This window comes from Streptomyces flavusporus, assembly GCF_046267975.1.
Taxonomy (GTDB): domain Bacteria; phylum Actinomycetota; class Actinomycetes; order Streptomycetales; family Streptomycetaceae; genus Streptomyces; species Streptomyces flavusporus.
Genome location: NZ_CP176503.1, coordinates 7439526 through 7552324, shown reverse-complemented (window position 1 = coordinate 7552324; position 112799 = coordinate 7439526). Strand labels below are relative to the sequence as shown.

101 protein-coding genes and 7 pseudogenes (2 of these 108 cut by a window edge) are annotated in these 112799 nt (G+C 69.3%); 44 read left to right on the top strand and 64 right to left on the bottom strand.

From position 1 onward, the window contains the following. The 4 genes in view from ACKTSN_RS35595 to ACKTSN_RS35580 are tightly spaced (at most 25 nt apart) and all read right to left on the bottom strand, a layout consistent with a single transcriptional unit that may run on beyond the window. On the bottom strand, positions 1-614 hold the 5' portion of the coding sequence (locus ACKTSN_RS35595; RefSeq protein WP_409472873.1) for an amidohydrolase family protein. The gene continues 478 nt to the left of window position 1, outside the view; the window shows 614 of its 1092 coding nt (coding positions 1-614); its start codon is at positions 612-614; its stop codon lies beyond the left edge, outside the window. 25 nt (positions 615-639) lie between these two features. Next, positions 640-1434 carry an amino acid ABC transporter ATP-binding protein gene (locus ACKTSN_RS35590; RefSeq protein WP_224734774.1) on the bottom strand — a complete coding sequence of 265 codons (795 nt, stop codon included), beginning with the start codon at positions 1432-1434 and terminating at the stop codon, positions 640-642. Then, positions 1431-2267, bottom strand: coding sequence for an amino acid ABC transporter permease (locus tag ACKTSN_RS35585; RefSeq protein ID WP_409475002.1), 837 nt, complete (start codon positions 2265-2267; stop codon positions 1431-1433). The genes ACKTSN_RS35590 and ACKTSN_RS35585 overlap by 4 nt, the downstream gene beginning before the upstream one ends. After that, positions 2264-3124: a transporter substrate-binding domain-containing protein gene (locus tag ACKTSN_RS35580; RefSeq protein WP_409472872.1), complete on the bottom strand. Its 861-nt coding sequence runs from the start codon at positions 3122-3124 to the stop codon at positions 2264-2266. The genes ACKTSN_RS35585 and ACKTSN_RS35580 overlap by 4 nt, the downstream gene beginning before the upstream one ends. Before the next feature lie 173 nt (positions 3125-3297). On the opposite strand from ACKTSN_RS35580, the gene ACKTSN_RS35575 reads away from it, so the two are divergent. The 5 genes from ACKTSN_RS35575 to thpD all read left to right on the top strand — a co-directional run bounded on the left by ACKTSN_RS35575 (position 3298) and on the right by thpD (position 7921). Further along, the gene (locus tag ACKTSN_RS35575) at positions 3298-4398 is read left to right on the top strand and encodes a pyridoxal-phosphate-dependent aminotransferase family protein (protein WP_409475001.1); all 1101 of its coding nucleotides are present in this window, start codon (positions 3298-3300) and stop codon (positions 4396-4398) included. A gap of 345 nt (positions 4399-4743) precedes the next feature. Further along, on the top strand, positions 4744-5259 hold the full coding sequence (gene ectA, locus ACKTSN_RS35570) for a diaminobutyrate acetyltransferase (protein WP_409472871.1): 516 nt from the start codon (positions 4744-4746) through the stop codon (positions 5257-5259). A 63-nt stretch (positions 5260-5322) separates the two neighbouring features. Continuing rightward, positions 5323-6594: a diaminobutyrate--2-oxoglutarate transaminase gene (gene ectB, locus ACKTSN_RS35565; protein ID WP_409472870.1), complete on the top strand. Its 1272-nt coding sequence runs from the start codon at positions 5323-5325 to the stop codon at positions 6592-6594. 21 nt (positions 6595-6615) lie between these two features. Beyond that, positions 6616-7020: an ectoine synthase gene (locus ACKTSN_RS35560; RefSeq protein WP_224734769.1), complete on the top strand. Its 405-nt coding sequence runs from the start codon at positions 6616-6618 to the stop codon at positions 7018-7020. 7 nt (positions 7021-7027) lie between these two features. After that, entirely contained in the window at positions 7028-7921 is an 894-nt protein-coding gene (gene thpD, locus ACKTSN_RS35555; RefSeq protein WP_409472869.1) for an ectoine hydroxylase, read from the top strand. A 59-nt stretch (positions 7922-7980) separates the two neighbouring features. Here thpD and ACKTSN_RS35550 read toward each other — a convergent pair whose 3' ends face one another. Together ACKTSN_RS35550 and ACKTSN_RS35545 are read right to left on the bottom strand one after the other, a co-directional pair. After that, positions 7981-9030: an aminotransferase class V-fold PLP-dependent enzyme gene (locus tag ACKTSN_RS35550; RefSeq protein ID WP_409472868.1), complete on the bottom strand. Its 1050-nt coding sequence runs from the start codon at positions 9028-9030 to the stop codon at positions 7981-7983. A gap of 95 nt (positions 9031-9125) precedes the next feature. After that, positions 9126-9830 carry a DsbA family oxidoreductase gene (locus ACKTSN_RS35545; RefSeq protein WP_409475000.1) on the bottom strand — a complete coding sequence of 235 codons (705 nt, stop codon included), beginning with the start codon at positions 9828-9830 and terminating at the stop codon, positions 9126-9128. A gap of 90 nt (positions 9831-9920) precedes the next feature. On the opposite strand from ACKTSN_RS35545, the gene ACKTSN_RS35540 reads away from it, so the two are divergent. The 6 genes from ACKTSN_RS35540 (at position 9921) to ACKTSN_RS35515 (ending at position 17019) form a co-directional block, all read left to right on the top strand. Continuing rightward, the gene (locus ACKTSN_RS35540) at positions 9921-11600 is read left to right on the top strand and encodes a recombinase family protein (protein ID WP_409472867.1); all 1680 of its coding nucleotides are present in this window, start codon (positions 9921-9923) and stop codon (positions 11598-11600) included. Positions 11601-12077: 477 nt separating this feature from the next. Beyond that, positions 12078-12266, top strand: coding sequence for a hypothetical protein (locus ACKTSN_RS35535; RefSeq protein ID WP_409472866.1), 189 nt, complete (start codon positions 12078-12080; stop codon positions 12264-12266). Positions 12267-13644: 1378 nt separating this feature from the next. Then, the gene (locus ACKTSN_RS35530) at positions 13645-13923 is read left to right on the top strand and encodes a hypothetical protein (RefSeq protein ID WP_409472865.1); all 279 of its coding nucleotides are present in this window, start codon (positions 13645-13647) and stop codon (positions 13921-13923) included. Between the two features lie 314 nt (positions 13924-14237). Further along, on the top strand, positions 14238-14720 hold the full coding sequence (locus tag ACKTSN_RS35525; RefSeq protein WP_409472864.1) for a hypothetical protein: 483 nt from the start codon (positions 14238-14240) through the stop codon (positions 14718-14720). 466 nt (positions 14721-15186) lie between these two features. After that, on the top strand, positions 15187-16449 hold the full coding sequence (locus ACKTSN_RS35520; RefSeq protein ID WP_409467247.1) for an IS701 family transposase: 1263 nt from the start codon (positions 15187-15189) through the stop codon (positions 16447-16449). Between the two features lie 276 nt (positions 16450-16725). Further along, a complete protein-coding gene (locus ACKTSN_RS35515) occupies positions 16726-17019 on the top strand; it encodes a hypothetical protein (RefSeq protein WP_409472863.1) in 294 nt (97 codons plus the stop codon). Between the two features lie 668 nt (positions 17020-17687). On the opposite strand, the gene ACKTSN_RS35510 is transcribed toward ACKTSN_RS35515, so the two are convergent. Further along, positions 17688-19073, bottom strand: coding sequence for a helix-turn-helix transcriptional regulator (locus ACKTSN_RS35510; protein ID WP_409474999.1), 1386 nt, complete (start codon positions 19071-19073; stop codon positions 17688-17690). Between ACKTSN_RS35510 and ACKTSN_RS35505 the strand changes: the two genes are divergently transcribed. The 3 genes from ACKTSN_RS35505 to ACKTSN_RS35495 all read left to right on the top strand — a co-directional run bounded on the left by ACKTSN_RS35505 (position 19072) and on the right by ACKTSN_RS35495 (position 21270). Continuing rightward, positions 19072-19275, top strand: coding sequence for a hypothetical protein (locus tag ACKTSN_RS35505; RefSeq protein ID WP_409472862.1), 204 nt, complete (start codon positions 19072-19074; stop codon positions 19273-19275). The genes ACKTSN_RS35510 and ACKTSN_RS35505 overlap by 2 nt on opposite strands. 553 nt (positions 19276-19828) lie before the next feature. Next, positions 19829-20284 (top strand): NUDIX domain-containing protein, encoded by a 456-nt coding sequence (locus ACKTSN_RS35500; RefSeq protein ID WP_409472861.1) that lies wholly within the window; start codon positions 19829-19831, stop codon positions 20282-20284. Between the two features lie 59 nt (positions 20285-20343). Beyond that, positions 20344-21270 (top strand): hypothetical protein, encoded by a 927-nt coding sequence (locus ACKTSN_RS35495; RefSeq protein WP_409472860.1) that lies wholly within the window; start codon positions 20344-20346, stop codon positions 21268-21270. Between the two features lie 248 nt (positions 21271-21518). Here the strand turns inward: ACKTSN_RS35495 and ACKTSN_RS35490 are convergent, their stop codons facing one another. Next, positions 21519-22127 carry a DUF1349 domain-containing protein gene (locus ACKTSN_RS35490; RefSeq protein ID WP_409472859.1) on the bottom strand — a complete coding sequence of 203 codons (609 nt, stop codon included), beginning with the start codon at positions 22125-22127 and terminating at the stop codon, positions 21519-21521. 133 nt (positions 22128-22260) lie between these two features. Beyond that, positions 22261-23790 carry an aldehyde dehydrogenase (NADP(+)) gene (locus ACKTSN_RS35485; RefSeq protein WP_409472858.1) on the bottom strand — a complete coding sequence of 510 codons (1530 nt, stop codon included), beginning with the start codon at positions 23788-23790 and terminating at the stop codon, positions 22261-22263. Positions 23791-23923: 133 nt separating this feature from the next. Here ACKTSN_RS35485 and ACKTSN_RS35480 point away from each other — a divergent pair, with 133 nt between their 5' ends. The 6 genes and pseudogenes from ACKTSN_RS35480 (at position 23924) to ACKTSN_RS35455 (ending at position 29727) form a co-directional block, all read left to right on the top strand. Continuing rightward, positions 23924-24697: an IclR family transcriptional regulator gene (locus tag ACKTSN_RS35480; RefSeq protein ID WP_129797205.1), complete on the top strand. Its 774-nt coding sequence runs from the start codon at positions 23924-23926 to the stop codon at positions 24695-24697. A 276-nt stretch (positions 24698-24973) separates the two neighbouring features. Continuing rightward, a pseudogene (locus ACKTSN_RS35475) lies at positions 24974-25174 on the top strand (GNAT family N-acetyltransferase); the annotation flags it as partial. Positions 25175-25254: 80 nt separating this feature from the next. Then, positions 25255-26253 carry a hypothetical protein gene (locus tag ACKTSN_RS35470; RefSeq protein WP_409472857.1) on the top strand — a complete coding sequence of 333 codons (999 nt, stop codon included), beginning with the start codon at positions 25255-25257 and terminating at the stop codon, positions 26251-26253. Further along, positions 26250-27579, top strand: a pseudogene (locus ACKTSN_RS35465) (sensor histidine kinase). Before ACKTSN_RS35470 ends, ACKTSN_RS35465 begins: the two are co-directional and overlap by 4 nt. Continuing rightward, entirely contained in the window at positions 27576-28226 is a 651-nt protein-coding gene (locus ACKTSN_RS35460) for a response regulator transcription factor (RefSeq protein WP_409472856.1), read from the top strand. Before ACKTSN_RS35465 ends, ACKTSN_RS35460 begins: the two are co-directional and overlap by 4 nt. A 55-nt stretch (positions 28227-28281) precedes the next feature. Next, positions 28282-29727: a peptidoglycan D,D-transpeptidase FtsI family protein gene (locus tag ACKTSN_RS35455; RefSeq protein ID WP_409472855.1), complete on the top strand. Its 1446-nt coding sequence runs from the start codon at positions 28282-28284 to the stop codon at positions 29725-29727. A 2-nt stretch (positions 29728-29729) separates the two neighbouring features. On the opposite strand, the gene ACKTSN_RS35450 is transcribed toward ACKTSN_RS35455, so the two are convergent. From ACKTSN_RS35450 to ACKTSN_RS35440, 3 genes and pseudogenes are all read right to left on the bottom strand, one after another. Continuing rightward, entirely contained in the window at positions 29730-31097 is a 1368-nt protein-coding gene (locus tag ACKTSN_RS35450; RefSeq protein WP_409472854.1) for an NCS2 family permease, read from the bottom strand. A 64-nt stretch (positions 31098-31161) separates the two neighbouring features. Beyond that, complete coding sequence (locus ACKTSN_RS35445) at positions 31162-32424, bottom strand: IS701 family transposase (RefSeq protein WP_409467247.1); 1263 nt, start codon at positions 32422-32424, stop codon at positions 31162-31164. Positions 32425-32485: 61 nt separating this feature from the next. Continuing rightward, positions 32486-32635 (bottom strand): annotated as a pseudogene (locus tag ACKTSN_RS35440) (NCS2 family permease); the annotation flags it as partial. Between the two features lie 226 nt (positions 32636-32861). On the opposite strand from ACKTSN_RS35440, the gene ACKTSN_RS35435 reads away from it, so the two are divergent. The 4 genes from ACKTSN_RS35435 (at position 32862) to ACKTSN_RS35420 (ending at position 36735) form a co-directional block, all read left to right on the top strand. Further along, positions 32862-33428 (top strand): SigE family RNA polymerase sigma factor, encoded by a 567-nt coding sequence (locus tag ACKTSN_RS35435; RefSeq protein ID WP_409472853.1) that lies wholly within the window; start codon positions 32862-32864, stop codon positions 33426-33428. Continuing rightward, entirely contained in the window at positions 33425-34297 is an 873-nt protein-coding gene (locus ACKTSN_RS35430) for a hypothetical protein (protein ID WP_409472852.1), read from the top strand. The genes ACKTSN_RS35435 and ACKTSN_RS35430 overlap by 4 nt, the downstream gene beginning before the upstream one ends. 85 nt (positions 34298-34382) lie before the next feature. Further along, positions 34383-35216, top strand: a complete 834-nt coding sequence (locus ACKTSN_RS35425; protein ID WP_409472851.1) for a pectate lyase — start codon at positions 34383-34385, stop codon at positions 35214-35216. A 295-nt stretch (positions 35217-35511) separates the two neighbouring features. Continuing rightward, positions 35512-36735 (top strand): IS110 family transposase, encoded by a 1224-nt coding sequence (locus ACKTSN_RS35420; protein ID WP_409467819.1) that lies wholly within the window; start codon positions 35512-35514, stop codon positions 36733-36735. Between the two features lie 294 nt (positions 36736-37029). On the opposite strand, the gene ACKTSN_RS35415 is transcribed toward ACKTSN_RS35420, so the two are convergent. Continuing rightward, positions 37030-38184, bottom strand: coding sequence for a right-handed parallel beta-helix repeat-containing protein (locus ACKTSN_RS35415; protein WP_409472850.1), 1155 nt, complete (start codon positions 38182-38184; stop codon positions 37030-37032). Positions 38185-38264: 80 nt separating this feature from the next. Here ACKTSN_RS35415 and ACKTSN_RS35410 point away from each other — a divergent pair, with 80 nt between their 5' ends. Both ACKTSN_RS35410 and ACKTSN_RS35405 read left to right on the top strand, forming a co-directional pair. Further along, positions 38265-39527, top strand: a complete 1263-nt coding sequence (locus tag ACKTSN_RS35410) for an IS701 family transposase (RefSeq protein ID WP_409472849.1) — start codon at positions 38265-38267, stop codon at positions 39525-39527. A gap of 339 nt (positions 39528-39866) precedes the next feature. Next, the gene (locus tag ACKTSN_RS35405; RefSeq protein ID WP_409472848.1) at positions 39867-42077 is read left to right on the top strand and encodes a family 43 glycosylhydrolase; all 2211 of its coding nucleotides are present in this window, start codon (positions 39867-39869) and stop codon (positions 42075-42077) included. Here ACKTSN_RS35405 and ACKTSN_RS35400 read toward each other — a convergent pair. The 20 genes and pseudogenes from ACKTSN_RS35400 to ACKTSN_RS35305 all read right to left on the bottom strand — a co-directional run bounded on the left by ACKTSN_RS35400 (position 42058) and on the right by ACKTSN_RS35305 (position 64050). Further along, on the bottom strand, positions 42058-43206 hold the full coding sequence (locus ACKTSN_RS35400) for a dienelactone hydrolase family protein (protein WP_409472847.1): 1149 nt from the start codon (positions 43204-43206) through the stop codon (positions 42058-42060). The two genes, ACKTSN_RS35405 and ACKTSN_RS35400, sit on opposite strands and share 20 nt — an antisense overlap. Then, positions 43193-44047: a pectate lyase family protein gene (locus ACKTSN_RS35395; protein WP_409474998.1), complete on the bottom strand. Its 855-nt coding sequence runs from the start codon at positions 44045-44047 to the stop codon at positions 43193-43195. The genes ACKTSN_RS35400 and ACKTSN_RS35395 overlap by 14 nt, the downstream gene beginning before the upstream one ends. 98 nt (positions 44048-44145) lie before the next feature. Then, positions 44146-45396 (bottom strand): group II intron reverse transcriptase/maturase, encoded by a 1251-nt coding sequence (ltrA, locus tag ACKTSN_RS35390; RefSeq protein WP_409468519.1) that lies wholly within the window; start codon positions 45394-45396, stop codon positions 44146-44148. Positions 45397-46189: 793 nt separating this feature from the next. Further along, positions 46190-46618: pseudogene (locus ACKTSN_RS35385) on the bottom strand (pectinesterase family protein); the annotation flags it as partial. 1 nt (position 46619) lies between these two features. Beyond that, positions 46620-47786, bottom strand: coding sequence for a pectinesterase family protein (locus ACKTSN_RS35380; RefSeq protein WP_409472846.1), 1167 nt, complete (start codon positions 47784-47786; stop codon positions 46620-46622). A 96-nt stretch (positions 47787-47882) separates the two neighbouring features. Beyond that, a complete protein-coding gene (locus ACKTSN_RS35375; protein ID WP_409472845.1) occupies positions 47883-49193 on the bottom strand; it encodes a pectate lyase family protein in 1311 nt (436 codons plus the stop codon). A gap of 35 nt (positions 49194-49228) precedes the next feature. Beyond that, positions 49229-50029, bottom strand: coding sequence for a rhamnogalacturonan acetylesterase (locus tag ACKTSN_RS35370; protein ID WP_409472844.1), 801 nt, complete (start codon positions 50027-50029; stop codon positions 49229-49231). A gap of 119 nt (positions 50030-50148) precedes the next feature. Continuing rightward, entirely contained in the window at positions 50149-51510 is a 1362-nt protein-coding gene (locus ACKTSN_RS35365; RefSeq protein WP_409472843.1) for an ABC transporter substrate-binding protein, read from the bottom strand. Between the two features lie 58 nt (positions 51511-51568). Next, positions 51569-52633: pseudogene (locus tag ACKTSN_RS35360) on the bottom strand (pectate lyase family protein); the annotation flags it as partial. A gap of 28 nt (positions 52634-52661) precedes the next feature. Beyond that, positions 52662-54185, bottom strand: coding sequence for a glycoside hydrolase family 43 protein (locus tag ACKTSN_RS35355; protein WP_409472841.1), 1524 nt, complete (start codon positions 54183-54185; stop codon positions 52662-52664). Further along, positions 54182-55060, bottom strand: coding sequence for a PmoA family protein (locus tag ACKTSN_RS35350; protein WP_409472840.1), 879 nt, complete (start codon positions 55058-55060; stop codon positions 54182-54184). The genes ACKTSN_RS35355 and ACKTSN_RS35350 overlap by 4 nt, the downstream gene beginning before the upstream one ends. Continuing rightward, a complete protein-coding gene (locus ACKTSN_RS35345; RefSeq protein ID WP_409472839.1) occupies positions 55057-56223 on the bottom strand; it encodes a Gfo/Idh/MocA family protein in 1167 nt (388 codons plus the stop codon). Before ACKTSN_RS35345 ends, ACKTSN_RS35350 begins: the two co-directional genes overlap by 4 nt. Positions 56224-56293: 70 nt before the next feature. After that, positions 56294-57175, bottom strand: a complete 882-nt coding sequence (locus ACKTSN_RS35340) for a carbohydrate ABC transporter permease (protein WP_409474997.1) — start codon at positions 57173-57175, stop codon at positions 56294-56296. A gap of 20 nt (positions 57176-57195) precedes the next feature. Continuing rightward, complete coding sequence (locus ACKTSN_RS35335) at positions 57196-58131, bottom strand: carbohydrate ABC transporter permease (RefSeq protein WP_224736891.1); 936 nt, start codon at positions 58129-58131, stop codon at positions 57196-57198. An 87-nt stretch (positions 58132-58218) separates the two neighbouring features. Then, positions 58219-59949 (bottom strand): L-arabinonate dehydratase, encoded by a 1731-nt coding sequence (gene araD, locus ACKTSN_RS35330; protein ID WP_409472838.1) that lies wholly within the window; start codon positions 59947-59949, stop codon positions 58219-58221. Next, the gene (locus ACKTSN_RS35325; protein ID WP_409472837.1) at positions 59946-60854 is read right to left on the bottom strand and encodes a dihydrodipicolinate synthase family protein; all 909 of its coding nucleotides are present in this window, start codon (positions 60852-60854) and stop codon (positions 59946-59948) included. Before ACKTSN_RS35325 ends, araD begins: the two co-directional genes overlap by 4 nt. Next, the gene (locus ACKTSN_RS35320) at positions 60851-61519 is read right to left on the bottom strand and encodes a GntR family transcriptional regulator (protein ID WP_409472836.1); all 669 of its coding nucleotides are present in this window, start codon (positions 61517-61519) and stop codon (positions 60851-60853) included. The genes ACKTSN_RS35325 and ACKTSN_RS35320 overlap by 4 nt, the downstream gene beginning before the upstream one ends. A gap of 134 nt (positions 61520-61653) precedes the next feature. Beyond that, positions 61654-62406: pseudogene (locus ACKTSN_RS35315) on the bottom strand (MBL fold metallo-hydrolase). A gap of 66 nt (positions 62407-62472) precedes the next feature. Next, complete coding sequence (locus ACKTSN_RS35310; RefSeq protein ID WP_409472835.1) at positions 62473-63369, bottom strand: hypothetical protein; 897 nt, start codon at positions 63367-63369, stop codon at positions 62473-62475. A gap of 90 nt (positions 63370-63459) precedes the next feature. Next, positions 63460-64050: a TIGR03086 family metal-binding protein gene (locus tag ACKTSN_RS35305; RefSeq protein ID WP_409472834.1), complete on the bottom strand. Its 591-nt coding sequence runs from the start codon at positions 64048-64050 to the stop codon at positions 63460-63462. 139 nt (positions 64051-64189) lie between these two features. Between ACKTSN_RS35305 and ACKTSN_RS35300 the strand changes: the two genes are divergently transcribed. After that, positions 64190-65425 carry an MFS transporter gene (locus ACKTSN_RS35300; RefSeq protein ID WP_409472833.1) on the top strand — a complete coding sequence of 412 codons (1236 nt, stop codon included), beginning with the start codon at positions 64190-64192 and terminating at the stop codon, positions 65423-65425. On the opposite strand, the gene ACKTSN_RS35295 is transcribed toward ACKTSN_RS35300, so the two are convergent. Then, positions 65362-66525, bottom strand: coding sequence for a hypothetical protein (locus ACKTSN_RS35295; RefSeq protein WP_409472832.1), 1164 nt, complete (start codon positions 66523-66525; stop codon positions 65362-65364). The genes ACKTSN_RS35300 and ACKTSN_RS35295 overlap by 64 nt on opposite strands. Next, entirely contained in the window at positions 66522-67463 is a 942-nt protein-coding gene (locus ACKTSN_RS35290) for a 5-dehydro-4-deoxyglucarate dehydratase (RefSeq protein WP_409472831.1), read from the bottom strand. Before ACKTSN_RS35290 ends, ACKTSN_RS35295 begins: the two co-directional genes overlap by 4 nt. Positions 67464-67696: 233 nt before the next feature. Here ACKTSN_RS35290 and ACKTSN_RS35285 point away from each other — a divergent pair, with 233 nt between their 5' ends. The 7 genes from ACKTSN_RS35285 to ACKTSN_RS35255 all read left to right on the top strand — a co-directional run bounded on the left by ACKTSN_RS35285 (position 67697) and on the right by ACKTSN_RS35255 (position 75214). Beyond that, positions 67697-68521: an NAD-dependent epimerase/dehydratase family protein gene (locus ACKTSN_RS35285; RefSeq protein WP_409472830.1), complete on the top strand. Its 825-nt coding sequence runs from the start codon at positions 67697-67699 to the stop codon at positions 68519-68521. 280 nt (positions 68522-68801) lie between these two features. Then, on the top strand, positions 68802-69572 hold the full coding sequence (locus ACKTSN_RS35280) for a DeoR/GlpR family DNA-binding transcription regulator (protein WP_409472829.1): 771 nt from the start codon (positions 68802-68804) through the stop codon (positions 69570-69572). A gap of 77 nt (positions 69573-69649) precedes the next feature. Then, positions 69650-71020: an ABC transporter substrate-binding protein gene (locus tag ACKTSN_RS35275; RefSeq protein WP_409472828.1), complete on the top strand. Its 1371-nt coding sequence runs from the start codon at positions 69650-69652 to the stop codon at positions 71018-71020. Then, on the top strand, positions 71017-71958 hold the full coding sequence (locus ACKTSN_RS35270) for a carbohydrate ABC transporter permease (RefSeq protein ID WP_409472827.1): 942 nt from the start codon (positions 71017-71019) through the stop codon (positions 71956-71958). The genes ACKTSN_RS35275 and ACKTSN_RS35270 overlap by 4 nt, the downstream gene beginning before the upstream one ends. Continuing rightward, positions 71955-72806, top strand: a complete 852-nt coding sequence (locus tag ACKTSN_RS35265) for a carbohydrate ABC transporter permease (protein ID WP_409472826.1) — start codon at positions 71955-71957, stop codon at positions 72804-72806. The genes ACKTSN_RS35270 and ACKTSN_RS35265 overlap by 4 nt, the downstream gene beginning before the upstream one ends. Further along, positions 72803-73792, top strand: coding sequence for a zinc-dependent alcohol dehydrogenase family protein (locus ACKTSN_RS35260; RefSeq protein WP_409472825.1), 990 nt, complete (start codon positions 72803-72805; stop codon positions 73790-73792). Before ACKTSN_RS35265 ends, ACKTSN_RS35260 begins: the two co-directional genes overlap by 4 nt. Before the next feature lie 204 nt (positions 73793-73996). Continuing rightward, positions 73997-75214 carry a TerD family protein gene (locus ACKTSN_RS35255; protein ID WP_409474996.1) on the top strand — a complete coding sequence of 406 codons (1218 nt, stop codon included), beginning with the start codon at positions 73997-73999 and terminating at the stop codon, positions 75212-75214. Positions 75215-75368: 154 nt separating this feature from the next. Here the strand turns inward: ACKTSN_RS35255 and ACKTSN_RS35250 are convergent, their stop codons facing one another. The 3 genes from ACKTSN_RS35250 to ACKTSN_RS35240 form a co-directional block, all read right to left on the bottom strand. Further along, on the bottom strand, positions 75369-75866 hold the full coding sequence (locus ACKTSN_RS35250) for a DUF6415 family natural product biosynthesis protein (protein WP_409472824.1): 498 nt from the start codon (positions 75864-75866) through the stop codon (positions 75369-75371). Beyond that, positions 75863-76072 carry a hypothetical protein gene (locus tag ACKTSN_RS35245; RefSeq protein WP_409472823.1) on the bottom strand — a complete coding sequence of 70 codons (210 nt, stop codon included), beginning with the start codon at positions 76070-76072 and terminating at the stop codon, positions 75863-75865. The genes ACKTSN_RS35250 and ACKTSN_RS35245 overlap by 4 nt, the downstream gene beginning before the upstream one ends. A gap of 228 nt (positions 76073-76300) precedes the next feature. Next, positions 76301-77485: a helix-turn-helix domain-containing protein gene (locus tag ACKTSN_RS35240; protein ID WP_409472822.1), complete on the bottom strand. Its 1185-nt coding sequence runs from the start codon at positions 77483-77485 to the stop codon at positions 76301-76303. A 115-nt stretch (positions 77486-77600) separates the two neighbouring features. On the opposite strand from ACKTSN_RS35240, the gene ACKTSN_RS35235 reads away from it, so the two are divergent. Then, a complete protein-coding gene (locus tag ACKTSN_RS35235; RefSeq protein WP_409472821.1) occupies positions 77601-78149 on the top strand; it encodes a flavoprotein in 549 nt (182 codons plus the stop codon). A 195-nt stretch (positions 78150-78344) separates the two neighbouring features. On the opposite strand, the gene ACKTSN_RS35230 is transcribed toward ACKTSN_RS35235, so the two are convergent. The 3 genes from ACKTSN_RS35230 to ACKTSN_RS35220 all read right to left on the bottom strand — a co-directional run bounded on the left by ACKTSN_RS35230 (position 78345) and on the right by ACKTSN_RS35220 (position 80969). Then, positions 78345-78842 (bottom strand): alpha/beta fold hydrolase, encoded by a 498-nt coding sequence (locus ACKTSN_RS35230; RefSeq protein ID WP_409474995.1) that lies wholly within the window; start codon positions 78840-78842, stop codon positions 78345-78347. 76 nt (positions 78843-78918) lie between these two features. Then, positions 78919-79119 carry a hypothetical protein gene (locus ACKTSN_RS35225; RefSeq protein ID WP_409472820.1) on the bottom strand — a complete coding sequence of 67 codons (201 nt, stop codon included), beginning with the start codon at positions 79117-79119 and terminating at the stop codon, positions 78919-78921. Positions 79120-79382: 263 nt separating this feature from the next. Then, a complete protein-coding gene (locus tag ACKTSN_RS35220; protein ID WP_409472819.1) occupies positions 79383-80969 on the bottom strand; it encodes a TROVE domain-containing protein in 1587 nt (528 codons plus the stop codon). A 521-nt stretch (positions 80970-81490) separates the two neighbouring features. Between ACKTSN_RS35220 and ACKTSN_RS35215 the strand changes: the two genes are divergently transcribed. Both ACKTSN_RS35215 and ACKTSN_RS35210 read left to right on the top strand, forming a co-directional pair. Then, positions 81491-83773 (top strand): protein kinase domain-containing protein, encoded by a 2283-nt coding sequence (locus ACKTSN_RS35215; protein ID WP_409472818.1) that lies wholly within the window; start codon positions 81491-81493, stop codon positions 83771-83773. Positions 83774-83781: 8 nt separating this feature from the next. Beyond that, on the top strand, positions 83782-86052 hold the full coding sequence (locus ACKTSN_RS35210; protein ID WP_409472817.1) for a protein kinase domain-containing protein: 2271 nt from the start codon (positions 83782-83784) through the stop codon (positions 86050-86052). Here ACKTSN_RS35210 and ACKTSN_RS35205 read toward each other — a convergent pair. Both ACKTSN_RS35205 and ACKTSN_RS35200 read right to left on the bottom strand, forming a co-directional pair. Then, positions 86018-87466 carry an alkaline phosphatase PhoX gene (locus ACKTSN_RS35205; protein ID WP_409472816.1) on the bottom strand — a complete coding sequence of 483 codons (1449 nt, stop codon included), beginning with the start codon at positions 87464-87466 and terminating at the stop codon, positions 86018-86020. The two genes, ACKTSN_RS35210 and ACKTSN_RS35205, sit on opposite strands and share 35 nt — an antisense overlap. 158 nt (positions 87467-87624) lie before the next feature. Further along, positions 87625-89058 carry a hypothetical protein gene (locus tag ACKTSN_RS35200; RefSeq protein WP_409472815.1) on the bottom strand — a complete coding sequence of 478 codons (1434 nt, stop codon included), beginning with the start codon at positions 89056-89058 and terminating at the stop codon, positions 87625-87627. Positions 89059-89315: 257 nt separating this feature from the next. Here ACKTSN_RS35200 and ACKTSN_RS35195 point away from each other — a divergent pair, with 257 nt between their 5' ends. Then, positions 89316-91142, top strand: a complete 1827-nt coding sequence (locus ACKTSN_RS35195) for an endonuclease/exonuclease/phosphatase family protein (RefSeq protein WP_409472814.1) — start codon at positions 89316-89318, stop codon at positions 91140-91142. A 10-nt stretch (positions 91143-91152) separates the two neighbouring features. Here the strand turns inward: ACKTSN_RS35195 and ACKTSN_RS35190 are convergent, their stop codons facing one another. The 7 genes and pseudogenes from ACKTSN_RS35190 to ACKTSN_RS35160 all read right to left on the bottom strand — a co-directional run bounded on the left by ACKTSN_RS35190 (position 91153) and on the right by ACKTSN_RS35160 (position 95799). After that, positions 91153-91893 carry an SRPBCC family protein gene (locus ACKTSN_RS35190; RefSeq protein ID WP_409472813.1) on the bottom strand — a complete coding sequence of 247 codons (741 nt, stop codon included), beginning with the start codon at positions 91891-91893 and terminating at the stop codon, positions 91153-91155. Between the two features lie 17 nt (positions 91894-91910). Beyond that, a complete protein-coding gene (locus ACKTSN_RS35185) occupies positions 91911-92510 on the bottom strand; it encodes an ArsR/SmtB family transcription factor (protein WP_385509156.1) in 600 nt (199 codons plus the stop codon). A gap of 65 nt (positions 92511-92575) precedes the next feature. Then, entirely contained in the window at positions 92576-93280 is a 705-nt protein-coding gene (locus ACKTSN_RS35180) for an antibiotic biosynthesis monooxygenase (protein WP_409472812.1), read from the bottom strand. Between the two features lie 94 nt (positions 93281-93374). Further along, on the bottom strand, positions 93375-93935 hold the full coding sequence (locus ACKTSN_RS35175) for a DUF3618 domain-containing protein (RefSeq protein ID WP_409472811.1): 561 nt from the start codon (positions 93933-93935) through the stop codon (positions 93375-93377). After that, positions 93932-94351, bottom strand: a complete 420-nt coding sequence (locus tag ACKTSN_RS35170) for a phage holin family protein (RefSeq protein ID WP_409472810.1) — start codon at positions 94349-94351, stop codon at positions 93932-93934. Before ACKTSN_RS35170 ends, ACKTSN_RS35175 begins: the two co-directional genes overlap by 4 nt. Positions 94352-94405: 54 nt before the next feature. Then, a pseudogene (locus ACKTSN_RS35165) lies at positions 94406-94897 on the bottom strand (hypothetical protein); the annotation flags it as partial. Between the two features lie 8 nt (positions 94898-94905). After that, entirely contained in the window at positions 94906-95799 is an 894-nt protein-coding gene (locus ACKTSN_RS35160; RefSeq protein WP_409472809.1) for an RNA-guided endonuclease InsQ/TnpB family protein, read from the bottom strand. A 423-nt stretch (positions 95800-96222) separates the two neighbouring features. Between ACKTSN_RS35160 and ACKTSN_RS35155 the strand changes: the two genes are divergently transcribed. Together ACKTSN_RS35155 and dapA are read left to right on the top strand one after the other, a co-directional pair. After that, positions 96223-96372 (top strand): Arc family DNA-binding protein, encoded by a 150-nt coding sequence (locus tag ACKTSN_RS35155; RefSeq protein WP_409472808.1) that lies wholly within the window; start codon positions 96223-96225, stop codon positions 96370-96372. Between the two features lie 188 nt (positions 96373-96560). Further along, a complete protein-coding gene (gene dapA / locus ACKTSN_RS35150) occupies positions 96561-97475 on the top strand; it encodes a 4-hydroxy-tetrahydrodipicolinate synthase (RefSeq protein ID WP_409472807.1) in 915 nt (304 codons plus the stop codon). 33 nt (positions 97476-97508) lie between these two features. Here dapA and ACKTSN_RS35145 read toward each other — a convergent pair whose 3' ends face one another. Continuing rightward, positions 97509-97745: a hypothetical protein gene (locus tag ACKTSN_RS35145; RefSeq protein ID WP_224733439.1), complete on the bottom strand. Its 237-nt coding sequence runs from the start codon at positions 97743-97745 to the stop codon at positions 97509-97511. Positions 97746-97872: 127 nt separating this feature from the next. Further along, positions 97873-98862, bottom strand: coding sequence for a 2,3,4,5-tetrahydropyridine-2,6-dicarboxylate N-succinyltransferase (gene dapD / locus ACKTSN_RS35140; protein ID WP_409472806.1), 990 nt, complete (start codon positions 98860-98862; stop codon positions 97873-97875). Positions 98863-99138: 276 nt separating this feature from the next. Between dapD and ACKTSN_RS35135 the strand changes: the two genes are divergently transcribed. Further along, entirely contained in the window at positions 99139-99960 is an 822-nt protein-coding gene (locus ACKTSN_RS35135) for an AbfB domain-containing protein (protein WP_409472805.1), read from the top strand. Positions 99961-100028: 68 nt separating this feature from the next. Here the strand turns inward: ACKTSN_RS35135 and ACKTSN_RS35130 are convergent, their stop codons facing one another. The 8 genes from ACKTSN_RS35130 to ACKTSN_RS35095 all read right to left on the bottom strand — a co-directional run bounded on the left by ACKTSN_RS35130 (position 100029) and on the right by ACKTSN_RS35095 (position 106610). Beyond that, positions 100029-100361: a metal-sulfur cluster assembly factor gene (locus tag ACKTSN_RS35130; RefSeq protein ID WP_030403776.1), complete on the bottom strand. Its 333-nt coding sequence runs from the start codon at positions 100359-100361 to the stop codon at positions 100029-100031. Further along, positions 100358-100816 (bottom strand): Fe-S cluster assembly sulfur transfer protein SufU, encoded by a 459-nt coding sequence (sufU, locus tag ACKTSN_RS35125; protein ID WP_351296297.1) that lies wholly within the window; start codon positions 100814-100816, stop codon positions 100358-100360. The genes ACKTSN_RS35130 and sufU overlap by 4 nt, the downstream gene beginning before the upstream one ends. A 13-nt stretch (positions 100817-100829) precedes the next feature. Further along, on the bottom strand, positions 100830-102098 hold the full coding sequence (locus ACKTSN_RS35120) for a cysteine desulfurase (RefSeq protein WP_409472804.1): 1269 nt from the start codon (positions 102096-102098) through the stop codon (positions 100830-100832). Beyond that, entirely contained in the window at positions 102095-102859 is a 765-nt protein-coding gene (sufC, locus tag ACKTSN_RS35115; protein WP_409472803.1) for a Fe-S cluster assembly ATPase SufC, read from the bottom strand. Before sufC ends, ACKTSN_RS35120 begins: the two co-directional genes overlap by 4 nt. A gap of 7 nt (positions 102860-102866) precedes the next feature. After that, entirely contained in the window at positions 102867-103196 is a 330-nt protein-coding gene (locus ACKTSN_RS35110; protein WP_409472802.1) for a non-heme iron oxygenase ferredoxin subunit, read from the bottom strand. Beyond that, positions 103193-104377 (bottom strand): Fe-S cluster assembly protein SufD, encoded by a 1185-nt coding sequence (sufD, locus tag ACKTSN_RS35105; RefSeq protein ID WP_409472801.1) that lies wholly within the window; start codon positions 104375-104377, stop codon positions 103193-103195. Before sufD ends, ACKTSN_RS35110 begins: the two co-directional genes overlap by 4 nt. A gap of 65 nt (positions 104378-104442) precedes the next feature. Further along, positions 104443-105864 carry a Fe-S cluster assembly protein SufB gene (gene sufB, locus ACKTSN_RS35100; RefSeq protein WP_067271546.1) on the bottom strand — a complete coding sequence of 474 codons (1422 nt, stop codon included), beginning with the start codon at positions 105862-105864 and terminating at the stop codon, positions 104443-104445. After that, the gene (locus ACKTSN_RS35095; protein ID WP_409472800.1) at positions 105861-106610 is read right to left on the bottom strand and encodes a helix-turn-helix transcriptional regulator; all 750 of its coding nucleotides are present in this window, start codon (positions 106608-106610) and stop codon (positions 105861-105863) included. Before ACKTSN_RS35095 ends, sufB begins: the two co-directional genes overlap by 4 nt. Before the next feature lie 219 nt (positions 106611-106829). Here ACKTSN_RS35095 and ACKTSN_RS35090 point away from each other — a divergent pair, with 219 nt between their 5' ends. From ACKTSN_RS35090 to ACKTSN_RS35080, 3 genes are read left to right on the top strand one after another with little or no spacing between them, the layout of a single operon-like run. Next, complete coding sequence (locus ACKTSN_RS35090; protein WP_409472799.1) at positions 106830-107753, top strand: ABC transporter ATP-binding protein; 924 nt, start codon at positions 106830-106832, stop codon at positions 107751-107753. A 59-nt stretch (positions 107754-107812) separates the two neighbouring features. After that, positions 107813-108529, top strand: coding sequence for an ABC transporter permease (locus ACKTSN_RS35085; RefSeq protein ID WP_385509449.1), 717 nt, complete (start codon positions 107813-107815; stop codon positions 108527-108529). A 31-nt stretch (positions 108530-108560) separates the two neighbouring features. Continuing rightward, on the top strand, positions 108561-109625 hold the full coding sequence (locus ACKTSN_RS35080) for a COX15/CtaA family protein (protein WP_409472798.1): 1065 nt from the start codon (positions 108561-108563) through the stop codon (positions 109623-109625). Here ACKTSN_RS35080 and ACKTSN_RS35075 read toward each other — a convergent pair. From ACKTSN_RS35075 to ACKTSN_RS35060, 4 genes are all read right to left on the bottom strand, one after another. After that, positions 109580-110317, bottom strand: a complete 738-nt coding sequence (locus ACKTSN_RS35075; RefSeq protein WP_409472797.1) for a nucleotidyltransferase domain-containing protein — start codon at positions 110315-110317, stop codon at positions 109580-109582. The two genes, ACKTSN_RS35080 and ACKTSN_RS35075, sit on opposite strands and share 46 nt — an antisense overlap. Positions 110318-110335: 18 nt before the next feature. After that, positions 110336-111442, bottom strand: a complete 1107-nt coding sequence (locus ACKTSN_RS35070; RefSeq protein ID WP_409472796.1) for an amidohydrolase family protein — start codon at positions 111440-111442, stop codon at positions 110336-110338. A gap of 169 nt (positions 111443-111611) precedes the next feature. After that, positions 111612-111932 (bottom strand): hypothetical protein, encoded by a 321-nt coding sequence (locus ACKTSN_RS35065; protein WP_224740156.1) that lies wholly within the window; start codon positions 111930-111932, stop codon positions 111612-111614. A gap of 84 nt (positions 111933-112016) precedes the next feature. Continuing rightward, positions 112017-112799, bottom strand: the 3' portion of a protein-coding gene (locus ACKTSN_RS35060) for a heme o synthase (protein ID WP_224740155.1). 159 nt of this gene lie beyond the right edge of the window; 783 of the gene's 942 nt are visible here — the last part of the coding sequence; its start codon lies off the right edge, out of view; it ends in the stop codon at positions 112017-112019.

Here is a 112799-nt window from a genome sequence, read left to right as displayed (position 1 = left end):
ATGCCCGACTCGACCAGGTCCCGCAGGGAGTCCTCGGCGAAGCAGTGGGCGGTCACGCGGGCGCCCAGGCGGTGGGCCTCCGCTATGGCCGCCTCGACCGCCTCGCGCGGCCAGCAGGCCGACAGGTCGCCCACCTCGCGGTCGATCCAGTCACCGACCAGCTTCACCCAGCCGTCGCCGCGCCGGGCCTCCTGGGCGACGTAGGCGACCAGGTCGTCCGGTTCGATCTCGTGCGCGTAGCCGCGGATGTAGCGGCGGGTGCGGGCGATGTGCCGGCCGGCCCGGATGATCTTCGGCAGGTCCTCGCGGTCGTCGATCCAGCGGGTGTCGGAGGGTGAGCCGGCGTCGCGGATCAGCAGGGTGCCCGCGTCGCGGTCGGTCAGCGCCTGCTTCTCCGCGATGTCGTCGTCGACGGGGCCGTGCGCGCCGAGGCCGACATGGCAGTGGGCGTCGACGAGGCCGGGCAGGGCCCAGCCCTCGACGGTACGGATGTCGCGGGCGCCGACGGGACGGTCGTAGGAGATCCGGCCGTCGACGACCCACAGCTCGTCCCGGACGTCGTAGGGTCCGACGAGCACCCGTCCCTTCACCCGCAGCACAGCGCCATTCCTCATGAGCTGCACTGTAGTCAGGCAGGCCCTACTCGCTCTTCCCGCCCACCTGGTCCGAGGTCTCCTCCTCCACGTCCGCCATCGCCGGGTCGAGGAGACGGGAGAGGAAGTGGCGGGTGCGTTCGTGGCGGGGGTGGGCGATGACCTGGTCGGGGGTGCCGTCCTCGACGATCACGCCGCCGTCCATGAAGACGACCCGGTCGGCGACCTCGCGGGCGAAGGTCATCTCGTGGGTGACGACCATCATCGTCATGCCCTCGTTCGCGAGCATGCGCATGACGGCCAGGACGTCCCCCACCAGCTCCGGGTCGAGCGCCGAGGTCGGCTCGTCGAACAGCATCACCTCGGGGCCCATCGCCAGCGCGCGGGCGATGGCGACGCGCTGCTGCTGGCCGCCGGAGAGGGAGGAGGGGTAGGCGGTCGCCTTCTCCGACAGGCCCACACGCTCGAGGTTCTCGGCGGCGACCCGGGCAGCCTCCGCCTTGCCCCGCCCGAGCACCCGGCGCTGCGGCAGCGCGAGGTTCTCGGTCACCGTGAGGTGCGGGAAGAGGTTGAACTGCTGGAAGACCATGCCGATCCGGCGGCGTACCGCGTCGATGTCGACATCGGGGTCGGTGACCTCCGTACCGCCGACGAAGACCTGGCCCTTGGTCGGCTCCTCCAGGAGGTTCACACAGCGCAGCAGCGTCGACTTGCCGGAGCCGGACGGGCCGATGACACAGACGACCTCGCCCTGGCCGATCTCCAGGTCGATGCCGCGCAGCACCTCGTTGTCGCCGAAGGATTTGTGCAGCTCGCGGATCTCGATTTCCGGACGGCTCATTTCACGGCCTCCTGGGCCTTCGCCTCCATACGGCGTACGACGAAGCCGAGCGGGATCGTGACCAACAGGTAGCACAGGCCGGCGACCAGGATCGGCGTGGAGTTGGCGGTCTGGCTGGCGAGGTCGCGGCCGAACTTGGACAGCTCCCGCTCCTCCAGGGTGACACCGAGGAACAGCACCAGCGAGGAGTCCTTGAAGAGCAGGACGAGTTCGTTGGTGAGGGGCGGCAGGATGATCCGGAAGGCCTGCGGGAGGATGATCGAGACCATGGCGCGGGCGGGCGAGAAGCCCAGGGAACGGGCCGCCTCCATCTGCCCCTTGGGCACCGCCTGGATGCCCGCACGGAACGTCTCCGCCATGTACGCGGCGGCCACCAGGCCGAGCGCGAGGGCGACCTTGCCGTACGTTCCGCCGGGGATCTCGGTGCCGGGGAAGGCCAGCGGGACGGCCACGCCGATGAAGATGAAGATCAGCAGGGCGGGCAGGCCGCGGAAGATCTCGATGTAGATACCGGCGATCCAGCGGTACGGGCCCACGGAGGACAGCCGCATGAGGGCCAGGACCATGCCGAGCACCAGGCCGACCAGGAAGCCGGACAGCGTGTACAGCACGGTGTTCTTCAGCGCCAGCGTGATGACGTCCGGGAACATCTGCTCGGCGATGTCCTGCTGGGCGAACTGGTTCTGCAGCCGGTCCCAGTCGGCCCCGACCGCGAGGGCGACCAGGGCGCCGACGAAGACGACGTACTGCACACCGCGGGACACCCGGCGCTTCTGGCGCCGCGTCAACCCCCTCTTTCGGGGCTGGACTTCGGTCTTCGCGGCGTCGGTCATGAGGCGGCGGGCGAGGCGGCGGCCGCACCTGTTGCCGTAGAAGCGGCGTATGGGCCGATCCACTGCTCGTACAGCTTCTTGTACGTGCCGTCGGCCTTGGCGTCCGCAAGGGCCTTGTTGACGGCCTTGAGCAGCGGCTCGTTGCCCTTTTTCACCGTGAAGCCGTACTGCTCGCCGGTGTTGATCTGCTCGGCGACCTCGAAGGCGTCGGCGTTGGCCTGGTCCTTGAGCCAGCCCTGGACGACCGGGTAGTCGATGACGACGGCCTCGACCTGGCCGGTGCGCAGGCCGTTGAGGACGGCGTCGGAGGACTCGAAGGAGACCGGGTCGAGGCCCTGGCTCTTGGCGTAGTCCTCGCCGGTGGTCTGCGCCTGGGCGCCGACCTTCTTGCCCTTGAGGTCGGCGAAGGAGCCGATGCCGCTCTTCTTGTCGGCCAGCACGGCCTGGGTGGCCTCGAAGTACGGGTCCGAGAAGTCGACGTTCTTCTTGCGCTCCTCGGTGATGGTCATGCCGGCGGCGGCGAGGTCGCACTGGCCGGCGTTGAGGGACCCGCCGGTCTTGAAGTTCTCGAAGGGCTGGTCGACGATCTGCTGCTGCACACCCAGGTCCTCGGCGACCAGGTCGATCAGCGAGACGTCGAAGCCCTGCACCTTGCCGTCGATCTCCGACTGGAAGGGCGGGTACGGCAGGTGGGTGCAGGTGGTGAGCTGGCCGGCCTTGACCAGTTCGACCCCGCCGGCGGCGGTCTTGGTGCCGCTGCCGCCGTCGTCCGAGGCGCAGCCGGCCACGAGCAGCAGCCCGGCCGTCGCGGTGGTGGCGGCCAGAATGCGGGCCCGACGCCCGAGGACCGTGTTCACGGGGACCTCCTGTGAGGGAACTGAGAGTTCCGATTATAAGGAGAACTTTGAACCACTCAAACCAAACCCATGGCCACGAGGCCGTCCGGCCTGAGAAGTCTCCGGTAACAGGGGTGTGCGGCCCGCCGGTTACCCTCGACAGCGTCGACCCCGTGAGTGAAGAGAGCACCGCCGTGACCCACCCCCTCCTGGACCTGGCCCCGCTGACCGCAGCGCACTTCGCCGCCATCGAGGACCGGGTGGCCCGGCTGCTCGACACCCGCCAGGACGTGGTGATCATGCAGGGGGAGGCGCTGCTGCCGCTGGAGGGCGCGATCCGCGCCACGGCCGGTCCCGGGACGACGGCACTGAACGTGATCACCGGACCGTACGGGCAGACCTTCGGGAACTGGCTGCGGGACTGCGGGGCGACCGTGATCGATCTCGCGGTGCCCTTCCACACGGCGGTCACGGCCGAGCAGATCCGGGCGGCCTTCGCCGAGCACCCGGAGATCGACTTCGTGTCCCTGGTGCATGCGGAGGCGGCGACCGGCAACACCAACCCGGTCGCGGAGATCGGCGAGGTGGTGCGGGAGCACGGGGCGTTGTTCTACCTGGACGCCGTCGCCTCCATCGGGGCCGAGCCGGTGCTGCCGGACGCGTGGGGCGTGGACCTGTGCGTCATCGGGGCGCAGAAGGCGATGGGCGGTCCCGCCGGGGTGTCGGCGGTGTCGGTGAGCGAGCGCGCCTGGGCCCGTATGACGGCGAACCCGAACGCCCCGCGCCGCTCCTACCTCTCCCTGCTGGACTGGAAGGAGCGCTGGATCGACGCCGGCCGGACGTCCCTGCTGCACGCGCCGGCCCAGCTGGAGATGCTGGCCCTCCAGGCGTGCGTCGAGCGGATCGAGGCGGAGGGACCGCAGGCGGTGATGGCCCGGCACGCGGCCGCCGCGGCGGCGACCCGGGCGGGGGCGCTCGCGCTGGGCGGTGGCCTGGAGCCGTACGTGTACGAGGCCGCGGAGGCGGCGCCGGTCGCGACCACCCTGCGGTCCCCCTCCGGCGTCGTGGCGTCGGAACTGGTGGCCAGGGCCCTGGAGAGCGACCCTGCGCTGCCGCTGGCCGCGGGCGGGGGCGCGCTGGCCAAGGAGATGATCCGCGTCAACCACTACGGTTCCGACGCGACGCCGGGCGCCGTCCGGGCGAGCCTGGCCGCCCTGGGCGCGGCCCTCTCCGAGAAGGGTCCGACGGTGGACCTCGACGCGGCGCGGCGGGCTGCCGAGGCCGCCTGGCAGTAACCGTCGGGCACTCTCTTCACGGTTGATTTTCCGGGATTCCTTTTCCGCAATTTCAATCACTTAATCGGGAGCAGCTTCCCGTATTCTTCTGCCCGCTTTCCCCGACCCTAAACGCAAAGATTTCGCGAACACCAAGCGGCGTAATTCGGGCAGATCTCCTGAGGGTTACATGGTTGTGACGCGTTCCACATCGCGCCCGTTTTATGCATTATGCGGCCTACAAATCCGGGCATTTCGCCGCACCTTCGCGCGGCTGCACGCGCACGCGTGATAACACAGGACGCGCCGACGCGTAAGCCCCTCCGGCCATGCAATTTCGAATTTCGCTCGGTAAATTCAATTCGCATGACTGCCGCACAAGCAGACCTGCACATCGACCGTCCGGCGGTTACGGACGGGGCCGCTGTCTGGCGGCTCGCCAAGGAATCCGGAACCCTCGACCTGAACTCCTCGTACAGCTATCTGCTGTGGTGCCGGGACTTCGCCGCCACCTCGGCGGTGGCGCGGGCGGACGACGGGGCGGCCGTCGGCTTCATCACCGGGTACCTGCGGCCGGACCGTCCGGGGACCCTGCTGGTGTGGCAGGTGGCCGTCGACGCCGCGTACCGCGGACGCGGGCTGGCGGCGCGGCTGCTCGACGGACTGACCGCCCGGGTCGCCGCCGAGCAGGGACTGACCTCCGTCGAGACCACCATCACGCCGGGCAACACCCCCTCCGAGCGGCTGTTCACCTCGTACGCCGCCCGGCACGGCGCCCGCGTCGAGCGTGCGGTGCTGTTCGACACGGGTCTGTTCCCGGACGGCCCGCACGACCCCGAAGTCCTGTACTGCATCGGCCCGTTGACCCACCTCTCGCAGTGACCCGTCGCAATTGACCGTTGCAACCGACCGTCGTATGACCGTCGCAATGAGGAGCGATTCTCCGTGACCATCACCCAGCCCGACCTCAGCGTCTTCGAAACCCTGGAGTCCGAGGTGCGCAGCTACTGCCGCGGCTGGCCCACCGTCTTCGACCGGGCGCGCGGCAGCCGCATGTACGACGAGGACGGCCACGAGTACCTCGACTTCTTCGCCGGAGCCGGCTCGCTCAACTACGGGCACAACAACCCCGTGCTCAAACGGGCCCTGCTCGACTATCTGGACCGGGACGGCGTCACCCACGGTCTCGACATGTCGACCACGGCCAAACGCGCCTTCCTGCAGACCTTCCAGGACCTGGTGCTGCGGCCGCGCGACCTGCCGTACAAGGTCATGTTCCCGGGCCCGACCGGCACCAACGCCGTGGAGTCCGCGCTGAAACTGGCGCGCAAGGTCAAGGGGCGCGAGGCCATCGTGTCCTTCACCAACGCCTTCCACGGGATGTCCCTCGGCGCCCTCGCCGTGACCGGCAACGCCTTCAAGCGGGCCGGGGCCGGTATCCCGCTGGTGCACGGCACGCCGATGCCCTTCGACCACTACCTCGACGGCAAGGTCGAGGACTTCCTGTGGTTCGAGCGGCTCCTCGAGGACCAGGGCTCCGGGCTCAACCAGCCCGCCGCCGTGATCGTCGAGACCGTGCAGGGCGAGGGCGGCATCAACGTGGCCCGGCCCGAGTGGCTGCGCTCGCTCGCCGAACTGTGCCGGCGCCGCGACATGCTGCTGATCGTCGACGACATCCAGATGGGCTGCGGGCGCACCGGCGCGTTCTTCTCCTTCGAGGAGGCCGGGATCGTGCCCGACATCGTCACCGTGTCGAAGTCCATCAGCGGCTACGGACTGCCGATGTCGCTGTGCCTGTTCAAGCCGGAGCTGGACGTGTGGGAGCCGGGCGAGCACAACGGCACCTTCCGCGGCAACAACCCCGCGTTCGTCACGGCCACCGCCGCGCTGGAGACGTACTGGACCGACGGCTCGGCCATGGAGAAGCAGACCCGCGCGCGCGGCGAGCAGGTCGAGCAGGCGCTGATCGCCATCACCGAGGAGAACCTCGCCGACGTCAAGGAGTACCGGGGCCGCGGGCTGGTGTGGGGCATGGAGTTCCACGACAAGGGCCGGGCCGAGCGCGTCGCCCGCCGCGCCTTCGAACTCGGGCTGCTGATCGAGACGTCCGGCCCCGAGAGCGAGGTCGTCAAGCTGCTGCCCGCCCTCACCGTCACCCCCGAGGAGCTGGACGAGGGCCTGCGCGTCCTCGCCCGTGCCGTACGCGAAACCGTCTGAGAAAAGGAGCTGTTCAGCACCGTGATCGTCCGTTCGTTCAAGGACATCGAAGGCACCGACCGGCATGTGAAGGCCGCGTCCGGCACCTGGGAGAGCAAACGCATCGTCCTCGCCAAGGAGAAGGTCGGCTTCTCGCTGCACGAGACGATCCTGTACGCGGGGACGGAGACGTCGATGTGGTACGCCAACCACATCGAGGCCGTGGTCTGTGTGCAGGGCGAGGCCGAACTGACCGACCACGAGACCGACCGGACGTACACGATCACGCCCGGGACGATGTACCTCCTCGACGGCCACGAGCGGCACACGCTGCGCGTCAAGGAGGACTTCCGCTGTATCTGCGTCTTCAACCCGCCCGTGACCGGACGGGAGGACCACGACGAGAACGGCGTATACCCCCTGCTCACCGAACCCGAGGAGGTGTGACATCCCCATGACGACCAGCACTGTCACGGATCTCTACCCCAGCCGCGGCACCACCGAGGTGTCCGTCCCCCGCAAGGACCCCGTCGTCTGGAGCGCGCCCGGCACCCCCGGGCCGATCGACGTCGCCGGTCTCCAGTCCTACGAGCGGGACGGCTTCCTCGCCATCGAGGAACTCATCACCGACGACGAGGTCGCCGTCTACCGGGAGGAATTGAACCGGCTGGTGGCGGACCCGGCGATCCGGGCCGACGAGCGGTCGATCGTCGAGCCGAAGTCGCAGGAGATCCGGTCCGTCTTCGAAGTGCACAAGATCAGCGAGGTGTTCGCCGCGCTGGTGCGCGACGAGCGGGTCGTCGGGCGGGCCCGGCAGATCCTCGGCTCGGACGTGTACGTCCACCAGTCGCGGATCAACGTCAAGCCGGGCTTCGGGGCCAGTGGCTTCTACTGGCACTCGGACTTCGAGACCTGGCACGCCGAGGACGGTCTGTCGAACATGCGGACGGTGTCCGTCTCGATCGCGCTGACCGAGAACCACGACACCAACGGCGGGCTCATGATCATGCCCGGCTCGCACAAGACCTTCCTCGGGTGTGCGGGGGCCACGCCGAAGGACAACTACAAGAAGTCGCTGCAGATGCAGGACGCGGGCACGCCCTCGCACGAGGCGCTGACCGCGATGGCCTCGCAGTACGGCATCAAGTTGTTCACGGGCAAGGCCGGTTCGGCGACCTGGTTCGACTGCAACTGCATGCACGGGTCGGGCGACAACATCACGCCGTTCCCGCGCAGCAACGTGTTCATCGTGTTCAACAGCGTGGAGAACGCGGCGGTGGAGCCGTTCGCGGCGCCGGTGCGGCGGCCGGAGTTCATAGGAGCGAGGGATTTCACGCCGGTGAAGTGACGTAGTCGGACGTGTCGAGTCGGGGTCCCTTTCCTGAGGGGCCCCGACTCGTCAGTGGTTCATGCGGACAGCACGTCCAGCAGGCGGTCGACGTCGGCCGGCGTGTTGTACAGGTGGAAGGCGGCGCGCAGGTTGCCCGCGCGGTCGGAGACCTCGACTCCGGCGCGGCTCAGGTCGGGCTGGCGGTGGCCGAGGCCCGGCACGGAGACGATCGCCGAGCCGGGCGCCGGGACGGGTTCGTGGCCGAGCGTCGCCAGGCCCGCGCGGAAGCGGTCGGCGAGCGACAGGTCATGCGCGTGTACGGCGGCCACGCCGAGTTCCTCGACCAGGGCCAGGGAGTGCCGGGCGCCGGTGTAGGCGAGGAGGGCGGGGCTCTCGTCGAACCGGCGGGCGGAGTGGGCGAGTTCCTTGACCGGGCCGTAGGTGCTGTCCCAGGGGTGTTCGCCGGCCGCCCAGCCCGCGAAGACGGGAGTGAGTCCGCCGAGGTCCTCCGGTACGACGAGGAAGGCCACGCCGCGCGGGCAGACGACCCACTTGTAGGCGACGGAGGAGACGTAGTCGAAGTCGTCCGCGGCGAGCGGCAGCCAGCCGACGGCCTGGGACATGTCGATGAAGGTGCGCGCCCCGTGCGCGCGGGCCGCCTCGCGGATCGCCGGCAGGTCGGCGATCCGGCCGTCCGCCGACTGCACGGCGCTCACGGCGACGAGCGCGGTGTCCGGGCGGACCGATTCGGCGAGCCGCTCCAGGGGCACGCTGCGCACCTTCAGGTCCCGGCGGACGTGGAAGGGGTTCACGAGGGAGCTGAAGTCGGCCTCGGCGGTGAGCACCTCGGCGCCCTCGGGCAGCGCGGCGGCGATCAGCCCGCTGTGCACGGCGACGGAGGCCCCGGCCGCGACCCGGCTCGCCGGCACCCCGACGATCCGGGCGAAGGCGGCCCGGCAGGCCTCCACGTCGGCGAACATGTCCTGCGGCACGCCTTCGGCCAGGGACAGTGCGGCGGCGTGCAGCGCCGCCACCGTGCGGGCCGGCAGCAGGCCGGTGCTCGCGGTGTTGAGGTAGGTGTTCTTCGGGGCGAACTCGGCGCGGACGAGGCTCTCGAAGGTCTCCATGGGTCCACTCTGCGGTCCCGGGAAGCCCACGTCCATTGCGTATTTCTACGTGGTTTCCCCAAGGACCGCTTATGGACCGGCCCTCACCTGCGGCTTCAGTGCTGCGGCACCGCGCACCCGTCCGGACCGCACGCCTCGGCGCCCGCGTCGTCGATCAGCTTCAGCGGCGACCGCTCGCCCCACGCCTGCGTGAGTGCCTGGCCGAACACCTCGGCGGGCTGTGCGCCGGAGACGCCGTACTTCCGGTCGAGGACGAAGAACGGCACCCCGGTGGCACCGAGCTGCGCGGCCTCCCGCTCGTCGGCCCGGACCTCGTCGGCGTAGGCACCCGGATCGGCGAGCACCTTGCGAACGTCGGCCTCGTCGAGCCCGGCGGCGACGCCGATCTCCACCAGCCGCTCGTCGTCGTTGAAGACGGACCGCTCCTCGGCGAAGTTCGCCTCGTACATCAGCTGGACGAGCTCGCCCTGCCGGCCGTGCTCCTTGGCGAAGTGCAGCAGCCGGTGCATGTCGAAGGTGCTGCCGTGGTCCCGGCCGCGCGTCCGGTACGCCAGCCCCTCGGCGGCGGCCTGTGCCCCCAGGTTGTCCTCGCCGGCCTGCGCCTGGGCCTCGCTCATGCCGTACTTCTTGGCGAGCATCGTCAGCACGGGCTGTACGTCGTCCTTGGCCCGCCCGGGGTCCAGCTCGAACGACCGGTGCACGACCTCGACCTCGTCGCGGTGCGGGAACTCCGCCAGCGCCTTCTCGAAGCGGGCCTTGCCCACGTAGCACCAGGGGCACCCATGAACCACGGGAACCAGACCGTCTCTGACCTGCGAAAACGCGGAATCTAGGCATTCCACTCGCTCACAGGGACCCGAGACGGATGACCCCACGGCGAATGGACACCGATGGAGCGGGAAGACCTGCCCAACCTGCGTGCACTGGGCTTCGAAGACGACGAACTCATGGCGCTGGGACTCTGGGAAGTGGTGACAGGCAGCCCGGCTGACTTGGCAGAGATGTACGTCAGGCGAAGCAAGAAGAAGGACACCCTTAGCTCACTGCGGGAACAGGTGCGCCGTATGTGCTGGCACGCCAGCCAAGAGGGCAAGCGAATCCGGCACGTCTGGTTTGAGCAGAAGAGCGCAAGCAAGGCGTACGTCCGGCGCGAAGAGTTCGAGAACGCCACAGCCGCAATCGCTGACGCTGGACTGTCCAAGACACTCTATGTCTTCAAGACCAGCCGCCTTTCCCGCCGTGGCATGGGTCAGGTTGGCCTCTTGCTGGACAAGTTCGAAGAGCGACAGGCGCGCATTTACGTCGTTGCCGAGAACATCGATTCCACGCGAAGCCGCATGGTGCTGGCCATTCTCAGCGAGCAAGCGCGAGACCAGGCGTCAGACATCAGCGAATTCACGAAGAACGGTATCAACGGCAACAAGGCTGACGGACGCTGGACAGGCGGAGTAACCCCCTTTGGCCTCTACTCGCCCAAGGGTTCCGGCAAGCTAGCGCACCAGCCCACGGAATACCCCGTTGCGCGCCGCATCGCTGAGTACCTGCTAGACCGTAAGACGCCTAACTGGATCACAGAGAAGCTGAACAGCGAGGGAATCCCTACCCGCCACGGAAAGAAGTGGTCCGGTCCCGGCATCATCAGCCTTGCCCATTCCGTCGCATGGGCCGGACTGGTGGTAAAGCGGGAAAAGATGCTGGATCAACACGGCAACGACACTGGCAAGTACCACCGTGGTGGAAGCCCCTTGCTGGACAAGAAGGGAAACCCAATCTCGTGTGGTCAGGGTGTCGTGACCTTCGCAGAGCACGTAAAGATCAACGCCATTCTGGCTGAGCGCGCACAGCCGGGTACCAGCATTGGCGACCGGACACGCGGTAAGCGGGAAATCGTCGCCCTTCTTTCCGGCACGCTTCTCTGCGGACTCTGCAATGGCCCCATGGCCAACGGTGGAGTCAATTACCGGTGCTACGCCCGACAGACGGAAGGACCATCTTCTTGCAAGGGTGTCTCTACTGAGCGCACCCGCGTTGATTCGGCCGTAGAGATCATGTGGCTTAACCACGTTCTCAGGCTGGCCCCGGACTCCCCCACCATTCAGGCCATTGCCCGTGACTGGCTGTCCTACCAGGACCCTGAGCGCGACGCACGCAAGGCTCACGTCAACGCTGCTCTGGAATCAGCAGTAGGCCGGGAAATGAAGCTGGAAAAAGAGTTCTTCGTCTTGGGCCGGATGGACGAAGACAAGTACGACCGGCTTCGGGAACAGGTGGCCGCTCAGATTGCGGAGCTGAAAGCCGAAGCGGCGGAACTGTCCGAGGAAGCTGACCTGACGCCCTTGATGGACCCGGAGTCGCTCGCCGCCCTTTGGCAGGGTGCCGGGATTGGCGGACAGCGCGCGCTACTCAAGGCAGCCGCAAAGGGAATCACGCTGCTTCCCTCGAAGTTCCGGGGTGACCGTACGCCGATCCTTGACCGGCTGATTCCCGAATGGCGGGACGACAGGGGAAACCAGGCGGAAGACGCCGCATGGGACAGGTGGGAAGCGCGCCGCACTCAAGCGGCAGTCTGATTCAGCGAGAAGCAATGGCGCAGGCCCTGCCGGATCTTGGCGGATGAGACAGGGCCTGCGCTCCCCAGAAAGGGAGACAGCATTATGTCACGTGCGGAATGGGAAGCGGCGCAGGAAGCCGAAGAGGCAGCGTTCTACCGCGAGTGCGAGTGGAAGCGCATAGAGCGCACGCTCAACGGCCTGTACGCCCGCCAGTTGGTTGAAGGTGGTTCGGTCCTCCTCCGTCAGCGCATCAAGCGCCTAGAGTCTCTGTTGGCTGCCCTGCAAGGACATCCCGGGGCGTTGGCGGGATAGCACGCGAGAGAAGCCCTGAGCGCCCATCTGAGCGCCTTCTAGCCCCATTTAGTCCCAGTGGCCGGATGGGGTTTTCTCATGTCTTCACAGAGCCACCTAGAGCAATATGACGGATCGTCAGATCTGGGCTGGCATTCGACCCCCTAGACCCAGGGTGAGAGCGCGACGCGGAGGAGAGACCACATGAGCGCTGACAAGTTTTGGGCACACATCATGTCTTGGGCCGAAGAGGAAACCCACAGAGGCCGCTTGGTGCGCGCCTTTCGGGACAACCTTGGAGACAGCACGGAGCTACAGGCTCAGCGTATCGGTCTTCTGTCCGTCTATATGGAGCGAGAAGCGCAGAGCCGTAAAGGTCTCGCGCTGGTCTGAGGGTTAAGCCGTCCGGTTACGTGACCGGGCGGCTTTTCCTTGGCCTCATTTCGTCTCGTTTCGTCGCACCGCCTAGGAGTTGCGTCCAATTCCGTCGCAGGCTCCTAACCATTTCGTCCCCATTCCGTCTCGCCGGATAGGGGTTCCGTCTCATTACGTCCCTAGGAAGTACACATGACCACCGACCTTATGACTGCACTGCGTAGCGCCGAATCGCTCGCATGGGGTGCCATGACGAAGCCTGACAGCGATAAGGCCACGGCCGTGCACCAGGCCATTGCGGCAGCACTCCGACTCGCTGAGGCTCAGGCGGCTGGTCCCCGCTGTGAAGCGCCTACCTGTGACAACTCCATTGAGTACAGCGGGACAGGGCGTTACCGGCGCTTCTGCTCTGACCGTTGCCGGAAGGCTGCCCACAGGGCTAGTCGGCAGGGCTAGACAGCGCGAAGGGTTCGACAGCTAACTACTCTCTGTTAGTTGTTCCTAATCCAATATGTAATGTTCTCACTCCTCTAAACAACTCCCATATACCTAGCAACAAATGGGAGACCCGTAACCCTGCATTCGAGATAAGGAACACCCCATGACTGAGCGACGGTACGACTGCATGGGCTGTGGTGCTGACCTCCCGGAAGGTGCCCGCTCTGACCGGCTGTACTGCTCTGCCCGCTGCCGCATGAACGCGTACAGGGCTGCCAGAGCGCCGAAGACTGCCGAGAGGACCTGTGAGCTGTGCGGAGCCCCCTTCCGGCCGCTGAGGGGCAAACAGCGGGTCTGTGCCATGCCTGAGCAGACCAGCGCCACATGCCGGGACATGCAGGCTGAGCGGGAAAGGCAGCGAACGGCGGCCAGGCTTGCGCTGGACGAAGAGCGCTGGGAGAAGGCTTGCGAGCACTGCGGGGAAAACACGGGTTGGGAAGGTGCTGGCCGACCACGCCGGTTCTGCTCTTCCCGCTGTAAGACCGCTTTTTATCGGGCGGCCAAGAAAGCGTAACGGTCGGATAACGAATACCGGCAGCCGGCTCGAACCTGCGGATTTCCGCCTTCTCGCGCTTTCGACTCCATAGAACCAGTTAGGGGCAGCGTTAAGCGTGCTCCACTGTCCGGGTAGGCGGCAAACATTTCCCCGGGCACCCCACAAAGACCAGCCCCCGGCTAGCAACGGGTCTCTTCACTGCGGGAATTGCCGCCTACACAGTGAGAGACCGCGCTAGCCGGGGGCTTTTCCATGCCCGGAGGGAACCAATGGAACCGATAGACACCAGGCAGGCGCTTCACATTCTGGAAGGCCACGCGATCGTTCCCAGAGACGAGCATTCACGCGCTGAGCTGTTCGCGGCGCTGGCCGTGCTCCGCATTCTTGCTCTGGGTGGTGACCATGTCGAATCTGACTGAGGCTGACCGGGCGTACGTTGACAAGTTCGTGCGCATTGTCGGTGAAGCTCTCGAAGAGTGCCCGAATGCTGACTCAAGCACACAGTTCCTTTTCGATGCCTGCAAGGAAGTCAGCGGCCCCAGCTTCATTCCGCTGGGCACCTCTGACCGTCTGCTATGCGCCACAGGCTATAAGCGCACTGACCGGCGTTACGGCAAGCGCTACATAGGACTTCGCCCCAAAAACCCGGTGTTTCATGACCGGGTCTGGTACCGGCACTGACCACCTCCGGAAATCCGTAGGTGCCAACTCCCCTCGAAAGGAACCGCCCCAATGACTGAAACCCCGTGGTACATGGGAACCACTGACACTACTTCGACGGACAAGGGAAGCCCGGAGCGCAACCGTCAGCACGTCGAATCGATTGCAGCGGGGGCAAGTGAAGAAGCTGACGCCGTGGCCGCTCATCTGCGGAGCGCTGAGGCGAATGGTGTTGTCATCACCCCCGGTCAGCGAATGGCCATGGGCTACGCGGCCAACGCTCGCAAGGCTGCCACTCAGCTAGACGCCAACTAATTTCCGGAGGGACAACACACATGACTGAGAACGCCCTTGAGAAGGCGCGCAAAGCTGCTGAGAAGGCCGCTGCCGCTCTCGCTGACGCTGAGGCCGCTGAGGATGCCCGACTGGCTCAGATTGCCGCTGAGCGTGCTGAGCGTGCCCGTGACTATGACCGGGACCTTCTCTCTCGATGGACTCAGATTGCCGCTGACGCGCGTGACTCTGAGGGTACCGGGGCTTTCGAATACGACCCCAATACAATGGGATTCCTTGAGGGGCTCATTCGTTTCGCTGCGGCTCGTGAAAAGCGCCGTATCGTGGTGCAGGCGGCTCAGAACGCCGAGTCCACTCTAGAGATTCCGGTTTCGCAGCGTACGGTTCCTGTGGGGGATCGCTTCTATTCGGTGGACGTTGCCGCTGAGCTGACCAGGATTGTTGAGGGTGAGGCCAGCCGCCGGGTTGCCGAGTTCTCGGAAGCCTTTGATGCGAAGCGCCAGGAGTACATCAATGGCGAATGACGCACTAGACCCCGGGCCTGGTGGTTCGTATCCCTGGTTTCCCCGGCTTCCGGATGGGTCGCCCGCCTGGTCCGATCGCTGCCCGGCAGATTATCGGGGCACGCGAATGCCACGGGGCCGGACCACGATTGTGCGGGATGGCCAGCGACTCGTCATTGACCAGACTCCGCGCGACGCCTACGGCAACCCGATCAATCCGCCGGTAATCCCATGAGGGGAGAAAGCCCGTTCTGCGAGCTATGCCCCCGGACGGCTAATACACCAGAGACCCCGGCTGATGTGGTGGCGTTCTACCCGCTGACCCGTGCCCAGCTAATCGCCCGGGGTGTTCCCCGGCCTGATTCTCAGGGATACCGAAAGTCGCTCTGCCTAGCGTGTTACCGGACGTTCAAAGCCAACACCTAGTAGGGCTTTGTTAGGTACCCCGATTGATCATCGTCAGGTAGATTGTGATGTTCTGTCAGGTGTGACACCTGAGGAGATGGAGACGGTCCGCCCGCGCCTGGAGGCGTTCGCGGCGGAGATGCTCGGTTCGCTGGCGCGTCGGGACCAGCGGGCCAAGGGCGAGCTGTATCTGCGCGGGCTGATGCTGGACGGCAAGCGCAAGTCCATGCAGCCGATGGCCGAGCGCCTGGGCGTGGACCACCAGCAGCTGCAGCAGTTCGTCTCATCGTCCACCTGGGACTACTCCAAGGTCCGTGAGCGGCTGGCCCGTTGGGCTGCCGCGCACATTTCTCCCGAGGCGTACGCGATCGATGATGTCGGCTTCCCCAAGGACGGCTACGACTCACCGGGGGTGGCGCGGATGTACTGCGGCGCCCTGGGTAAGCGCGGCAACTGCCAGGTCGGCGTCAGTGTGAACCTGGTCAGTGACCGTGCGTCATCGGCTGTCGACTGGCGCCTGTTCCTGCCCGAGAGCTGGGACGACACCAAGTACGGCGAGGACGCGCTGATGGCCGAGGCGATCCGGCGCCGCCGCGCCAAGGCGGGAATCCCGGACACCGAGCGGCACCGGGAGAAGTGGCGCCTGGCGCTGGACATGCTCGACGAGGTGCGCGACAACTGGGAGTTGCCCGACCTTCCGGTCGCCGCCGACGCCGGATACGGCGACGCCACCGGCTTTCGCGAGGGCCTGACCGAGCGCGGCCTGACCTACGCGGTCGCGGTCAAAGCCACCACGACCGCGCACCCCGGCAATGCCACACCCCAACGCCCGCCGTACTCCGGGCAGGGCCGCCCTCCCGTGTCCGCCTACCCCCAACCGCACACCACCCTGCGCGCCCTGGCCCTGGCCGTCGGCCGAGCGGCCACCCGCACCGTCACCTGGCGCCAGGGCAGCAAGGCCACCAGACGCAACCCGAACGCCGAGATGCGCTCGCAGTTCCTGGCCCTGCGGGTCCGACCGGCCAACCGCACCATCCGCCGCGCCGCCGACGGCTCCCTGCCCGACTGCTGGCTGCTCGTCGAGTGGCCACCCGACTCCGCCGAGCCAACCGACTACTGGCTCTCGACGCTTCCCGCCGACACCCCACTGCGCGAACTGGTACGAATCGCCAAGATCCGATGGCGAGTTGAGCACGACTACCGCGAGCTCAAGGACGGTCTGGGCCTGGACCACTTCGAGGGCCGCAACTACCTCGGCTGGCACCGCCACGTCACCCTCGCGTCCCTCGCCCAGGCCTTCTGCACCATGCTCAGGCTCGACCCAAAAGCCCCTGCGCCGGCCTGACCCTCTACGCGGTCCTCCGCGAACTCCAGGCCCTCCTGGCCACCTGGACCGGCGCCTGCTCGATATGCGGCCAACCCGCACCAGCACCCGAACCCCACCACAGGACCTAACAAAGCCCTACTAGGCGCATGGGCCGTGTCACTGGATTTCAGCGGCACGGCCCTTCGCTGTTGCTACCAGGCACCCCGAGCCGGCCAGAATCGACCCATTTCCTGACCTGCGCCTTTGTTGCGCTGCTACTTCGCTGGCGTGTGTGCTGGCGTGAAGGGAGTTCCCATGTTGGCCGACCACTGCGCGCCCTCACATGCTGAGTCGCTGGCCCAATCCCTGAGATATGCGCTCGCTTATTCCGACGAATTGAGCGCCATGCTCGCTGACGGCAACGCCGATTCGGAACGGGCAGCGCAACTAGTGCAAGCGCTACGCAACTTGCTGTGTGCTGCGGAGGATGAGCTAGACGCTATGGACGACACACAACAGGTAATCGATGCTGTGGCGGAGATACAGGGGCTCAGTGATGCCGACCTATTCCACGTGATTACCGATGCCCCCACCTCCGGAAATCCGTAGGTGCCTACCTTCAAAGTGCTGATATGCCAAGGAAGCCTAGAACGCCGTGCAGTCAGCCGGGGTGCAGTGAGCTGACCAATGGTGGTCCCTGCCCTGAGCACAAGGCACAGCGCGAAGAGCAGAGAGGCAACGCGAGTAAGCGCGGTTATGACGTTGGCTGGCAGCGCAAGCGCAAGGCTTATCTGTACGCGAATCCATGGTGTGTGCTGTGTGGTCGGCAAGCGACGGTCGCCGACCACTCGCCATTGAGTCGGAAGCAATTGAAGGCAAGGGGTGAGCCGAACCCTGATGCACCTAAGCATCTTCGACCACTGTGCAAGTCGTGCCATGACAGCGAGACCGCGAAGAACCAGCCTGGTGGTTGGGCAGCCGAGAATGCGAAGCCTAAGCCTCAGCCGCCCAAGCCTGATGACGTTCCGCCGTTCTGAGCGCTACGCCCTGCCTACCCCCGGGGAGGGACCCCCTCCGCCCTCAGAGATTGACCGGCAGGGAGGGAAAAAGCTAGCGCCGCAGCTTGGGCCGTTTGCGCGGAAGGAATGACCCCCATTTGATGCCCTGGTCACCCCCGTGAAGCCCCGTACCCGCTGCCTTCCTGGTGGCCAGTGCGGGGCTTTCTGCATTTTCGAGCACCTTCGATCCTCAGCCGCTTTGGCTCCGATCACGCGCGCCTATTCGCCGCTCGGAAGTGCCTTCAATCCCTGGTATGCCTCTCGCAGGTCCGACGCTTCCGGAAGCTGTCGACGCTCAACGGCCTTGACGACTTCCAGCGCACGCCAGTGATTCGAAGGGACGATGCGGCCGGACAGTATCGCCCGCTGTGCTGCGTTACATGCTTCGTCCAGCCGGTCACCCCCGAGCAACGCCAGCGCCAAATCAATGTTCGCTGAAGCCACTCGACGCGGCCATTTCTCCACGTCATCAGCGGGTGCGAGTCTGGCGATTACCTGGCGGGCGTAGTCCTCCGCTGCGGGATCTCCGACCCATGCAAGCGTCGTCGCTGTATAGGCCAGCGCCTTACCCGGATCGTATTGGTAGTGATGTTCAGTGCCCTTGCGCGGGACCATCCCGGCCGACATTCGCTGAACTCGGTCTATGGCTGCGTATGTTTCGGGCCCCTCTCCGAGTCGCGCTCTCGCCCGCCCCTCTTGCGCTGTCGCCTGGATTGCAGCCGAGGTTCCGGCCGGTGCCAATTCCTGCGCGATCAGCGAGAGTTCCAGCGCGCGGGCGTAGTCGCCATTCGTGAGCACTCGCCAAGCGTCCGTCTCGTAACACCACGCCTCAATTTCGCGGTGCTCTGCGTGCTGCGCGAGGGTGGCTGCCGTCTGCAACCGGGCCGTAGCGGCGTGCTCTTGGTTCAGGTCGATGTGCAGCGTGGCTCCCAAGAGTTGGAACCAGCCTCCGACCACGTAAAGGCGGCGCTGTTCCGCTAGCGTCATACGCGCGTCCATGAGGTGAGCTACATAAGCGGAATGCTTGCGTACTCTTTCGAGCAATTCTTGCGGGGGAGACGCTGGGTATTTCATAGCCAGTTCATCGAACACATGTTCGAGGCGATTCAATGTCTCCTTTCCCACGTCGCTAGCTGACACCCGCCGGGCCAATTCGAGTGCGTCGAACTCATCGTCGCTGTCCGGGGCTGCGACAGCGAGCCAACCGGTACGAGACTGCGGCGGGGCGTATGCGTCGGGAATTAGCAGCGCGTCAAGTTCCCTCGCTGTGATCGACAACGCCTTTGCGATCTTCGGACGCTGCCAGGGTTGGGGGTCGTTCTTTCCACTCTCCCAGCGTTGGACCGTTGAGCGATCAGCGCCGACCGCTTCCGCGAATTCCTCTTGATTGAACCCGCACGCTTTCCGGCGCTCCGCCAACCTCCGCCGCCTGCTGGTCATCGGGCCGGTCTCCTCTCGGAACGCGTCTTCCCTGGTCAGCGTAGCCAGTGCGGCCATGGTGCGGCAGGGCTGCGGCCTTTCTGCTGTGGTGCGCGGCCCCTCGCCACGTTTCTCTAGGCCAACGCGCAGCAACGGACATGACGGATCAAGCGGGATGGTGACCATGGCGACCACGACGCAGACCACACAGGAGAAGCCCGTAGAACTCCCCTTGAGGCTCGACGACGGCCCGCAACCGGTACCGGGGTGCGCGCACTGCGACAACATCGCCATGGACCGGGACCGGGCGCACGCGAACGGGAACGGTAGCGCCGTGAGTGACTGCAACGTCCGCTTGCGGCGGCACCTCAAGGACAAGCACTCGTGAGCGCCCCTGTGAAGCCACAGCAGCGCCGTACGCGGCCTCTCCCGCCTCCGAAGCTAGTCAGGCCTCATAGATGACCCCAACGGGCCGTACGCGGGCTTTCCTGAGGGCTGGTGGACGCAGTACGGCGGAGCGCTGGACGTGGTCTCGGGTGTGGTCCATCTGCCCGGCCCGACACACCCCCCGAACTCCCGTCACTCGGCGGACTGCCCCAACTGCGTGCCGCTGAAGGGGAGTTCGTGAGGCACGTACGCCGGTTCGGATGGTCCGCGTTCGTCTTTATCGTCGCCGCACTGTCCACGGCGGTTATCACGATGGCCGCTACCGGCCGTCTCTGAACTCCCGTCCCCCTCGCGGTGCCGCACAGCTCCCCCCGTGCTGATTGCAGAGGCCCCCGAGGGGGACGGGGCAAGATCCCGCCCCGGTGGTGGAAACCCTGGACAGGTCGAGCGGCCGGGGCGGGACCGTAGAAGCGTGGGCGTGACCCGCACCCCACGGCATAGGTTGAGCCAGCATCGCAAGCGCGTCCAACGCTTGCCCTATCGAAAGGGTGCGTATGAAGCGAATCATTGCCCGAATGTGGAAGCTCATTCGCGGCCCACTGCAATGGCGCGTCCTATGGTTCGCCCACGCCAAATTCATGATCGGCGTGACGGGTGTGGTGCGTAATGAGGCGGGGGAAGTCCTGCTTCTTAAGCACCGCATGTGGCCCGCTGACCGGCCATGGGGACTTCCTACCGGCTACGCAATCAAGAGCGAGGAATTCCCGAAGACCATCGTTCGAGAGGTCCGGGAAGAAACCGGTCTTGACGTCGTTCCCGGGCGACTGGTTCAGGTGACCAGCGGCTACAAGCTCCGCGTGGAGATCGCCTACGAAGCTCTCTGCGTAGGTGGAACTCTCAAGCTCGACAGCTTCGAGATTCTGGAGGCGAAATGGTTCAGCCCGGACGCGCTCCCGGAGGGGATGCAAGAGAGTCACATTCAGCTCATCAAGTCGGGCGCACCGACTTAACGGAACTCGCGCCGAACGAGTCCATCAGCGGTGCTAAGGCATTGGCGGCGCTGGCGGCCATGCGTGCCGACACGTCACCGCTCACGGGAAAGCACCCCGACCACGTGTTCCGGCCCCTCTCGGACATTCTCGGCCGGTGGGCGGCAGACGGAATCAACACCACGCCTTTCCATGCTGGCGTCGAAATCGCCACCCACCGGTACGCCGGGTATGGGCTGGCGAAGATGCTGCCGCTTGAGCGCGTATTGGTCGGCTGCGAATCTTCGCGTGCCGGTGCCTTCGGAGGATTCCACCACCCGGACCAGGGATACCGGCACCTTCAGATGGTGGCCGTCATCACCATGTACGGGCCCATGGAACGGCGGAATCCCGAGCGCCCCACGCTGGCACTTCTCGACCTGCTTCGCGCGTACGCCCATGACTGCCTTCACTACGGATCGCGTCGGCGGTACGTGGAGGTGGCAGGTGTGCCCGTCCGGACTCAGTACGGAATCAACTACCGCCGCATTAGCGGACAGTCCTACTCGGCTGCCGACCAGCGCGGAAGCCAGCACACCCGAAATCTCGGAATCGTCATGGAAGGCGCGTGCGACAAAGAGGCGCGCGCCATCACCCGGCAGACGGCAGAACGGTTCGGCGTGACGGAACCCTCAGACGTTCTCGGCGCACTCGCATACCGGGACGTGACGGGGACGCTGACGGAGGAGGACGCCGGGCGCGCGGCGGGTGTGCCGGGGAGCGAAGAGCAGACGCAATACGCGGCGGCCCTCAGCGGCTATGAGAAGGGCGTAAATCGCCGGTACACGCACTTCCTTGATGAGTTCGCCCCTGGGGAAGAGAGCGAGTGCCACATGCGCCTTCTCATGGCCATCATCAGCGGTGACGTGACGGCGCTCGGGACGTGGCTGGACGAACGGCACGGCCCCGGCACCTTCACGGGCCTGTTCCGCACGCCGGGGTACTTCGACCCCAGCTTGACCGCTTAGACGGTCCTCAAGCGGCCCCGTTCGTCAGCTTCCTCCGAGGCAGGCGGGCGGGGCTTCGTGCTGACTGGCCATAGACCCTGGTCAGGGCTTCGCGGTAACCTATGGTTCCCGTGGTTCAAGGGCAGGCGATGTCGCTCCAGATCTCGACGCGCATAGGTTCTCGCTCTCTCAGGCTCGTACCGGGTACGGAGACTCCCTCCGCCGGTGCGTGAACGTTCAAGCGACCGGTTTCATTCCCGTACGCCGGCTCAGCTGCCGTCCCGCAGATCCCGCGGCCAGCTCGGCCGGAACTCGATGTGGTCGTACGTCACCACGCATCCCTCCCCCAGCGGCGACTGGGTCATGAAGCCGACCAGGGCCGCTCCCGTCTCCTTCTCGCCGCCCAGCGTGAACAGCCGCACGAAGGTCCAGTGCTCGCCGTCGCGGGAGGCGTGGAAGGCGAAGGAGCGACCGGTGCGGCTCACCCGGAGCCACACCGACGACCCCTCCACCGTGAAGGAGTTGGCGTCGTCGGAGTGCCCCCGGGTGACCACCGTGCACACGGTCGGCACAGCCGGCGAGTACTCCAGACACAACTTGGCCCACGCCCGCTCCCCGACATGGACGTAGAGCACCCCGGCGTCGAAGGCCGCGTTGAAGCCGACGGTGACCCGGGCGATCAGCTGGAAGTCCCCCTCGGGCGCCCCGAGCAGCCGAGGCGCGTCGGAGGCGGGGTCGAGCGCCTCACCGGTGGGCGACACGAACCGGTCCTGCCGGGCCCCGGCCCATCCGGTGAGGACGCCGTCCTCATAGGACCAGTGCCCGTCGGGGCCGTATGTGCGGAGGGGGAAAGGGAGTTCGGGAAGCTCGACATCCATTGAGTGATTGTCCCAGGTTCAGGTGGACGTCCTCAGGGGCGCGGGGCTGCATCGATATGCGGCTCCGCCGCGTGGGCGCGAGAAACCACAGACAACCCGCAGCCCGCACTCCACCGCACCTACGGCGCAACCGCTACCTCTCCAGACGTCCGTTGAACCGCCGAGGCAAACCCAGAGGATTCTCGTCCCGCAGCTCCGCAGGAAGCAGCGCCTCCGGCGCCCCCTGGTACACCACCGGCCGCAACCACCGCTCGATCGCCGTCCCACCCACGGACGTCGACGTGGACGTCGTCGCCGGGTACGGCCCCCCGTGATGCTGCGCGGGCGCAACCGCCACCCCCGTCGGCCACCCGTTCACCAGCACACGCCCCGCAAGCGGCGTCAGCTCCGCGAGCAGTTCGGGTCCACGCCCCTCCCCCGCGGCCTCCTCCGCCGAGAGGTGGACCGTCGCCGTGAGATTCCCCGGCAGCCGCGAAAGAACGGCCTTGGCCTCGTCCTCGTCCTCGTAGCGGGCGACGACCGTCACCGGCCCGAAGCACTCCTCGAGGAGCAGGTCGTACTCCCCCTCCTGCGTGAGCTTCTCCGCCGGAACCGTGAGGAAACCCGCGCTCACCGTGTGCTCGCCGCCCGCACCCGGCGTCACGGGCGACTCCACGTCGGGGAGTTCCGCACGCTCCGCGACACCGGCGACGAAGTTGTCCCGCATACGGTGGTCGAGCAGCACGCCCGCCTCGGTGTCGCTGACCGCCTCCGTCAGCGACTTCACCAGCCGGTCCCCGGCCGCACCCTGCGGCGCCAGCACGAGCCCCGGCTTCACGCAGAACTGTCCGACGCCCAGCGTCATGGAGCCGGCGAGCCCGCCGCCGATCTGCTCGGCGCGCTCCGCTGCCGCGGCCTCGGTGACGAGCACCGGGTTCAGGGAGCCCAGCTCGCCGTGGAACGGGATCGGCACCGGACGCGCGGCGGCGGCGTCGAACAGGGCCCGGCCCCCTCGTACGGAACCGGTGAAGCCCGCCGCGGCGACCAGCGGGTGCTTGATCAGCTCGATGCCCGCCTCGAAGCCGTGGACGAGGCCCACGACCCCCTCGGGGATGCCGTGCTCCGCGGCGGCCCGGCGCAGCACGGCCGCGACCAGCTCGGACAGCGCGGGGTGGTCGGGGTGGGCCTTGACGACCACCGGGCAGCCCGCGGCGAGCGCGCTCGCGGTGTCACCGCCGGCGACGGAGAAGGCGAAGGGGAAGTTGGAGGCGGAGTAGACGGCGACGACACCGAGCGGGACCTTGTAGCGGCGCAGGTCCGGGACGGGCGGGGTGGCGGTGTCGTCGGGGTGGTTGATGACAACGTCGAGGAAGGCGCCCTCGTCGACGATGTCGGCGAAGGCCCGCAACTGGTAGCAGGTGCGGGCGAGCTCTCCGGTCAGCCGGACCGGGCCGAGCGCGGTCTCGGCGTCGGCGGCCTCGACGAGCTGGTCCTTGGCATCCTGGAGCCGGTCGGCGGCGGTGCGCAGGAAGGCCGCCCGGACCGTGCGGTCGGCGAGGTCGCCGCGGACGGCGTGGGCGGCGCGGACGGTGGCGTCCACCTCCCGGGCTGTGGCCTCCACCGCAACCTGTTCACGCTGCTTCCCGGTTCGGGGGTCGACACTCCAGACTGGTGCTGCTGCCACCGCGGGTCCCTCCACACATGTATTGCCGCAGTTCTGGGTCATCCACCAGGGTCGTTCGATATACTGAACACTGTCTCTGATGGTGAATATGCTGTTGGAGACTATTTCCCGTCGAACGAAGGGGTCAAGGGCGATGTCGGCAGGCGAGACGGGGGGCGGGGCGCAGGTCAAGTCCGCGGTACGGACGGTTGAGCTGCTCGAATACTTCGCCGGACGTCCAGGTATGCACTCGCTCGCGGCGGTCCAGGAGGCCGTGGGCTATCCCAAGTCGAGCCTGTACATGCTGTTGCGCACGCTCGTCGACCTCGGCTGGGTGGAGACCGACGCGACGGGCACGCGGTACGGGATCGGCGTACGGGCGCTGCTGGTGGGGACGTCGTACATCGACGGCGACGAGGTGGTCGCGGTGGCCCGGCCGACGCTGGACCGGCTGTCGGACGACACGACGGAGACGATCCACCTGGCGCGCCTGGACGGGACGAACGTCGTCTACCTGGCCACCCGGCAGTCGCAGCACTACCTGCGCCCCTTCACCCGCGTCGGCCGCCGCCTCCCCGCGCACTCCACCTCCCTCGGCAAGGCGCTGCTGAGCACGTACACGGACGAGCAGGTCCGCAAGATGCTGCCGGAGACCCTCCCCGCCCTCACCGAGAACACCATCACCGACCGGGAGAAGCTGATCGAGGAGCTGCACCAGGTACGGGAGCAGGGGTACGCCGTGGACCGCGAGGAGAACACGCTGGGCCTGCGCTGCTTCGGCGTGGCGATTCCCTACCGCACGCCGGCCCGGGACGCGATCAGCTGCTCGATCCCGGTGGCCCGCCTCACCCCGGCGCACGAGCAGATGGTGAAGGACGCCCTGTTCGACGCGCGGGACCGGCTGACCCTGGCCACTCGCAGGCTCTGACTCCTTTTGTGGCTCACCAATCGGATTAGCGGTCCGTAGCAATCCTGTGGCAGACTGTTACGTGCACGCCCGGCGCCCAGGCGACGTCGGGCACCCTCCTCGACCCCATAGCTGTGCAGGCTGGGCCGACCAGCGTCCGGAGGGACGTGCCACGCGGGCTGACGGTCCTCCGTCAGCACCAGGGCACGAAGACGATTGGCTTACATCCCTGAGCAACACGGGGGATCCCTAAGCCAGTCAGAGACGCTCTGACTCCATGGATATGGAACCGTAGTGGGGCGAGGCATTGCCACGGCCCTGCGCGGACTCCTCGCCGAGGTCCCCGAACGCCCGCTGTACGCACGGGCGGCGGCGGACAACGAGGGCTCGCTGCGGGTGCTCACGAAGTGCGGCTTCCAGGTCAGGGCCCGGGCCCGGGGGTTCGCGCACGCGCGCGGCGAGGAGATCGACGAGCTGGTCCTGGCGTTGGAGGGCTGAGCGGGCCTCCCCCATGCGGCGGAGACGGATCACCGTCGCGCAGGAGGTGGGCCCCTGCCGTCGCGCGGGAGCGTGGACGCATGACGCAGACACTCGCTCCTACTCCGGTGATACCAACCGTCGGCCTCAGCCGGCCCCGTCGGCTGCTGCGCGCCGTCGCCATCATCGCCTGCGTGCCGTATCTCGCGCTCAAGGTCGCCTGGATCGCGGGGAGTCACATCGGAATCCCGGACGGCAGCTCGCTGCTGGAGCATCGGGGCACCATGGCCGTCGCCAACGCGGTCACCGTGCTCATGGACGGTGCCGTCATCGTGCTCGTGCTGGTGCTGACCCGGCCGTGGGGGCTGCGGGTGCCCGCGTGGCTGCCGGCCTTCCCCGCGTGGGTGGCCACCGGGCTGCTCGCGCCGATCATGGCCGGGTTTCCCGTCCAGCTGATCGTCGGCGCGCTCGGCGGAAGCACGGACACCACGGACGACCGCGGGGGGCCGTTCCTCGACGCCTGGGTCTTCGGGGTCGTCTACACCGGGTTCATCGTGCAGGGACTCACCCTCGGCGCGCTGTTCGTGCTGTACGCCCGTGACCGCTGGGGCCGGCTGTGGGAGGGGCGGGTCTGGGAGCTTCCGGTCGGGGCCATCGGGGCGGCGCAGCGGGCAGTGGCCGTCGCGGCCGCCGTGCTCGCCCTGCTGCCCCTGACCGCCCATGTCCTGTGGGCGTCCGGCGGCACGGCCGGGCTCAGCGGGCCCCGGATCGCCGACCGGACCAGTGACTTCTACGTCCTGGAGGTCATGTACGCCGTGTTCCTCGCCATGGCCGTCACCGGCGGCGTCCTCCTCGCCTTCCGGCGCGGCCGGGCCCTGCCCGTCAAGCTCCCCCTCGCCCTCGCCTGGACCGGCTCCGCGGCCATGGTCTGCTGGGCGGGCTGGCTGTCGCTGGCGCCCCTCACCGACGTGGCCGACAGCCCGACGCCGCTGATGAACCTCGCCTACGCCGGCGAGATGATCGTCGGCACCCTCGTCGCCTGCCTCGGCGTCCACTTCCTCGCGGAGCGCGCGGCGAGCCGGAAACGTCGTACGGCGTGACCGAGTTCGCCCGGTTCCTGTTCGGTCGGCGAGCGCGTCGCCGATGGCTCCATCTGATCATCGGCGGCGCGCTCGCCATGCCGTACGTCTTCGTCGGTCAGCTCGTCGTCGGGCCGGCCACCGACTCCAGGTATGTCTTCAACGACCTGCCCCTCCAACTCCTCTCCTTCGCCGTCGGGTTGCCCCTCGCCGCGGTCACCGCCGTGCTGTTCCCGCTGACCCGGCCGCTGGAGGCCGGTGCCCTGCGGTGGCTGTGCGGGGTCGACGGGGACCGGCTCGCCGACGGGCCGGCCCGGACACGCGTCGCGAAGGGGCGTACGGCGGCCTGGTTCACGCTGCACCTCGGGTTCGGCGGGATCATCTCCGGGATGTCGCTGGCGGTGCCGCCGTTCGCCGCGTTCCTCGTCGCCCTGCCCGTCATCGCCCGTTCGCCGCGTTCCTCGTCGCCCTGCCCGTCATCGCCCGTTCGCCGCGTTCCTCGTCGCCCTGCCCGTCATCGCCCTCGTGAACCGCGACTGGCTCGACTTGCCCTCCGCCCTCGACCACACCTGGGTGTTCACGCTCGGGCCGGTCGCGGGCGTGGCGATCCTCATCGCGCTCGCGGCGTGCGCGGCCGGCTCCGGGGCCCTCCTCGCCCGCTGGGCGCCCGCGTTGCTCGGGCCCACGCCCGAGGACCGGCTCGCGGCAGCCGAGGCGCGCGCCGCCGACCTCGCCGTGCGCAACCGGCTCGCGCGCGAGCTGCACGACTCCGTGGGCCATGCCCTCAGCGCCGTCACCCTCCAGGCGAGCGCGGCCCGCCGGGTCCTGGACACCGATCCGGAGTTCGTCCGCGAGGCCCTCGCCGCGATCGAGGACACGACCCGGCGCACGGTCGGCGAACTCGACTCCGTGCTGGGCGTGTTGAGAGACGGCGACGCTCCCGGCACGGCCCCGGCGCCCACCCTCGCCGCCGACCTCGACGGCCTCCTGCGCCGCACCCGCGCGAGTGGGCTGCGAGTGCGGGCCACGCTCACGGCCGACCCCGACGCCCTGCCGCCCGTCCTCTCCCGCGAGGCCTACCGCATCGTGCAGGAGGGGCTGAGCAACGCCCTCAAGCACGCCGGTGACGGGGTGACCGTGCGGCTGCGGACCGCAGTGGCCGACGGGCACCTGGAGATCACCGTGGAGAATCCCGTCGCTTGCGTCCCCGAGTGCCGCCCCGGCGGCGGCCACGGCCTGAAAGGCATCGCCGACCGGGCGCGGCTGCTGGGCGGGACGACTCAGGCCGGCGCCGCACAGGGGACGTGGCGGCTGCACGTACGACTGCCCATGAAGGGATCCGCATGACGATCCGGATCGTCCTCGCCGACGACGAACGCATGGTCCGCACCGCCCTGCGCGCCATCCTCTCCGCCGAGCCGGACTTCGAGGTGGTCGGCGAGGCGGCCACCGGGGCCGAGGCCGTGACGGTCGTACGGGACCGCAGACCCGACGTCGTCCTCATGGACGTACGCATGCCCGAGATCGACGGCATCCGGGCCACCGAGCAGATCCTCGCCATGCTCCCCGACCCGCCCCGCATCGTCGTCGTCACGACCTTCGAGAACGACTCCTACGTGTACGACGCCCTGCGCGCCGGAGCCGCCGGGTTCCTGCTGAAGCGGGCGGAGGCCGACGCGCTCGTCCAGGCCGTACGGCTGGTCGCGCGCACCGACACCCTGCTGTTCCCGTCGGCGGTCCGCAGCCTCGCGGCCGAGCACGCGCGCGCGTACCCCGCGCCGCCGCCCTGGGTGGCGAGGCTCACGTGCCGCGAGAGCGAGGTGCTGCGGCTGATGGCGCAGGGTCTGACCAACGCGGAGATCGCACGGCGGATGGACGTCGGTCCGGCCACCGTGAAGTCGCACGTGGCGGCGGTCCTGGCGAAGACCGGCACCCGGGACCGCACGCAGGCGGTGATCGCCGCTTACGAGGCGGGCTTCATGAACGCTCGATGAGAAAACGGGGCGCAAGGGAACGACTGCCCCCATCCCGATCGTCGTCTCGAGTGGGATGAACAAGACGATCAGGCGGGCGTCCGTCTTCGCGCTGCTGCTCGTGTTCGCTCTGCTGGTCAGGGCGACCTGGGTGCAGTTCTACGAAGGCCAGGCCCTCGCGGACGACAAGGAAAACCGGCGGAACACGATCGCGCTGTACAGCGAGCCGCTCGGCAACATCGTCGTGGGCGGCGAGGCGGTCACCGGCTCGGCGCGGACGAAGAGCGGCGACCTCGCGTACAAGCGGACGTACACGGACGGCGCGCTGTACGCGGCCGTCACCGGGTACAGCTCGCAGGCGTTCGGAGCCACCCAGCTCGAGGGCATCTACCAGGACCTGCTCGACGGCACCGACAACCGCCTCAAGAGCGTGCTGGACACCGTCACCAACAAGCGGTCCGACCCGGGCAACGTGATCACGACGATCGACCCGGATGTGCAGAAGGCGGCGTACGACGCGCTCGGCGACAAGAAGGGCGCGGCCGTCGCGATCGACCCCACGACCGGGAAGATCCTGGCGGTCGTCTCCACTCCGTCGTACGACCCGTCGCGGATCACCACGGGCGACTCGGACGCCTGGGAGCAGCTGACCAAGGACGCCGACAAGCCGATGACGAACCGGGCGCTGCGCCGGCCGCTGCCGCCGGGTTCGACGTTCAAGCTGGTCGTCGCGGCGGCCGCGCTGGAGGACGGCCTGTACTCGTCGGTGGACGAGAAGACGGACAGCCCGGACCCGTATCCGCTGCCGCAGTCGAGCGACGAGCTGACGAACGAGAACCCGTCCGCCCCGTGTGAGGACGCCTCGATCCGGGTGGCTCTTCAGTACTCGTGCAACAACGTCTTCGGGAGCATGGCCGTCGACCTGGGCCAGGACAAGGTCAGGGCGATGGCCGAGAAGTTCGGCTTCAACGACGACGAGCAGGACGTGCCGGTGCGGGCGTACGAGAGCGTGTACCCGAAGGACATGGACGAGGCGCAGACCGCGCTGTCCGGCATCGGCCAGTTCGACGTGACCGCGACGCCGCTGCAGATGGCCATGGTGTCGGCGGCCATTGCCAACGGCGGCAAGCTGGTCTCGCCGCACATGGTGTCGCAGATCACCGACGGCGGCGGGGACGTCCTGGAGAACTACGACGACAACGCCGGGACCAAGGAGATCGTCAGCTCCGACACCGCCGAGCAGCTCCAGTCGGCGATGCAGACGGTGGTCGAGGACGGCACGGGGACGAACGCGCAGATCGCGGGCGCGACGGTGGGCGGCAAGACCGGCACGGCCCAGCGCGGCGAGAACAACAGCAAGACGCCGTACGCCTGGTTCACGTCCTACGGGAAGGCCGACGGCGAGGAGGTCGCCGTGGCGGTGGTCGTCGAGCAGTCGGACGCGGCGCGTTCGGAGGTCAGCGGCAACGGGCTGGCCGCCCCCGTGGCCAAGAAGGTGATGGAGGCGGCGCTCAACGGCTAGGGCTACTTGACTCCCAGGATCTGCTCGATCGGGTCGATCGCGAAGTACACCAGGAACAGCACCGAGGTCCCCCACAGCAGCCAGTGGACCTCCTTCGCCTTGCCCAGCACCGTCTTGATCAGGACGTAGGCGACGAAGCCCGCACCGATGCCGTTGGTGATGGAGTACGTGAAGGGCATCACCGCGATGGTGAGGAACGCCGGAATGGCGATCTCGTACCTGTCCCAGTCGATCTGCTTGACCTGGGTCATCATCAGGAAGCCGACGGCGACCAGGGCCGGGGCGGCCGCCTGGAGCGGGACGATGGTGAGCAGCGGGGTGAAGAACAGGGCGAGGGCGAACAGGCCGCCGGTGACCAGGTTGGAGAAGCCGGTGCGCGAGCCCTCGCCGACGCCGGCCGCCGACTCGATGTAGGAGGTCGCCGAGGACGACGATGCGGCGCCGCCCGCGACGGCCGCGGCGCCGTCGATCAGCAGGACGCGGCCGAGGTTCGGGACCTTGCCGTCCTTGTCCAGCAGCCCGGCCTCCGTGCTGATGCCGACGACCGTGCCCATGGTGTCGAAGAAGTCGGACAGGATCAGCGTGAAGACCAGCAGGACGACGGTGATGACGCCGACGCCGGGCTCGCTGAACGCGCCGAACAGGCTGAAGTCGCCGATCAGTCCGAAGTCGGGGGTGTCCACGACCTGGTCGGGCAGCTCGGGCGTGGTCAGGCCCCAGGTCTTGATGTCGGCGATCGAGTTGATGACGATCGCGACGACGGTCATGGTGACGATGCTGATGAGGATGGCGCCCTTGACCTTGTGGGCGAGCAGTCCGATGGTCAGCAGCACACCGAGGCAGAAGACAAGAATCGGCCACCCGGTGAGCGTGCCGGAGCCGCCGAGCTGAACCGGCACCGTGGTGTTCGCGGCGTCCGGGATGCGGCTGACGAAGCCGGCGTCGACAAAGCCGATGAACGCGATGAACAAGCCGATGCCGACGCTGATCGCCTGCTTGAGCGCCTGCGGGATGGCGTGCATGACGGCCTCACGCAGCCCGGTGACGACAAGTACGCAGATCAGCAGGCCTTCGAGGACGATCAGGCCCATCGCGTCGTCCCAGCTCATCAGCGGGGCGATCTGGAAGGCGACGACCGCGTTGAGGCCGAGTCCGGCGGCCAGGGCGAGGGGCAGATTGCCGCCGATGCCCATGATGACGGTCATGACCGCGGCCACCAGGGCGGTGGCGGTGGTGAGTTGAACCGCGTCGAGCTGCTCCCCGTACTTGTCCCTGGCACTGCCCAGGATGATCGGATTCAGGACAAGGATGTAGTAGGGCTTTGTTAGGTCCTGTGGTGGGGTTCGGGTGCTGGTGCGGGTTGGCCGCATATCGAGCAGGCGCCGGTCCAGGTGGCCAGGAGGGCCTGGAGTTCGCGGAGGACCGCGTAGAGGGTCAGGCCGGCGCAGGGGCTTTTGGGTCGAGCCTGAGCATGGTGCAGAAGGCCTGGGCGAGGGACGCGAGGGTGACGTGGCGGTGCCAGCCGAGGTAGTTGCGGCCCTCGAAGTGGTCCAGGCCCAGACCGTCCTTGAGCTCGCGGTAGTCGTGCTCAACTCGCCATCGGATCTTGGCGATTCGTACCAGTTCGCGCAGTGGGGTGTCGGCGGGAAGCGTCGAGAGCCAGTAGTCGGTTGGCTCGGCGGAGTCGGGTGGCCACTCGACGAGCAGCCAGCAGTCGGGCAGGGAGCCGTCGGCGGCGCGGCGGATGGTGCGGTTGGCCGGTCGGACCCGCAGGGCCAGGAACTGCGAGCGCATCTCGGCGTTCGGGTTGCGTCTGGTGGCCTTGCTGCCCTGGCGCCAGGTGACGGTGCGGGTGGCCGCTCGGCCGACGGCCAGGGCCAGGGCGCGCAGGGTGGTGTGCGGTTGGGGGTAGGCGGACACGGGAGGGCGGCCCTGCCCGGAGTACGGCGGGCGTTGGGGTGTGGCATTGCCGGGGTGCGCGGTCGTGGTGGCTTTGACCGCGACCGCGTAGGTCAGGCCGCGCTCGGTCAGGCCCTCGCGAAAGCCGGTGGCGTCGCCGTATCCGGCGTCGGCGGCGACCGGAAGGTCGGGCAACTCCCAGTTGTCGCGCACCTCGTCGAGCATGTCCAGCGCCAGGCGCCACTTCTCCCGGTGCCGCTCGGTGTCCGGGATTCCCGCCTTGGCGCGGCGGCGCCGGATCGCCTCGGCCATCAGCGCGTCCTCGCCGTACTTGGTGTCGTCCCAGCTCTCGGGCAGGAACAGGCGCCAGTCGACAGCCGATGACGCACGGTCACTGACCAGGTTCACACTGACGCCGACCTGGCAGTTGCCGCGCTTACCCAGGGCGCCGCAGTACATCCGCGCCACCCCCGGTGAGTCGTAGCCGTCCTTGGGGAAGCCGACATCATCGATCGCGTACGCCTCGGGAGAAATGTGCGCGGCAGCCCAACGGGCCAGCCGCTCACGGACCTTGGAGTAGTCCCAGGTGGACGATGAGACGAACTGCTGCAGCTGCTGGTGGTCCACGCCCAGGCGCTCGGCCATCGGCTGCATGGACTTGCGCTTGCCGTCCAGCATCAGCCCGCGCAGATACAGCTCGCCCTTGGCCCGCTGGTCCCGACGCGCCAGCGAACCGAGCATCTCCGCCGCGAACGCCTCCAGGCGCGGGCGGACCGTCTCCATCTCCTCAGGTGTCACACCTGACAGAACATCACAATCTACCTGACGATGATCAATCGGGGTACCTAACAAAGCCCTAGTAGGCCATGGTGAAGAACGTGGCGAAGCCGCCGCGTATCTCCCGGCCGAAGGTGGACCCCCGCTCGGATATCTTGAAGAACCCGTCGATGCTGTTCGCCGCCGGTGGCGGGGCACTTGGCCGGTCGGTCACCTTCTGCGTTTCGGACATGGCGGACACTCCTTGGCGCCTGAATGATCTGTGTGCGGATGCTGGCTGGATTGTTCCCTCGTTGAACCTGTTTCAGGTTTTCTCCGTGTTACGGAATCGGGTTCGGCCTGCCACACGGCGTTCGAAGCCCCGTACGAATCACATGAGTATCGCTGGTACAGTTCCGGACCTCATCCCGGCGTACGGCAGTTCGATGCCGGGCCAACGCTTCGAGGAGAGACCGCCCGTGGGGACAGTCGTCGACGACGCCGCCTCCGTGGAGTTCCAAGCCTTCTTCGAGCGCCATTACGCCGAACTGGCCCGCCTGGCCCATCTGCTGACGGGTGAGGCGGACGCCGCCGACGATCTCGCGGCGGATGCGCTGCTGGCACTGTGGCACCGCTGGGACCGGGTACGCGCGGCCGACCATCCGGTGGCGTACGCGCGCGGAGTGGTCGCCAATCTCGCCCGCACCCGCATCCGCAGCGCGGTGCGCGAGCGTCGCCGGATCGCCCTGTTCTGGTCCCAGCGCGAGGAGAAGACCGAGAACCCGGACATAGCGGGCTCGGTGGATGTACAGGCGGCGCTGCGTCGGCTGCCGTTCCGCAAGCGGGCCTGTGTGGTGCTGCGGCACGCCTTCGACCTGTCGGAGAAGGACACCGCCCTCGCCCTGGGTGTGTCGGTGGGTACGGTGAAGAGCCAGACCTCGAAGGGAATGGCCGAGCTGCAACGATTGCTCGGCCCACAACAAGCTCCGCAGAAGGTGCGCGCGGCGATGGCGCGCACCGGTGAGGCCGGAGGAAGGGACCGATGACGATGCAGCGGGACGTGCACGGCGAGCTGCGCGCCCGGCTGCACGAGGCGGCCGAGGCGCACGAGCCCGACCGCGCGCGCATCCTGGCCCGGATCGAGCGCGGTATGACCGAGGAGGTCCGCGGCGGCAGCGGCCACCGGGCGACCCTCCCGCCGGCGTTCGGCTGGCTGCGGGTCGCGGGTGCGACGGCCGCGGTCGCGGGTGTGCTCGCGGTCGGCGGGTACGCGGTCGCGTCCGCGGTGAAGGAGGAGGCTCCCCCGCAGCGGAAGGTCGCCGTGTCGGCGACGCCCACGCCGTCGCCGGAGGCGACGAGCCGCCCGCCCGCGTTCCCGGTGGACCCGGAGCCCAGCAGCCCGGTGGAGTCCCGGGAGGAGCCCAGCTCGCCCCCGGCGCAGTCGCCGTCCGCCTCGGCGTCCGCACCGGCACAGCTGCCCGCCGGCGCCGGCGTCGAGGACGGTCCGCTGTGGTCGGACGGCTCGGTGGACCCGCACAGCAACGACTTCTGGGCGCAGAGCAACATCACCGTCAAGACCAGCGAACAACTGACCGAGCTGACCGTGCAGTTGAGGATCGCGCAGACCGGCGGGGTCTCCTCGACCGGCGCCTGGCGGTCGCTGCCCGAGGACGACTTCACGCTGACGGTCGGCGAGCAGGACGGCTTCCTGGTGTACACCTGGGTGCTCAAGGAGGGCCGTACGGTCCCGGAGGGCGAGTGGGTGTTCGCCGGGCAGTACGACCACGAGCGCGGCGGCCGGGACGCCAAGGACGACGGCTATGCGGCGACCGCGCGGGCGGGCTCCGAAGAGCTGTCCGTGGCGGGCGACTTCGCCGCCCAGGACGACGACGACTCGTCCGAGGGCGACTCGTAAAAAATTTCTGGAGACACGGCAACCCATTCCTCACCGGTGACGACCACAAGGCGCAAGAGTCACCACCCACTTGAGGAATCGGTACATGACTGCACCAGCAGAACAGCGCGTGAGGCACCGCCGCCGGGTCACCAGGCGGCGGGCCGTGATCGGTTCCGTGGCCGCGCTCGGCATCACCGGAGCGGCGTTCGCCACCACGTCGCTGCTGTCCACCGCCGGCGCCGCGTCCAACTGGCCGACCGCCAAGGGCAACAAGGCGGTGAGCAGCACCATCTCGGTGTCGGGCGCGTACGACGGCGGCTACCAGCGTTTCTACGGCAGCGGCGAACTGGGCGGCAACGGCCAGGAGGAGGGCCAGGACCCGATCTTCCAGCTGAAGGACGGCGCGGTCCTGAAGAACGTCATCCTGGGCTCCCCCGCCGCCGACGGCATCCACTGCCAGGGCAGCTGCACGCTGCAGAACGTGTGGTGGGAGGACGTCGGCGAGGACGCCGCCACGTTCAAGGGCAAGTCGGCGTCGTCCGTCTACACCGTGCACGGCGGCGGTGCGAAGAGCGCCAGCGACAAGGTCTTCCAGTTCAACGGCGCGGGCAAGCTGGTCGTGACGAAGTTCCAGGTGTCGGACTTCGGCAAGCTGGTACGCACCTGCGGCAACTGCTCGACGCAGTACAAGAACCGCTCGATCATCATCAACGACGTCGATGTGACGGCGCCGGGCAAGTCGATCGTCGGCATCAACTCCAATTTCGGCGACACGGCCGCCCTGCGCAAGGTGCGCATCCACGGCGACAGCAGCAAGAAGATGAAGGTGTGCACCCGCTTCCAGGGCAACAACACCGGTGCGGAGCCCAAGGAGCTCGGCAGCGGCCCGGACGGCACGCACTGCCGCTACACGGCCTCCGACGTCACCTACAAGTGAGTCGCTGAGAGCTGCCGGCCCGAGCCCCGTTACCTTTTTCGTGGCCCCGCAATGGGGCGCCTGGCCCCCGGGTCCGGTATGGCTGTGTGCCCCCTGTCGTACGGATGACCTGGGGGGTGTTGCCGCCGGGCTTCGGGGCACCGCTTGACCGCTGATGAGGGGCCTGACGACCGCCTGGTCCGGCGCAATGCCGGGCCGCTTCACGGGCGGCATGTCTGCGTAACGTGGTTGCCGGCGTGTGGTGCCGCAGGGACGGCCGGGAGCTGAGGAGACGAGTGGCGAGGGGCACGCGCACATGGTCGACACGACCGCGATAGATCTCTTCCTCGGCCTGGACCTGGGCAAGGAGTTCCACCACGCCCACGGCCGGACCGCGGACGGCAGAACCGTGCACGACAAGCGGCTGCCCAACACCGAGCCGAGACTGCTGGAGCTGTTCACCAAGCTGGTGGCGAAGTTCGGCACCGTTCTGGTGATCGTGGACCAGGTCGCCAACATCGGCGCGCTGCCGTTGACGGTGGCCCGCGCGGCCGGCTGCCGGGTGGCCTACCTGCCCGGGCTGTCGATGCGGCGGGCCGCCGATCTGCACCCGGGCGAGGCCAAGACCGACGCCCGCGACGCGTTCGTGATCGCCGAGACCGCCCGCACCATGCCGCACACACTGCGCGCGGTGGACCGCGACGACGAGGTGCTGGCCGAGCTGACCATGCTCACCGGCTACGACAACGACCTGGCCGGCGAGGTCAACCGCGCCACCAACCGGCTGCGCGGCCTGCTCTCCCAGATCCACCCCTCTCTCGAGCGTGTGCTCGGCCCGCGCCTGGCCTACCCCTATGTCCAGGCCCTCCTTCAGCGCCACGGCTCCCCGGCGAGACTGAGGAAACTGGGCCGGGCCCGCTGCGAGGCCCTGCTCAAGGTGCACGGTTCGCGCAAGGCCCACCACCTGACCGCAGAGATCTTCGACGCGCTCGCCGAGCAGACCCTGGTCGTTCCGGGCACCGAGGCCAGCGCGCTGATCGTGCCAGGACTTGCCGCCCAGCTCGCCGCCGCCCACACCCAGCGCCGCCAGGCCGAGCAGGAGATCGCCGCCCTGCTGGAGGCCCTCCCTCTTTTCCACCTCTTGACGTCCCTGCCCGGCCTGGGCGTCAGGACCACGGCGGCCGTGATCGTCGCGATCGGTGACGGCACCGGCTTCCCCACCGCCGGGCACCTCGCCTCCTATGCCGGACTCGCGCCCGCCACGAAGTCCTCGGGCACCTCCATCCGCGGCGAGCACGCACCCCACCGCGGCAACCGGCTCCTCAAACGCGCCCTGTTCCAGGCCGCGTTCGCCGCGATCGGCTGCAAAGCCGACCTGTCCTCCCGGATCTACTACGACCGGCAACGCGCACGCGGCAAGACCCACACCCAGGCGATCCTCCGCCTGGCCCGCCAGCGCGTGAACGTCATCCACGCGATGATCCGCACCGGGGCCCTCTACGAAGCACGCACCCCGGGCGACGTCGACCTCGCCGCCTGACGACTCCACCGCCCTACCCTCCAGGCCCCATCACGCCCGCGTACCGGCACGGCCAATCCGGCCCTGCCGGCCACCGGGCTGCCCATCAGCCACCCGATCCGCCGGGAACACCCCGATCCGCGGGACGTTCCCGAAAACCACGATCAACCCCTACAAGCCGACCCCACCGGGGTTGACGAAACAGATAGGGGCACCCCCCTCGGGCCGGCATGTCGGACCGAGCCCCCCTCGTCCGGCGCATGGAAAGCCCCCGCCGGTGACGACCGGCGGGGGCGTTCCCTTGTGTTTCCCCGGCTACTTCATCGTCGCGCCGATGCTCGTGGATCCGGTGGCCAGGAAGGTGGTCGACGGCAGCGAGCCGTCCGCACCGCGGGCGCCGTACGCGCTGGTCGCGTCCGTGGTGGCGAACGCCGGTGTGGCGACACCCGCGTCCCAGTTGTTGGCCGCCGAGACGGTGGCACCGCCGAGCTTCGCCTTCGCGTGGCCGTTGCCGACGGCGAGGTTGCGTGCGAGACGCGCCTTGCCGGTGGCGAAGTAGAAGCCGTCCTCGGTGTTGGCGTAGGCGGTGTTGCGGTACAGCACGATGGCGCCGGTGTTGGAGTTCTCGGTGAAGCCGTGCAGGGTGTTGTCCCAGGCGGCGTTGTTCTGCACCTTGTGGGCGACGGAGGCTCCGCCGCCGCCCAGCTTGAAGCCGTTGCCGTTGCCCTCGAAGGCGGAGTCGGACCAGCGGTTCTTGCCGTTGCCGAAGGCCCAGGAGTTCTTGATGGTGACCGGCGAGGAGAACTGCCACAGGTCGAGGCCGTCGTCGGAGTTGTTGTAGAGGCGGGCGCCGTCGAGGACGTTGCCGGTGCCGGAGCCGAACTTGACGGCGATGCCGTCGGCGTTCTGGCCGTGTCCGGCCGGGTCGTAGTTGCCGTGACTGTCCAGGTTCTGCACGAGGTTGTTCACGGTGCCGTCGCCGCGCAGGGTGAAGCCGGAGTCGCCGTTGTTCGCGGTGACGAGGTTGCGGAAGATGCCGCCGGTGGAGGAGGTGACGACGAAGCCCTGGGCCGGGGAGTTCTGGAAGGTGAGGTTCTCGACGGTCCAGTAGCTGCCGTAGACCCCGGCGAGCCAGGAGCCGTCGGGCAGCTTGGAGCCGTCGATCTTCACCTTCTCGCTGCCGTACGCCTTCAGTGCGATCCGGCTGGAACTCGTCCTGCTGGCCGTGGACTTGAGGGTGGCGGTGGGGGTGTACGTGCCGCCGCGCACCTGGACGGTCGTACCGGCGACGGCGTTCCTGACGGCCGACTCCAGTTCGGGGGTGGTGGAGACGGTGACCGTCGTCGAGGCGGCCTGGGCGCCGCCGTCGGACAGGCCGAGGTAGACGCCGCCCGCCCCCGCGGCGACAGCCACTGCCGCGGCGATCGAGAGGGTGCGCGTCCTGCGGTGGCGTCCGGTGCTCTGACGCACTGGGGCGTTCCTTTCCTAGTAGGGCTTTGTTAGGTACCCCGATTGATCATCGTCAGGTAGATTGTGATGTTCTGTCAGGTGTGACACCTGAGGAGATGGAGACGGTCCGCCCGCGCCTGGAGGCGTTCGCGGCGGAGATGCTCGGTTCGCTGGCGCGTCGGGACCAGCGGGCCAAGGGCGAGCTGTATCTGCGCGGGCTGATGCTGGACGGCAAGCGCAAGTCCATGCAGCCGATGGCCGAGCGCCTGGGCGTGGACCACCAGCAGCTGCAGCAGTTCGTCTCATCGTCCACCTGGGACTACTCCAAGGTCCGTGAGCGGCTGGCCCGTTGGGCTGCCGCGCACATTTCTCCCGAGGCGTACGCGATCGATGATGTCGGCTTCCCCAAGGACGGCTACGACTCACCGGGGGTGGCGCGGATGTACTGCGGCGCCCTGGGTAAGCGCGGCAACTGCCAGGTCGGCGTCAGTGTGAACCTGGTCAGTGACCGTGCGTCATCGGCTGTCGACTGGCGCCTGTTCCTGCCCGAGAGCTGGGACGACACCAAGTACGGCGAGGACGCGCTGATGGCCGAGGCGATCCGGCGCCGCCGCGCCAAGGCGGGAATCCCGGACACCGAGCGGCACCGGGAGAAGTGGCGCCTGGCGCTGGACATGCTCGACGAGGTGCGCGACAACTGGGAGTTGCCCGACCTTCCGGTCGCCGCCGACGCCGGATACGGCGACGCCACCGGCTTTCGCGAGGGCCTGACCGAGCGCGGCCTGACCTACGCGGTCGCGGTCAAAGCCACCACGACCGCGCACCCCGGCAATGCCACACCCCAACGCCCGCCGTACTCCGGGCAGGGCCGCCCTCCCGTGTCCGCCTACCCCCAACCGCACACCACCCTGCGCGCCCTGGCCCTGGCCGTCGGCCGAGCGGCCACCCGCACCGTCACCTGGCGCCAGGGCAGCAAGGCCACCAGACGCAACCCGAACGCCGAGATGCGCTCGCAGTTCCTGGCCCTGCGGGTCCGACCGGCCAACCGCACCATCCGCCGCGCCGCCGACGGCTCCCTGCCCGACTGCTGGCTGCTCGTCGAGTGGCCACCCGACTCCGCCGAGCCAACCGACTACTGGCTCTCGACGCTTCCCGCCGACACCCCACTGCGCGAACTGGTACGAATCGCCAAGATCCGATGGCGAGTTGAGCACGACTACCGCGAGCTCAAGGACGGTCTGGGCCTGGACCACTTCGAGGGCCGCAACTACCTCGGCTGGCACCGCCACGTCACCCTCGCGCCCCTCGCCCAGGCCTTCTGCACCATGCTCAGGCTCGACCCAAAAGCCCCTGCGCCGGCCTGACCCTCTACGCGGTCCTCCGCGAACTCCAGGCCCTCCTGGCCACCTGGACCGGCGCCTGCTCGATATGCGGCCAACCCGCACCAGCACCCGAACCCCACCACAGGACCTAACAAAGCCCTACTAGGGGGATGGAGCGAAACGGGCCGGAGGGGCCGCCCCGGCCCGTTTCTGAGATCCGGTCGTCGCAGTGGCCGGAAAGGTTGCCGGGCCGCGCGAAAAGGACCGAAACTTTCGGTTCCCTCCCGCCCCGGCAGCACCGATTGACGCACCGTCCTCGGCAGATGACACTCCGAAGGCACGTCACCCAACAAAAATCCCCACACTCACACAGGATGTGCCATGCGCCGCCCCACCGTCCGCACGTTCCTCCCGCTTCCCTTCCTCGCCCTCCTCTTCACCCTGTTGACCGCCCCGCCGGGCAGCACGCAACCAGGAGCACCACCTGTGAAGGACACCCAGTACGCCGGTTATCTCTTCGCCTACTTCACCGGCGAGGGCACCGCCGACGGTGAACAGATCCGCTACGCCCTCAGCCGCGGCAACGACCCGCTGCACTGGCGGGAGCTGAACGCGGGCAAGCCGGTCCTGACCTCCACCATCGGCGAGAAGGGCCTGCGCGACCCGTTCGTGATCCGCTCCCCCAAGGGCGACAAGTTCTACATGATCGCGACCGACCTGCGCATGTACCGCAACTCCAGCGGCAGTTGGGACCACGTGCAGCGGCACGGCAGCAAGTCCATCATGGTGTGGGAGTCCACCGACCTGGTGCACTGGACCGACCAGCGCCTGGTGAAGGTGTCCCCCGACAACGCGGGCAACACCTGGGCGCCGGAGGCCTACTGGGACGAGACGCTCGGCGAGTACGTCGTCTTCTGGGCGTCGAAGCTGTACGCCGACGACGATCCGGACCACACCGGCTCGACGTACAACAAGATGCTGTACGCGACGACGAAGGACTTCCGCACCTTCAGCGAGCCGAAGGTGTGGAACGATCCCGGCTACTCGGTCATCGACTCGACGGTCGTCGAGCACAAGGGGACGTACTACCGCTACACCAAGGACGAACGGGACCCGAGCTCGTCCAGCCCCTGCTCGAAGTTCATCACCGCGGAGAAGTCGACGACGCTCACCTCGACGACGTACGACTTCGTCGCCGACTGCATCGGCAACGGCTCGATGGACCGCGGCGAGGGGCCGACGATCTTCAAGTCCAACACCGAGGAGAAGTGGTACCTGTTCGTCGACGAGTACGGCGGCCGCGGCTACATCCCCTTCGAGACCACCGACCTCGACTCGGGGCAGTGGACGCCCTCGCAGAACTACCAGCTGCCGGCAAGTCCCCGGCACGGCACGGTGATTCCGGTGACGCAGGCGGAGTACGACCGGCTGCTGGCGGCGTATCCCGCGAGCCCCACCTCGGTCGTGGACGCGACGGTGAAGGACCAGAAGGGGTACGGGATCGTCACCGAGAGCGCCTCGAAGGTCGTGCTCCCGATGCAGCCGGACGCCGACCTGACCCGCCTCGCCCCGAAGCTCTGGGTCGGTGAGGGCGCCACGGTCAGCCCGCGCTCCGGCACCCGGCGCGACTTCCGCAAGCCGCAGACGTACACGGTGACGGCCGCGGACGGAACCAAGCGCACCTGGACGGTCGAGGCCGTGCGGACCCGCAGCCCGATCCTGCCCGGTCTGTACGCCGACCCGGACATCCGCTACATGGACGGCCGCTACTGGATCTATCCGACCACGGACGGCTTCCGCGGCTGGAGCGGCACACAGTTCAAGGCCTTCTCGTCCAAGGACCTGGTCCACTGGAAGGACCACGGTGTGATCCTGGACCTGGGACCGGACGTGAGCTGGGCCGACAAGTACGCCTGGGCCCCGGCGATCGCCGAACGCGACGGCAAGTACTACTTCTACTTCTGCGCCGAGCAACAGATCGGCGTGGCGGTGGCCGACTCCCCGGCCGGCCCCTTCAAGGACGCGCTGGGCAAGCCCCTGGTCGCCAAGGGCGGGGCCTGGAGCGGCCAGATGATCGACCCGGCGGTGTTCACGGACGACGACGGGACGTCGTACCTCTACTGGGGCAACGGCCGCGGATACGTGGTACCGCTGAACGACGACATGGTGTCGTTCGACCCGGCCCAGGTGAAGGACATCACCCCGGCGAACTTCCGTGAGGGTGCCTTCGTGGTGAAGCGTCAGGGCACCTACTACTACATGTGGTCCGAGGACGACACCCGCAGCGAGAACTACCACGTCGCCTACGCCACCGGCCCGACTCCGCTCGGCCCGTGGACCAAGCGGGGCACCATCCTGCAGAAGCGCCCCGAATACGGCATCCTCGGCACCGGCCACCACTCGGTGGTGAACGCCCCCGGCACCGACGACTGGTACATCGTCTACCACCGCTTCGCCCTGAACGGCCCCGGCAGGCCGGGCGGGGACGGCACCCACCGGGAGACCACCGTCGACCGCCTCGAGTTCGCGGCCGACGGGACGATCGAGCCGGTGGTGCCGACCCTGGGATCGATCAGGCCCGTGCGGGACTGACCGCCGGACCGGGTTGCTGCTGAGGGCCTGGTTCCAGGACGGCGTCGAGCCAGCGGAGGACCTCGTCCTGCATGCGGTCGACGAAGACGTGACCGAGATCCGGCCAGGTCCTCAGCAGCAACGCCTCCTCGGCATGGCAGGAGCGCCAGACGGCCCGCAGTCTGTCGTACGCCACGCGGACGCCGGCGGCGGGAAACAGCGGATCCAGTGCGCCGTTGAAGAAGAGCATCGGCCTGGGGGCGGCGATGCTCGCCACGTCGGGGATGTCGAGATGCCGGGCGAGCCCGGGGTGCAGCATGTAGTACGCCGACTGCCCGCGCAGCGTGTTGTTGCCGGGCACCATCATTTCCTTCAGGCCGGTCATCCAGCAGACGCAGGCCGCGGCCGCGATGTCGTCCGTGAGCGCGGCAGTCTGCCAGGCCCGGTAGGCGCCCATGGAGAAGCCGAGCGCCGCGACGCGATGCGGGTCGACGCGGTCCAGGCCGGCCAGGAATCCGGCGGCGCGGACGTCCTCGCGGGCCATGAGCCCGGCGAGGGAGGAGCCGAGGTTGTAGAGGTTGGCGGCCAGCGCCTGCTGTTGGTCGTAGGCGAGGGGGCCTCGATCGCCCCAGCCGAGGGCGTCCACGGCGAACACGACATAGCCGCGCCGGGCGAGTTCGTCGCCGATGAACCGCCCGCTGAAGTGCCGGTCGGCCCAGGCCTGCGCGGCGGCCTCCCGGGTGTCGTCGTACCAGGGCCGGACGAGTTTCTCCTTGCCGATGTCGAACCTGGCGCCGTGGTCGTGCAGAAGCAGCACGGCGGGGAAGGGGCCGGTGCCGTGCGGGGTGAGCAGGGCGCCGCGGACGCGCTCGTAGCCGGTGAGGGAGAGGGTCACCAGCTCCCGGGTGAAGCCGTCGCCTTGGGAGCGGGGGTCGAATGCGGGCGCGTACGGGATCGCGTCCTGGCGTCCCACGCCGAGCAGTTCCTCGACCTTGGCCCGGGCGGCGCGTCGCCAAGCGCGGAAGTCGCGGATCGGGGACCGTCCCCAGGCCAGCGGGAAGGTCAGTTCGTCCTTCAGCGCGGCGTGGAAGTCGGGCAGCGGCCCATCCACCACGGCCGCCCGGCGTCCCGCCGGCTCATGGCCGCTCATACGCCCTCCCCGCGCCGGCATGGTGGACGACGTACCGCTCGACCGCCGACTCCGACGGCAACGACCGGTAGTCGTAGACGGCGGCAGGGTCCCAGCCCACATCGGTCGTGAGGCCGAGACCGGTCGCCACCGCGTTCAGGTGGGCGGGGCCGCCGTTGAACCAGGAGCCGGTGTCGTGGAAGCGGTCGCCTCCGTAGTCCGCGACGGCGAGGGTGGGGGCGCCCTGCCGGTAACGGAAGACATTGCGCTCGGAGAAGATCGCGGACTCCACGCCGACGCCGAGCGCGTACAGGGTGTCGGCAGCCCGGCCCCGGTAGACGTTGTTGAGGACGTGCACCTGCCCGAAGCGGACGCGCGGGGCGCGCTGCGTGATGTCGGTGAAGAGGTTCCGGAGGAACGTCACCTTCAGGTGCCCCCGGTCGCGGTCGCCGCGCCCGTCGCCGGACCCGATGAGGATCGCCTTGTCGTGATCCTCGAAGCGGCTGTCGGAGACGGTGATGAAGTCGGAGCCGTCCTCGATGTCCAGCAGCCCGTCGTGCCGTTGGACGTGCTCGCCGTGGAAGCCGAGGGGTGCCTCGCGGTCGGGGAAGCGGCCGTCGGTGAAGGTGCAGTGGTCGATCCAGATGTGCTTGCCGGTGATCACGGTCATGGCGTCGAAGCGGGCGTTCCAGCTGCCCCGCGTGCCGTCGCCCGGTGACCAGGTGGTGAAGTGGTCGACGGGCGCTTCGAGGTGCAGGTTCCGCACGACGATGTTCGTGCCGGTGTTGACCGTCAGGAAGACCCCGAGGAGCCGGGCGTCGTCGCCGGCGCCGACGAGCGTGGTGTTGCTCGGCACGGTCAGCTGGGTGAGTCGGCGGCGGGAGTTTCACCCGCCGCCGCTCTCAGAACCGTGCGTAAGCCTCTCGGCTTACACGGCTCCCATCGTCCAGTCGTTCGCGGTCACGGCTTGACGAACTTCCAGTGGGCGAAGAGTCCGGGGAACCGCCTGGCGTGACGGCTCAGGGCTTCACGCGCTCTGGCTCGTTTCCGTTTGAACCGCTTGTACTTGCGGACGAGCCACCGCACCAGGTAGTCGTTGATGCGGTTGAGGCTGGGGTACAACGCGGACGGATGGAAGCGCCCGAAGTAGTTGATCCAGCCCCGCACGACCGGGTTGATCTCCCGGGCGAGCTGCTCCAGGGTCGTCTCACTTCGCAAGTGCAGCCGCCAGCGGCGGATCTGCACCCGGATCTGCTTGGCGGCCTCGTCGCTGACGGCCGGGTTGAAGCCGAAGAAGAAGTCTCCGCGCTTCGTCCGGAGTTTCCGTACGCGAAACCCGTACCCCAGGAACACGAACGAGGTGTGCTCGGCCAAGCCACGCCTGTTCCTGTCCCTGCAATACACGATGCGGGTCTTCTGGGGATGCAGTTGCAGCCCCCCGCAGTCGGCCAGCCGCCCGGCGATGGCCTCACGCATCTGATGCGCCTGGACCTCGTTGCGACAGTGGACCACCACGTCATCGCAATAGCGCTCGAACTGGACGCCAGGGTGCTCCCGGGCCATCCAGGCGTCGAACGCGTAGTGCATGAACAGGTTGGACAACACGGGTGAGACCGCCGAGCCCTGCGGGCTGCCGCGGTCCCGGGCTTGCAGGCTGCCGTCCGGCCGCTGGAGCGGGGCCTTGAGCCACCGCTCCACATACAGCAGGACCCACCGCTGGTCGGTGTGGTGCGCGACCGCCTTGAGGACGAGATCATGATCGAGGTTGTCGAAGAAGCCCCGGATGTCCAGATCGATCACCCAGTCCGTCTTCCAGCACCGCTCCCGGCACACCGCGACCGCATCCAGCGCACTGCGGCGGGGCCGGTAGCCGTAGGAGTCCGGGTGGAACACAGGTTCCACCAGCGGCTCCAGCACCATGGCCACCACCGTCTGCGCGATTCTGTCCGCAACCGTGGGCACACCGAGGATCCTGACCCCGCGTCCTCCCGGCTTGTCGATCTCCACCATCCGCACCGGCGGCGGGAAGTAGCAGCCCGACGACATGCGATTCCACAGCTTGTAGAGGTTGCCCCGCAGGTCAGCCTCGAACTGCTCGATCGACTCGCCGTCGACGCCCGCCGCTCCCTTGTTGGCCTTGACCCTCAAGTACGCCTCGAACACCAGGTGTTTCGAGATCCCGAACGACTTTGGTCCGCTCGTCCGGCTCATCCCGGGCACTCCGGTTGACCGCCAAACAGACCCGGACGACCCGTCCCCTTCGCTCCACCCGCATTACCGGGCTTCACCACTACTACGAGACGGTCCGCCCCCGTGCCCCGCTTCGGTACTCGGCCCCTCGCGGTCTTGTCCGCTTGGAGCACTCCCTCTCGCCGCCGGCCCACCGGGCCGACCGCAGTATCGGGGCGACAGGTTCCCACGTTCCGTGCAAGAGCCCGGGCCAGGCTCGCGCCGCCTCCATGCCGGACGCCATCCGGGCAGTCGGCAGGCTCCCCCCGGACTTGTCCCGGAGCCCAAATCATGCCCCGGTTTCGACGCCATTGAAGAAAGTTACGACACGTCGTCAGCGGTTCGCTCACGCTCGCCTTCCTGACCCACACCTGACGCGATCACTGCCGCGCCTTTTGCCGCAGCGCTCACCACGATCGGCACTTAACCGACGCAGCCTGCGGTGGTTTGGAGCCTCCCCCTGCAGGGCGACCCCGGAGGACCTATCTCCATCTCCTGCACAGCACCGCTTCCAGAAGCTGCTACATCAATGCCTCCTTCAGCGTTCGTGGCACACGATCTGCGCCTTCTCCCTCGCCGACCCCGTCCGGCGGAGCTGACGCTGCTGCTTGCAGTAGTCGTGGCGTGTGTCGGACCACTCCGCGCCGTCCTCACCGAAGCAGGACATGTACCGGGCGAGGTCGTAGCCGGGCGCGTAGTCCTGCTCGCCGAGCAGCGAACCGTCGGCCGCCTCATGCCCGTTGATGTCGCCGACGACCCGGATCACCTTGGGTACGGTGGGGTCGCCATGGTTGGCCAGGGCGCGCAGCCAGTCGTTGGCGAGGGTCAGGTCACGGACGGTCAGTCCGGGTGCGGCCGAGGTGAAGGTGGCGGAGCCCGCTGTGCCGTAGGTGCCCGAACCGTCGGGCTTCTGGGTGCCGTTGGCGTTGTCGTAGACGATGACGGCGTCGCGCGGGTCACGGGTGGCGCCGCGCAACGTCAACTCTCCCTTGCCTGCCGGGACTTTCACCACCTCCTGATACGTCCCCGGGTGCACGACGATCGTCCAGCCGGGCCCGTCCACCGCGTCCACGGCCGCCTGAACGGAGTCGCCGGATCGGACGTGCAGCACCCGGCGGGCGGCGGCGATGGCGGGCGTGGCACCGACGGCGACCAGTCCCCCGGCGATCCCGGTGATTCCCGTGAGGAGGGTGCGCCTGCGCATCTCAGCGGCCCTCCTTCCATGGCGTCCAGTCGCCGAGGTATGTCTCTCGGGTAGCCGACTCGGCCTGCTCCGAGGTGAGTTGGGGACGGTTCTCGGGAACGGTGACGACCGCGCCGGGGCCGGTGTTGCGGTACTCGGCGAAGCGCTGGTTCTGCCACGGGAAGGCGTCCGACATGTTGGCGTAGGGCGCGACCGCGTCGATGCCGGGGCCCAGCCAGGTCTCCCGGACGGTGAGCGACGGGTGGGCGGTGCGGTCGGAGCTGGGCACCCAGGGGCGGGCCAGCTTGTAGTAGGTGTCCGGGGCTTCGCTGGTGATACGGCTGCGTACCACCAGATGACCCCGTGGGTTGGCGCCCGCCGTGGAGGGCGCGAAGACGAAGCCGTACGGGGCTCCCCCGAGGTCCGTCCGGTTGAGCGTGCGGAAGTGGCAGTGCTCGTACACGGCCGTGGCCCGCCCGAAGACGAAGTCGACGTCGCCCTCGGCGTAGCAGTGCGAGAAGTACTGGCGGGCGAAGACGCCGAGGGCCATGGAGTCGGCGTACAGGGTGTCCTGGTGGCCGAGGAACCGGCAGTGGTGGAAGGCGGACCGGTCGCCCTGCACCTTGATGGCGACGGCCTGGGTGCCGCTGATGTCGGGGTGGTCGGCACGCAGCCAGTCGTTGGCGAAGGTGATGTGGCGGGCGGTGAAGCCGTCGGCCTGGACGAGGGTGGTGGCGGATCCGGTGGTGCCGTAGGTGCCGCCGCCGGGCTTGGGGGTGCCGGCGGCGTTGTCGTAGACGATGACGACGTCGCGCGGGTCCCCACTGGCCCCGAGCCAGGTCATCTCCGTACGGGTCACGTCGACGGCGACCGTCTCCCGGTACGTCCCCGGCGCGATGACCAGCGTCCAGTCGCTGCCTCCCCCAGTGCTGAACGCCTGGGAGGTACCCCCAGCTGCGGTCACGGCGACCTGGACGGAGGTGAAGTCACCCTGGCCGGAGGGGTCGACGTACAGGGTCTGCGGGGTCAGGCGGTCGGCCGGTGAACCGTACCGGCCGAAGGGACACGGCCGGGCTCCGGCGGCTCGCGCGGGGGCCGATGCGAGGGCGAGCGTGGCGCCGGCACCGGCGCTCGCCAGCAGGAAACCTCTTCTGGACAGGGGCGGTCGGCGAAGGAGGGGCGAAGGCATGCGGGTGCTCCTACGATGTGCGGCTCGTGCATCAAGGGAGTGGGACAGCGGGCCGGGCTCGCGAGCCCCGGCCTTCTCGGCTCGCTCAGGCAGGCGTCAGCACACGCGGCCTGCACCCGCACGGCTGCCGACGATCCCCGGGACCGCCCTGGGGTGGTCGACCTTCGTCCGCAGGGTCGGCTTCCACCCGGCGCCCGACTGGAGGGTCTCCTCGGGGATCTCCGCGTTGTGGACGGCGATCAGGTCGGTCAGCTTGCCGTTGACGTAGTTGTTCTCGGCGGTGAGCGGGGATTCGTTCCACTTCTTGAGGACCTTGCCGACCTTGGCGCCGGCCGGCAGCGAGATCGCGTTGTCACTGGCGTGGAGCTGCGAGGAGATGCCGACACCGAAGATGTAGTAATCGTCCTTCTGCTCCTCGTTCACCACGTAGTGGTTGTTGTAGACGTCGACCTGTCCGAACCGCACGCGCGGAGAGCGCTGGAGGATCCCCTCGAAGCGGTTGTGGTGCATGGTGACCTTGAGCTTGCCGGAGTCGAGACTGGCGGTGCTGTCGCTGTTCCCGATCAGCATGTTCTTGTCGTGGTCCTGGAAGCGGTTCCAGGACACGGTCACGTAGTTGGAGCCGCGCACGATGTCCGTCAGCCCGTCGTGCTGCTGGAAGACCTTGCCGAAGTAGACCGGCCGCTCGCTGTCGGGGTAACGCCCGTCGGTGAACGTGTTGTGGTCGATCCACACGTGATCGGTGCCGTAGACGACCACCGCGTCGTACTCGGAGTTCCAGTTGCCGGTCTTGTTGTCGTCGGTCGGGTCCCACTTCGGGAAGCAGTCCAGAGGGGCCTCGATGGTGAGGTTGCGCAGGATGACGTTCGAGACGCCCTTGATCTGAAGGCTGCCGCCGAGGATGCCGGAGTTCTTGCCGACGCCGACGATGGTGGTGTTGCTGGGAACGTTGGCCTTGATCTCCGAGTCCTGGTTGGCGGCGGACGCGGCCCGCGCCTCCTCCTGCGGACCGCTGGCGGGCCTGTCGTTGCCCCAGACCGCCGGGTCGTAGTCCTTGAGGTACTGCTGGAGGTCGTAACCCCCGGTTGCGAAGGCCTCACAGCCCTGGGAGACGGCGTCGATCATGCCCTTGACCCTGATGATCTTGGGCGCGCTGCCGCCATCGGCGAGCGCCTGCTTGAACTCCGCCCAGGTGGTGACGGTGTGGACGTGCTCGGCATCGGCGGCCGAACCACCAGTCGTCCCCGCCCCTTCCGAACCCCAGCCGTCGCCCGCGGCGAGGACCTCACGACCGAGATCACGGGACCCGGCCTGAGCTCCGGTCCCGGTGACACCGAGGACGAGCGCGGTGCAGCCGATCAGAACGGCAGTTCTAGTGGCATGCCCATGCCATCTGCGTGTGTTCATTGTGCGGCTCTCTTCTCTGCAATCGAGGGGTGTGGTTACGCGGCGGCCTGCGGCCAGGTGATCCAGGGCTCCGGGATCTCCTCGTCGAGCCGGCGCACGTCCTGCGGGCCGAGCACACGCGCACGCAGCAGCTCCCGCGCCACGAGACGCGCCACGGCGATGGCGCCCGGCGGATTGAAGTGCGTGTTGTCCTGCTCGGTGGCGGTCCAGTTGAAGTACGCCTTCGTGCCCTCCACCCCGAGCTGCTGCCACAACACGAGCGACAGCGCCTGGATGTCGAGCAACGCCACGCGCTCCTCCTGGGCGAGCGCACGCATCGCCGCCGGATAGTCGCCGTGGGTCGGCACGGCGTTGCCGCTCGCGTCGAACCGGCGCCGCTCAACGGCGGTGGCAAGCACCGGCCGCGCACCACGCGCCCGGGCGCCGTCGACGTACAGGCGCAGATAGTCCTGGTACGTCGACCAGGGCTCGGTGTACCGAGTGGGGTCGGCGACCTTCTCGTCGTTGTGCGCGAACTGGATCAGCAGGAAATCGCCGGGCCGAATGGCGCCGAGGATGACATCGAGCCGCCCTTCATCGACAAAACTCTTCGAACTGCGCCCGTTGACCGCGTGATTCAAAACGGGCCGGTCCTTGTGCAGAAAGAAGGGAAGAGCCATTCCCCACCCGGTCTCGGGCGCGGCGTCGGCGTATTTCTGAGCGGCGGTGGAGTCACCAGCGATGTAGAGAGTTCGGGTGCGACGGTGGCCGGTTGCGTGTGCGGGCCCGGCAGCGGCCACCGAGACCGGCACAGCGGCAAGGGCAGCGGCGGCAACCTGTCTACGCGTGAGTGACACGACAGTTCCTTTCAAGAAAGGGGAGGCCTAACGCCCTCAGGGGCGCGGGGAACTGCGCGACCAGCCAGGGACGGCCCGCAGCCCGAAGACCACGGACCGCCCCACAATGAACCCGGCTTTTAACCGTTCTGCTGCTTCCACTCGGCCTGCGCCTCATTCAGCTGCTCGGCCAACGTGTCCAGAAACTCCTTCGCACTCATGTCCCCCAGCAGCACCTTCTGGAAGTTCGGCTCATTGTCCGCCTTGGAAATCGTGTTCCAGTCCGGCAGGTAGTACGGCAACTGCACGATGGTCGTAGACCCATCACTCAGCGCCTCCGCCGCCAACCTCGTCGGCTCCGCCTCGGAAATCCACGCGTCCTTCGCCGCATCGGTGTGCGCCGGCACCTGACCCGCAGACTCGTTGAACTTCGAGTTCGCCTCGGGCGATGTCGCGAACTCGATGAACTTCCACGCGGCTTCCTTGTTCTTGGAGCTCTTGAACACGCCGAGCCCGTCCACCGGGTTGGACACCTGCACCCGCTTGCCGCCGGGCCCGATCGGCTGCGGAATGCCCCGGAACTTGTCCGTGCCGAACGCCTTCACGTGGTCCTGGTACGAGCCCAGGTTGTGGTTCAGCATGCCGATGGTGCCGGAGTCCCACTGCGCGACCATCTTGGTGAAGTCGTTGTTGAGGTCGGCGGCCGGGGTGACCTTCTTGTAGAGGGCCGCGTACTTCTCCAGCGCCGCCACGTTCTTCGCGTCGTTGACCGTGGTCTTCTCACCGCTCGCGTCCCAGAAGGACGTGATCCCGGACTGCCCGTACATGGCGTCCAGCGCCTGGGCGATCGACCCCGCCCCGCCCCGGATGGTGTACCCGAACTCGTTCTTGCCCGTGTCGGTGAGTTCCTCGGCGGCCTTGTAGAAGGCGTCCCAGGTGGTGGGGTCCTCCAGTCCCGCCTTCTTGAACAGGTCGGTGCGGTAGTACAGGACACCGTTGTTCGCGGAGGTCGGGATCGAGTACAGCGCGTCGTCGCCACCGCCGGCCGCCTTCAGCGACTCGACCATGTCCTCGTTGAGCTTGCCGTTCAGCGACGACTTGGCGAGCCGCTCGTCCAGCGGCTCCAGCGCGCCCTGCGCGGCGAAGCCGGCGAGCATGGCCGCGCCGACGCCGCCGACGTCCGGCAGGCCGCCGCCCTGGATGGCGGTGTCGACCTTGGACTGGTACTCGGTGGAAGCGATCCCGACGTACTCGACCTTGATGTCCGGGTTCGCCTTCTCGAAGTCGGCGATGATCTCCTTCCAGATGTCGGTGCGGACACCGCCATTGTTGTCCCAGAAGACGATCTTGCCCTTGCCGCTGCCCTCGCCGCCCTTGTCGCCGGCCGCACCGCTGCCGTCGTCGCCGCAGGCGGTGACGGTCAGCGCGAGCACGGCGCCCAGGGCGACGGCGGCCGGCATACGACGCCTGCCGGTGCTGCTTCTGCGATTGCTGATCTTCATTGGTCGGCTCTCTTCTTCTGGATCCAACTTCAGATGTGAAGGTGTGTGGGGGTCAGTGGTGATCGGCGGGGCCGTGCAGCCCGGTGCCGATCTGCTTCTGCGGTCCTGCGAAGCGCTTGACCAGCGCCGGGACGGCTGAGGCCGGGTCCAGCCGGTAGTCGTAGAAGGCACGCGGGTCGAAGGCCGCGCCCCACTCGTCGTGCCGCCCGGCCGTGCCCTTGAGGATCGACCCGCGCTGCACCAGCTCGGCCGTGCCGTCGGCCTGGTAGGGGTGCTGGACGTTCTCGTAGTAGGAGTTCTCGATGACCATGCGGGTCCGGCCGCGCGACCAGTTCCCGTACGTCCACACGGGGTCGCCCGGATCCGCCTGCGCGGTCAGGTGGTTGTTGTAGAGGTGCGCGTAGGCGGCGTTGTCGACGGAGGGGTTGCGCTGCTTGGTGTTGGCGAACAGGTTGTGGTCGATCGTGATCTGCGTCCTGACGTCGGTCGTCCAACCGAGCCCGAACGTCTTGTTGTTGTTCTCGAACCGGTTGTAGGAGACGGTCACGTACTCGCTGTTCTTGCGGACGTCGAGCTGCCCGTCGCAGATGTTCGAGAAGCGGTTGTGGTCGACCCACACATGGTGGACGGTGTCCATCTGGATGCCGTCGAAGTCGGTGTCCTTGCAGTCCCAGTCGCCCTCGATCGCCGAGTCGCGGATCGTCAGGTTGCGGATGATCACGTTGTGGGTGCCGGGGCTGAGATGGAACTCGCCCTGCACCAGCTCACCACTCGTCCCGACGCCGACGATCGTCTTGTCCGAGGCGACCTCGATGCTCGCGCCGAACGGCTGCGCGGTGATCGTGCCCTTGACGCGGATGACGTACGCCTCGGGCGCCGCCGCGTACCGCTCCAGCGAGGCCTGGTCGGTGACGGTGACGACCTTGCCGCCCGCACCGCCGGTCGTGCCGCCGGCCAGGGAGGCGAAGCCGTGGGGGCGGTCGGTGAAGCGGTCGGCCGTCGCCGGGGCGGTCGGGGCGGCGTCCGCCTCGACAGCGCCCAGTCCCAGCGCGGCGACCAGACCCATGACGGCGGCCAGGGCTCTGCCCGCTCCTGGCAAGCGCTTGCTCCGGAAGTGCGTCATTGCGGCTCCCAACAGGCGTGCGGTGACTTCACATGGCGGTGATGCGGAAGTGCGTGAACATGCCCGCGCCGGCATGCCCCGGCCCGTCCTCGGGCGCGAGGGCGAACAGGCCGAGCAGGGCGCCGACCCACCGCCAGGGGGTGGCGGCGAAGACCTGCCCGGAGGGACGCGGGCCGTCGCCGACGTCGTAGAAGAAGCGGCAGCGCGCCCCGGATCCGATCTCGATCCGCAGGAACGCCCGCCCGTCCGGCGCCGACCGCGGATGGTCGGCGTCCCTTTCCCGCTCCGCCACCCCCTCCGCGAACCGGTGCACGAGGTGGACGGTCCCGTCGGCCGCCCGCTGCAACCCGATCCAGCGATACGCGTCCCCGAGCACCGCGAGCCCGGCCCGTGCCCCCGGTTCCTCGCTGTCGAGCCGTAGCTCCACCTCGACGACGGCCGGCCTTCCGGGCAGCCGCTGGGTGAGGATGCTCGGCAGTCTGCGCAGGTCGTGCGCGTCGGCCGAGCGGACGCAGGTCAGCCGTAGCCCGTCGCCGGAGTGCTGGGTGGCCCAGCCGTCGCGGGGGTTGGCCGTCCACTGCCACTGGCGGCCGTACCGCCCGCCGGGGAAGTCGTCGTCGGTGGCGGGCGCGGCCGGCGGCTGCGGCGGCAGATCGGGGCGTTCGTGCACGGCGACAGGTGCGCCGTCGTCCCCCAGCACCGGCCAGCCGTCGGCCCCCCAGCGCATCGGCTGGAGGTGTACCACCCGGCCGTAGGCGCCGCGCTGCTGGAAGTGCACGAACCAGTCCTCGCCGGACGGGGTGCGCACCCAGCCGCCCTGGTGCGGTCCGTTGACGTCGGTGTCCTTCTGCTCGAGGACGACCTTCTCCTCGTACGGCCCGAAGAAGCCGCGTGAGCGGAAGGCGCCCTGCCAGCCGGTCTCCACTCCCCCGGCGGGCGCCAGGATCCAGAACCAGCCGTCGTACCGGTAGAGCTTGGGCCCCTCGAGGGTGAACCAGCCGGGGATGCGGTCGGCGTCGACGATCACCTTGCCCTCGTCGAGGAGGGAGGTCGCGTCGGGGTGCATACGGTGGCCGGTGAGACGGTTCTTGATCCCGGAGCGGGACCTGGCCCAGGCGTGCACGAGGTAGGCCTCGCCCGTTTCGTCGTCCCACAGGGGGCAGGGGTCGATCAGGCCCTTGCCCGCCTTCAGGAGGTGCGGGCGGGTCCAGGGGCCGCGTATCTCCGGGGCGTTGATCTGGTAGATGCCCTGGTCGGGGTCGCCCCAGAAGATCCAGAAGCGGTCGTCGTGATGGCGCAGGGACGGTGCCCAGACGCCGCAGTCGTGCCGGGGCGTGGCGAACGCGTCCGCCGGTTCCAGGCGGCCCAGGGCGTGTCCGACCAGCGTCCAGTTGACCAGGTCGCGGGAGTGCAGCAGGGGAAGGCCGGGGACGCGGCCGAAGCTGGAGGCGGTGAGGTAGAAGTCGTCGCCGACGCGGATGACGTCCGGGTCGGACCAGTCGGCGTCGAGGATCGGGTTGCGGTAGGTGCGGTCCGTCTGCTGCGCGGTCACTGGGTCACCGCCTTCCGGGCCAGGGCCGCGGCCTCGTCCCGGCCGAGCCGGCCGTCGGCGACAACGGTGACGATCCGGCGGACGACGGTGTCGCCATGGGGGCACCTCCCACGCCTTTCGGGCAGTGGGGGAGGGATCGGCAGCCGCTCGTCGTACGCGAGCGAGGAGCCGACGCCGGGGTATTCGGCGGTGCGGACGAACCAGGGGTCCCGGCGGGTGGTGTCTGTGGCGCCGGCGAAGACCAGCGTCCAGCCAGTGCCAACCAGGGCCAGCCAGTCGGCGCGGGTGCCGTGCACCTGCTCCTCGCCCTCGCCGCCCGGAGTGAAGACGTCCGGCACCGAGGCCTCCTTGCGGGCGCGCCAGAAGAAGCCGCCGTAGGCCGCTCCGGGGCGCCCGTTGGTGGCGGGACTGCCGATCGACAGCGGGCCGGAGGTGATGTTGGTGAGGGCGAAGGTGAAGTCCAACGCCCAGGCGGTATCGGTGAGTTCGGTCGCGGCGACCGTACGGCGCTCGCGCAGCACCTCGGCTCCCGCGGCCACCCAGCGCAGTTCCTCGACGAATCCGTCGGGATCGCGGAGCTGGAAGGCGACGTGCCGCTGAGCGCCGTGGTTGTCGAGCTCGGTCGGGCCCCGGTCGCGGACATAGGTGCGCCCGCCCCAGAAGTTGTGCCCCTCGACGTCGGGAACGGCGACACCGACGCCGAGGTGGTGCAGGTGGTCGGCGGGGCTCAGCTCGGTGACCGCCGTGCCGGCCAGGGTGGTGACGGGGTGCAGGTACGGGCGCGGGGAAAGCCGGTCCGGGAGTTCGGGCCGGGTGACGTACCGGCCGACCGGGCGGCCCGCGACGCGCAGGACCGGCGAGTCGTGGGTCGTCATCGGGTGCTCACCTCCTTACGGTCGTTCCGCGGCGCGTTCCCGAGCGCCCACGGAGCGCCCAGCTCTGAGTAGAGGGCGAGGGTGTCGGCGGCGGCCGCGACGAGTCCGTCGACACCGGGCACCACCCGCCGCTGCTCGCCGGGCAGGAGATGCCAGGCGGAGTCGGGCAGCGGGGCCGGGTCCGGGGCCTGCCGGATCGCCTCCACGACCCGCATGAAAGCGCCCGTCGTGTCCGGCGGGACCAGCAGGTCGGCGCCGGTGGTGAGGTGCTCGACCAGGTTCTCCAGGAGGTCCGTGCGGCCGTACTCGAACTCCTCCGGGCCGTGGTCCGCCCGCTGGAGCAGGACGCGGTCCTGCTTGTACCAGAAGGTGATCCGGCCCCCGCTGCCGTGCACCAGCACGTACGGCTCGTCGGGCCGCTCGGCGCACAGGGTGGCGGCAACGGTGACCGGGCGGCCCTCGGTGGTGGTGACGCGGACGCAGGAGGTGTCGTCGGCCTCGATGGCGTTGGCCCGCCACAGTTCGGTCTCGATGGCGGTGACGTCCTCGGCGCGGGTGGCGCCGCTGAGGGCGAGCGCGGTGGCCACGGCGTGCGCGAGCGGGTTGGTCAGCGCCCCGTCGATCACGTCGACGCCGTTCAGCCGGCGCCGGCCCGCCCACGGTGCCCGCCGGTAGTAGGCCTCGTCGCGCGCCCAGGCGCCGGCCCCGCCGACCCCGGCCACCTCGCCGATCGCACCGTCGGCGATCAGCTCCCGGATCGCGGGCACGGCGTGCGAGCCCAGCGACTGGAAGCCGATCTGACAGGCGACGCCCGCCTCGGCGACCCCGTCGGCCATCCGGCGGAACTCGGCGTACGACGGCGCCGGCGGCTTCTCCAGCAGGAGGTGGACACCTCTGCGCGCGGCCGTCAGCGCAAGGTCGGTGTGCGTGGGGATCGGCGTGCAGACGACGGCGGCACGGGCGCCGGTGGAGTCGAGCAGCGCGCCGAAGTCGGCGGACTGCGCCGGGAGTTCGCCGCCGAACTCCTCCTCGGTGAGCGGGGTCGGCTCACAGATGCCCGCCAGTCGTACGAGACCCCGCTCCTGGAGCCGGCGGATGTTCTGCACGTGCCAGCGGCCGTGCCCTCGGGCGCCCGCGAGTACCACGGGCAGTGGTGTGGTCATGGGATCCTCCCCGCGCCCGCTCCGCGTGCCACCTCTCCGGCGATCCGGATGATCCTCCGACGCACCCTCATCACCCCTTCACCGCCCCCGCGCTGAACCCGGTGATCAGCCACTTCTGGATGAAGGCGAACACGAGCACCACCGGGACGGCGGCGATGATGCCGCCCGCCGCGAGGGCGCCCAGGTCGACGCTGTCCGCGCTCATCAGGGTGTTCAGGCCGACCGGGATGGTCTGCTTCTGCTGGTTGTTGAGGAACATCAGGGCGAACAGGAAGTGGTTCCAGGAGTGCACGAAGGCGAAGGAACCGACCGCGATCAGCCCGGGGCGCAGCAGCGGCAGTACGACGACCCGGAAGGCGGTCATGCGGTTGCAGCCGTCGACCCAGGCCGCCTCCTCCAGGGAGTACGGCACGTTCTTGATGAAGTTGCTGATGAGGATCATCGACAACGGCAGCTGGAAGACCGTCTCGGCGAGGATGACGCTGCCGAGCGAGTTGATCATCTGCAGTTCGGCGAAGATCTCGAACAGCGGGACCAGCAGCAGCGCGCCCGGCACGAACTGGGAGCAGAGCAGGGCGAGCATGAAGGCCCGCTTGATGCGGAAGTCGAACCGGGCGAGCGCGTAACCGCCCGCCAGGGCGACGACGGTCGTCAGGAAGAGGGTGGCGAGGCCGACGAGCACGCTGTTCTGGAAGTAGGTACCGAAGCTTCGCTCCGTCCAGACCTTCTCGAAGTGGTCGAAGGTCATCGGCCAGGGGACCAGGGAGGTCGAGCCGGCCGGGCGCAGGGCGAAGAGCAGGATCCAGTAGAAGGGGATGAGGGTGAAGACCAGGTAGATCGACAGCGGCAGATAGATCTGCCAGCGAGGGGCCTCGTCCCAGGCGCGGCGCTTCTTCGCCGGACGCTGCGGCTCGCGCACCGTGCGCCGGGGCGCGGGCGCGGGCGCGACCATGGTGGCCTCCTTGGTGGTGCTCACTTGTCCTCACCTCCGAACTTGCTCAGCCGCAGATAGACGATCGAGCAGAAGAGCAGGATCACGAACGCGACCGTGGTCAGGGCCGACGCGTAGCCGAAGTTGTGGGCGTCGACGCTGGTGTTGGCGATGTACAGCGGGAGTGTCGTGGTCTCACCGGCCGGTCCGCCGCCGGTGAGGGTGTACAGCAGGTCGACGTTGTTGAACTCCCACACCGCGCGCAGCAGCGTCGACAGGACGATGGCGTCCTTCAGATGCGGCAGGGTGATGTGCCAGAACTGCTTGAGCCGGCTCGCCCCGTCGACCTCGGCGGCCTCGTACAGATCCTTCGAGACGGACTGGAGGTCGGCGAGGATGAGGATCGCGAAGAACGGCACGCCGCGCCACAGGTCGGCGACGATCGCCGCAGGGAACACGGTGGAGGTGTCCGACAGCCAGCTGGTGCCGTAGGAGCCGATGCCCATGTCGGCGAGGTAACGGGTGATGCCGGTCTGGGAGTTGTAGAGCAGCACCCAGATCGCGGAGGTCAGCACGCCGGAGACGGCCCACGGGGAGAAGACCATCGCCCGGCCGAGGGCCCGGCCCACGAACGTCTGGTTGACGATGAGAGCCAGCGCAAGACCGAACAGCAGCTGGAGTCCGACCTCGACGACGACCCACTTGGCGCTGAAGATCAGCGTGTCCCAGAAGAGCGGGTCCTCGGTGAAGGCGTGGACGAAGTTGTCGAAACCCGCGAAGCCGTTCCGCCATGGCTTGGTGGGGTTGTAGTCCTGCAGGCTGTAGTAGAAGACGCTGAGCACCGGGTAGGCGATGAAGCCCAGCATCAGCAGGGCCGCCGGGGCGATCAGCAGATACGGCAGTCTGCGCGGCGTGGCGGAGGCACGGCGCCGCCTCGGTGGCGCGGGCGGTTTCGCCACGGCTGCGGCTTGGGCCATGACTGTTCTCCGTTCTCGTACGTCGTGCGTGCGTCGTGCGGGAAGCGCTTTCTCCCTGTGCAGGGGTGTGCGCTGTCGTGCTGGGGTTCAGCCCGCGTACGGGTCCGCGACCTTGCCCGGGCGGGCCAGGAACTCGAAGTCGCAGCCGGTGTCGGCCTGGGTGATCTGTTCGTTGTAGAGCGCGCCGTAGCCGCGCTCGTACCGTGCGGGCGGCGGCGTCCACTCGGCCCTGCGGCGCTCCAACTCCTCGTCGTCCACGGCGAGGTGGAGTGTGCGTGCCTCGACGTCCAGGGTGATCAGGTCTCCGGTCCGGACGAGCGCCAGCGGTCCGCCGATGTACGACTCGGGCGCCACGTGCAGCACACACGCGCCGTAACTCGTTCCGCTCATCCGGGCGTCGGAGATCCGCACCATGTCCCGTACGCCCTGCTTCAGCAGGTGGTCGGGGAGCGGCAGCATGCCGTACTCGGGCATGCCCGGGCCGCCCTTGGGCCCGGCGCCCCGCAGCACCAGCACACTGTCGGCGGTGATGTTCAGCGACGGGTCGTTGATGGTCCGTTGCATCGTCCTGTAGTCGTCGAAGACGACCGCGGGGCCGGTGTGCTTGAGCAGATGCGGGTCGGCGGCGATGTGCTTGATGACGGCGCCGTCCGGGCAGAGGTTGCCGCGCAGGACAGCGACCCCGCCCTCGCTCGCGACCGGGTTGTCGCGCGGGCGGATGACGTCGTCGTTGTGCACCTGGGCGCCGGCGATCTGCTCGCGCATCGTGTCGTACGACACCGTCGGCCGGTCCAGGTGGAGCAGGTCCGGGATCCGGGACAGGAACCCGGGCAGGCCGCCGGCGAAGTGGAAGTCCTCCATGAGGTACGTCTGTCCGCCCGGCCGTACGTTGGCCAGCACCGGGACGGTGCGGGCGATCCGGTCGAAGTCGTCCAGCGTGAGCCGGACCCCGGCCCGGCCGGCCATGGCGATGAGGTGGATGACGGCGTTGGTGGAGCCGCCGAGGCCGAGGACGGTCGTCACCGCGTCCTCGAAGGCCTCCCGGGTGAGGATCTCGCTCAACTTCCGGTCGCGGTGGACCAGTTCGACGGCGATCAGGCCGGCCTTGGCGGCCATCCGGTCGTGCCCGGAGTCGACGGCCGGGATGCTGGACGCGCCCGGCACGGTCACGCCGAGCGCCTCGGCGGCGGCGGTCAGTGTGGACGCCGTACCCATCGTCATGCAGTGACCGGGCGAGCGTGCCAGGCCGCTTTCCAGTTCCTGCATCTCGCAGTCGCCGATGAGGCCGGCACGCTTGTCGTCCCAGTACTTCCACATGTCGGTGCCGGAGCCGAGCACCTCGTTGCGCCAGTGGCCCGGCAGCATGGGCCCGGCGGGCACGAAGACCGTCGGCAGGTCGGCACTGGCCGCCCCCATGAGCAGCGCGGGCGTCGACTTGTCGCAGCCGCCCATCAGCACGGCGCCGTCCACGGGGTACGACCGCAGCAGCTCCTCGGTCTCCATCGCGAGCAGGTTGCGGTAGAGCATCGGGGTCGGCTTCTGGAAGGTCTCGCTGAGCGTGGAGACCGGGAACTCCAGCGGGAAGCCGCCCGCCTGCCACACGCCCCGCTTCACGGCCTGGGCGCGGTCGCGCAGATGGACGTGGCAGGGGTTGATGTCGGACCAGGTGTTGAGGATCGCGATGACGGGCTTGCCCAGGTGTTCCTCGGGCAGGTAGCCGAGCTGGCGGGTGCGGGCCCGGTGACTGAAGGAGCGCAGTCCGTCGGTCCCGTACCACTGATGACTTCTGAGCTCCTCGGGGCGCTTGATGTCGGTCATATGGACCATCCGGCGGCGATGGCGGCGACCTCGGCGCGCTCGCTCTCGGGCAGCGGCCTGCTGGGCGGACGGACCTCGCGGCGGCACAGCTCGAGCGAGGCGAGGGCCTCCTTGACGACCGTGACGTTGTTGGCGGAGCCGTTGGCGGCGCGCAGCTCCTCGAAGCGGCGGATCTGCTCCCAGACCTTCATGGCGGCCGGGTAGTCGCCGGATCGAAGCGCTTCGATCATGTTCAGCGAAACGGACGGGGCGACGTTCACGAGTCCCGAGGTGAAGCCGGTGGCGCCCGCGGAGAAGTACGAGGGGGCGTACGGCTCGGCGAGGCCGGCCACCCACACGAACCGCTCCAGACCGGCGTCGCGGGCGAAGGCGGCGAACCGGGCGGCGTCCGGGACGGCGTACTTGACGCCGATCACGTTCGGGCAGGCGTCGGCGAGCTCGGCGAGCCGGGCGCCGGTGAGCTGGCCGTTGCGGATGTACGGGACGACGCCCAGCTCGGGCACGGCCTCGGCGATGGCCCGGTGGTAGTCGACCCAGCCGCTCTGCGAGACGTACGGGTGGACGGGCTGGTGGACCATCACCATCTGGGCGCCGAGTTCCAGGGCATGCCGGGCGGAGGCGACGGCGGTCGGCACGTCGTGGCCGACGCCGACCAGGATCACGGCGCGGTCGCCGGCCTCGTCGATGGTCAGCTCGGTGACCAGCTGCCGTTCCTGCGGGGTGAGGGCGTAGAACTCGCCGGTGTTCCCGTTCGGGGTGAGGGTCCTGATCCCACCGTCGAGCAGACGACGCAGCAGGGCCCGGTGGGCGTCCTGGTCGACGGATCCGTCCTCGGCGAACGGGGTCACCGGGATCGCCACCACGTCGGCCAGGGCCGCCCGCTGGGTCTCGAACGTCGTTGTCATTCCTGACCGTCCTCTCCCTGGGCCTCGGTCCCCGCGTCCGGGAAGGCCCGCTCGACGAACGACGCGATGTGCGCGTGGAGGGCGCGCGCGGCGCCGTCGGCGTCTCCGTCCAGAGCGAGCCGCAGGATCTCGCGGTGCTCTTGGGCCTCCCGGTCCCAGGAGGGGTCGGCGGCCCAGGCCACGGCGGAGACAAGGGCCGCCTGGTCGCGGACCTCGTCCAGCATCCGACCGAGCAGCGGGTTGCCGCACGGCACGTACAGGGCGCGGTGGAACTCCCGGTTGGCCAGCGAGCGTTCGGCGGTGTCCGTGGCGCCGTCGGCCCTGGCCAGCGCCGACCGTGCGGCGTCCAGGGAGGCCCCGCGCCGTACGGAGCGCCGCAGTGCCTCCGGCTCGAGCAGCAGCCGGACGTCGTAGACCTCGCGCGCCATGTCCGCGTCCACCATGCGCACGGTGACGCCCTTGTACTGGCTCATCACCACCAGTCCGGTCCCGGCCAGGGTCTTGAGCGCCTCGCGCACCGGGGTCTTCGACACCCCGAACTGTGCGGCGAGTTCGGTCTCCACCAGGGCCTGACCAGGCGTCAACTGCCCGGTGAGAATGCGGCGTTTGATCTCCTCCAGCACGTACTGCGTGCGGGAGGGGATCGGCGTGGGCACAGAGGTCATGCGCGCCTCTCGGATCTCGCGTATGGGATCTCGCGTATCGCGTCTCATATATGACGTACGAAGTACGACGCGTTGAAGGTAGGAGCGGCCCTGTGTTTCGTCAATGCTTCTGACAAAGGAAGTCGGTGTTGCCGTCAGGCGCGCCGGAGGTCGTCCTCGCGTGCGGTGGCGGTGGGCCCGCCGAACGCCGCCGCGGCACGGGCGGTCGCCGATTCGGGGGTGAGGGTGGGTCCGACATGCGTGACGAGCAGCTCCCCGGCGCCTGCCGCGCGGGCGGTCACGCCGGCGTCCTCGGGAGTCAGATGGACCTGTTCGCCTTCGCGATGCGCGTCGATGTCGGCCTCGCACAGGAACAGGTCGGCGTCCCGGGCGAGTTCGGTGAGGGCGGCGCAGGGTCCGCTGTCCCCGGAGTACGCCAGGACACTGCCCCCGCACTCGGCACGCAGCCCGTACGCCTCGGTGTCATGGACGACGGCCCGGGGGGTCAGGAACAGCTCGCCGTGCCGGGCCGTATGGCCGTCGTACAGCGGCCGGAAGTCGAGAATGCCGCGCAGGAACGCCACGTCCGGCCGGCCGAAGAACCCCGCGAGGCGCCCAGGGCAGTCCTCCGGGGCGTACACCGGAATGGGCACCGGCGGGGTGAGACCGCCGAAGGCGAACGCGTAGACCGCGGACAGGAGATCGGCGCTGTGGTCGGCATGCAGATGGGAAATCCAGATCGCCGTCAGCCGTGCGGGATCGGTGTGCCGCTGCAATTCCGCGAAGGTTCCGGGCCCGGCGTCCACCCACACCTAGACGCCTGAGCCGCGCAGCAGATACCCGGAACATGGACGATCCGGCTGCGGGTGCGGGGAGGCGGTGCCGAGGATGGTGAGGGTGAGGGGCATGGGGGCAGCGTACGAGACGCTTTGCCCTGAACCCGCCCAGGACGATCTCAGGGATATCGGCCGATATCAGTCGCCGAAGAGATCCTGCGCGCGCGTGACCTCCCAGGCGCGGTCCACCAAAGTGCTGAGCTCCTCGGAGTCACGGCAGGACAGCACACGCTCACGCACACCGTCCGGAACCTCCAGTCCACGCCGCTCCAGCACCATGAGTACCGTCTGCGCACGCTCCTCCTCGCGGCCCTCCTCACGGCCCTCCTCGCGGCCCTCCTCACGGACCTGCTGGGCTGCTGCGGAACGGTAGAAGACCTTCATGGTGCTCATCAGTTGTCTCCAGATCTCGACGGCTTCGGAGCCCGTGAGGCCGGCCTCCACGTACTCGGCGTAGACCCCCGCTTCGTCGGGGTCCATGTCATTGAGTTCCTGGGCCAGTGCGGTCAGTATGCCAGCGTTCGCCGGCCGGCGACCATGAACCAGGCTGGACAGCACCCACAGGGCGATGTCGCCGCGCGCCTCGTCCGCGCTGCTGATCAGCGGCACGCTGGTCGGACCGAGGACGTGCGGCTGGGCGATGAGCGACGGCCGCTCCGGGAAGCCCGAGGCGATCGGCTGTGCGGCCCACCGCTCGGTCACCGGTTCGTCGGTGAGTACGATCAGCACGGCGTCGGCGTCGTACCGCTCACCGAGGTAGGCCAGGTAGTACGGCCACGAACGACGCTTGTCCGGGTCGGGTTTCCCCTGGGATTCCAAGGCCACGACGTAGCGCGTCTTCTCCGTGTCCAGCTGGAACAGGGCGTCGACCCGTCTCTCCACCGGCAACAGCTCGGTAGTGACGGTGTCGAGCGGTGTGATCTCCAGGACCGGTCCGATGGACAGACCGAGCAAGCGCTGCATCGAGGTGACGAGCAGCTTGGTGTCCTGCTGGAACACCTGGTGCAGGGATTCGTGGTGCGCACTGACGGGCATGCCGCGGACGGTATCGATCTCCGCGGGGCCGAGGGCGGCCGAATGCGTGTGCATAATCCGATCGAGTGATCACCGGTGCCGCCGCGGGCGCTACGGCGTCCACGCCGGGTCCCGGCCGCTCAGGCCGATCGCACGGTCGAGGAGGGGCGCGTCCTCCGGGACAGGGACGACCGGGCCGAAGATGCCGCCGCCCCGGCTCGGGTCGTCGGCAGCCGCGAGGAGCATGCCGTACGACAGCTGCAGCGCGGCCGGGTCGGGGTCGTACTCCTGGCCGGTCGAGCGGGCCAGGTCCCAGCCGTGGATCACCAGCTCGTCCACCGCGACGGCACCGGCCTCCGCGCCGGACAGCGGCACGCCGCCCGCGCGGGTCTCGCCGGTCCAGGCGGCCGGGTCGCGCCATGCCTCGGCCAGTTCCGCCAGGGTCTTGGGCAGCTCCTCGCGCCAGCCGGGGCCGATGTCCGGCAGGGCGGCCTCCGGGCTGGTGTCGGTGGTGGGGCCCAGTTCCTTGCGGCCGGCGTCGCGGAAGGCGATGGAGAGGCCGAGCAGGTGGCCCAGCAGGTTGCGCACTGCGTAGTCCGGGCACGGCGTTCCGTCCGCGAGCTGATCGTCGGTGACGCCCTCCGCCAGGCGTGCGATGACGCGGGTCTGCGGTCCGAGGTCGAGAGTCGGGTGGTCGGTCATCGGTGCTCCTTACACATCAGGGTCCTTGAGGGTGGACCGGCCGCGGCCCCGGAACTCATCGGCCGCCGACCCCACACCGCCCTGTCTAAGGCACCTGCCCGATCCCTCACCCCCGGCCTTAGAACCACGATGACCGGGCATGACGACCACCACCTGGGCACTCCCACGCGTCCTGCGCGACCGCAACGCGGGCCTCTGTCTCGCCGGAGTCGTCGTCTCCGGCTTCGGCACGTCGGCGCTGTGGCTGGCATCCGGCGTCTGGGTCAAGGACCTCACCGGATCCGACGGACTGGCCGCGCTGTGCATGCTCGCGATGTGGGCGCCCACCCTGGCCGGCCCGTCCCTCGGCACACTCGCCGACCGCACCCGCCGCAAACCGCTGCTGATCGGCGCGAACCTCCTTCTGGCCGCCCTCCTGCTCACCCTCTTCACCGTCGACTCCCCCGGCCGCCTCTGGATCCTCTTCGCGGTCCTGTTCGTCTACGGTGCCGCAGGCGTCGTCCACGACGCCGCCGAGTCGGCCCTCGTCGCGCGCGCTGTCTCCCCGTCACTGCTCGGCGACTTCAACGGACTGCGCATGACCGCCACCGAGGGCATGAAACTCCTCGCCCCACTGGCCGGCGCGGGCGTCTACGCGGCGTACGGCGGCGCGAGCGTCGCCCTGCTCGACGCGGTGACGTTCGTGGTCGCGACCGGCCTGTACGCCTGCCTCCAGGTCCGCGAGAGCCGGCCCGAGCCGCCGCGCGGCGGCTGGCGGGCGCAGACCACCGAGGGCGCCCGCCGCCTGTGGACGCACCCCCGGCTGCGACCGCTCGTCCTGGCCGGCGGCACCACCATGCTCTTCGCCGGGCTCAGCGGGGCGATGGTCTACGCCGTCATCGACGGCCTCGGGCACGCGCCCGCATACGCCGGTGTGCTGTACGCCGTCCAGGGCGCCGGTTCCGTGGCGATCGGGCTGCTCTCCGGCCCCGCACTGCGCCGCCTCGGCGAGCGGCGGTTCGCCGCGTACGGCATCGCCCTGAGGGCCGCCGCGGCGGGCCTGCGGGCGATCCCGTCCGACCCGGTGGCCCTGGTGTGCAGCGCGGCGATCGGCGCGGGCCTGCCCTGCGTCCTGATCGCCGCGCTCACCGCTGTACAGCGCGAGACACCGGACGCGCTGCTCGGCCGTACGGTCGCCACGGCCAACACGCTCGTCTTCACGCCGAACGTCATCGGGCTGGCCGTGGGGGCGGCACTCGTCGAACTCCTCGACGTACGGCTGCTGTTGGCCGTACTGGGCTCGGCGTGGCTGGTGGCGGCCGTACCGCTGCTTCAGAACCCGGCCAGCGCCTCCCGTACCGCCGCCAAGTCGCCGTCCGACGCCAGCCCCGCGTGATAGAGCCGGATTTCGGTGGCTCCCAGCTCACGCGCGCGTGCCGCGTCCGCCGCCAGGGTGCCGGGGCTGCCGCCCATCCCGGAGACCACGCCGAAGTTGGCGGCGATGACGGCGTCGTCGCGGCGCTGCTCGGCAAAGGGCGTCAGCAGACCGGGACCGCCCGCGCACGGCACGACCACCCCGTCCGCGACGGACAGGATGTGCGCGGGATCGACGCCCGGGTTGGCGCCGCAGTGGTACGTCACGGGGTCGGCATGCAGCAGCACCTGGAAGCCGTCGGGAGCGGCTTCACGAACCGCGCGGACCGCCGCCTCCTGGAGCGTGCGGGCGGTTTCGTCGCGCCACGCGCGCGTGGCGGCCGCCTTCGACTCGCCGAGCAGCTTCTCGACCCCGGCCCAGCCCTCGTCGGCGACCGCGCCCTGCCACAGCGGCTCGAGGGCGACGCGTACGGCGGCCGCCAGCTCGTCGGCGTCCAGTCCCTGGGTGTCGTAGCCCTCGCGGCAGGTGGGACAGAAGCAGAGCGACATCAGGTACTGCCCGGCATCCCCGAGCGGCACCCCGGCGGTCTTGTCGTGGGCGTGCAGATGCGCCAGCCCGTACCAGCCGAGGGACTCCAGCTCCGTGCCGCGCGCGCCGGGGCGCACGGCGGCCTCCGCGGCCAGATCCACGAGGTACGCGCGCGTGGCGGGCTGGGCGATGCACGGCGCCCAGGGATAGCGGTCGCCGTAGGCGTTGACGACCGAGGTGTCCGGATGCTCGGCGCCCAGGCGGGAGTTGTGTGCGAGGACCACCCAGGTGTGCACCTGAAGGCCTGCGCCCGCGAGTTGCTCCGCCGCTTCCCCGTAGGCGTCGCCGGGCGCCCAGTCGCCGGCCGGGTACGGGCGCAGGGTCCGGCCCGCCCAGCGGGCGTCCGGGGGGTAGAGCACGGCGGCGTGCTCGGCGGTGACGATGCGGTGGCGCGGGTGACGCGGGGTCAGGGCGCGGGTGGAGTGGTAGGCGGCGGCGAGCGTCACCTGCTCCATGCCGAGGGCGGCGATCCGTGCCGGTGCCTCGGGGTCCCCGTTGACGTCCCAGGGGTAGACGAACGCCGACGTCTTCACACGTCCTCCTTGAGCAGCGCGTACCCACGCTCGATCACCTGAGCGAGCTGCTTGACATGATCCTCGCTCGGCTCGTGCAGCGGGGGCCGTACCTCCCCCACGTCCAGCCCGCGCAGCCGTACGCCAGCCTTCACGAGGGAGACGGCGTAGCCGCGGCCCTGGGCGCGCAGTTCGACGAACGGCCGGTAGAAGCCGTCGAGCAGACGGCGCACGGTGGCGTCGTCGCCGGACTCGAGCGCCTGGTGGAAGGCGAGGGCGATCTCCGGGGCGAAGCAGAACACGGCGGAGGAGTAGAGCATGACGCCGATGGCGCGGTAGGCGAGCTGGGTCTGTTCGGCGGTCGGCAGACCGTTGAAATAGAGGAAGTCGCCGGGGACTTCGGTGCGTACGGCGCTGACGATCCGCTGCATGAGGTCCAGGTCGCCGAGGCCGTCCTTGAGCCCGATGACACCGTCCGTGCGGGCCAGTTCGGCGACGGCGTCCGGGGTGAACACGGCGTTGTCGCGCTGGTAGACGATGACGGGGAGCGCGGTCGCCGCGGCGATCTCCTTGTAGTGCCGCAGCAGCCCCTCCTGCCCGGCGACGACGAGATACGGCGGCATGGCGAGCAGCCCGTCCGCGCCGGCCGCCTCGGCGAGCCTCGCGTAGCGCACGGCGAGCGCGGTGCCGTACCCGGCGCCCGCGACGACCGGCACGCGGCCCGCCGCCTCCTCGACGGCCGCCCGCACACACGCCTCGTACTCCTCGGGCGTGAGCGCATGGAACTCCCCGGTGCCGCAGCACGCGAAGACGGCGGCCGCCCCGGCCTCCACCCCGCGGCGGACGTGGGCGCGGTAGGCGTCGAGGTCGACGGAGCCGTCGGGGCCGTAGGCGGTGACCGGGAAGAACAGCGGCCCGCTGGGGACGCTGAGGCGGGCGGCGAGCGGGGCTGACGTCACGGGCACTCCAAGGTCCACGATCCAAGGTCCATATTCATGTTCCGCGTCCACACTCCTGAACATGCTCACGCTATGGCCGGCCCCCAGGAGGGGTCAAGCGCGCCAACCCCCAACACACCAGCGGATTCTCCTCCTTCGCGGCACACTTGACGCACGACGACCCGCTCCTTAGCGTGTCCACGCATGTGAATGCGGTATATGAATGCGGCCGTTCGATTCAAGGAGACCCGAGGATGCCCGCTCCCCGCACCGTTCTGCTCACCGGCGCCGCCGGCGGCCTCGGCACCCTGATGCGGGACCTGCTCCCCGACCACGGCTACGCACTGCGCCTGCTCGACCTGCGCCCCGTCGAGGGCGCACCGGACGCCATCACCGCGGACCTCGCCGACAGGGCGGCCCTGCGCGAGGCCGTACGAGGCGTCGACGCGATCATCCACCTCGCGGGCATCTCCCTGGAAGCCCCCTTCGAGAAGATCCTCAAGGCGAACATCGAGGGCACCTACAACCTGTACGAGGCCGCCCGCGAGGAGGGCATCCGGCGCATCGTCTTCGCCTCCTCCAACCACGCGGTGGGCTGCACCCCGCGCCCCCAGGGCGACACACCTCTTGATCCAAGCGTGCTCATCCCGGTCGACACCCCGCGCCGCCCGGACACCTTCTACGGCCTGTCCAAGTCCTTCGGTGAGGATCTCGCGCAGTTCTACTGGGACAAGCACGGCATGGAGACCGTCTCCGTGCGCATCGGCTCCTGCTTCCCGGAGCCGACCAGCGTGCGCATGCTGTCGGTCTGGATGAGCCCCGCCGACGGCGCCCGTCTCTTCCACGCGGCCCTGACCGCGGAGAACGTCGGCCACACCGTCGTCTACGGCTCCTCCGCCAACACCCGCCTGTGGTGGGACCTGTCCACCGCGCGGGCGCTCGGCTACGAACCGCAGGACGACTCCGAGCCGTACGCCGAGAAGCTCATCGCCGAACAGGGCGAGCTCGACCCGGACAACCCGGCCCACGCCTGCCTGGGCGGCCACTTCGTGAACGACCCGCCGGTCTGGCCGTACTGATCTCGATACCGACTACGAACTGACCGAAAGCCGACGGCGGGCGGGCACCGAACGGGCCCGCCCGCCGTCGCGTTCGGGCACGCACCCCGCCCGATCTCACACCCCGCCCCGCAACGTCGCAGGTCCGAGGCGGGCACACATCGCGTCGAACGGGCACACACGGGCAGCATCGGGCCCGCATCAGACCTGGTCAGTGCCGCACACCCGCTGTAGAACTTCTCCCAAGGGCCGCACCGGGCCCGAACGGGCAGCGCAGCACCACCGAAGGCAGGTGTCGGCCATGAGCACGAGTTCGGCGGAGGAACGCCAGCGGGAGATCGTGCGGGTCGCGCGCGCCGCAGGGTCGGTCGACGTCACCGCGCTCGCCGACCTGCTGGGCGTGGCCAAGGAGACCGTCCGGCGGGATCTGCGCGCCCTGGAGGACCACGGTCTGGTCCGCCGTACGCACGGCGGCGCCTACCCCGTGGAGAGCGCCGGCTTCGAGACGACCCTCGCCTTCCGCGCCACCAGTCACGTGCCCGAGAAGCGCCGGATCGCGGCCGCCGCGGCCGATCTGCTCGGGGACGCCGAGACGGTCTTCGTCGACGAGGGCTTCACCCCGCAGCTCATCGCCGAGGCACTCCCCAGGGACCGGCCGCTGACCGTGGTCACCGCGTCCCTGCCGGTCGCGGGCGCACTCGCCGAGGCGGAGGGCTTCTCGGTGCTGCTGCTCGGCGGCCGAGTCCGCTCCGGCACGCTGGCCACCGTCGACCACTGGACGACGAAGATGCTCGCCGGCTTCGTCGTCGACCTCGCCTACATCGGCGCCAACGGCATCTCCCGGGAGCACGGCCTGACCACCCCCGACCCCGCGGTCAGCGAGGTCAAGGCGCAGGCGGTGCGGGCCGCGCGGCGCACGGTCTTCGCGGGTGTGCACACCAAGTTCGGGGCGGTCAGCTTCTGCCGGTTCGCGGAGGTCGGCGCGCTGGAGGCGATCGTCACGAGCACGCTGCTGCCGACGGCCGAAGCACACCGCTACTCACTGCTCGGACCCCAGGTCATCCGCGTCTGAAAATCCAACTCACCCCCTGTAGGGCACCTCCTCACCCAACAGTGCCCTTTATCTCCCTATATGTTCAGGAGCGATCCATGCGAACCCAGAGCCGACGGAGGCCGCGAGCCACGCTCGCCGCGGCCGCCGCAGGGACGCTGCTCGCCCCACTGCTCTCCGGCTGCTGGGTCGGGGCGGGCGGGGCAGGATCGGGCGGCAACTCGATCAACGTCCTGATGGTCAACAACCCCCAGATGGTCGAGCTGCAGAAGCTCACCGCCGCCCACTTCACCAAGGACACCGGCATCAAGGTGAACTTCACCGTGCTGCCGGAGAACGACGTCCGCGACAAGATCAGCCAGGACTTCGCCAACCAGGCCGGCCAGTACGACGTCGCCACCCTCTCCAACTACGAGATACCGATCTACGCCCGCAACGGCTGGCTGCACGAGATGGACTCCTACGTCGCCGAGGACCCGGCGTACGACGAACAGGACGTCCTGAGGCCCATGCGCGAGTCCCTCACCGGCGACGACGGCAAGCTCTACGGCCAGCCCTTCTACGGCGAGTCCTCCTTCCTGATGTACCGCAAGGACGTGCTCGAGAAGGAGGGCCTCACGATGCCCGCGCACCCCACCTGGACGCAGATCGCCGACCTCGCCGCCCAGGTGGACGGCTCCGAGCCCGGCATGAAAGGCATCTGCCTGCGCGGACTGCCCGGCTGGGGCGAGGTCATGGCCCCCCTGACGACCGTCGTGAACACCTTCGGCGGCACCTGGTTCGACGAGAACTGGAAGGCCCGACTCGACTCCCCAGAGTGGCAAAAGGCGACGAAGTTCTATGTCGACCTGGTCCGTGAGCACGGCGAGTCCGGCGCCGCCCAGTCCGGGTTCGCCGAGTGCCTCAACAACATGACCCAGGGCAAGGTCGCCATGTGGTACGACGCCACCTCCGCGGCCGGTTCCCTGGAGTCCGCCGACTCCCCGGTCAAGGGCAAAGTCGGCTACGCCCCGGCCCCCGTCGAGAAGACCGAGTCCTCCGGCTGGCTCTACACCTGGGCCTGGGGCATCCAGGACGCCTCCCGCAACGCCGACAAGGCATGGCAGTTCGTGTCCTGGGCGTCCAGCAAGGAGTACGAGCAGCTGGTCGGCGACGAGATCGGCTGGTCGAACGTACCCGCCGGCAAGCGCGCGTCGACGTACGACAACCCCGACTACCGCGCAGAGGCCGCCGCCTTCCAGGAGATGACCAAGGAGGCCATCGAGGGCGCCCGCCCGGGCGACCCCGGTGTGCAGCCGCGTCCCGCGCCCGGCATCCAGTTCGTCGGCATTCCCGAGTTCACCGACCTCGGCACCAAGGTCTCCCAGGAGATCAGCGCGGCCATCGCCGGACGCCAGTCCGTCGACGAGGCCCTGAAGAAGTCCCAGCAGCTCGCCGAGCGCATCTCCGAGGAGTACGAGGGACGATGACCGCCACCACCACGGCCCCCGTGGCCGCCCCGTCCGTCCGTACGGACAAGCGCGAGCCCTCGGCCCGGCTGCGCGCCTGGGCCACCCGCGCCCCCCTCCTCCCCGCCCTGATCTTCATGATCGTCATAACCCAGCTGTCGTTCGTGGCCACGCTGGTGATCTCCTTCTTCGACTGGAACTCCCTCTACCCCGACGCCCGCCACTTCACCGGCGTGGACAACTACCGCCAGGTGCTCACCGACACCGACCTGCGCAACTCGGTCTGGACCACGATCCTGCTGACGGTGACGGTGGTCCTGGTCAGCCTGGTCCTCGGCCTGGTCCTGGCACTGCTGCTGGACCGCAGGTTCAAGGGCCGGGGCGTCGTCCGCACCCTGCTGATCGCGCCCTTCCTGGTCGTCCCCGTGGCGGCGGCGCTGCTCTGGAAGCACGTCCTCTACAACCCCGAGTACGGTCTGCTGAACGGCTTGCTGCACTACGTCGGCGGCCCCCAACCGGACTGGATCTCGGGCACCCCGCTGCTCGCGGTCGAGACATCCCTGGTCTGGCAGTGGACCCCGTTCATGATGCTGATCATCCTGGCCGGCCTGCAGAGCCGCGACCCCCAGCAGATCGAGGCCGCGAAGGTCGACGGCGCGAGCGACTGGCAGATCTTCCGCCACCTCACCCTCCCGCATCTGCGCCGCTACCTCGAACTCGGCGCCCTGCTCGGCTCGATCTACATCGTCCAGAACTTCGACGCGGTCTTCACCATCACATCCGGCGGCCTGGGCACCGCCAACCTCCCCTACACCGTCTACCAGAGCTTCTACCAGGCCCACGAGAACGGCCTCGCCTCCGCCGCGGGCGTCCTGGTCGTCATCGGCTCGATCATCATCGCGACCTTCGCACTGCGCGTGGTGTCGTCCCTGTTCCGCGAGGAGGTGAACCGCGGATGAGCGGCATCGCCGTACAAGTCCGCCGTATCCGCCGTAAGGGCGTCGGCCTGGGCCTGGTGGCCTGGCTGGCCGGCATCGTCTTCTTCCTGCCCGTCGCGTGGATGGCCCTGACGTCCTTCCACTCCGAAAAGGACGCGGCGACCAACCCGCCGTCCTTCGGGGCCGCCCTCACCCTGGACGGCTACCGCGAGTTCTTCGGCACGGGCGGCGGCGCGAGCCCATGGCCGTCCCTGATCAACTCGACGGTGGCATCGGTGAGTTCGACCCTCCTGGTCCTGCTTCTGGCGCTCCCGGCGGCCTACGCCCTGTCGATCCGGCGGGTGCGCAAATGGACCGACGTCCTGTTCTTCTTCCTGTCGACGAAGATGCTGCCGGTGGTGGCGGGCCTGCTGCCGATCTACCTCTTCGCCAAGAACGCGGGAATGCTGGACAACATCTGGCTCCTGGTCATCCTCTACACCTCCATGAACCTGCCGATCGCGGTGTGGATGATGCAGTCGTTCCTGGCCGAGGTCCCGGTGGCGGTGATCGAGGCGGCACGGGTGGACGGCGCCCGCCTCCCCACGGTCCTGACCCGCGTGATCGCCCCCATGGCCCTCCCCGGCATCGCCGCCACCGCCCTGATCTGCTTCATCTTCAGCTGGAACGAGTTGCTGTTCGCGAGGGTGCTGACAGGCGTCGTAGCCGAAACAGCCCCCGTCTTCCTGACCGGCTTCATCACCAGCCAGGGCCTGTTCCTGGCCAAGGTGTGCGCCGCGTCGCTCGTCATCTCCCTGCCGGTGCTCGCCGCGGGGTTCGCCGCCCAGGACAAGCTGGTCCAGGGCCTGTCGTTGGGAGCCGTGAAATGAAGGCCGCCGTCATCGAGTCCGTGGGCAAGGCCGTCGTCGCCGAGGTCCCGGACCCGACGCCGGGCCCGCGCGAGGTCGTCGTCGAGGTCGCCGCGTGCGGCTTGTGCGGCACGGACCTGCACATCCTCCAGGGCGAGTTCGCACCCAAGCTCCCCATCGTGCCGGGGCACGAGTTCGCAGGCGAGGTGGTCGGGGTCGGCACCCAGGTCACGGAACTGTCGGTGGGCGACCAGGTGGCGGTGGACCCGTCCCTGTACTGCTACGAGTGCCGATACTGCCGCACCGGCCACAACAACCTCTGCGAGCGCTGGGCAGCGATCGGCGTGACGACGGCGGGAGGCGCGGCGCAGTACGCGGTGGCGCCGGTGGCGAACTGCGTGAAGCTCCCAGAGCACATCCGCACGCAGGACGCGGCACTGGTGGAGCCCTTGTCGTGCGCGGTCCGGGGCTACGACGTTCTTCAGTCCCGCCTGGGCGCCCACGTCCTGATCTACGGCTCCGGAACGATGGGCCTGATGATGCTGGAACTGGCGAAGCGGACGGGCGCGGCGAGCGTCGACGTGGTCGACGTCAACCCGACCCGCCTGGAGACGGCCCGCCGCCTCGGCGTCTCGGCGTCTGCCGCGAACGCCGATGAACTGGACCGCCCGCAGGGCTGGGACGTCGTGGTCGACGCGACGGGGAACGCGGCGGCGATCCAGGACGGGCTGGACCGGGTGGCGAAGGCGGGGACGTTCCTGCAGTTCGGCGTCGCGGACTACGCGACCCGGGTGACGATCGATCCGTACCGCATTTACAACCAGGAGATCACGATCACCGGCTCGATGGCCGTCCTGCACAGCTTCGAACGAGCGGCGGAGCTCTTCGCGACGGGCGTCCTCGACCCCGAGGTCTTCATCAGCGACCGCCTGCCGCTGACCAGCTATCCGCATGCCCTGGAGCAGTTCGCGTCGGGCGTCGGCAGGAAGATCGTGGTTGTGCCGTAGGGCCGTCTTCCAAGCGAGGGCCGGAGCAAACAGTCCGTCCGGCGTTTGAGGACGAGGCCGTCCAGGCCGATGGGGGTCCAGGGGGCAGAGCCCCCTGGCGGGGTCGAGGGGGCGGAGCCCCTGGGGGCTCCCCCCGCTTCCACCAATTGGCCCCGGGTAAGGGAACGGTAAAACGCCCTCGCTCGTTCACCGGGCATGACAGCTATGACCCCCGGCTCGAACATCCCTCTCTCCACCGCGCGCGTGACGGTGGACGTCGCCGCCCCGGTGCGGCTCGACGTATCGGGCCTGCTGCTCACCGCCGACGGCAAGGTGCGCTCCGACGACGACTTCATCTTCTACAACCAGCCGGCCGGCCCGGGCGTGACGTACCGCTCGGGCGGCGGCACGGCCCCCGACGCGATCACCGTCGACACCACCGCCGTCCCCCCGGGTATCGAGAAGATCGTCGTCACGGCGAGTCCGGACGCCGCGGGCCAGACCTTCCAGGGCATCGAACCCACGGCCACGATCCGCAACGCGGACGACAACAGCGTCCTGGCCACCTTCACGCCCCCGCAGCTCGGCGCCGAGACGGCACTGGTGATCGTGGAGATCTACCTGCGCAACGGTGCCTGGAAGGCCCGCGCGGTCGGCCAGGGCTACGCCAACGGTCTGGCCGGCATCGCCACCGACTTCGGCGTCACCGTGGAGGAACCTGCCCCGGCCCCCGTCGCCCCGCCCCAGCCGGTCACCCCGCCGCCCGCCACGATGCAGCCCCCGGTGACCCCGCCGGCCCCGCCCATGTCCACTCCCCCGGCCCCGGCAGCGCCCCCCGCTCCGGCCGCTCCCGCCCCCGGCGCCGGGAAGATCAACCTCGACAAGGGCCGGGTCAGCCTCCAGAAGAACCAGACCGTCTCCCTGGTCAAGGGTGGCCGCCCGCTGCTCTCCCAGGTCAAGATGGGCCTCGGCTGGGAGCCGGCCTACCGCGGCAAGGACATCGACCTGGACGCCTCGGTCATCGCGTACGGCCCGCAGCGCAACCACATCGACAGCTGCTACTTCGGCAAGCTCCAGATCGTGGGCGGCGCGATCCGCCACTCCGGCGACAACCTCACCGGCGAGGGCGGCGGCGACGACGAGGTGATCACCGTCGACCTCGGCCGCCTCCCGCAGGAGGTCACCGGCCTGGTCTTCACCGTGAACTCCTTCTCCGGCCAGAAGTTCACCGAGGTCGCCAAGGCCTACTGCCGCCTCATGGACGCCGCCACCGGCGAGGAACTCGTCCGCTTCGACCTCACCAACGCCGAGCCCCAGACCGGCGTCCTCATGGCGAAGCTCATCCGCCAGTACTCCGGCGAGTGGGACATGACAGCCATGGGCGACTTCGTCAAGGCCCGCACGGTCCGCAACATGGTCAAGCCGGCGGCCCAGGCGCTGTAGGAAACATGCGTGCACTGCAACCGGCAGCAGCCGCGAGAGTCCTGGGACCCGTCCCGCCGGAGTCCTTCCGGGACCTCCGGCGGGACGGGCGTTCGGGGGCGCGACCCTGACCCTGCGGTCTGGGGCCCCTGTCACACCGGGGCAGGGCAGCCGCTCAGCAGCTGCGGCGGCGCATCTTGTTGTCGCAGCGCGTGTGGATACGGCCCGGCTGGGCAGCACCGCCAGAGGCGCTGAGGTGGTCGTACGGCACCGATTCGTCACCGCCCTCGATCACCGCGTCGCAGGCCAGACACATCACCACACCCGTGAGGGCGTCATAGTGGTCGCACAGTGCCACGACGGAACGCGCCAGCCGCTTGACGCGATCGACCTCGCCGGCCAGACCGGGCCGCTCGGTTTCGTTCAGCCGCCTGCGAGCCTCTTCGACTCCGGCCAGGGCGACCTTCGCGGGAACGTCGTCCCCCGGCAGATTCCCGGTGAGCTGTTCGATGTCCCGGATCAGCTGCCCCACATTGGCGCGGAAGGCATCGCTGAAGCGCTTGACGGTCCCGTGCCGCGGCAGCAAGGGCTGGTCGAGGAACCAGGTCGCCGCAGCGCGCATCGTGGCGGGGGCCTGCGTGGGTGCTTCGGTGTCGTCGTGGGTGGCGTTCACCGGGCAACACCTGCCGCGCGGTGGATGGGGCAGGCACAGTGCGCCAGCTGGGTGTGCAACGGCTCCAGCGCGGGCTCGTACTCGTGCGGCACGACCACCGTGGTACGCGGCGACGAAACCACGCCGTCCTTGCTGATCGTGTAGACCTCGATCGTGAGCTTGGCACCCTGTGGGCGCTTCACGGGCGGGGCGGTACCGTTCGTCATGTCGACGCTCCTTCACAGCGTTGGCCAGCCCCGGGGCCGTTCGCGCGGCTGCCGGGGCACATCGTGCGACGACGGTTGAGTGCGAGGTCGCGCGGGCGGCCGCCACTCGGAACGATCCGACAGTGCGTCATCTCGCTGCCTCCCCCTCGTCGTTGCCGGGTGTGAGAACAGCGTGACGCCGTGCGAAGTGCGGAACGCTCACAGTTTGGTGAGCGTTGTGAGCGCGCTCTACAGGCCGATCCAGGACGCCATGTGATTGAGCGTGTCAGGGGTCCGCCGCGACAGGTGGACCAGCCCGGTGATCGTCTCGCGGGCTGCCGGGTGGTACCGGGTCTGTTCTGGTGCGAGGCGACGCGCCTCGACGAGCGACTTCAGCGCAGCCTCGGTGTGTCCGGTTTCCATCTCGGAGCGTGCCTGGTCGATCAGGAAGTGGGCGCGGCGGGACGTGGCCAACTGGGACGGCAGCTTCATCTTCCGGGCCTGCTTGAGCGCGTCGTCGTACTGGCGCCCCTCGACTGCGGCGGACATCTTGTGCAGGGCTACGTTCGCAGGGCCGAAGCTGAGCCAGTGCACGTCCGAGGCGTCCCCGATGCGCTTCGCAATCTTGTGGGCCTCCGAGATGTGACACTTGACGCCTGTGTCGTCATCGGCGCGCGCGGCGATGACGGAACCTCCAAGGTGCAACTGTCCCGTGACGGCGAGGGCTTCGCGGGTCTCATCGGCCTGCCCGATCACGTTGTGCCCGGAGGCGATGAGGCGCTGCCCGATCCGGTACTCACCCTCACGGAAGTAGACCAGCGCGCGCATGTACTGGCGTACGGCGGCCAGACAGGGATCTGAGGCGCGCTGTGCCGCCCAGTCCATGCGGTCCAAGGCGACCGCAGACAGGTCGTAGTAGCCGAGCTTGACACTGATGTCATGGGCAGTGCGATAGGTGGAGGCGAGCGCCTGCCACAGCTCGGTGGATGGCGTCGACCACGCGGCGTGGGTGAGGTCGGCGATGAGTCCTGGCAGTTCGCGGGCGGCGTTGCGTAGGTGTGTCGCCCTTACCTCGGCGCACATCCGGTCCGCTCCGTCGATGAGCTGGTCGGCTGGCCGCACGGTCAGATCGGGGTTGGGGCCGAGGTCGTACAGGTCGAGGGACTCGCGGATGGGCCGCACCAGTTCGGCGAGCCGGTCGTGCTGCAATTCGGTCACGTACGGCTGCCCCGTGAGCACGGTGACGTCGACCTTGAGCGCCCGGGCGACAGCTGCCACGAAGTCGGCCGTTGCCGGGCGGGCACCGCATTCAACCTGGTTGAGCAGGCTGTACGAGTAGGGCAGCCGGTCGGCGAGCTCCCGCTGGGTGAGCCTGGCCAGTCTGCGCTGTTCCTTGATACGCGCACCCGCGTGGTTTTCGTCCGGTGTGGGCATGCTGGTCTCCGTTCTGAGCAGCCACTTGGAACAGTACGCGCGCCCGGTCGCGTGGGTGCACCTTCCGCCCCGACTCCCAGCTGGGCGGGGCGGTTGCTTGTGATCGGATGGGCGCATGACGACAACTTCCCGCGTGCTCTACCTGTTCGGCTCGGCCGCCCCACCCGTCTTCGACGTCGCCATGGTGATCCAGGATGCCCAGGACCGCGGCTGGGACGTCTGCCTGGGCCTTACCCCGACCGCAGCCCACTGGCTGAGCTCACAGCTGTCCGAGCTGGAGCGCCTGACCGGCCACCCTGTGCGCAGCGAGTACAAGATGCCGGGAGAGCCGGACGTGTGGCCGAAGGCCGATGTCATCGCGGTCGCGCCGGCCACTTTCAACACGATCAATGCTTGGGCGCTCGGCATCACGCGGGAATTCGTGATCGGTGTCGTCGCGGAGGGCATCGGAAAGAACATCCCGACAGTGACCATGCCGTGCGTCAACGCCGTGTACGTGCAGCACCGCCAGTTCGAGCGCAGCATCGCCGAGCTGCGTGAGATGGGCGTACGCGTGCTGTACGGCGAGGGCGGATTCGTGCCGAACCAGCCGGGCCAGGGCAAGCCGAAAGAGTACCCATGGCACCTGGTCCTTGACGCAGCCCGGCAGATGGCCAGCAGCTGACCGTCGGCTGCCATCCGCGGAGTCGCCGGGTCGGCGCCACGGGCTCTCAGACCAGCTCGCCAACGGGACTTCATCCTTGGCGGTGCGCTCAGCCAGATCGGCACGTGCGCCGTCGAGGCTTCCGTATGCGCCGATCCATGACGGGAACTGGCGACGGGCCATCGCTGCATCGCCCCACCAGCCGTGCATCAGCGCTCACCCCCTGGCGGTCCAGACAGAGGTGATGCGCTGCGGAGCGGCAGCAGTCCACCCACCGATACCCGCGATCGTGTAACTCGTCGACGCGCATGGACAGTTGACGGCTGTGTCCTGTCGCAGTGCATCTGGCAGGTGGCAGTCCGCTGACCTGCCGGGTTGCCAGGTGGTTGGAGAACGCCGACGCTCGGCGTTCTCCAACCACCTGGCCTTCGCGGAAGTCGCGTTCGCGATCGAGGCAGAAGCGCCAGTAGAGGGATCGAGGTGGTCGAGGAGGGCAGCGGCGTCCCCTATGTAGCCGTCGCGTGAGAAGTCCGCAGGACGCTCGGAACGGCCGTGGCCTCTCTGATCGAGAGCGATCACCCGCCAGTCCGGAGCGAGTTCACGTGCCAGGCCGGTGAAAGTCCGGGCCTCTCCGAAGTGGCCGTGCAAAGCGAGAAGAGGCTGACCGTGACCGCCGTAGTCGAGATAGGAGAAGTGCCGACTGTCGATGCTCATGGTGTGCCGGGTTGGTTCCTCCATGTCGCTCACTTTGACAGGTGGTGCCGACATCCGAGGATTCGGACGCCTGCTGTCACGTCTCGTTGGTGACGTCCAACCATGGCGCTTGGTCGTCCAGACCGAGGTGGCGTGCGGCCTCGCTGCGGAAGTGCTCGTTGTCACGCCAGTGCGGTGAAGCGAGCATTCCCGTGAGAGTGACCGCTTCGGGGTAGGTGACCAGCTCGATTCTCGCGGCGGAGGGGCGGTAGGGGTCTCCATAGGGATCTTCCCCCAAGTGTCTGAAGGCGGTCGCGCCAGCGTGGTTGGAGAACTGGACGGTCGAGTTCGTGGAACCAGCGTCGGGTGTGGCCCTGGGCGTCGAGGCAGTTCAGGACCGTGGAGTAGGTCGAGCGTCCGCCCGCATGGGCTTGACCTGCATCATCCCGTCACTCCTCGTAAACGAGGCACTCTCCGCACGTCACCGAGGGCGGAACGACGACAGCGACGGAAACCTCGCCCGACCCCGGCCGCACCGAAGTGCGGGCCGGGTCCGGTCGGTCAGGCGGCCCAGGGCCAGTCAGCGTCCCGAGCCGCCGCCTCCAGCAGCGGCACCATGCGGAACGCCGCGTCCGAGAGCCCCCCGAACACATGCCGGTTCCCCGTCCCGGACGGGCCGTGACCCGCCCGGTACCCGGCCAGGTTCCAGGTGTAGACCGGTACGTCGGCCGGGACCTGCTCGGTCGGGTCGCCGTAGTGGCTGTGGGCATACTGCTCGTCGGTGACGATCAGCACCCGGTCGTGCTTCTTGTAGTGCCGGCGCACCGCCTCGGTGGTGTTCGTGCCGCCCAGGTCGCCGAAGCGCTCCAGGACCTTGAGCACCGACTCGCCCTTATGGAACCGCAGCCGGTTGCTGCTCGTGCCGAACTCGACGAGATCCGCGTCCGCCGCCCGCAGCGCGAGCGCCGTGCCGAAGATCGCCGCCGCGTCGGCCCGGTTGAGCTCCGAGCGGTCCGACAGCCGCGAGTAGAACATCGAACCCGAGCGGTCCACGAGCACCAGCGTCCGGCCGGGCAGCGCGGGCACGCCCGCCAGCGAGTGGCCGAGCGCCTGCTCCAGCGGGTACGACCAGCGCAGCGACGGCGCGTGCTGGTATGCGGCGAGGTACCGGAAGGGGAACTGCCGCGAGCGCGCCACCTCCGCCGGGTCGCTGATCTTCGCCGCGACCTCTGCGGCCACCTCGTCCGAGACACCGGCCTCGTCGAAATTCCTCAGGTTGCGAACGAGCGCCATCGAACCCATGGACGGAATCACCGCCTCCCAGGCCGCCTTGTCCATCGGCCCCTGCAGCCAGCCCGCCAGTGCCTCCCAGGTCATCCGGGCCGCCGCGAGCCGCTCGGCGCCGCCGGGTGCCGTGACGACCGCACGTCGCTCCTCGACCGGCAGCGCCATCAGCTCACGGTGGGCCACCAGCGTCCGGTTCGACGCGGGCGGCACGGCCGTGTCCGGGTTGTGCCGGCGGTCCAGGGCGTACTGGAACAGCTCGCCCTGCCACGGCTTGTCCGGGTCCGGTGCCGCGTGCACGAGGTTGAGGATGTCGCCGAAGCGGTAGCCCTTGGACGCGGTGTCGTACTTCAGCAGCGCCTTGCCGCTGTAGAGGCGCCGTACGGCGTCGGCGATGCCGCGCTTCACCGGCTTCGGGACGTTACGGCCGTACAGCGCGGTCCAGTACGCGAGCAGCTCGCCGGGCTCGTCGGGACGCTGGAGCACGGAGTCGACGACCTGACGGTTCGTCGGACCGTCGGTCGCGTCGGCCTCCAGCCGCGCCTTCACGTACTCGGCGGCGCCCACGACCGCCGCCGTACGCAGGTTGCCCTCGCCGCGCAGCCAGCCGAGCAGGCCGGCCGTCCACTCCGGGTCGGTGACGGCGAGCTCGCGCACGAGCGTGGCGAACCGGTCGTCGCGGGCGGCGCCGGTCTCGTAGAAGGTCTGCTGAGAGACGAAGTTGGAGACCGCCAGCAGGAAAAGCTCGGAGTGCGCGTCGCGCTCGCGGCCGAGGCCGCCCTCGTACGTACGGAGTACCCGTCCCGTCGAGGTGACGCGCGAAGTGGGCCGTGCCTTCGCGGCCTTCGTGTTGAATCGCGCCATGGTGAATTCCCCCGAATTCATGAGAGGTTTCGGAGGGAGGCGCAGCAGAAGGAGGATGCCCGAGATCAGGAGTCGGCGACGGACTTAGCCTGGTGCTCTGCCGAATTGAGCTACACCGACCCGAAGTCGATGACGGGATTCGAACCCGCAGCCGCCAGATCCAATGAAGTAACCGTTGCCTGCGCACCGGGCACCCACCATGAGCTGCGCCTCCCGAGATCAAGTCGGCGGCGGCGTCGGATTCTTTGGAAGAGAAGTAGCCGCTGCCATCGCACCGGGAGGTGCGTTACCGCACCGGATGGTGCGGAACGTGCATGAAGTTGTGGTGTCCATTGAGGGTGGAAGCAGGTCCTGCCTTCGCACCTGGACGGGAATGACTCTAAGCGAGCGGGAGTTGGAGATGCCAAGGATTTTTCGCGGGGTTCTTGCAGGCCGCAACCTGACGGTGCCTCCCAGGCGTCGCACTGATCGTCGCTGTCATCGTGAGTGCCGTACGACAGGCTCGAGGAGGAGGCCGCTCCATGGTGCGTCTCGCGGGGTACCGGCTCGTCACGCAACTCGGCGAGGGCGGGATGGGCCGGGCCCATCTCGCGCGCTCCGCCTCCGGACGGCTGGTCGTGGTCAAGACGGTGCATCCGCACCTGGCCGCGGAGCCGGGCTTCAGAGAGCGGCTGCGCCGCGAGTCGGCCGCGGCGCGGGCCGTCGAGGGACCGTTCACCGCGGCGGTGCTGGACGCCGATCCCGATGCCCGGCGGCCCTGGCTTGCAGTCGAGTACTGCGCCGGTCCCTCGCTCTCCGAGGCGGTCGCAGCACTGGGCCCGCTCGGCCCCGGCGATCTCGCGGCGCTCGGCGCGGCGCTCGCGGAGGCCCTGGCCGCCATCCATGGGGCGGGACTCGTGCACCGCGACCTCAAGCCCGCGAACGTCGTCGTGACCGGCGACGGGCCCAAGGTCATCGACTTCGGCATCGCCAAGGTGATGGATCCTGCGGCGGGCGAGGAGACGCTGACGGCCACCGATGAACTCATCGGCTCACCCGGCTTCATGGCACCGGAGCAGATGTCCCAGGACATCGAACCCGGCCCGGCCGCCGATGTGTTCGCGCTCGGCGCGCTGCTCGCACTCGCCTCGACGGGACGCAATCCGCACGGCTCGGGCACCGCGCCCCAGGTGCTCTACCGGACGCTGCACGAGGAGCCCGACCTGCTGGGCGTGCCGGACGCGGAGTGGGACGCGTTCCTCATGCGCTGCCTCGCCAAGTCCCCGGACGACCGCCCGACGGTCCCCGAGACCCTGGCCTGGTGTGCCACGCGGGCGGCCGCGCCTCCGTGGTGGGAACGCCTGGCGTTCACATCCGTGCTCCGGGGCCACGAGGACGAGATCGCGGAGCGGGTGGCAGCGGCCGAGGAGGAGGAGGAGGGGGAGGCGGCGGAGGAAACCGTCGTCGAGGACTCCCCTCCCCCGGTGCCCACCCGCGGCGACGACCTCGGCCGCCTGTCACGCCGACGCCTGCTCACCTGGACCGGCGCCGCACTGGCCACTGCGGCCACAGCCACCACGGCAGCGTTCCTCCTGGACGAGAACGACACCGACGGCAAGGGCTCCGCCGCTGCGTCGCCCCGTCCATGGAAGAAGGGCACCTCCGTGTGGACGAGAGAGGTGGGCGCCCTGGAGTACGGGGGTTCCCTGACCCGCCACGGAGAAGCCCTCTACGTACAGGTGGACGGGACCGTCACCTGCCTCGCCCCCGTCACCAACACACTGCGCTGGCGCTTCGAGGACGCCTCCGCCCTGGTCCCGCGCGGCGACACGGTGTACGTCCTGCGCCACGGGGACGCCTTCACCCCTTCGTTCTCCACCCGGATCGCCGCATTGGACGCGGCCACAGGCGAGATCCGCTGGGAGACCGAGCCGATCCTCCACAACCCGTACCGTCGGGCCGCGTCGCGCCGGACGGACAGCGAGACCGACGGCGAGACGGACGGTGAGATGGACGGCGAACATGCGTCGTTCATCGTCTCGGAGCGGACCGTCTGCCTGGTCACCTACGCCTCGTACGACACGATCCAGGCCCGTCGCGCCGCGCAGGGCCGGCGGTGGCGGGCCTACGGCTACGACATCACACGCGGCGATGCTCTCTGGTTCCGGGCAGGTACCCCGGCCGAGGTGATCGCGATGCACTCGGCGGGCGGGCGTTTCGCTCTCGCCCTCAACTCCACATCCATGACGGGCGATTCACCACCCACCGGCCCACTCATGGTCCTGAGCGAACGCAAGGGAACGGTCGAGTCGCGCGTCAGCGGCGGCGCGGCCCGCCCCGAGGCCCACCGCGGCGCCGCGGGAACGCGCTACTACGCAACCCAGAAGGCCGTGCAGTGCGTGGACCTGGCGAGCGGTCATGTGCGCTGGTCGAAACCGCCTGGGCAGGCCGGGGTCACCGCTGCCGCCGCGCACGGCCTCGTCCATGCCGCGACGAGCGAGGGCGTCGGCGCGCTCGACGCGGTGACCGGCAGCAAGCGCTGGTGGCGCGACGACGTGCGGGGCCTCGCCGGCGCGGAGGAACCGCCGCTGCGGGACGGCGGCCTGCTGTACGTGGCCGGGCCGGACCCGGACCGGGCGACCGGCACGTCGGGGGACTGGCCGGTGTGGGGCGTGCACGCGCTGCACGCGGCGACGGGTGAGCTGGCCTGGGCGGTCCCGGCGGACGGCCTGAGCGGCGAGGTGATCGCGGCTGCGGGCGGCGGTCTCCTGCATCTGTCCACCGGCAGGACCCTGCAGACGTTCCGCGGGCCGGGGGCGGCATGAGGGGGGCGATGAGCGACGCGCTGGTCCCCGGCGACCCCGAACGGCTCGGCAGGTACGAGCTGATCGGGCGGCTCGGTTCCGGGGGCATGGGGCAGGTCTATTTGGGGCGCAGTCCGGGCGGGCGGCTCGTCGCGGTGAAGACCGTGCACGAACACCTCGCTGCCGACCCGCACTTCAGGGAGCGGTTCCGGCGTGAGGCGGCGGCCGCGCGGTCGGTCACCGGGGTGTACACGGCACCCGTCGTGGACGCGGATCCGGACTCGCCGATGCCGTGGCTGGCGACCGCCTATCTGCCCGGCGTCACCCTGCGCCAGGCGGTCGTGGCGGCCGGACCGCTCGGCCCCGGCGCCGTACGTGCGCTCGGCGGCGCGCTCGCCGAGGCGTTGCGGAGCATTCATGCGGCGGGGCTCGTGCACCGTGACCTCAAGCCGTCCAATCTACTGGTGACCGGGGACGGTCCGCGGGTCATCGACTTCGGGATCGCCCGGCTGGTCAGCGCCCACGCGCTCACGGAGACCGGGGACATCATCGGTACGCCGGGCTACATGGCGCCCGAGCAGATCACCGGGGACATGCAGGTCACGGCAGCGGCCGATGTCTTCGCGCTGGGTGCGGTGCTGGCGTACGCGGCGTCCGGGCGAGGCCCGTTCGGCGGCGGTGGCGCGGCCGCGCTGCTCTACCGTGTCGTGCACGACGAGCCGGACCTCATCGAGGTTCCGGAAGCGGGCGGGCTGCGGGAGCTGATCGCGGAGTGTCTGCACAAGTCCCCCGAGCGGCGACCCGGTCCGGTGGAGGTGCTGCGCCGCACGGCGGACCGCAACCCGCCCCTGTGGTGGCGTGCGGAGCCACTGCGCTCGCTGGTCTCGGGCGTCGCGGACGCGGTGCCCGAGCCGGGACCGACGGTGGTCGTGCCGACGGCCGTCGACGAGTCGGCGCGGGACGCGGCGCGGCGGGCGGTCCGGCGCCGCGAGCTCACCCGGCGCGGTCTGCTGCTGGGCGGGGGCGGCGGCCTGGTCGCGCTGCTGGCCTATGCGGTGGGCCGTACGTCCGGGCCGGCGGGTGAACGGTCAACCGGACCGGCCTGGGAGTTGAAGAAGGGCTCCACCGGGCCAGGAGCCCTGCGTTGGACCCTCTCGGCCGGGTCGGGCACGCTCGACGCGATGCTGGTGACCGCGGGCGGGATCCTGCTGCACGGCACCGAGGACAGCGTCAGCACCGACGGCACGGTCCAGTTCCGTACGACGGCGGGCGGCGCCAGGCGCTGGGCTGTCGACTCCCTCGCCGAAGCCCCGACGGCCTGGGGCGTGGTGGACGGTGTGCTGACCGCGGGCGATCTGGGTCTCAAGGCCCTCGACCTGACAACGGGCAAGCGCAGAACACCGGTTGAGAAGGGACTGCTGACCCCTCTCTGGTTCACGGTGTCCGGCTCCACCCTCGTCACCCTGTCCCAGGACGGGAGCGGCGAGAACCTGTTGCGCGGGACCTCTCTCAAGACCGGGCAGCGACTGTGGCAACGCAAGGAGGACGACGAGTGGCCCCGTCCCGCAGTCGCGGGCGATGCACTGCTGTTCACGGACGGATACGACGAACAGGAGTGCGTCTTCGCGGACGACGGGACGGTGCGGTGGCGCTACTCGGGTGTGGGGAAGGGCGACCAGGTGGCGGCCGTCGGCGCTCTGCCGCCCGATCGGTTCGCCGTCCTCACCACCGGCAGAGTCCTGCATCTCGTCGACGTACGTGACGGCCGCCGGATCAGCGCACGAGAGCTGGAGGTTCCGGTGGCTCCGGGGGCCACGGCCTTCGCCCGCGCGGACAACACCGGGCTGCTGCTGTCCGGAGAACGGCTGTACGGTCTGGATCCCGACGCCGGCACGGTGCGCTGGAGCCGTCCCGCTCTCGGCCTGGACGCCTGCTGGGCGCCACGCCCCGGCGGCGACCGCTCCCCCGTCCTCGCCGGCGGGCATCTGCTGCACTGGGCCGCGGACGGCCGCACCCTGGAAGCCCTGGATCCCGCCACCGGCCGGCAGCGGTGGCGGCGGGAGCTCGGCGACGGCCCCGCACAGTGCCCGCCCGCCGTCGCGGGCAGCACGGTCTACGCCGCGGCGGGACGGAAGTGCACCGCGCTGCGCCTCTCGGACGGGGTGCCGCTGCGCGACGACTGGACGCTGGACGGCACGATCACCGGCCTCGCGGCCGATGCGAGCGGCTGGTACGCCCGCATCGGCCGTGGGTCGGTCGTCGCGGTCAACGGGATCGCTGCCGCTTCCAGGGACCGGTGATCGCGACCAGGATCCCCGGGTCCTGGATGTTGGCGAACAGCGTCCGGCCGTCGGGCGAGAAAGTGACGCCGGCGAACTCGCTGTACTCCGGCTCCTCTTCGGTGCCGACGTTCAGGTCGTTGCGGGCGATGGGGTACGTACGGCCGCTGTCCGTCGCGCCGAAGAGGTGCGAGACGCCCTCGCCGTCCTCGGCGAGGATCAGGCCGCCGTACGGGGAGACGGTGATGTTGTCGGGGCCGTCGAAGGCGCCGTCCTTGGCCGGGTCGGGGTTCACTCCGAGCAGGACCTTCAACGTCAGCGTGCGGCGCTTGGGGTCGTAGAACCAGACCTGCCCGTCGTGCTGCACCGGGCTCTCCTCGCGGGCGTACGAGGAGACGATGTACGCGCCGCCGTCGCCCCACCACATGCCCTCGAGCTTGCGGGCGCGGGTGATCTCACCGTCGGCGAACTGCTTGCGCACGGCCACGGTCCTGGCGTCGCGGTCCGGTACGTCGACCCAGTCCACTCCGTACACCGTGCCGACCTTCGTGGCGCGCGAGAGGTCGTCGACGAACTTGCCGCCGGAGTTGTAGCACTTGGGCGCCTGCAGGACGCCGGCGTCGTCGGCGAGGGTGCGGAACTTGCCGCGGCCGTGCTCGAAGCCCTTGGGCGGGGTCCAGCGGTAGAAGAGGCCGTTGGGCTCGTCGTCGTCCTCGGTGAGGTAGGCGTGGCCGCGCTTGGGGTCGATGACCACGGCCTCGTGGTCGTAACGGCCGAAGAACTTCAGCGGCTCGGGGTCGCGGTTGGCACGCCGGTCGCGGGGGTCGACCTCGAAGACGTAGCCGTGGTCCTTGGTCATGCCGTTGGTGCCGGCCCGGTCGGAGTTCTCCTCGCAGGTGAGCCAGGTGCCCCACGGGGTGCTGCCGCCGGCGCAGTTGGTGGAGGTGCCGGCGATGCCCACCCATTCGGCGACCTGTCCGTCGGGGCGGACCTCGACGACCGTGCAGCCGCCGGAGGCGGCGGGGTCGTAGACGAGACCCTCGGTGAGCGGGACCGGGTACTTCCAGTTGGCGCGCGGACCCTTCAGCTCGTGGTTGTTGACGAGGAGGGTGGTGCCGCGCGGGCCGTCGAAGGTGGCCGTGCCGTCGTGGTTGGAGGGGGTGAACTCGCCCGACTCCAGCTTGGTCTTCCCGCTGTAGGTGATGATGCGGTACTTGAAACCGGCGGGCAGCGCGAGGATGCCCTTCGGGTCGGGGATCAGGGGGCCGTAGCCGACCCCGCCGGACGCGTCCGCCGACTCCTCCCCCGCGCTGTCGGTGTCGTAGGACGCAAGGGCGCCCGGAGCGGTGGCGAGGGCGCCGACGCTGCCCGCCAGCGCGACACCGGCGCCGGTGATCGCGGATTTTCTGGCGAAGTCCCTGCGGGTGAGCGACATGGTGTCTCCTGTGACGGTGGGAATGCCGTGGAGGGTGGCGTACGGACCTCGGTCGGCGCCACGGTTTCGCCCAGTTCTGAACGCGAGTTGAACACCGGGCTACTCCCCCGGGCTCGCTTCCGTGAATCCGTACGCCCCGTCACAGGGTGTGGCAGCCGTCAGCCGCCCTGCTGGGAGCGTGCCTTGAACGCGGCCTTCCGGGCCTGCTTCGCGATCTTCTTGTCGGGGTGGATGCGCCCCATCGCCTCCAGGACGTCCGCGGTGGCCGGGTGGTCGACCCGCCAGGCCGCCGTGAAGAAGCCGCTGTGCTGCTGTGCGAGGCCCTCGACGAGGGCGCGGAGTTCCTCGGAGTTGCCCTCGGCGGCGAGCTGGGCGGCGAGGGTGTCCACGGTGAGCCAGAAGACCATCGCCTCGGACGGGGGCGGTACGTCCGTGAAGCCGTGCTCGGTCAGCCAGACCCGGGCGAGGCCGCCCAGTTCGGCATCGTCGAGGACCTCCCGCAGGGCGGGTTCGGCGTCGGTGCCGATCAGGGAGAGGGCCTGCTGGCAGCGCAGCCGGCGCAGGGGGGCACCGGAGTCGTTGCCGCGCGCTGCGAACAGCAACTCGCGTGCGGCGGCAAGGGGTTCACGGCGGGCCAGCCACTGTTCGGTCTCGGCCTGTGCGGCGCGCGGCCCGAAGCGGGCCGTTCCGTCGAAGAGGGCGTCGGCGCCCTTGTCGGCCAGGTCACCGACGGCGGGCGCCTCGAAACCGGCTTCCAGCAGCCGCGCCCGCAGCCCGTACAGGCCGAGCGGGGTGAGCCGGACCATGCCGTAGCGGGTGACGTCGGTGTCGTCGAGGGCGGCCGGTTCCCCGGCAGCGTCCTCGGTGTCCGCCATCAGCGCGTCGTCGACCGGCTGGTACTCGACCAGCCCCACCGGCTCCAGCACCCGGAACTGGTCGTCCAGCCGCATCATCGCGTCGGACACCTGCTCCAGCATGGCGTTCGTGGGCTCCGCCAGGTCGCCGGGGACGATCATCGACGCGGCGAGCGCGGGCAGCGGCACGGGCGCCGGCCCCGACCCGTCCTCGCTGACGGACAGCAGGTAGAGGTTGCCGAGCACCCCGTCGAGGAACTCGGCTTCCGCCTCCGGGTCCCAGTCCAGCGAGGAGAAGTCGACCCGGCCGCCCTCGTCCATGGCATCGACCAGATCGTCGAGGTCGGGCACACTCGCGTCGGCGAGCACTGTCTCCAGGGCGGCCAGCCACACGCCGAGCACGTCGTGCGGCGAACCGCCGGTGAGCAGGGCCAGCTCCGCGCCCGCCGCGACCGTACCGGCCGCCTCGTCGACGACCTCGACGAGCCCGGTGTCCACGGCCACCCGCCAGGCCTCGCTCGCCAGCGCCGCGGCGTCGTCCCCGCTCAGCCCGAGCGCCTCGGCCGCGGCCGGCAGCTGCTTGTCGACCAGCCCGCCCCCGGCGTCCACGCGGGTGTCCGGCCCGGCCCAGCGGGCGAGCCGCGCGGCCCGGGACAGCAGCGGGGTGGACAGCGCGTCGCGCGCCAGCTCCGCTTCGGAGGTCGGCCGGACCGGCGGCAGGGGGGCGCTGTCAGACATCGGGAGGTTCTCCTAGGGCGACATACGACTCAGCCGCTCAGCCTAGACGGATTTCCACCGATGCCGCCCGGTTCATCTCCTCGTCAGGCTCCGTACATGGCCGAAACCTTGACAACTGGCCCGGCCAGGCTGGAAATTGACGCGCGTAGAAACCGGAGGACAACTGTTCACTCCGTTCACTGTTTCTACGTACGTCGCCATGTTTGCGCATGCTCCACCTCGTCCCAGCGCCCACATATGTCCCCGGGGGGATCCCGTTGCCGAGCAAGTCTTCCGCGCGCCTTGCCGCGCTCACCGTCGCCGCCGTCTGCTCCGCGGCGTCCGTCGTCGTCCTCACCTCGCCCGCGCACGCGGACACCGTGCGCATCCGTGACATCCAGGGCAGCACCCGAATATCCCCGTACGCCGGTCAGCAGGTCACGGACGTGGCCGGAATCGTCACCGGTGTGCGGACCTACGGGTCGTCGAGAGGCTTCTGGATCCAGGACCCGACCCCGGACGACGACGCGGCCACCAGCGAGGGCGTCTTCGTCTTCACCGGCTCGACCCCGAAGGTCGCCGTCGGCGACTCGGTGACGGTCTCGGGCACGGTCTCGGAGTACGTCCCCGGCGGCACCTCCTCCGGCAACCAGGCCCTCACGGAGATCACCCGGCCGACGGTGACGGTCGTTTCCGGCGGCAACGCCGTCCCGGCGCCGACGGTCGTCGACGCCCGCTCCGTACCCAGCCGGTACAGCCCGGCCGGCGACACCGCCGCGAACGGTTCGATCAACGGCCTCACCCTGCGGCCGACGCAGTACGCCCTGGACTTCTACGAGTCCCTGGAGGGCATGAACGTCCAGGTCGCCGACACCCGTGTGGTCGGCGCCACCGACCCGTACACCGAGCTGTGGGTCACGGTGAAGCCGCGGGAGAACGCCAGCCGCCACGGGGGCACCGTCTACGGCTCGTACACCTCGCAGAACACCGGCCGCCTCCAGATCCAGTCGCTCGGCAAGGCCGCCGACTTCCCGGACGCGAACGTCGGCGACACCCTCACCGGCACCACGACCGGTCCGCTGGACTACAACCAGTTCGGCGGCTACACGCTTGTCGCCAACGAGATCGGCGCGCTGAAGCAGGGCGGCCTGGAGCGCGAGACGACCCGCAAGCAGCGGCGCGGCGAGCTTGCGGTGGCGACCTACAACGTCGAGAACCTGGACCCGACGGACGCCACGTTCGAGGAGCACGCCGCCGCGATCGTGAACAACCTCCAGTCGCCCGACATCGTGTCCCTGGAGGAGATCCAGGACAACAACGGCGCGAAGAACGACGGCACGGTCGCCGCCGACCAGACGATGACCAAGCTGATCGACGCGATCGTCGCGGCGGGCGGCCCGGCCTACGAGTGGCGCTCCGTCGACCCGGTCAACCTCGCCGACGGCGGCGAGCCGGGCGGCAACATCCGCCAGGTGTTCCTGTTCAACCCGGAGCGGGTGTCCTTCACCGACCGTGCGGGCGGTGACGCGACAACCGCCGTCGGTGTCACCAAGGTGCGCGGCAAGGCGCAGCTGACCGCCTCGCCGGGCCGGATCGACCCGGCGAACTCGGCGTGGGCGAACAGCCGCAAGCCGCTGGTCGGCGAGTTCGTCTTCCGCGGCGAGACGGTGTTCGTGATCGCCAACCACTTCAACTCCAAGGGCGGCGACCAGAGTCTGACCGCGCAGTACCAGCCGCCGACGCGCAGCTCGGAGACCCAGCGGCACCTCCAGGCGACCGCGGTGAACGCGTTCGTCAAGGAGATCCTGGACACGCAGAAGAACGCGGACGTCGTCACGCTCGGCGACATCAACGACTTCGAGTTCTCCGGCACCACCGAGATCCTCGAGGGTGACGGCGAGCTGTGGTCGGCGGTCAAGTCGCTGCCCAGGAGCGAGCGTTACTCGTATGTCTACCAGGGCAACAGCCAGGTCCTGGACCAGATCCTGATCAGCCCGTCGATCCGGCGCGACTGCGACTTCGAGTACGACAGCGTGCACATCAACGCCGAGTTCCACGACCAGATCAGCGACCACGACCCGCAGGTACTGCGCTTCCGCCCGTAGTCCAGGGTGCTCAGGGCTGGCTGAAGACGCCCTTCAGCCAGTCCTGCCAGGCGGCTTCGTCCGCCTTGGCGTCGGCGTCCGGCGCGAAGTCGTGGACGCTGATGCCCACCACATAACCCCAGTGGTTGCGCCCGAAGAAGCGGATCAGGGCGTCGTCGGTACGCAGCCCGATGAAGTAGGGGTTGCGGTAGTCGACAACCGCGTCCAGGGTCTTTCCGCCGGGTCCCTGGGCGCTCACCCTGGCTCCCTCGGCCGTGTCGTCCGACAGCCCGAGGGCCCTGCCGACGGTGGCGAGGGCATCGGGGGCGCCGGACGCCTCGGGCCCGTCGAAGGTGGTGAAGGCGACGGGGCGGCCGCCGAAGTGCGTCAGGTACTGGCGCAGGGTGTGCAGATAGAAGTCGGTGTGCTTGCTCGCGCCGTCGTACTGGTTGTCCCAGTCGTCGACGAAGATGCCGCTGTGCACGTACCGCACCCAGGCGCGCCGGCCTTCGTCGCGCGGTTCGACCGTGTAGTCGAGCTGGTTGACGGTCTGCTCGGAGATGCCCTCGACGTCCTCGACCCGGTTGGTGTAGCGGTGCGGCGGGTCCCAGGCGAGGATCGTGGACCCGAAGGGCCCCCTGCCGCCCTCGCGCGGCTCGGGCGGCTCCATCGGCCACAGCCAGCCGCCGGTTCCTTCCGTGACGGCCTCCCACACCTGCTTCGGCGTGGCGTCGACCTCGAACTCGCGGGCGATCTCGAATTCCTTGGACATGGTGGGCTCCTGGGTTCTCAACTCTCGTGGGTCTCGGGCTTGACCGTGGGATGGACGGCCACGACGATCCGGTGGTCCCGGCCGCCCTCGGCGTCTGGGGCGTCGTACTTGCGGATCAGCGCGCTGACCCCGGCGGTCAGCTCCTCGACGAACGCGGCCCGGTCGGCGGCCGAGGCGAACCGCACCTCGCCGTCCAGCGCATAGGTCGCGAGCCGCTTGCGGGCCTTCGCCGCGCCGGTGATCAGCGTGCCGACGTCCCGCACGAGCCGGGCGCCGACCGCGAGCAGCCAGCGCGCGGACAGCTGGTCCCGGAAGCGGTCCGGGTCCGGCTGTACGGCGGCCAGGGCGAGCGGCGAGATGACGTACGACGCGGCGGTCGCCCGCATCAGCCGCTCGGTGACGTTGCCCTTGCGGCGCTCCCCCGCCAGCTCGACCAGGCCGTGCCGCTCCAGGGCCTTCAGGTGGTAGTTCACCTTCTGCCTCGGCAGCCCGACCTTGCCGGCCAGCATGGCGGCCGACGCGGGGCCGGCCGCCAGCTCGGCGAGCAGCCGGGCCCTTATGGGGTCCAGGGAGACGGCTGCGGCCTCGGCGTCCTCGATGACGGTCACGTCCAGCATGAGCCCACCGTCTCACCGAAAACTTTTTTTGTCCAGACGGTCTGAGTTTTCGGATGAAGGGGACCTCAGTCGGGTACGAGGCCGAGGCCGAAGTCGTACCGGTTGGCAGTGCTGCTCTTCAGACCCGGCCAGGTCTGCACCCGCTCCCACTGCGCCGACGCCGAGCCCACGCCGTCGCCCGGCGCGGCGAGGGCATCGATGTGCGCCTGGGCGCTCTCCCACTCGGCGTAATTGAGGACCCTGGTGCCGTCGGTACTCACGTGGAAGTGGGCGGACATGCCTCCCGGGTGCGGGTTCGGCTCGCTCTCCAGGGCCTCGAAGACGGCGTCGACCCAGGCACGCTGCCGGTCGGGGGCGGGCCCCTCGAACTCGATGTCGACGATCACGATGCAGCGCGGCACACTCGCCGCCCGGTCCTCCCGGGTGCCGCTGCGGTAGTGGCGGTACCGGCCGAGGCCCAGCCGCTCGATACCGGGCACCGCGGTGTCGATCTCGTCCACGCGCTCCTGCCGGTGGGTCTTCGCGAAGGCCTCGTAAGCCTGCTCGCTCGCCCACTGCGAGTAGTGCAGCAGCGTCGTGCCGTCATGCCCGGTGTAGACGTAGTAGCCCAGCAGGTCGGGGGCGGGCCAGGGGCGCCTCTCCCAGGTGCGCGCGATGGCCTCGACGGTCTGCCGTTGCCGCTCGGGCGTCCCCACCTGCCAGGTACTGAAGAAGAGGGCGCCGGCGTCGGGGCGGGTGAGGTCGGGATGGACGTCGGTACGGCGGGTCATGTCGGTCTCCGTCGAAGGGCTGGTCGGTTTGTGTGCCGACCAGCCTTCAACCTCGACCAAGCTTCAGGTCAAGGGACGTTTTGGGCGCGCGCCCCTACCAGCCCTCTCGCCGTCGCCGCAGTACCACCGCCGCGACGACCACCGCGACGGCCGCCCCGGCGACGAGCAGGGGCCGCGGATGCCGGAGCCCCGCCTGCACGACCGTGCGCACGGGCTGCGGCGCACGGCGCTCGACGGCGTGACCGGCCCGCGTCGCCCGTCCCTGAACCACGCTGCCGGCCTCCGCCGCCTTGCCCTGCACGGCGTGGCCGACGTGCGCCGCCTTCCCCTGCACCGCATGCCCCGCGTGACTCGCCCTGCTCTGGGCCGCATGCCCCGCCTGGCTCAGCTTCCCCTGGACCGCATGCCCGGCCTGACTCGCCTTGCCCTGCACCGCGTGGCCCGCCTGGGCGGCGGTGCTGCGCAGCTGGACGGTCATCGCGCCCGCCTTGTCCCTCAGGTCGGCGGCCCGGGTCATCGCCCGGCCCTTCACGTCCGCCTTGGCCGCCAGCTCCTCGATGGTGTCGCCGAGCTGACTGCGGGTGTGCTCGATCTGCCGGCGCAGCTCGTCGGGCCCCTTGGCGCCGCCGGTGCCGCGCGTCCTCCTGTGTGTCATCGATGTGCCCTTTCCCTGATCTCCTCGACATCGGCCCTGACGCTGCCGAGAGTCACCTCGGGGGTGGGGGGTACCGCGCGGCGCAGCTGGGCGCGGCCGGTCACGGCCAGCACACCGGCGAGTGCGAAGAGCACCGCCGTGACGATGAGCGCCGCGGCCCAGACGGGCAGCGTCAGCGAGAGCGCGGCGGTGGCCGTGGCGGCGAGGGCGAGCAGTCCCGCGTAGGCGAGGGCGCCCGCGGCCCCCAGGAGGCCGCCACCGCGGCCCGCGCGCCGGCCCTTCTCGGCCAGTTCCTCCTTGGCGAGGCCTACTTCCTGCCGTACGAGGCGGGAAAGCTGTTCGGTTGCCTGGCCGACGAGTTCGCCCACCGAGTGGTGCTCGTCGCGCACGGGCTTGACGTCCGGGATCCCGGTCACGGTGTTCCGCCTCCTCTCGGTTTCGGAACCTCCGGGTACCCAGGCCGACCCGCGCTACCCGTTCCCCGCCCCGCCGCTGCCGTGCTCGCCGAGCCGTGCCAACTGGGTCTGGAACCAGTCGAGCCGGGCCTGCAACAGGGTGGCCTCCACGACGAGTTCGGGCATGCCGAGCCCGTCGGACGCGTCAAGGCCGGCCGGGACCGCCCTGCCGCCGCCGGTGGCCACCACGCGCAGCCCGTCCCCGGCCAGCCGGGCGAATCCGGCCAGGGACACGGACGTGCGGCCGCGCAGGCAGCCGGCACAGGAGGGCGTGAGGGCGTGCCAGCCGGGCCTGCCCCGGCCGGCGTCGACCAGCGCCACCGCGGTCGCACCGCAGACGCAGGGGCCGACGGTCGCCGTGCGCACCCGTTGACGGGCGTAGTGGAAACCGCGTTCGAAACGGATGTAGCGGCCGAGCACCAGGACCTCGAGCAGGACGGCCGCCCGGTGCTCGGCGGTGCACAGCAGCCCTTCGGCCACCGAGCGGTCGTGCACACATTGACATCCTCCCCCTCTTAAGAGAGGGGGATTCCAACCCAGGTGGGTTGAGGTTCACGGACGCTCGAACGGCTGGTGGCCGCTGTCGTCCCTCCGGCACAGGCCAAGCGCCTGGGGCGGGGAATCCCGCCCTGTCCTGCCTCGACGTTGGTTGCTGCGTTCGTGTCTGCGTTGCAGGTGAAGCCGCACAATGCGCAGACGAACTCGGCTTGGCTCTTGCGCGAGTTCTTCTCGATCCATCCACAGGCGCTGCATTGCAGACTGGTGTAGGGGGCGGGTACATCTTCGACCCGGCCCGGTGCTTTGTGTTCGGTGCGCCGGCGCAGCAGGCCCCAGCCCTGTGCGAGGATCGCCCGGTTGAGTCCGGCCTTCTGCCGTACGTGCTTTCCCGGCTCGGTCATGGTGCCCTTGGCCGAGCGGGTCATGTTCCTGATGTTCAGCTTCTCGAACCGCACCAGGTCATACGACCCAGCAAGCATCGTTGAGGTCTTCTCGCACCAGTCCTTGCGCCGGTTCGCCTCGCGGGCCTTCAGCTTGGCGACCTTCGCGTGTTCGGCGGTCTTGCGGTCGCTGCCCTTTGGGGCGCGGGCTGCACGCCGCTGGCGCTTGCGGATCTGTGCCCGTTCCTTGACCGTGAGCTGGGGGCAGTTCAGCATCCGGCCGTCCGACAGGGCGGCGGTGATGGTCACTCCCCGGTCGATGCCGATGACCGCGCCCGTGCCCGGGGGCGCGATCGGTTCGGGGATCACGGCGAATGCGACGTGCCACTGGTTGTTGCGCCAGGTGACCCGGAACGTCTTCGCGTCGGGAAGCTCGGGGCGGGTGAGGCGGAAGCGCACCCATCCGCAGCCGGGCACCTTGACCTGAGCCCACTTGCGGTTGAGCTTCTGCACCACGACCGAGCGGCCCATGACCTGCCTGCCGGTCTTCGGGCTGAGCCTCGGCGTGCCGTCCGGCTCGTACTCGGGAATGCGGTCGGTGCCGATGACGCGGAAGCCCTCGTGCTTGTACCTCTTGCGCCAGGTCGCTCACCGAATCCGGACGTGAAGATCGCGTTCTTGGCCTTCGCGAAGTCCTTGAGTGCCTGCTGCTGCACATCTGCGTTCCCCGCACCGAGCCAGGTGTTCTCGCGGCGGGCCTCGGTGAGCTGGCGACACTGTTCGGCGAACCCGGGCGGGTTCTTCATGCCGGGCTTGCGGTGCTTGTGCTGCTCCACGGCCAGGTTCCATACGTACCGGGCGTGCTCGCAGTGCTGGAGCATGACCTGCTCCTGCTGCGGCGTCGGGTACATACGGAAGCGTGACATGCCGTCACAGTAGCGGCACAATGACGGCATGCTCAAGTTCACGCTCCGCATCCCCGAAGACCTCCACGCCCGGCTGACCACCCAGGCGGAGATCGACCGGCGGTCCCTCAACTCAGAGATACTGCACCTGCTTGAGGTCGCACTCACCACCGTGGGTGGAGACGACGAATCGCCCTGACGGCGATCCGTCCGTTCCTGCTCCGCTACGCGGGAGCTCGCATCCACCTCGCCCCTGAAGGGCCGGGCACCCTGCGAGAAAGAACATAGAGCCCCGGAGGGGGAGCCCGACACACCGCAGCAGCACTTATCAATACCTCGTAGAAGAATTAAGTGGAGCTGTACGGTCGTGCTGCCGACACTACTCCCATGACGAACCCCACCACTCCCGCCGCCCCGCCCTTCGGCCGCATGCTCTGCGCGATGATCACGCCCTTCACCGAGTCGGGTGCGCTCGACCTCGACGGCGCGGGGCGGCTCGCCGAGCGGCTGGTGGCGCAGGGCTGTGACGGTCTGGTGCTCAACGGCACGACGGGTGAGTCGCCGACCACCTCGGACGCGGAGAAGTCGGCGCTCGTGCGGGCGGTCCGGGAGGCGGTCGGGGACCGCGCGTCGGTCGTCGCGGGGGTGGGGACGTCCGACACCCGGCACACGATCGAACTCGCCCTTCAGGCCGAGAAGGCGGGCGCGGACGGGGTGCTGGTGGTCACGCCGTACTACAGCCGGCCGCCGCAGGACGCGGTCGAGGCGCATTTCCGCGAGGTGGCGGACGCGTCCGGGCTGCCGGTCGTCCTGTACGACATCCCGGGCCGCACCGGCACCCGTATCGAACCGGAAACGCTGATCCGGCTCGCCGAGCACCCCCGCATCGTGGCGGTCAAGGACTGCTCGTACGACTTCCTCGGCACCCAGAAGGTGCTGTCCCACACGGACCTGGCGTACTACGCCGGCTGCGACGAGCACAACCTCGCCCTGTACGCGGTGGGCGCGGCCGGCTGCATCAGTACGGTGGCGAATGTGACGCCCCGTCACATCCGTGCCGTGCTGGACGCGTTCGACGCCGGTGACACGGCGGGCGCGGCCCGCCGCCAGCAGCGGGCCACCCCGCTCATCGAGGCGATGATGTCCGCGGGCCTGCCCGGCACGGTCACCGCCAAGGCCCTCCTCACCGCACTGGACCTGCCCGCCGGCCCGGTCCGCCCGCCCCTGCGCCCCGCGGGCCGCGAGGCGAGGGACGGTCTGCTGGCGGCGTACGAGCAGCTGGCCACTTACGAGGATCGGTAGGGCCCCGGGCCTCGGTGCTCGCGGTGGGACGGATCAGCTCTGGCCGTTCTCCACGGTGCGCTCGTCACCGACCAGCCGGAAGTGCTCCAGCACGTCCTCCATCGGGTCGTCGACCTGGCCCGTGTTGATCAGGCCGATCCGCGGGCCGTTGTGCGAGGCCGTGTTGGTCTCGTCCGCGTGCGCGGCACCCGCCGGGAGCCAGCACATCGTCGCCGCGGCGACCACCCCGGTCAGTCGGCGCACCGCGATCCTCGCCCGCTCGTTCGTCATTGCTCGTCCTCGTCTCAGTGGTTCTGCATCTGATCGGACCCTGCGTCCACCCGTTCATCTGCAGAAGCCGCCCCGAGGACACGGACGGTAATCCTTTTAAGCGATCGTCCCGAGCGAGGGCGTGACCTCAGTTGTGGCTGTGCAGCACCTCGTTCAGACCGCCCCACTCGGCGTTGTTCGGGCGGGCCTCGACCGTGCCGGTGACGGAGTTGCGGCGGAAGAGGATGTTGGAGGCGCCGGACAGCTCACGGGCCTTGACGATCTGGCCGTCGGGCAGGGTGACGCGGGTGCCGGCGGTGAGGTAGAGGCCCGCCTCGACCACGCAGTCGTCACCGAGCGCGATGCCGACACCGGCCTCGGCTCCGACCAGGGAGCGCTCACCGATGGCCACACGTTCCTTGCCGCCGCCGGACAGCATGCCCATGGTGGAGGCGCCGCCGCCGATGTCGGAGCCGTCGCCGACGACGACGCCCTGCGAGATACGGCCCTCGACCATCGACGTGCCGAGGGTGCCGGCGTTGAAGTTGACGAAGCCCTCGTGCATGACGGTGGTGCCGGCGGCGAGGTGGGCGCCGAGACGGACGCGGTCGGCGTCGGCGATGCGGACGCCGGCGGGGGCCACGTAGTCGGTCATGCGCGGGAACTTGTCGACACCGAAGACGCTCAGATGCAGGCCACGGGCGCGCGCGGCGAGACGGACGGTCTCCAGGGCGTCGACGGCGACCGGGCCGAGCGAGGTCCAGGCGACATTGGCGAGGAGGCCGAAGATGCCGTCCAGGCTCTGCTCGTTCGGCCTGACCAGGCGGTGCGAGAGCAGGTGCAGGCGCAGGTAGGCGTCGTGGGTGTCGAGCGGCTTGTCGTCCAGCGAGGAGATGACCGTACGGACCGCCACGACCTCCACGCCGCGCACATCGTCCCTGCCGAGGGCGGCCACGCCGTGCTCGCCGAGCAGCTCGGCGGTGCGCGCCTCGTCGAGGCGCTCGGATCCGGCGGGGCCGGGCTCGGCGGTGAGCTCGGGCGCGGGGAACCAGGTGTCGAGGACGGTGCCGTCGGCGGCGATCGTGGCAAGGCCGGCGGCCACGGCGCCGGTGGTGCGAGGAGCAGTAGTGTCGGTCATGAGGGCAACCTAACCGGCCGGGGCCCACCGATGCGAACCCACGCCGGGGCGTCTCAGGTGCCGGGCGCGTCGGGGGGCGGCGCACCGCTCCCACGGCCGGGGATCATGCGGACCGGCACCTCCCGGGCGTACTCCTCGTCGTACGGCACGTCGGTCTGGAAAACGCTTGCGGAATCGGCTGCTCCGCGGTCGCCGTGTCCACTAGTGTTTCACCGCTCAAGTACCGGACCGTCACGGCCGCGACCGTCGCCACGAGCGCCGCTGGAGGAACCGCGCATGCCAGAAAGCACGTCTCGGCGCCCGCAGAACCAACCGTGGGAGAACAACTGGACCTCGGACACCTCCCGGGTGCCCGGCACCCGGCGGCTCTGGCTGGCAGGTGCCCTCGCCTTGGCCACGATCGTCGCGTGCGTGACCGCGATATCCGTCATGCGGACGCAGCCTGACGAGAAGTCACCCCTGAGTCAGTCCCCTGCGGCCGACGAGGCATCCATACCCGGGCTGATCTCCTTCGCCACTCCCTCGGCGAGCGCCACCACCACCCCGCCCGGCGGGAAGAGCGCCCTGCCGTCCGCACAGCCCACCCGGACGACACCCCACCGCCCCACCCCCACCGTCACCGCGTCCAAGTCCCCCGCGCCGCACACCACTTCACCGGCCCCGAAGCCGCCGTCGACCACCTGGCGCTCCCTGCGCTCGGTCAACTACCCGGACCACTACTGGCGGGTGAGCCACGGACAGGTCACGCTCGAGGCGATCACCTCGTCCTCGGACCGCAGGGACGCGACCTTCAAGCTGGTGCAGGGCCTGGCCGCCCCCTCCTGCCACTCCTTCGTCACCGCCGACGGCAGCTACCTGCGCCACCGCGACTTCGAGCTGCGCGCCGACCGCCACGACGGCTCCCGCCTCTTCCAGCAGGACGCCACGTTCTGCCCCCGCTCCACCGGCCACTCCGGCGTGATCATGCTGGAGTCCGTCAACTATCCGGGCCGCTTTCTGCGCCACCAGAACTTCCGCCTGCGCCTGGACGAGTACCGGCACGGCGACCGGAACTTCTCCGCCGACTCGGCGTTCCGCCTGGTGGACGGCCTGAGCTGAGGCCGGGCACGACAGTGGCCCCCGGCGCTGCCGCCGGGGGCCACTGAAACAGCCGGGGAAAAACAGGCTCAGACGTTGAAGCCCAGAGCCCGCAGCTGCTCCCGCCCATCGTCCGTGATCTTGTCCGGGCCCCACGGCGGCATCCAGACCCAGTTGATACGGAGCTCGCTGACAAGGCCGTCGGTCGCCGACTTCGCCTGGTCCTCGATGACGTCGGTCAGCGGGCAGGCCGCGGACGTCAGCGTCATGTCGACGGTGGCGATGTTCGCGTCGTCGACGTGGATGCCGTAGATCAGGCCGAGGTTGACGACGTCGATGCCCAGCTCGGGGTCGACGACGTCCATCAGGGCCTCACGGAGCTCTTCCTCCGAGGCCGGCTTCATCTCAACGGTCTCGCTCATGCGGTCTTCGCCTCCTCCGCGAAGGCCTGGGCCGTCGCGTCCTTCCACGCCATCCAGCTGAGCAGCGCGCACTTCACTCGGGCGGGGTACTTCGAGACTCCGGCGAACGCGACCGCGTCCTCCAGGATCTCCTCCATCGCGTCGTCCGGCTCGATGCGGCCCTTGGACTGCATCAGCTCCAGGAACACGCCCTGGATCTTCTGTGCCTCGGCCAGCTCCTTGCCGACGAGCAGCTCGTTCAGCACGGAGGCCGAGGCCTGGCTGATCGAGCAGCCCTGACCCTCGTAGCTGATGTCCTCGATCCGCTCCCCGTCGTACTTGACGCGCAGCGTGATCTCGTCGCCGCAGGTCGGGTTGACGTGGTGCACCTCGGCGTCGCCATCACGCAGACCGCGCCCGTGCGGGTGCTTGTAGTGGTCCAGGATGACGTCCTGGTACATCGAATCCAACTTCACTGGCAGCAGCCCCTCAGCCGAAGAAGTTCCGTACGTGCTCCAGGCCGTCCACCAGAGCGTCGATCTCGGCCGGCGTGGAGTACAGATAGAACGACGCTCGCGTGGTCGCAGGAATTCCGTACCGCAGGCAGACCGGGCGGGCGCAGTGGTGGCCGACCCGGACCGCGATGCCCTGCTCGTCGAGGACCTGGCCCACGTCGTGGGGGTGTATGTCGCCGAGCGTGAAGGAGATCGCGGCGCCCCGGTCCTCGGCCGTCATCGGGCCGATGATCCTGAGGTCGGGGACCTCGAGCAAGCGCTTCACCGCGTACTCGGTGAGCGCGTGCTCGTGCGCGGCGATGTTCTCCATGCCGATGGAGTTCAGGTAGTCGATGGCCGCGCCCAGACCGACCGCCTGCGCGATCGGCGGGGTGCCCGCCTCGAACTTGTGCGGCGCCGGGGCGTACGTCGAGGAGTGCATCGAGACGGTCTCGATCATCTCGCCGCCACCGAGGAACGGAGGCAGGTCCTCCAGCAGCTCCTGGCGGCCCCAGAGGACACCGATGCCGGTCGGGCCGCACATCTTGTGGCCGGTGAAGGCCACGAAGTCGGCCTGCAGGGCCTGCACGTCCAGGGGCATGTGCGGGGCGGCCTGCGAGGCGTCGACGCAGACCAGCGCACCGACCTCCTGCGCGCGGCGCACGATGGCCTCGACCGGGTTGACCGTGCCCAGGATGTTGGAGACCAGCACAAAGGAGACGATCTTCGTCTTCTCCGTGATGATCTCTTCGATGTTGGAGAGGTCGAGCCGGCCGTCGTCCGTGAGGCCGAACCACTTCAGCTTCGCGCCGGTGCGCTGCGACAGCAGCTGCCACGGAACGATGTTGGAGTGGTGCTCCATCTCCGTGATGACGATCTCGGTCTCGTGGTCCACGCGGTAGGGCTCGTCGGCCCAGCCCAGCATGTTGGCCACGAGGTTGAGCGACTCGGAGGCGTTCTTGGTGAAGATCACCTCGTCGCGGCTCGGCGCGTTGATAAAGGCGGCGACCTTGTCGCGGGCGCCCTCGTACTCCGCCGTGGCCTCCTCGGCGAGGACGTGCACGCCGCGGTGGACGTTGGCGTTGTACCGCTCGTAGTACGCGTTGAGCACGTCGAGCACCTGGCGCGGCTTCTGCGAGGTCGCCGCGTTGTCCAGGTACACGAGCTTCTTACCGTCGTGGACCAGGCGGTCCAGGATCGGGAAGTCCTTGCGGATGGCCTCGGTGTCGAGGAGGCCGGGGAGCCCTTGGCGGGTTGAGGTCACGCGGATACGCCACCCTTCGTGTACGCCTCGTAGCCCTCGTTCTCCAGCTTGTCGGCGAGCTCGGCGCCACCGGACTCCACGATCCGCCCGGCCGAGAAGACGTGGACGTAGTCGGGCTTGATGTAGCGGAGGATCCGCGTGTAGTGCGTGATCAGCATGGTGCCGACCTCGCCGGTCTCGCGGACGCGGTTGACGCCCTCGGAGACGATGCGCAGGGCGTCGACGTCGAGGCCGGAGTCGGTCTCGTCGAGGATGGCGACCTTCGGCTTGAGCAGCTCCAGCTGGAGGATCTCGTGGCGCTTCTTCTCACCGCCGGAGAAGCCCTCATTGACGTTGCGCTCGGCGAAGGAGGGGTCGATGTTGAGGCGCTCCATGGCCTCCTTGACCTCCTTGACCCAGGTGCGCAGCTTGGGGGCCTCGCCGCGGATGGCGGTGGCGGAGGAGCGCAGGAAGTTGGAGACCGAGACGCCGGGGACCTCGACCGGGTACTGCATGGCGAGGAACAAGCCGACGCGGGCGCGCTCGTCGACGGACATCGCGAGGACGTCCTCGCCGTCGAGGGTGACGGTGCCGCTGGTGATCGTGTACTTCGGGTGACCCGCGAGGGAGTAGGCGAGGGTCGACTTGCCCGAGCCGTTGGGGCCCATGATGGCGTGCGTCTCGCCCTGCTTCACGGTCAGGTCGACGCCCTTGAGGATCTCCTTGGTGGAGTTGTCAGCCTCGACGGTGACGTGCAGGTCTCGGATTTCAAGCGTTGCCATGGGTGCCTCAGGACTCCTGGGTGAGGGAGACGAGTACGTCGTCCCCTTCGATCTTTACGGGGTATACGGGGACGGGGCGCGTCGCGGGTAGGCCGGACGGCTTGCCGGTGCGGAGGTCGAAGCTGGAACCATGCAGCCAGCACTCGATCTGGCAGTCCTCCACCTCGCCCTCGGAGAGGGAGACGTTCGCGTGCGAGCAGATGTCGTAGATCGCGAACACCTCACCCTCGGTACGGACGACCGAGACCGGCGTGCCTTCGAGTTCTACCCGTTTCGGGGTGTCCTCCTCCAGCTCGCTCAGTCCGCAGACGCGTACGAACCTCGACGGGTCAGTCATCCGACCGCCGCCTCCAGCTCTTCCTCGATCTTCGCGATGAGGCGCTCCTCGATGTCGGCGACACCGATCTGCTGGACCAGCTCGGCAAAGAAGCCGCGGACGACGAGGCGGCGGGCCTCGTGCTCCGGGATGCCGCGGGCCATCAGGTAGAAGAGCTGCTCGTCGTCGAAGCGGCCGGTGGCGCTCGCGTGGCCGGCGCCGACGATCTCGCCGGTCTCGATCTCCAGGTTCGGCACGGAGTCGACGCGGGCGCCGTCGGTCAGAACCAGGTTGCGGTTCATCTCGTAGGTGTCCGTGCCCTCGGCCTTGGCCTCGATGAGGACGTCGCCGATCCACACCGCGTGCGCGTCGTCGCCCTGGAGCGCGCCCTTGTAGGCGACGTTGGACTTGCAGTGCGGGGTGTTGTGGTCGACCAGGAGGCGGTGCTCCTGGTGCTGGCCCTTGTCGGTGAAGTACAGGCCGAACAGCTCGGCCTCGCCGCCGGTGCCCGCGTACTGCACGCGCGGGTGGAGACGGACGAGGTCGCCGCCGAAGGTGACGACCACGGACTTGAAGCTCGCGTCCCGGCCCACCAGCGCGTTGTGCTGGCCGACGTGCACGGCCTTCTCGTCCCAGTCCTGGATGGAGACGACGGTCAGCTTGGCGCCGTCGCCCAGGATGTAGTCGACGTTGGCGGCGAGCACGGCGTCACCGGTGTGGTCGATGACGACGACGGCCTCGGCGAAGTTGCCCAGCTCGACGACCTGGTGGCCGTAGGCGACCCCGCCCTCGCCGTGCACGGCGATGCGGATCGGGGTCTCGAGCACCATCTCCTTGGGGACGGTCACGACCGAGGCCTTCTCGAAGGCCGAGTACGCCTGGGCGGCGACGCGGTCCACGGGGGTGCCCGCCTTGCCGAGCCGGGCGTCGTCGCGCCCGACCGTCTCGACGGTGACGCCCTCGGGGGCCTCGACCGCTGCCTTCACACCGGTTCCGTTGGCCACCGCGGTGCCGTCGTGCAGCCCGCGCAGCCGCTCCAGCGGCGTGAACCGCCACTCCTCCTCGCGGCCGTGCGGAACTGGGAAGTCCGCCACGTCGAAGGACGGGGGCGCACTCATGCGCGTGGCGACGGTCGACTCGGCGGCCACCGCGATGGATCCGGCGGTGGTGGACCCCACCGGGATGTTCTGAGCCTCAGCCATGGCTGTCGTGTTGCTCTCTTCCTACGTCAATGAGTCTTCAGGCTGCTGTCGGAGCGGGGGCCAGGTCAGCCGACCGCGCCCTCCATCTGCAGCTCGATCAGCCGGTTGAGCTCCAGCGCGTACTCCATGGGCAGCTCCTTGGCGATCGGCTCGACGAAGCCGCGCACGATCATCGCCATCGCCTCGAACTCGGAGAGACCGCGGCTCATCAGGTAGAAGAGCTGGTCCTCGGAGACCTTGGAGACGGTCGCCTCGTGGCCCATGGACACGTCGTCCTCGCGGACGTCGACGTACGGGTAGGTGTCGGAACGCGAGATCGTGTCGACCAGCAGCGCGTCACAGAGCACGTTGGACTTCGAGCCCGCGGCGCCCTCGCCGATCTCGACCAGGCCGCGGTACGAGGTACGGCCGCCGCCGCGCGCCACCGACTTGGAGACGATGTTGGACGAGGTGTTCGGCGCCATGTGGACCATCTTGGAACCGGCGTCCTGGTGCTGGCCCTCGCCCGCGAAGGCGATGGACAGGGTCTCGCCCTTGGCGTGCTCGCCCATCAGGTAGACGGCCGGGTACTTCATGGTGACCTTGGAGCCGATGTTGCCGTCGATCCACTCCATGGTCGCGCCCTCGTACGCCACGGCGCGCTTGGTGACCAGGTTGTAGACGTTGTTCGACCAGTTCTGGATGGTCGTGTAGCGGCAGCGGGCGTTCTTCTTGACGATGATCTCGACGACCGCGGAGTGCAGCGAGTCCGACTTGTAGATCGGGGCGGTGCAGCCCTCGACGTAGTGCACGTAGGCGCCCTCGTCGACGATGATCAGCGTCCGCTCGAACTGGCCCATGTTCTCCGTGTTGATCCGGAAGTAGGCCTGGAGCGGGATCTCCACGTGCACGCCCGGCGGGACGTAGATGAACGAGCCACCGGACCACACGGCCGAGTTCAGCGAGGCGAACTTGTTGTCGCCGACCGGGATGACGGTCCCGAAGTACTCCTTGAAGAGCTCCGGGTGCTCCTTCAGCGCCGTGTCGGTGTCGAGGAAGATGACGCCCTGCTCCTCCAGGTCCTCGCGGATCTGGTGGTAGACGACCTCGGACTCGTACTGGGCGGCGACACCCGCGACGAGGCGCTGCTTCTCCGCCTCCGGGATGCCGAGCTTGTCGTACGTGTTCTTGATGTCCTCGGGCAGATCCTCCCAGGACTCCGCCTGCTTCTCCGTGGAGCGCACGAAGTACTTGATGTTGTCGAAGTCGATGCCCGACAGGTCCGAGCCCCACGTCGGCATGGGCTTCTTCTCGAAAAGCCGCAGGCCCTTGAGACGGAGCTTGGTCATCCACTCCGGCTCGGACTTCTTCGCGGAGATGTCCCGGACGACGTCCTCGTTCAGGCCGCGCTTGGCAGAGGCACCGGCCTCGTCGGAGTCGGCCCAGCCGAATTCGTAGTTGCCCAGGCCCTCGAGCTCAGGGTGAGCAGTCTCCGTGGGGAGAGTCATGCGGGGTTCCTCCCGGCCGTGCTTGCAGATGCGTTCTGGGTGGTGGAAGTTTTCGGGGTCTTCGGAATGAAGGTGGTGCAGACACCGTCGCCGTGCGCGATGGTGGCCAGCCGCTGTACGTGAGTACCGAGCAACTCGGCGAAAAATTCCGTCTCGGCCTCGCACAGCTGCGGAAACTGCTCGGCGGCATGGGCGACCGGGCAGTGGTGCTGGCACAACTGCTCGCCGGTGGGGGCGCTGCGCGCCGTAGCAGCGTACCCGTCCACGCTCAGGGCCTTGGCCAGCGCTTCCGTCCGCTCCTCGGGGGCGGCCGCCTCGACCGCCTTGCGGTACGCGCCTGCCTGGGCGGCGATCCGGGCGCGGGCGAAGGCGGCGACCGCCTCGCTGCCGCCCTCCCGCTCGGCGATCCAGCGCAGCGCGTCGACGGCCAGCTTGTCGTACGACTGGTCGAAGGCGTCCCGGCCGCAGTCGGTCAGGGCGAACACCTTGGCAGGCCGGCCGCGCGTCCGCGCTCCGTAGACCCGCTGCTCGCGCGCCTCGACGACATCGTCGGTGACCAGCGCGTCCAGATGCCGCCGTACGGCCGCATGGGTGAGTCCGAGCCGTCCGGCGAGTTCGGCGACGGTCGACGGGCCGTGGTCCAGGATGGACCGCGCGACCCGGTTGCGCGTCGAGCGCTCCCCGGTCGCGAGCTCCTCCTGAGGGGCCCCCGTGGGGGTCACCCGAGCCTCGCCGACGTTTTTCACAACGCCATTGTTGCGTAATTCCTCAGAGCGTGACAAGCGGCGTCCGGACCGGCGGCTGGTGCGCTGCGTCACTTAGGCATACCTAAGATGACCTGGGGAAACGATCTTTGATCAATCATTCTGACTGGTCGGAGGCCTGTTCATGGCCCGTCGTGAGAACGGCCGGTTTCCGCCACCCGCCCGTCTGGGGGACCGGGCCCCTACCTAGACTCTGGACCCATGCGAAGTGAGCCCGTGCTCCAGGTCCAGGCCTTGGTGAAGCGGTACGGCAACAAGACCGCGGTGAACGGCCTCGACCTGGTGGCCGGGGCGGGCGTCACCGCCGTTCTCGGACCCAACGGCGCCGGCAAGACGACCACCGTCGAGATGTGCGAGGGGTACCGCAGGCCGGACTCCGGCACCGTGCGCGTCCTGGGCCTCGACCCGGTGCGGCAGACCCGCGAGCTGCACCCGCGGATCGGCGTGATGCTCCAGTCCGGCGGCGTCTACTCCGGCGCCCGCGCGGACGAGATGCTCCGCCACGTGGCCCGGTTGCACGCGCACCCGCTGGATGTGGACGCGCTGATCGAACGCCTCGGCCTCGGCAGCTGCGGCCGGACCTCCTACCGTCGCCTCTCCGGCGGCCAGCAGCAGCGGCTCGCGCTGGCGATGGCCGTGGTCGGGCGCCCGGAACTGGTGTTCCTGGACGAGCCGACCGCGGGCCTCGACCCGCAGGCCCGCCGCGCCACCTGGGATCTCGTACGGGACCTGAAGGAGGACGGCGTCTCCGTGATCCTCACGACCCACTACATGGACGAGGCCGAGCAGCTCGCGGACGACGTCGCGATCATCGACGGGGGCAGGGTCATCGCCCAGGGCTCCCCCGAGGAGCTGTGCCGCGGGGGCGCCGAGAACACCCTGCGCTTCACCGGCCGCCCCGGCCTCGACGTCGGCTCGCTGCTCAAGGCGCTCCCCGCGGACTGTGCGGCCGCCGAGCTGACGCCGGGCTCGTACCGGGTGGCCGGCAAGGTCGATCCGCAGCTGCTGGCGACGGTGACGTCGTGGTGTGCACAGCACGGAGTGATGCCGGACCGGATCTCGGTGGAACGGCACACCCTGGAGGACGTTTTTCTCGAGCTGACCGGCAAGGAGCTGCGCTCGTGACGATCACGGCCGACAAGGGCACGTACGCGCCGAAGCCCGGCGCCGCCCCGCTCTCCCGCATGATCACCGCGCAGGCGGCGCTGGAGACGAGGATGCTGCTGCGCAACGGCGAGCAGCTGCTGCTGACGGTGATCATCCCGACGCTGCTGCTCGTCCTGTTCAGTGCCGTCGACATCGTCGACACCGGTGCCGGCGAGGCCGTCGACTTCGTCGCACCCGGCATCCTCGCGCTCGCCGTGATGTCGACGGCGTTCACGGGCCAGGCCATCGCGACGGGCTTCGAACGCCGCTACGGCGTGCTCAAGCGACTCGCCTCCTCGCCGCTGCCGCGCTGGGGACTGATGACGGCGAAGACGGCGTCGGTCCTGGTCACCGAGGTCCTCCAGGTGCTCCTGGTGACGGTGATCGCCTTCGCGCTGGGCTGGTCGCCGCACGGCAACCCCCTTGCCGTGCTCCTCCTGCTGATCGTCGGCACGGCGGCCTTCTCGGGCCTCGGCCTGCTGATGGCCGGAACCCTGAAGGCGGAGGCCACGCTGGCCGCCGCGAACCTGGTCTTCCTGCTGCTGCTCGTCGGCGGCGGGGTGATCGTCCCGCTGGACAAGTTCCCGGACGCCGCGCAGAGCGTGCTGGGCCTGCTGCCCATCTCGGCGCTGTCGGACGGCCTGCGGGACGTCCTCCAGCACGGGGCCGGGATGCCCTGGGGCGATCTCGGGATCCTCGCCGCATGGGCGGTCGTGGGCCTGGCGGCGGCGGGGAAGTTCTTCCGCTGGGAGTGAGGGACGAGCTCCCCGGGACCCTCGTGAAAGCATGCACAAGCCCCCGCCTACGATGGTCGGCGTGCCAAACGTGACCCGCGCCGACGCCGCAGCCGCCGTGCGCAACCCCCTCGCTTTCATCGCCGCACGCTGGACCCCGACACCCCGGACGGTTCAGCGGGCGGCCCTCGCCGCGCTCGTCATGTCGGTGGTCATCGTGGTCACCGGCGGCGCGGTACGGCTGACCGGCTCGGGCCTCGGCTGCCCGACCTGGCCCAAGTGCACCGCCGACTCCCTGACCGCCACCCGGGAGATGGGCCTGCACGGCGTCATCGAGTTCGGCAACCGCCTGCTCGCCTACGTGCTGTGCGCCGCGGTCGGCTGGGCGATCATCGCCGCGCGCTCCGAAAAGCCCCGTCGGCGCAGCCTCATCCGGCTGGGCTGGGCGCAGTTCTGGCTCGTCATGGGCAACGCGGTGCTCGGCGGCATCGTCGTGCTCGTGGGCCTCAACCCGTACACGGTCGCGGCCCACTTCCTCCTGTCCTCGGTCCTGATCGCCGTCGCCACGGTGATGTGGCGGCGCACCCAGGAGGGTGATGAGGCGCCGCGTCCGCTGGTCGGCAAGGTCGTGCAGCAACTGGTGTGGGTCCTGGTCGGCGTCACCGCCGCGCTGATCGCGGTCGGCACGGTGGTCACCGGCACGGGTCCGCACGCGGGCGACTCCAGCGAGGTGCCGCGCATGGACCTGCCGATGGGCATGACCTGGGAGGACGTCAGCAAGGTGCACGCCGTCCTGGCCTGGATCGTGGTGACGCTGACCTTCGCCCTGTGGTTCGTCCTCAAGTCGGCCGACGCCCCCAAGAGTCCGCTGAACCGCACACGTGACCTGTTCCTGATCCTGCTCGCCCAGGGCGCCATCGGCTACGTCCAGTACTTCACGGACCTCCCCGAGGTGCTGGTCGGCGCGCACATGTTCGGCTCGTGCCTGGTGTGGATCGGCGCGGTGCTCGTGCTGCTGTCGCTGCGTGAACGCGGGCCGCTCGCCCAGGCCGACGACGTTTCGGCCCCGACTCAGGCGTACGCCGCCACCAGCGCGTCGATGGCCGGCCCCAGGTAGCTCCTGGTCAGCTCGCCCCGCCGGGCCGTCCACTGCTCGGCGGGCGGGGCGGGATCCCCGTAGCGCCGCCGACGGATGTCCTCGACCACCTCGACGGGCGCCCCGAGAGCGGGCAGCACCTCCAGGGCCTCCCGCTTGGAGATCAGACGGCCCTCCCGCAGGGTGACGCTCGCGCGGGCGAAGGTCGTCAGGCCCACGTCCACCCAGGCGTCCTGCGTCCACGGCCGCGCCTTGCGCACCACCGGCCGCCAGAACTCCCGCTGGTCGCGGACGACGAAGTCGTTGAGCTCCCGGTCCGACACAGGCGGCAGCAGGCCCGCCGGCGGCGCCCCGTGCAGAACCCGGCCGAAAGCGTGCAGTTCGCGGCGGGTGACGGGGGTGACCGGCCGGCGCATCAACCGGCGGTGGGCCCAGGTCAGATGCGGTCGCCTGGAGTCTTCGAGAGTTCCGGGGGCGAGATAGCTGCAGTGCAGCTTGGCGGCGAGCGGCTCGGCGCGCAGTCGGTTGTGCAGCACCGCCACCCGCCACACGGCGCTCGGCGTCAACGGCCCCGGCACCACCGCGATCAGGTCGAGGTCACTGCGGCCCTCCTGGTAGTCGCCACCGGCGAGCGAGCCGTGCGCCCAGACGGCGACGGGGGCGAGAGCCCCGAGCTCGGTGAGAAAACGGTCGAGTAACGCAGCGGTCGGCATGCGCCCAGTGTGTACACCTCACTCCAGCTCGTACACCCTGCGCGCGTTGCCCGCCGCGATCAGCCCGGCGACCCGCTGTGCGTCCTCCAGCGACCAGGCGCCCTCGGCCACCCAGCTTCCCAGCACCCGTCCCAGGGCCTCCCGGAACAGGCGCGCTCCCACCACGTGCAGCTCGGGCAGCCCCTGGGCGCCGCTGGAGAAGAGGATCTTGCCGAAGGGGGCCAGCTCCAGGATCTCGGCGAGGACGGTCGCGGCCCGGGCGCCGGTGCGGACCAGGGCCGCGCCCGAGTCGGCGTAGACATGTGGGAAGACGCCGGCGAGGTGGGCGGCGTGGCGGTGGTACGGGTAGCCGTGCAGCAGGACCAGGTCGGTGCCCAGGCCCGCCGTCGCCCGCACGAAGTCGGTGAGCAGCACCGGATCCGTACGGTCGATGCGCAGTCCCGGCTCACCGAGCCCCGCATGCAGTTGGAGGGGCCGGCCGGAGGCGACCGCGATCCACAGCAGGTGCCGTAGCAGCACCGGGTCGCTCAGCTCCCCGCCGACCCGGCGTGCGGCCAGCCAGCGGCCCGCCGCGCCCCGTACCTCGCCCGGCCCCGGCGGCTCGGGCGCGAGCGCGAGGCCGTGCCGCACGCCCGCCACGGACGTGAAGGCGACGGCGTTCGCGGCGGCCCCGTGCACCGACTCGGCGAGGTTGGCGAGGAACGACTCGACGGTGCCGGAGGTGTCGGCGACCTGCTCGGCCAGCAGCTCCAGGCGGACGATCTCACGCGCCTCGGCGGTCGAGGCGGAGGCCATCTCGGCGGGGCCGGTGAGGTCGCCGGGCAGTCCGGTGTCGACCAGATACGTGGTGATTCCGCTGCCGCGCAGCAGACGCCGGACCGCATCCGGTACGCCGAGTTCGCGACGCCGGGCGAGATAGCGGGCGGGCGGGCAGTGCGGCTCCAGGCCGAGCAGCGGGGGGCACCATCTCCGTACGGCGAAGCCGGTCTGGGTGTCGAAGAGGGTGGTGCCGGGGGCGGGTGGGCCCTCGGTGCGGGACAGCTGGGCCTCGAAGGTGCCGAGGCCCAGCTCTGTTGTCAGGACGCCGTGGCAGTACTGGTCCACCAGGGACGGCGTTTCGATCATCCGGGCTCCCCGTGGCTCGTGCGGTTACGAGTCCTAACGGGTGAACCGGGGGTGAGGTGTTGCTTTTCGGGGGTGCGGCTTGTTCTTCGGCTGCGGGCCGTCTCTGGCTTGTCGCGCCCACGCGGCGGAGCCGCATATGTCACAGCCCCGCGCCCCTTAGGTACGTTGGTCAGCCGCCGATCTGGATGCCGGCCATCCTCTTCCACTCGTACCGGCCCGTCTTCACCTTCGCCGCGAACTCGCCGTCGAAAGCCTCGTGGACGGTGATGCCGGACTTCTGCACCGCCTGCTCCGCGATCGCGTACGTCGGCGCCACCAGGTCGCCCCAGCCGCCGTCCTCCCCCACCAGGACGATCCGGGCGCCGCGGTCGCCGATGTACGCGACCTGGCCCTCGGCGCCGCCGTGGGCCTTGGCGAAGGCGTTGATCTGCTTGGCGAGGCGGGCCACCTTGCGCTCGGCCTTCGCGTCAACCTGCTGCGTGTCTCCCATGGCCAGAATGCTACCGACGAGTAGATCAAACGGCGACGGGTGGGGTGCGTGGCCTTGACCACGCACCCCACCCGTCAACGAGTGCTATCGCAGGAAGGGATCCACCGCCACCGCCACGAACAGCAGCGACACATATGTGATGGACCAGTGGAACAGGCGCATCTCCTTGAGCTTGGCGCCCGTGACCTCGGCTTGGGCGCGCGCCTGCAGCGCGTGGGCCTCCCACAGCCACCAGCCGCCCGTCACCAGGGCCACCACCGTGTAGAACCAGCCGGTGTAGCCGAGCGGCTGCAGGAGCAGGGACGCACCGACCATCACCCAGCTGTAGAGGACGATCTGCCGGGCGACCACCTTGTTCGAGACGACGACCGGAAGCATCGGCACGCCCACGCGCGCGTAGTCGTCCTTCACCTTCATCGACAGCGGCCAGTAGTGCGGCGGCGTCCAGAAGAAGATGACGAGGAAGAGGATGGCGGCGGCGTACGACAGGGAGTTCGTGACCGACGACCAGCCGATGAGGACGGGCATGCAGCCCGCGATGCCGCCCCACACGATGTTCTGCGACGTACGCCGCTTCAGGATCATCGTGTAGACGACGACGTAGAACAGCAGGGCGCCCAGCGACAGCCACGCGGACAACCAGTTGACGAGCAGTCCGAACCAGAGCGTGGAGACGACGGCGAGGGTGATGCCGAAGACGAGGCCCTCTCGCGGGGAGACCATGCCGGTGACCAACGGCCGCTGCGAGGTGCGGTCCATGAGCGCGTCGATGTCACGGTCGATGTACATGTTCAGCGCGTTGGCGCCACCCGCGGACAGATAGCCGCCGATGCAGGTCGCGAGTACCAGCCAGAGGTCCGGCACACC

Coding starts and splice junctions, on each gene's coding strand:
- ACKTSN_RS35585 (WP_409475002.1), bottom strand. CDS start 2,267: ATGACCGACGCCGCGAAGACCGAAGTCCAGCCCCGAAAGAGGGGGTTG.
- dapA (WP_409472807.1), top strand. CDS start 96,561: ATGACGAACCCCACCACTCCCGCCGCCCCGCCCTTCGGCCGCATGCTC.
- ACKTSN_RS35235 (WP_409472821.1), top strand. CDS start 77,601: ATGACGACAACTTCCCGCGTGCTCTACCTGTTCGGCTCGGCCGCCCCA.
- thpD (WP_409472869.1), top strand. CDS start 7,028: ATGACGACCAGCACTGTCACGGATCTCTACCCCAGCCGCGGCACCACC.
- ACKTSN_RS35380 (WP_409472846.1), bottom strand. CDS start 47,786: ATGCCTTCGCCCCTCCTTCGCCGACCGCCCCTGTCCAGAAGAGGTTTC.
- ACKTSN_RS35090 (WP_409472799.1), top strand. CDS start 106,830: ATGCGAAGTGAGCCCGTGCTCCAGGTCCAGGCCTTGGTGAAGCGGTAC.
- ACKTSN_RS35205 (WP_409472816.1), bottom strand. CDS start 87,466: ATGTCGCTCACCCGCAGGGACTTCGCCAGAAAATCCGCGATCACCGGC.
- ACKTSN_RS35450 (WP_409472854.1), bottom strand. CDS start 31,097: ATGCGGCCAACCCGCACCAGCACCCGAACCCCACCACAGGACCTAACA.
- ACKTSN_RS35345 (WP_409472839.1), bottom strand. CDS start 56,223: ATGACCACACCACTGCCCGTGGTACTCGCGGGCGCCCGAGGGCACGGC.
- ACKTSN_RS35470 (WP_409472857.1), top strand. CDS start 25,255: ATGACGCAGACACTCGCTCCTACTCCGGTGATACCAACCGTCGGCCTC.
- ACKTSN_RS35135 (WP_409472805.1), top strand. CDS start 99,139: ATGCCAGAAAGCACGTCTCGGCGCCCGCAGAACCAACCGTGGGAGAAC.
- ACKTSN_RS35540 (WP_409472867.1), top strand. CDS start 9,921: ATGGAGCGGGAAGACCTGCCCAACCTGCGTGCACTGGGCTTCGAAGAC.
- ACKTSN_RS35215 (WP_409472818.1), top strand. CDS start 81,491: ATGGTGCGTCTCGCGGGGTACCGGCTCGTCACGCAACTCGGCGAGGGC.
- ACKTSN_RS35155 (WP_409472808.1), top strand. CDS start 96,223: ATGCTCAAGTTCACGCTCCGCATCCCCGAAGACCTCCACGCCCGGCTG.
- ACKTSN_RS35365 (WP_409472843.1), bottom strand. CDS start 51,510: ATGAAGATCAGCAATCGCAGAAGCAGCACCGGCAGGCGTCGTATGCCG.
- ACKTSN_RS35455 (WP_409472855.1), top strand. CDS start 28,282: ATGAACAAGACGATCAGGCGGGCGTCCGTCTTCGCGCTGCTGCTCGTG.
- sufD (WP_409472801.1), bottom strand. CDS start 104,377: ATGGCTGAGGCTCAGAACATCCCGGTGGGGTCCACCACCGCCGGATCC.
- ACKTSN_RS35530 (WP_409472865.1), top strand. CDS start 13,645: ATGTCGAATCTGACTGAGGCTGACCGGGCGTACGTTGACAAGTTCGTG.
- ACKTSN_RS35550 (WP_409472868.1), bottom strand. CDS start 9,030: ATGGAGACCTTCGAGAGCCTCGTCCGCGCCGAGTTCGCCCCGAAGAAC.
- sufC (WP_409472803.1), bottom strand. CDS start 102,859: ATGGCAACGCTTGAAATCCGAGACCTGCACGTCACCGTCGAGGCTGAC.
- ACKTSN_RS35510 (WP_409474999.1), bottom strand. CDS start 19,073: ATGGTCACCATCCCGCTTGATCCGTCATGTCCGTTGCTGCGCGTTGGC.
- ACKTSN_RS35230 (WP_409474995.1), bottom strand. CDS start 78,842: ATGAGCATCGACAGTCGGCACTTCTCCTATCTCGACTACGGCGGTCAC.
- ACKTSN_RS35325 (WP_409472837.1), bottom strand. CDS start 60,854: ATGACAACGACGTTCGAGACCCAGCGGGCGGCCCTGGCCGACGTGGTG.
- ACKTSN_RS35180 (WP_409472812.1), bottom strand. CDS start 93,280: ATGACCCGCCGTACCGACGTCCATCCCGACCTCACCCGCCCCGACGCC.
- ACKTSN_RS35190 (WP_409472813.1), bottom strand. CDS start 91,893: ATGTCCAAGGAATTCGAGATCGCCCGCGAGTTCGAGGTCGACGCCACG.
- ACKTSN_RS35350 (WP_409472840.1), bottom strand. CDS start 55,060: ATGACGACCCACGACTCGCCGGTCCTGCGCGTCGCGGGCCGCCCGGTC.
- ACKTSN_RS35340 (WP_409474997.1), bottom strand. CDS start 57,175: ATGGTCGCGCCCGCGCCCGCGCCCCGGCGCACGGTGCGCGAGCCGCAG.
- ACKTSN_RS35500 (WP_409472861.1), top strand. CDS start 19,829: ATGAAGCGAATCATTGCCCGAATGTGGAAGCTCATTCGCGGCCCACTG.
- ACKTSN_RS35110 (WP_409472802.1), bottom strand. CDS start 103,196: ATGACTGACCCGTCGAGGTTCGTACGCGTCTGCGGACTGAGCGAGCTG.
- ACKTSN_RS35270 (WP_409472827.1), top strand. CDS start 71,017: ATGACCGCCACCACCACGGCCCCCGTGGCCGCCCCGTCCGTCCGTACG.
- ACKTSN_RS35505 (WP_409472862.1), top strand. CDS start 19,072: ATGGCGACCACGACGCAGACCACACAGGAGAAGCCCGTAGAACTCCCC.
- ACKTSN_RS35515 (WP_409472863.1), top strand. CDS start 16,726: ATGTTGGCCGACCACTGCGCGCCCTCACATGCTGAGTCGCTGGCCCAA.
- ACKTSN_RS35405 (WP_409472848.1), top strand. CDS start 39,867: ATGCGCCGCCCCACCGTCCGCACGTTCCTCCCGCTTCCCTTCCTCGCC.
- ACKTSN_RS35400 (WP_409472847.1), bottom strand. CDS start 43,206: ATGAGCGGCCATGAGCCGGCGGGACGCCGGGCGGCCGTGGTGGATGGG.
- ACKTSN_RS35310 (WP_409472835.1), bottom strand. CDS start 63,369: ATGCCCGTCAGTGCGCACCACGAATCCCTGCACCAGGTGTTCCAGCAG.
- ACKTSN_RS35065 (WP_224740156.1), bottom strand. CDS start 111,932: ATGGGAGACACGCAGCAGGTTGACGCGAAGGCCGAGCGCAAGGTGGCC.
- ACKTSN_RS35070 (WP_409472796.1), bottom strand. CDS start 111,442: ATGATCGAAACGCCGTCCCTGGTGGACCAGTACTGCCACGGCGTCCTG.
- ACKTSN_RS35220 (WP_409472819.1), bottom strand. CDS start 80,969: ATGGCGCGATTCAACACGAAGGCCGCGAAGGCACGGCCCACTTCGCGC.
- ACKTSN_RS35130 (WP_030403776.1), bottom strand. CDS start 100,361: ATGAGCGAGACCGTTGAGATGAAGCCGGCCTCGGAGGAAGAGCTCCGT.
- ACKTSN_RS35075 (WP_409472797.1), bottom strand. CDS start 110,317: ATGCCGACCGCTGCGTTACTCGACCGTTTTCTCACCGAGCTCGGGGCT.
- ACKTSN_RS35285 (WP_409472830.1), top strand. CDS start 67,697: ATGCCCGCTCCCCGCACCGTTCTGCTCACCGGCGCCGCCGGCGGCCTC.
- ACKTSN_RS35275 (WP_409472828.1), top strand. CDS start 69,650: ATGCGAACCCAGAGCCGACGGAGGCCGCGAGCCACGCTCGCCGCGGCC.
- ACKTSN_RS35255 (WP_409474996.1), top strand. CDS start 73,997: ATGACCCCCGGCTCGAACATCCCTCTCTCCACCGCGCGCGTGACGGTG.
- ACKTSN_RS35080 (WP_409472798.1), top strand. CDS start 108,561: ATGCACAAGCCCCCGCCTACGATGGTCGGCGTGCCAAACGTGACCCGC.
- ACKTSN_RS35420 (WP_409467819.1), top strand. CDS start 35,512: ATGGTCGACACGACCGCGATAGATCTCTTCCTCGGCCTGGACCTGGGC.
- ACKTSN_RS35185 (WP_385509156.1), bottom strand. CDS start 92,510: ATGCTGGACGTGACCGTCATCGAGGACGCCGAGGCCGCAGCCGTCTCC.
- ACKTSN_RS35590 (WP_224734774.1), bottom strand. CDS start 1,434: ATGAGCCGTCCGGAAATCGAGATCCGCGAGCTGCACAAATCCTTCGGC.
- ACKTSN_RS35175 (WP_409472811.1), bottom strand. CDS start 93,935: ATGACACACAGGAGGACGCGCGGCACCGGCGGCGCCAAGGGGCCCGAC.
- ACKTSN_RS35460 (WP_409472856.1), top strand. CDS start 27,576: ATGACGATCCGGATCGTCCTCGCCGACGACGAACGCATGGTCCGCACC.
- ACKTSN_RS35375 (WP_409472845.1), bottom strand. CDS start 49,193: ATGAACACACGCAGATGGCATGGGCATGCCACTAGAACTGCCGTTCTG.
- sufB (WP_067271546.1), bottom strand. CDS start 105,864: ATGACTCTCCCCACGGAGACTGCTCACCCTGAGCTCGAGGGCCTGGGC.
- ACKTSN_RS35480 (WP_129797205.1), top strand. CDS start 23,924: ATGTCGGCAGGCGAGACGGGGGGCGGGGCGCAGGTCAAGTCCGCGGTA.
- ACKTSN_RS35245 (WP_409472823.1), bottom strand. CDS start 76,072: ATGACGAACGGTACCGCCCCGCCCGTGAAGCGCCCACAGGGTGCCAAG.
- ACKTSN_RS35495 (WP_409472860.1), top strand. CDS start 20,344: ATGCGTGCCGACACGTCACCGCTCACGGGAAAGCACCCCGACCACGTG.
- ACKTSN_RS35300 (WP_409472833.1), top strand. CDS start 64,190: ATGACGACCACCACCTGGGCACTCCCACGCGTCCTGCGCGACCGCAAC.
- ACKTSN_RS35320 (WP_409472836.1), bottom strand. CDS start 61,519: ATGACCTCTGTGCCCACGCCGATCCCCTCCCGCACGCAGTACGTGCTG.
- ACKTSN_RS35210 (WP_409472817.1), top strand. CDS start 83,782: ATGAGCGACGCGCTGGTCCCCGGCGACCCCGAACGGCTCGGCAGGTAC.
- ACKTSN_RS35200 (WP_409472815.1), bottom strand. CDS start 89,058: ATGTCTGACAGCGCCCCCCTGCCGCCGGTCCGGCCGACCTCCGAAGCG.
- ACKTSN_RS35535 (WP_409472866.1), top strand. CDS start 12,078: ATGAGCGCTGACAAGTTTTGGGCACACATCATGTCTTGGGCCGAAGAG.
- ACKTSN_RS35145 (WP_224733439.1), bottom strand. CDS start 97,745: ATGACGAACGAGCGGGCGAGGATCGCGGTGCGCCGACTGACCGGGGTG.
- ACKTSN_RS35280 (WP_409472829.1), top strand. CDS start 68,802: ATGAGCACGAGTTCGGCGGAGGAACGCCAGCGGGAGATCGTGCGGGTC.
- ACKTSN_RS35335 (WP_224736891.1), bottom strand. CDS start 58,131: ATGGCCCAAGCCGCAGCCGTGGCGAAACCGCCCGCGCCACCGAGGCGG.
- dapD (WP_409472806.1), bottom strand. CDS start 98,862: ATGACCGACACTACTGCTCCTCGCACCACCGGCGCCGTGGCCGCCGGC.
- araD (WP_409472838.1), bottom strand. CDS start 59,949: ATGACCGACATCAAGCGCCCCGAGGAGCTCAGAAGTCATCAGTGGTAC.
- ACKTSN_RS35490 (WP_409472859.1), bottom strand. CDS start 22,127: ATGGATGTCGAGCTTCCCGAACTCCCTTTCCCCCTCCGCACATACGGC.
- ACKTSN_RS35430 (WP_409472852.1), top strand. CDS start 33,425: ATGACGATGCAGCGGGACGTGCACGGCGAGCTGCGCGCCCGGCTGCAC.
- ACKTSN_RS35240 (WP_409472822.1), bottom strand. CDS start 77,485: ATGCCCACACCGGACGAAAACCACGCGGGTGCGCGTATCAAGGAACAG.
- ACKTSN_RS35425 (WP_409472851.1), top strand. CDS start 34,383: ATGACTGCACCAGCAGAACAGCGCGTGAGGCACCGCCGCCGGGTCACC.
- ACKTSN_RS35265 (WP_409472826.1), top strand. CDS start 71,955: ATGAGCGGCATCGCCGTACAAGTCCGCCGTATCCGCCGTAAGGGCGTC.
- ACKTSN_RS35260 (WP_409472825.1), top strand. CDS start 72,803: ATGAAGGCCGCCGTCATCGAGTCCGTGGGCAAGGCCGTCGTCGCCGAG.
- ACKTSN_RS35305 (WP_409472834.1), bottom strand. CDS start 64,050: ATGACCGACCACCCGACTCTCGACCTCGGACCGCAGACCCGCGTCATC.
- ACKTSN_RS35525 (WP_409472864.1), top strand. CDS start 14,238: ATGACTGAGAACGCCCTTGAGAAGGCGCGCAAAGCTGCTGAGAAGGCC.
- ACKTSN_RS35160 (WP_409472809.1), bottom strand. CDS start 95,799: ATGGGCCGCTCGGTCGTGGTGCAGAAGCTCAACCGCAAGTGGGCTCAG.
- ltrA (WP_409468519.1), bottom strand. CDS start 45,396: ATGAGCCGGACGAGCGGACCAAAGTCGTTCGGGATCTCGAAACACCTG.
- ectA (WP_409472871.1), top strand. CDS start 4,744: ATGACTGCCGCACAAGCAGACCTGCACATCGACCGTCCGGCGGTTACG.
- ACKTSN_RS35085 (WP_385509449.1), top strand. CDS start 107,813: ATGATCACCGCGCAGGCGGCGCTGGAGACGAGGATGCTGCTGCGCAAC.